Source organism: Vibrio sp. 10N.261.46.A3 (assembly GCF_041472995.1).
Lineage (GTDB): Bacteria > Pseudomonadota > Gammaproteobacteria > Enterobacterales > Vibrionaceae > Vibrio > Vibrio coralliirubri.
Map to the genome: position 1 here is coordinate 1 of NZ_JBFRRH010000058.1, position 112,217 is coordinate 112,217.

General features: G+C 44.8%; 100 protein-coding genes, 5 tRNA genes and 1 other annotated feature. Of the genes, 41 read left to right on the top strand and 64 right to left on the bottom strand.

Annotation, left to right across the window (positions count from 1 at the left end):
* The 4 genes from ccsA to nrfB form a co-directional block, all read right to left on the bottom strand.
* On the bottom strand, positions 1–680 hold a 680-nt coding region (gene ccsA, locus AB4484_RS13790; RefSeq protein WP_372078729.1), incomplete at its 3' end, for a cytochrome c biogenesis protein CcsA.
* A gap of 128 nt (positions 681–808) precedes the next feature.
* Complete coding sequence (nrfD, locus tag AB4484_RS13795; protein ID WP_372078731.1) at positions 809–1,783, bottom strand: cytochrome c nitrite reductase subunit NrfD; 975 nt, start codon at positions 1,781–1,783, stop codon at positions 809–811.
* 2 nt (positions 1,784–1,785) lie between these two features.
* On the bottom strand, positions 1,786–2,472 hold the full coding sequence (gene nrfC, locus AB4484_RS13800) for a cytochrome c nitrite reductase Fe-S protein (protein WP_048613593.1): 687 nt from the start codon (positions 2,470–2,472) through the stop codon (positions 1,786–1,788).
* Between the two features lie 3 nt (positions 2,473–2,475).
* Positions 2,476–3,060 carry a cytochrome c nitrite reductase pentaheme subunit gene (gene nrfB, locus AB4484_RS13805; protein WP_019822323.1) on the bottom strand — a complete coding sequence of 195 codons (585 nt, stop codon included), beginning with the start codon at positions 3,058–3,060 and terminating at the stop codon, positions 2,476–2,478.
* Positions 3,061–3,541: 481 nt separating this feature from the next.
* On the opposite strand from nrfB, the gene nrfA reads away from it, so the two are divergent.
* Both nrfA and AB4484_RS13815 read left to right on the top strand, forming a co-directional pair.
* Complete coding sequence (gene nrfA / locus AB4484_RS13810; protein ID WP_372078733.1) at positions 3,542–4,972, top strand: ammonia-forming nitrite reductase cytochrome c552 subunit; 1,431 nt, start codon at positions 3,542–3,544, stop codon at positions 4,970–4,972.
* Positions 4,973–5,096: 124 nt separating this feature from the next.
* Positions 5,097–5,441 (top strand): rhodanese-like domain-containing protein, encoded by a 345-nt coding sequence (locus AB4484_RS13815; protein ID WP_065677615.1) that lies wholly within the window; start codon positions 5,097–5,099, stop codon positions 5,439–5,441.
* A gap of 39 nt (positions 5,442–5,480) precedes the next feature.
* On the opposite strand, the gene AB4484_RS13820 is transcribed toward AB4484_RS13815, so the two are convergent.
* Positions 5,481–6,110, bottom strand: coding sequence for a tetratricopeptide repeat protein (locus tag AB4484_RS13820; protein WP_372078735.1), 630 nt, complete (start codon positions 6,108–6,110; stop codon positions 5,481–5,483).
* A gap of 199 nt (positions 6,111–6,309) precedes the next feature.
* Positions 6,310–8,970, bottom strand: a complete 2,661-nt coding sequence (gene gyrA, locus AB4484_RS13825; protein WP_048613586.1) for a DNA topoisomerase (ATP-hydrolyzing) subunit A — start codon at positions 8,968–8,970, stop codon at positions 6,310–6,312.
* Positions 8,971–9,228: 258 nt separating this feature from the next.
* Here gyrA and ubiG point away from each other — a divergent pair, with 258 nt between their 5' ends.
* The 4 genes from ubiG (at position 9,229) to yfaE (ending at position 14,278) form a co-directional block, all read left to right on the top strand.
* Positions 9,229–9,972, top strand: coding sequence for a bifunctional 2-polyprenyl-6-hydroxyphenol methylase/3-demethylubiquinol 3-O-methyltransferase UbiG (ubiG, locus tag AB4484_RS13830; RefSeq protein ID WP_372078737.1), 744 nt, complete (start codon positions 9,229–9,231; stop codon positions 9,970–9,972).
* A gap of 508 nt (positions 9,973–10,480) precedes the next feature.
* Positions 10,481–12,763: a class 1a ribonucleoside-diphosphate reductase subunit alpha gene (nrdA, locus tag AB4484_RS13835; protein ID WP_017060992.1), complete on the top strand. Its 2,283-nt coding sequence runs from the start codon at positions 10,481–10,483 to the stop codon at positions 12,761–12,763.
* Between the two features lie 103 nt (positions 12,764–12,866).
* A complete protein-coding gene (gene nrdB, locus AB4484_RS13840) occupies positions 12,867–14,000 on the top strand; it encodes a class Ia ribonucleoside-diphosphate reductase subunit beta (RefSeq protein ID WP_017063554.1) in 1,134 nt (377 codons plus the stop codon).
* On the top strand, positions 14,000–14,278 hold the full coding sequence (yfaE, locus tag AB4484_RS13845; protein ID WP_010438115.1) for a class I ribonucleotide reductase maintenance protein YfaE: 279 nt from the start codon (positions 14,000–14,002) through the stop codon (positions 14,276–14,278). The genes nrdB and yfaE overlap by 1 nt, the downstream gene beginning before the upstream one ends.
* A gap of 172 nt (positions 14,279–14,450) precedes the next feature.
* Here yfaE and napF read toward each other — a convergent pair whose 3' ends face one another.
* Together napF and AB4484_RS13855 are read right to left on the bottom strand one after the other, a co-directional pair.
* A complete protein-coding gene (gene napF / locus AB4484_RS13850; RefSeq protein WP_372078739.1) occupies positions 14,451–14,966 on the bottom strand; it encodes a ferredoxin-type protein NapF in 516 nt (171 codons plus the stop codon).
* Positions 14,966–15,532 (bottom strand): molecular chaperone TorD family protein, encoded by a 567-nt coding sequence (locus AB4484_RS13855; RefSeq protein ID WP_372078741.1) that lies wholly within the window; start codon positions 15,530–15,532, stop codon positions 14,966–14,968. The genes napF and AB4484_RS13855 overlap by 1 nt, the downstream gene beginning before the upstream one ends.
* 198 nt (positions 15,533–15,730) lie before the next feature.
* Between AB4484_RS13855 and AB4484_RS13860 the strand changes: the two genes are divergently transcribed.
* Genes AB4484_RS13860 through AB4484_RS13870 form a run of 3 tightly spaced genes read left to right on the top strand, consistent with a single transcriptional unit; the run spans position 15,731 to position 19,648 of the window.
* Positions 15,731–18,169: a DmsA/YnfE/YnfF family dimethyl sulfoxide reductase gene (locus AB4484_RS13860; RefSeq protein ID WP_372078743.1), complete on the top strand. Its 2,439-nt coding sequence runs from the start codon at positions 15,731–15,733 to the stop codon at positions 18,167–18,169.
* An 11-nt stretch (positions 18,170–18,180) separates the two neighbouring features.
* Positions 18,181–18,801, top strand: coding sequence for a DMSO/selenate family reductase complex B subunit (locus AB4484_RS13865; protein WP_004733360.1), 621 nt, complete (start codon positions 18,181–18,183; stop codon positions 18,799–18,801).
* A gap of 1 nt (position 18,802) precedes the next feature.
* Positions 18,803–19,648: a DmsC/YnfH family molybdoenzyme membrane anchor subunit gene (locus tag AB4484_RS13870; RefSeq protein ID WP_108176296.1), complete on the top strand. Its 846-nt coding sequence runs from the start codon at positions 18,803–18,805 to the stop codon at positions 19,646–19,648.
* 174 nt (positions 19,649–19,822) lie between these two features.
* Here AB4484_RS13870 and AB4484_RS13875 read toward each other — a convergent pair whose 3' ends face one another.
* Complete coding sequence (locus tag AB4484_RS13875; RefSeq protein WP_050621273.1) at positions 19,823–21,061, bottom strand: CinA family nicotinamide mononucleotide deamidase-related protein; 1,239 nt, start codon at positions 21,059–21,061, stop codon at positions 19,823–19,825.
* Positions 21,062–21,271: 210 nt separating this feature from the next.
* On the opposite strand from AB4484_RS13875, the gene AB4484_RS13880 reads away from it, so the two are divergent.
* Positions 21,272–22,180 carry a DUF3943 domain-containing protein gene (locus AB4484_RS13880; RefSeq protein ID WP_048613575.1) on the top strand — a complete coding sequence of 303 codons (909 nt, stop codon included), beginning with the start codon at positions 21,272–21,274 and terminating at the stop codon, positions 22,178–22,180.
* 267 nt (positions 22,181–22,447) lie between these two features.
* Positions 22,448–22,960: a glycine cleavage system protein R gene (locus AB4484_RS13885; RefSeq protein ID WP_050646057.1), complete on the top strand. Its 513-nt coding sequence runs from the start codon at positions 22,448–22,450 to the stop codon at positions 22,958–22,960.
* Positions 22,961–23,030: 70 nt separating this feature from the next.
* Here AB4484_RS13885 and nspC read toward each other — a convergent pair whose 3' ends face one another.
* The 10 genes from nspC to uvrY all read right to left on the bottom strand — a co-directional run bounded on the left by nspC (position 23,031) and on the right by uvrY (position 33,270).
* The gene (gene nspC / locus AB4484_RS13890; protein WP_050635169.1) at positions 23,031–24,170 is read right to left on the bottom strand and encodes a carboxynorspermidine decarboxylase; all 1,140 of its coding nucleotides are present in this window, start codon (positions 24,168–24,170) and stop codon (positions 23,031–23,033) included.
* Between the two features lie 199 nt (positions 24,171–24,369).
* Positions 24,370–25,623: a carboxynorspermidine synthase gene (locus AB4484_RS13895; protein ID WP_017061002.1), complete on the bottom strand. Its 1,254-nt coding sequence runs from the start codon at positions 25,621–25,623 to the stop codon at positions 24,370–24,372.
* Positions 25,624–25,631: 8 nt separating this feature from the next.
* Positions 25,632–28,583, bottom strand: coding sequence for a pyridoxal phosphate-dependent class III aminotransferase (locus AB4484_RS13900; RefSeq protein ID WP_372078746.1), 2,952 nt, complete (start codon positions 28,581–28,583; stop codon positions 25,632–25,634).
* An 862-nt stretch (positions 28,584–29,445) separates the two neighbouring features.
* Positions 29,446–29,521: transfer RNA gene (locus AB4484_RS13905), tRNA-Gly, on the bottom strand.
* Between the two features lie 32 nt (positions 29,522–29,553).
* Positions 29,554–29,640, bottom strand: a tRNA-Leu gene (locus AB4484_RS13910).
* An 80-nt stretch (positions 29,641–29,720) separates the two neighbouring features.
* Positions 29,721–29,796 (bottom strand) — tRNA-Gly (locus tag AB4484_RS13915).
* A 36-nt stretch (positions 29,797–29,832) separates the two neighbouring features.
* Positions 29,833–29,906 (bottom strand) — tRNA-Cys (locus AB4484_RS13920).
* A 267-nt stretch (positions 29,907–30,173) separates the two neighbouring features.
* Complete coding sequence (gene pgsA, locus AB4484_RS13925) at positions 30,174–30,731, bottom strand: CDP-diacylglycerol--glycerol-3-phosphate 3-phosphatidyltransferase (RefSeq protein WP_017061490.1); 558 nt, start codon at positions 30,729–30,731, stop codon at positions 30,174–30,176.
* Between the two features lie 46 nt (positions 30,732–30,777).
* Positions 30,778–32,610 (bottom strand): excinuclease ABC subunit UvrC, encoded by a 1,833-nt coding sequence (gene uvrC, locus AB4484_RS13930; RefSeq protein WP_372078748.1) that lies wholly within the window; start codon positions 32,608–32,610, stop codon positions 30,778–30,780.
* Positions 32,611–32,625: 15 nt separating this feature from the next.
* Positions 32,626–33,270, bottom strand: coding sequence for a UvrY/SirA/GacA family response regulator transcription factor (uvrY, locus tag AB4484_RS13935; protein ID WP_004729778.1), 645 nt, complete (start codon positions 33,268–33,270; stop codon positions 32,626–32,628).
* A gap of 426 nt (positions 33,271–33,696) precedes the next feature.
* Between uvrY and AB4484_RS13940 the strand changes: the two genes are divergently transcribed.
* Positions 33,697–36,060, top strand: coding sequence for a DNA polymerase II (locus tag AB4484_RS13940; RefSeq protein WP_372078751.1), 2,364 nt, complete (start codon positions 33,697–33,699; stop codon positions 36,058–36,060).
* 93 nt (positions 36,061–36,153) lie between these two features.
* Here AB4484_RS13940 and AB4484_RS13945 read toward each other — a convergent pair whose 3' ends face one another.
* Entirely contained in the window at positions 36,154–36,921 is a 768-nt protein-coding gene (locus AB4484_RS13945) for a nucleotidyltransferase (RefSeq protein WP_050651474.1), read from the bottom strand.
* A 137-nt stretch (positions 36,922–37,058) separates the two neighbouring features.
* Between AB4484_RS13945 and yeiP the strand changes: the two genes are divergently transcribed.
* The 3 genes from yeiP (at position 37,059) to AB4484_RS13960 (ending at position 38,598) form a co-directional block, all read left to right on the top strand.
* Positions 37,059–37,628 (top strand): elongation factor P-like protein YeiP, encoded by a 570-nt coding sequence (gene yeiP / locus AB4484_RS13950; protein ID WP_048607233.1) that lies wholly within the window; start codon positions 37,059–37,061, stop codon positions 37,626–37,628.
* Between the two features lie 10 nt (positions 37,629–37,638).
* On the top strand, positions 37,639–37,968 hold the full coding sequence (locus AB4484_RS13955) for an HI1450 family dsDNA-mimic protein (protein WP_004741258.1): 330 nt from the start codon (positions 37,639–37,641) through the stop codon (positions 37,966–37,968).
* Between the two features lie 147 nt (positions 37,969–38,115).
* Positions 38,116–38,598, top strand: a complete 483-nt coding sequence (locus AB4484_RS13960) for an RNA methyltransferase (RefSeq protein WP_017061495.1) — start codon at positions 38,116–38,118, stop codon at positions 38,596–38,598.
* 240 nt (positions 38,599–38,838) lie between these two features.
* Here the strand turns inward: AB4484_RS13960 and rluB are convergent, their stop codons facing one another.
* From rluB to rnm, 3 genes are all read right to left on the bottom strand, one after another.
* The gene (gene rluB, locus AB4484_RS13965) at positions 38,839–39,873 is read right to left on the bottom strand and encodes a 23S rRNA pseudouridine(2605) synthase RluB (protein WP_017055112.1); all 1,035 of its coding nucleotides are present in this window, start codon (positions 39,871–39,873) and stop codon (positions 38,839–38,841) included.
* Between the two features lie 159 nt (positions 39,874–40,032).
* Positions 40,033–40,653, bottom strand: coding sequence for an L-threonylcarbamoyladenylate synthase (locus tag AB4484_RS13970; RefSeq protein WP_009848751.1), 621 nt, complete (start codon positions 40,651–40,653; stop codon positions 40,033–40,035).
* Between the two features lie 62 nt (positions 40,654–40,715).
* The gene (gene rnm, locus AB4484_RS13975; protein WP_017069983.1) at positions 40,716–41,570 is read right to left on the bottom strand and encodes an RNase RNM; all 855 of its coding nucleotides are present in this window, start codon (positions 41,568–41,570) and stop codon (positions 40,716–40,718) included.
* A 120-nt stretch (positions 41,571–41,690) separates the two neighbouring features.
* Between rnm and AB4484_RS13980 the strand changes: the two genes are divergently transcribed.
* The 7 genes from AB4484_RS13980 (at position 41,691) to trpA (ending at position 48,813) form a co-directional block, all read left to right on the top strand.
* Complete coding sequence (locus AB4484_RS13980) at positions 41,691–41,816, top strand: trp operon leader peptide (protein ID WP_009848753.1); 126 nt, start codon at positions 41,691–41,693, stop codon at positions 41,814–41,816.
* Positions 41,763–41,877, top strand: a sequence feature (Trp leader region). It overlaps the preceding gene by 54 nt.
* A gap of 125 nt (positions 41,878–42,002) precedes the next feature.
* On the top strand, positions 42,003–43,592 hold the full coding sequence (locus tag AB4484_RS13985; protein WP_372078754.1) for an anthranilate synthase component 1: 1,590 nt from the start codon (positions 42,003–42,005) through the stop codon (positions 43,590–43,592).
* A 2-nt stretch (positions 43,593–43,594) separates the two neighbouring features.
* Positions 43,595–44,203, top strand: a complete 609-nt coding sequence (locus AB4484_RS13990; protein ID WP_048607237.1) for an aminodeoxychorismate/anthranilate synthase component II — start codon at positions 43,595–43,597, stop codon at positions 44,201–44,203.
* A gap of 9 nt (positions 44,204–44,212) precedes the next feature.
* Complete coding sequence (gene trpD / locus AB4484_RS13995) at positions 44,213–45,208, top strand: anthranilate phosphoribosyltransferase (protein ID WP_171351001.1); 996 nt, start codon at positions 44,213–44,215, stop codon at positions 45,206–45,208.
* A 25-nt stretch (positions 45,209–45,233) separates the two neighbouring features.
* Entirely contained in the window at positions 45,234–46,685 is a 1,452-nt protein-coding gene (gene trpCF, locus AB4484_RS14000) for a bifunctional indole-3-glycerol-phosphate synthase TrpC/phosphoribosylanthranilate isomerase TrpF (RefSeq protein ID WP_372078756.1), read from the top strand.
* Positions 46,686–46,816: 131 nt separating this feature from the next.
* Complete coding sequence (trpB, locus tag AB4484_RS14005; protein ID WP_017067402.1) at positions 46,817–48,007, top strand: tryptophan synthase subunit beta; 1,191 nt, start codon at positions 46,817–46,819, stop codon at positions 48,005–48,007.
* On the top strand, positions 48,007–48,813 hold the full coding sequence (trpA, locus tag AB4484_RS14010) for a tryptophan synthase subunit alpha (RefSeq protein ID WP_102447673.1): 807 nt from the start codon (positions 48,007–48,009) through the stop codon (positions 48,811–48,813). The genes trpB and trpA overlap by 1 nt, the downstream gene beginning before the upstream one ends.
* A gap of 100 nt (positions 48,814–48,913) precedes the next feature.
* Here trpA and AB4484_RS14015 read toward each other — a convergent pair whose 3' ends face one another.
* On the bottom strand, positions 48,914–49,711 hold the full coding sequence (locus AB4484_RS14015) for a slipin family protein (RefSeq protein WP_102295746.1): 798 nt from the start codon (positions 49,709–49,711) through the stop codon (positions 48,914–48,916).
* 82 nt (positions 49,712–49,793) lie between these two features.
* Positions 49,794–51,200: a nodulation protein NfeD gene (locus AB4484_RS14020; protein ID WP_372078758.1), complete on the bottom strand. Its 1,407-nt coding sequence runs from the start codon at positions 51,198–51,200 to the stop codon at positions 49,794–49,796.
* Positions 51,201–51,609: 409 nt separating this feature from the next.
* Between AB4484_RS14020 and AB4484_RS14025 the strand changes: the two genes are divergently transcribed.
* Positions 51,610–52,929, top strand: coding sequence for a dicarboxylate/amino acid:cation symporter (locus tag AB4484_RS14025; protein WP_321162967.1), 1,320 nt, complete (start codon positions 51,610–51,612; stop codon positions 52,927–52,929).
* A gap of 102 nt (positions 52,930–53,031) precedes the next feature.
* Here the strand turns inward: AB4484_RS14025 and AB4484_RS14030 are convergent, their stop codons facing one another.
* From AB4484_RS14030 to hisC, 5 genes are all read right to left on the bottom strand, one after another.
* Positions 53,032–54,339, bottom strand: a complete 1,308-nt coding sequence (locus AB4484_RS14030; protein WP_017083908.1) for a TRAP transporter large permease — start codon at positions 54,337–54,339, stop codon at positions 53,032–53,034.
* A 21-nt stretch (positions 54,340–54,360) separates the two neighbouring features.
* Entirely contained in the window at positions 54,361–54,840 is a 480-nt protein-coding gene (locus tag AB4484_RS14035; RefSeq protein ID WP_048613908.1) for a TRAP transporter small permease, read from the bottom strand.
* Between the two features lie 67 nt (positions 54,841–54,907).
* Positions 54,908–55,867, bottom strand: a complete 960-nt coding sequence (locus AB4484_RS14040; RefSeq protein WP_050649110.1) for a TRAP transporter substrate-binding protein — start codon at positions 55,865–55,867, stop codon at positions 54,908–54,910.
* Between the two features lie 579 nt (positions 55,868–56,446).
* A complete protein-coding gene (locus AB4484_RS14045) occupies positions 56,447–57,220 on the bottom strand; it encodes an ABC transporter substrate-binding protein (RefSeq protein ID WP_372078761.1) in 774 nt (257 codons plus the stop codon).
* Between the two features lie 10 nt (positions 57,221–57,230).
* Positions 57,231–58,373 (bottom strand): histidinol-phosphate transaminase, encoded by a 1,143-nt coding sequence (gene hisC / locus AB4484_RS14050; protein ID WP_372078763.1) that lies wholly within the window; start codon positions 58,371–58,373, stop codon positions 57,231–57,233.
* 181 nt (positions 58,374–58,554) lie between these two features.
* On the opposite strand from hisC, the gene AB4484_RS14055 reads away from it, so the two are divergent.
* From AB4484_RS14055 to AB4484_RS14080, 6 genes are all read left to right on the top strand, one after another.
* Positions 58,555–59,442: a LysR substrate-binding domain-containing protein gene (locus tag AB4484_RS14055; RefSeq protein ID WP_050649112.1), complete on the top strand. Its 888-nt coding sequence runs from the start codon at positions 58,555–58,557 to the stop codon at positions 59,440–59,442.
* A gap of 286 nt (positions 59,443–59,728) precedes the next feature.
* On the top strand, positions 59,729–59,977 hold the full coding sequence (locus AB4484_RS14060) for a hypothetical protein (protein WP_017069991.1): 249 nt from the start codon (positions 59,729–59,731) through the stop codon (positions 59,975–59,977).
* 133 nt (positions 59,978–60,110) lie between these two features.
* Positions 60,111–60,677, top strand: a complete 567-nt coding sequence (locus tag AB4484_RS14065) for a septation protein A (protein ID WP_048607254.1) — start codon at positions 60,111–60,113, stop codon at positions 60,675–60,677.
* 188 nt (positions 60,678–60,865) lie between these two features.
* Positions 60,866–61,264: an acyl-CoA thioester hydrolase YciA gene (gene yciA / locus AB4484_RS14070; RefSeq protein WP_017061510.1), complete on the top strand. Its 399-nt coding sequence runs from the start codon at positions 60,866–60,868 to the stop codon at positions 61,262–61,264.
* 475 nt (positions 61,265–61,739) lie between these two features.
* A complete protein-coding gene (locus tag AB4484_RS14075; RefSeq protein ID WP_004741234.1) occupies positions 61,740–62,036 on the top strand; it encodes a YciI family protein in 297 nt (98 codons plus the stop codon).
* Between the two features lies 1 nt (position 62,037).
* Positions 62,038–62,433, top strand: coding sequence for a GspS/AspS pilotin family protein (locus AB4484_RS14080; protein ID WP_017062026.1), 396 nt, complete (start codon positions 62,038–62,040; stop codon positions 62,431–62,433).
* Positions 62,434–62,532: 99 nt separating this feature from the next.
* On the opposite strand, the gene metE is transcribed toward AB4484_RS14080, so the two are convergent.
* Complete coding sequence (metE, locus tag AB4484_RS14085; RefSeq protein ID WP_372078766.1) at positions 62,533–64,896, bottom strand: 5-methyltetrahydropteroyltriglutamate--homocysteine S-methyltransferase; 2,364 nt, start codon at positions 64,894–64,896, stop codon at positions 62,533–62,535.
* A gap of 280 nt (positions 64,897–65,176) precedes the next feature.
* Here metE and AB4484_RS14090 point away from each other — a divergent pair, with 280 nt between their 5' ends.
* Positions 65,177–66,088 (top strand): LysR substrate-binding domain-containing protein, encoded by a 912-nt coding sequence (locus AB4484_RS14090; protein WP_372078768.1) that lies wholly within the window; start codon positions 65,177–65,179, stop codon positions 66,086–66,088.
* Between the two features lie 139 nt (positions 66,089–66,227).
* On the opposite strand, the gene AB4484_RS14095 is transcribed toward AB4484_RS14090, so the two are convergent.
* A complete protein-coding gene (locus tag AB4484_RS14095; protein WP_004736508.1) occupies positions 66,228–66,428 on the bottom strand; it encodes a DUF4250 domain-containing protein in 201 nt (66 codons plus the stop codon).
* A gap of 131 nt (positions 66,429–66,559) precedes the next feature.
* Positions 66,560–67,240 carry a hypothetical protein gene (locus tag AB4484_RS14100; RefSeq protein ID WP_059020662.1) on the bottom strand — a complete coding sequence of 227 codons (681 nt, stop codon included), beginning with the start codon at positions 67,238–67,240 and terminating at the stop codon, positions 66,560–66,562.
* 237 nt (positions 67,241–67,477) lie between these two features.
* Between AB4484_RS14100 and AB4484_RS14105 the strand changes: the two genes are divergently transcribed.
* The gene (locus AB4484_RS14105) at positions 67,478–69,865 is read left to right on the top strand and encodes a YgiQ family radical SAM protein (RefSeq protein WP_372078770.1); all 2,388 of its coding nucleotides are present in this window, start codon (positions 67,478–67,480) and stop codon (positions 69,863–69,865) included.
* A gap of 110 nt (positions 69,866–69,975) precedes the next feature.
* On the opposite strand, the gene AB4484_RS14110 is transcribed toward AB4484_RS14105, so the two are convergent.
* From AB4484_RS14110 to AB4484_RS14120, 3 genes are read right to left on the bottom strand one after another with little or no spacing between them, the layout of a single operon-like run.
* Positions 69,976–70,440, bottom strand: coding sequence for a GtrA family protein (locus AB4484_RS14110; protein ID WP_372078772.1), 465 nt, complete (start codon positions 70,438–70,440; stop codon positions 69,976–69,978).
* Complete coding sequence (locus AB4484_RS14115) at positions 70,427–71,914, bottom strand: ArnT family glycosyltransferase (RefSeq protein WP_372078774.1); 1,488 nt, start codon at positions 71,912–71,914, stop codon at positions 70,427–70,429. Before AB4484_RS14115 ends, AB4484_RS14110 begins: the two co-directional genes overlap by 14 nt.
* Positions 71,911–72,930, bottom strand: coding sequence for a glycosyltransferase (locus tag AB4484_RS14120; RefSeq protein WP_372078776.1), 1,020 nt, complete (start codon positions 72,928–72,930; stop codon positions 71,911–71,913). Before AB4484_RS14120 ends, AB4484_RS14115 begins: the two co-directional genes overlap by 4 nt.
* Positions 72,931–73,055: 125 nt before the next feature.
* Between AB4484_RS14120 and AB4484_RS14125 the strand changes: the two genes are divergently transcribed.
* The 4 genes from AB4484_RS14125 to AB4484_RS14140 all read left to right on the top strand — a co-directional run bounded on the left by AB4484_RS14125 (position 73,056) and on the right by AB4484_RS14140 (position 77,052).
* Positions 73,056–73,733: a response regulator transcription factor gene (locus AB4484_RS14125; protein WP_048612779.1), complete on the top strand. Its 678-nt coding sequence runs from the start codon at positions 73,056–73,058 to the stop codon at positions 73,731–73,733.
* Positions 73,730–75,028, top strand: coding sequence for a sensor histidine kinase (locus AB4484_RS14130; protein ID WP_372078778.1), 1,299 nt, complete (start codon positions 73,730–73,732; stop codon positions 75,026–75,028). The genes AB4484_RS14125 and AB4484_RS14130 overlap by 4 nt, the downstream gene beginning before the upstream one ends.
* A 127-nt stretch (positions 75,029–75,155) precedes the next feature.
* Positions 75,156–76,091, top strand: coding sequence for a pyridoxal-phosphate dependent enzyme (locus AB4484_RS14135; protein ID WP_372078780.1), 936 nt, complete (start codon positions 75,156–75,158; stop codon positions 76,089–76,091).
* 223 nt (positions 76,092–76,314) lie between these two features.
* The gene (locus tag AB4484_RS14140) at positions 76,315–77,052 is read left to right on the top strand and encodes a dienelactone hydrolase family protein (protein WP_372078781.1); all 738 of its coding nucleotides are present in this window, start codon (positions 76,315–76,317) and stop codon (positions 77,050–77,052) included.
* 75 nt (positions 77,053–77,127) lie between these two features.
* On the opposite strand, the gene AB4484_RS14145 is transcribed toward AB4484_RS14140, so the two are convergent.
* The 6 genes from AB4484_RS14145 to AB4484_RS14170 form a co-directional block, all read right to left on the bottom strand.
* The gene (locus AB4484_RS14145) at positions 77,128–78,381 is read right to left on the bottom strand and encodes a D-amino acid dehydrogenase (protein ID WP_372078783.1); all 1,254 of its coding nucleotides are present in this window, start codon (positions 78,379–78,381) and stop codon (positions 77,128–77,130) included.
* A 225-nt stretch (positions 78,382–78,606) separates the two neighbouring features.
* Positions 78,607–79,533: a LysR family transcriptional regulator gene (locus AB4484_RS14150; RefSeq protein WP_372078785.1), complete on the bottom strand. Its 927-nt coding sequence runs from the start codon at positions 79,531–79,533 to the stop codon at positions 78,607–78,609.
* 259 nt (positions 79,534–79,792) lie between these two features.
* Complete coding sequence (locus tag AB4484_RS14155; protein ID WP_239916610.1) at positions 79,793–80,578, bottom strand: HAD-IIB family hydrolase; 786 nt, start codon at positions 80,576–80,578, stop codon at positions 79,793–79,795.
* 35 nt (positions 80,579–80,613) lie between these two features.
* Complete coding sequence (locus tag AB4484_RS14160) at positions 80,614–81,897, bottom strand: TRAP transporter large permease (protein ID WP_004741611.1); 1,284 nt, start codon at positions 81,895–81,897, stop codon at positions 80,614–80,616.
* Between the two features lie 9 nt (positions 81,898–81,906).
* A complete protein-coding gene (locus tag AB4484_RS14165) occupies positions 81,907–82,371 on the bottom strand; it encodes a TRAP transporter small permease (protein WP_248384931.1) in 465 nt (154 codons plus the stop codon).
* 102 nt (positions 82,372–82,473) lie between these two features.
* Positions 82,474–83,487, bottom strand: a complete 1,014-nt coding sequence (locus AB4484_RS14170) for a C4-dicarboxylate TRAP transporter substrate-binding protein (protein WP_248402001.1) — start codon at positions 83,485–83,487, stop codon at positions 82,474–82,476.
* Between the two features lie 273 nt (positions 83,488–83,760).
* On the opposite strand from AB4484_RS14170, the gene AB4484_RS14175 reads away from it, so the two are divergent.
* Positions 83,761–84,465, top strand: a complete 705-nt coding sequence (locus AB4484_RS14175; RefSeq protein ID WP_372078788.1) for a glycerophosphoryl diester phosphodiesterase — start codon at positions 83,761–83,763, stop codon at positions 84,463–84,465.
* A 9-nt stretch (positions 84,466–84,474) separates the two neighbouring features.
* The gene (locus AB4484_RS14180; protein ID WP_372078790.1) at positions 84,475–85,227 is read left to right on the top strand and encodes a DeoR/GlpR family DNA-binding transcription regulator; all 753 of its coding nucleotides are present in this window, start codon (positions 84,475–84,477) and stop codon (positions 85,225–85,227) included.
* Between the two features lie 64 nt (positions 85,228–85,291).
* Here the strand turns inward: AB4484_RS14180 and gltS are convergent, their stop codons facing one another.
* From gltS to AB4484_RS14200, 4 genes are all read right to left on the bottom strand, one after another.
* On the bottom strand, positions 85,292–86,506 hold the full coding sequence (gene gltS, locus AB4484_RS14185) for a sodium/glutamate symporter (protein WP_017062061.1): 1,215 nt from the start codon (positions 86,504–86,506) through the stop codon (positions 85,292–85,294).
* A 254-nt stretch (positions 86,507–86,760) separates the two neighbouring features.
* Positions 86,761–86,851 (bottom strand) — tRNA-Ser (locus AB4484_RS14190).
* 180 nt (positions 86,852–87,031) lie between these two features.
* On the bottom strand, positions 87,032–87,481 hold the full coding sequence (locus AB4484_RS14195; protein ID WP_372078792.1) for an L-alanine exporter AlaE: 450 nt from the start codon (positions 87,479–87,481) through the stop codon (positions 87,032–87,034).
* Positions 87,482–87,729: 248 nt separating this feature from the next.
* Positions 87,730–90,183, bottom strand: a complete 2,454-nt coding sequence (locus AB4484_RS14200) for an ATP-binding protein (protein ID WP_372078794.1) — start codon at positions 90,181–90,183, stop codon at positions 87,730–87,732.
* 171 nt (positions 90,184–90,354) lie between these two features.
* On the opposite strand from AB4484_RS14200, the gene AB4484_RS14205 reads away from it, so the two are divergent.
* On the top strand, positions 90,355–90,924 hold the full coding sequence (locus AB4484_RS14205) for a UPF0149 family protein (protein WP_017062064.1): 570 nt from the start codon (positions 90,355–90,357) through the stop codon (positions 90,922–90,924).
* A 75-nt stretch (positions 90,925–90,999) separates the two neighbouring features.
* On the opposite strand, the gene AB4484_RS14210 is transcribed toward AB4484_RS14205, so the two are convergent.
* The 18 genes from AB4484_RS14210 to aspS form a co-directional block, all read right to left on the bottom strand.
* Positions 91,000–92,031 carry a potassium channel family protein gene (locus AB4484_RS14210; protein ID WP_372078796.1) on the bottom strand — a complete coding sequence of 344 codons (1,032 nt, stop codon included), beginning with the start codon at positions 92,029–92,031 and terminating at the stop codon, positions 91,000–91,002.
* A gap of 172 nt (positions 92,032–92,203) precedes the next feature.
* Positions 92,204–93,265, bottom strand: coding sequence for a quinolinate synthase NadA (gene nadA / locus AB4484_RS14215; protein WP_017062067.1), 1,062 nt, complete (start codon positions 93,263–93,265; stop codon positions 92,204–92,206).
* 209 nt (positions 93,266–93,474) lie between these two features.
* Positions 93,475–94,257 carry a tol-pal system protein YbgF gene (gene ybgF, locus AB4484_RS14220; protein ID WP_372078798.1) on the bottom strand — a complete coding sequence of 261 codons (783 nt, stop codon included), beginning with the start codon at positions 94,255–94,257 and terminating at the stop codon, positions 93,475–93,477.
* Positions 94,258–94,290: 33 nt separating this feature from the next.
* Positions 94,291–94,833, bottom strand: a complete 543-nt coding sequence (gene pal, locus AB4484_RS14225) for a peptidoglycan-associated lipoprotein Pal (protein ID WP_017062069.1) — start codon at positions 94,831–94,833, stop codon at positions 94,291–94,293.
* Positions 94,834–94,946: 113 nt separating this feature from the next.
* Complete coding sequence (gene tolB / locus AB4484_RS14230) at positions 94,947–96,299, bottom strand: Tol-Pal system beta propeller repeat protein TolB (RefSeq protein ID WP_372078800.1); 1,353 nt, start codon at positions 96,297–96,299, stop codon at positions 94,947–94,949.
* Positions 96,300–96,311: 12 nt separating this feature from the next.
* On the bottom strand, positions 96,312–97,379 hold the full coding sequence (gene tolA, locus AB4484_RS14235; protein ID WP_372078802.1) for a cell envelope integrity protein TolA: 1,068 nt from the start codon (positions 97,377–97,379) through the stop codon (positions 96,312–96,314).
* A 13-nt stretch (positions 97,380–97,392) separates the two neighbouring features.
* Entirely contained in the window at positions 97,393–97,836 is a 444-nt protein-coding gene (gene tolR, locus AB4484_RS14240) for a protein TolR (protein ID WP_372078804.1), read from the bottom strand.
* A gap of 3 nt (positions 97,837–97,839) precedes the next feature.
* Positions 97,840–98,523 (bottom strand): protein TolQ, encoded by a 684-nt coding sequence (gene tolQ / locus AB4484_RS14245; protein WP_017062073.1) that lies wholly within the window; start codon positions 98,521–98,523, stop codon positions 97,840–97,842.
* Positions 98,513–98,950 carry a tol-pal system-associated acyl-CoA thioesterase gene (gene ybgC / locus AB4484_RS14250; RefSeq protein ID WP_048607289.1) on the bottom strand — a complete coding sequence of 146 codons (438 nt, stop codon included), beginning with the start codon at positions 98,948–98,950 and terminating at the stop codon, positions 98,513–98,515. The genes tolQ and ybgC overlap by 11 nt, the downstream gene beginning before the upstream one ends.
* Before the next feature lie 172 nt (positions 98,951–99,122).
* Positions 99,123–99,425 (bottom strand): cyd operon protein YbgE, encoded by a 303-nt coding sequence (gene ybgE, locus AB4484_RS14255; protein WP_017067532.1) that lies wholly within the window; start codon positions 99,423–99,425, stop codon positions 99,123–99,125.
* On the bottom strand, positions 99,418–99,525 hold the full coding sequence (cydX, locus tag AB4484_RS14260; protein ID WP_000270284.1) for a cytochrome bd-I oxidase subunit CydX: 108 nt from the start codon (positions 99,523–99,525) through the stop codon (positions 99,418–99,420). The genes ybgE and cydX overlap by 8 nt, the downstream gene beginning before the upstream one ends.
* Positions 99,526–99,556: 31 nt before the next feature.
* Positions 99,557–100,693 carry a cytochrome d ubiquinol oxidase subunit II gene (cydB, locus tag AB4484_RS14265; protein ID WP_372078806.1) on the bottom strand — a complete coding sequence of 379 codons (1,137 nt, stop codon included), beginning with the start codon at positions 100,691–100,693 and terminating at the stop codon, positions 99,557–99,559.
* 13 nt (positions 100,694–100,706) lie between these two features.
* Positions 100,707–102,293, bottom strand: a complete 1,587-nt coding sequence (gene cydA / locus AB4484_RS14270; RefSeq protein WP_017062077.1) for a cytochrome ubiquinol oxidase subunit I — start codon at positions 102,291–102,293, stop codon at positions 100,707–100,709.
* Positions 102,294–102,845: 552 nt separating this feature from the next.
* Entirely contained in the window at positions 102,846–103,862 is a 1,017-nt protein-coding gene (gene ruvB, locus AB4484_RS14275; protein WP_017062078.1) for a Holliday junction branch migration DNA helicase RuvB, read from the bottom strand.
* A 103-nt stretch (positions 103,863–103,965) separates the two neighbouring features.
* Positions 103,966–104,577, bottom strand: coding sequence for a Holliday junction branch migration protein RuvA (ruvA, locus tag AB4484_RS14280; protein ID WP_017062079.1), 612 nt, complete (start codon positions 104,575–104,577; stop codon positions 103,966–103,968).
* A 92-nt stretch (positions 104,578–104,669) separates the two neighbouring features.
* Positions 104,670–106,130, bottom strand: a complete 1,461-nt coding sequence (locus AB4484_RS14285) for a methyl-accepting chemotaxis protein (protein ID WP_050621823.1) — start codon at positions 106,128–106,130, stop codon at positions 104,670–104,672.
* Between the two features lie 196 nt (positions 106,131–106,326).
* A complete protein-coding gene (gene ruvC, locus AB4484_RS14290; protein ID WP_004736470.1) occupies positions 106,327–106,848 on the bottom strand; it encodes a crossover junction endodeoxyribonuclease RuvC in 522 nt (173 codons plus the stop codon).
* Between the two features lie 170 nt (positions 106,849–107,018).
* A complete protein-coding gene (gene aspS / locus AB4484_RS14295; RefSeq protein WP_017062081.1) occupies positions 107,019–108,797 on the bottom strand; it encodes an aspartate--tRNA ligase in 1,779 nt (592 codons plus the stop codon).
* A gap of 314 nt (positions 108,798–109,111) precedes the next feature.
* Between aspS and AB4484_RS14300 the strand changes: the two genes are divergently transcribed.
* From AB4484_RS14300 to cmoB, 3 genes are all read left to right on the top strand, one after another.
* Complete coding sequence (locus tag AB4484_RS14300; protein ID WP_372078808.1) at positions 109,112–110,017, top strand: DUF72 domain-containing protein; 906 nt, start codon at positions 109,112–109,114, stop codon at positions 110,015–110,017.
* Positions 110,018–110,156: 139 nt separating this feature from the next.
* On the top strand, positions 110,157–110,885 hold the full coding sequence (gene cmoA, locus AB4484_RS14305; RefSeq protein ID WP_017062083.1) for a carboxy-S-adenosyl-L-methionine synthase CmoA: 729 nt from the start codon (positions 110,157–110,159) through the stop codon (positions 110,883–110,885).
* A gap of 186 nt (positions 110,886–111,071) precedes the next feature.
* Positions 111,072–112,043, top strand: a complete 972-nt coding sequence (gene cmoB / locus AB4484_RS14310; protein ID WP_009846365.1) for a tRNA 5-methoxyuridine(34)/uridine 5-oxyacetic acid(34) synthase CmoB — start codon at positions 111,072–111,074, stop codon at positions 112,041–112,043.
* Positions 112,044–112,217 lie beyond the last annotated feature (174 nt).

Consider the following 112,217-nt stretch of genomic DNA (forward strand, 5'->3'; position numbering starts at 1 on the left):
CACCAAGAACCAAGAATGATCCCTGCAGTTAAAAAGATCCAAGCAACTAAACACCAACTGCGACAATGGGCAACCCAATCAAACTCAATAGGATCAACAAGCAAAGCGGCGACAGCAAATGCCAGCACCACAGAAAAGCCGACATAGCCAAGGTAAAGTAATGGAGGGTGGAAAATCAGACCGACATCTTGCAGCATTGGGTTAAGGTCACGCCCTTCTAGCGGCAATGTCGTGTTCATTTCAAATGGGTTTGATGCGAACAAGGTGAACCAAGCAAATATCGCGAGCAGTAGGTTCATGACCCACAACACACGACTTTGGTATTCATCCGAATAGTGTTTTTGTAAGGCGATAACGCCAGACCAGACGCTGATCGTCAGTACCCAAAATAACAAGGAACCTTCATGACCTGCCCATACGGCTGCGAGCTTAAAAAATGAGGGTAATTGAGTATTTGAATGTTCAGCGACGTATAAGATAGAGAAGTCATCACTGACAAAAGCATAGCCAAGCAACGCGACAGAAATGAGAGAAAACAGCGCACTTGAAAGAGAGAAACTGCGGATTAAACCTAGATTTTGCGTCCGTTTATATAGCATTTGGTAAAACGAATGCACACCAATAATGCTACTGAGTACAGCAACCAACACCACACTAAACAGCCCCAAAGAACCGACCATATCACCTCAATAAGGCTCTACCTGAGCAGAGCCGATCTAAACACGCATCTCATGTTTATTAAGAACATGTTCATTAATAAGCAGATATTTAGTATCCAACATCTGCTCACTAATAAACTTGAGCGAAATTAAGCTATCGTTAACTGCCCAGCATAAAGGACAAAAGTTCGCAGCATTAATACGCCCATTAGGCTTAACGAAGTCACCGAGAAAATATACACCGAGCTATGGCGGATCGAGGTTGGTGTAACGGCATTCAGCAACAACGGTAGAACCATACCAACACCGATAACGCCGTACCAGAACCAACTCGCCCAGAAACCACTGCCGATGGCGTTCCATACGGCTTGCTCACTTTGACCACCAGCGAAGATAAGCCCAGTAAAGAAAGTAATCAGAACAAACAACTCAAACATCACGACCGGACGTTCGAACCCGTGGATCCATGAAATACTCGGGCTATGAGGTGATTCTTTAAAGACCAACACACCAAATAAAATACACGCCGCCGCTCCCGAAGATAAGCTCGAGAATAAGAACAAAATCGGCAACACTGGGTTATTCAACAGTGGGAAGGTATTTAAAGCTGAAAGCAAGAATCCTGTATAAGCGGCAAGCATTAGAGCAAGAACAGCTAAGAATATTTCCAGAGCATTCTCAAACACTTCTAATTTGCCAATCCAGTTACCGACGAAATCGAGTCGTCCTCTTAACCATGTTTGGTCATTTAAAAATACGACGATTTGATCTCTAAATATAATGCCGATCCAAAGAAATAAGATCACCATATACACTTGGAATAAGATCACACCCATCGACATCACAGACGTTGGATTATAGAAGATCATGATCTTCCAAAAGGATAACGGTTTTGTCAGGTGGAAAACCAAGATCAGTAGGCCTGAAATGATCCCAAATGGCGCAAGAAAAGCGGTCGCCTTTAACACACCATTATGAGCAGGATCGCCTTCAATGACCTTACGTTTTAGGTAAATGGAGATCATTACGGCACCTGCCGACATCCCCGCGAGAAATAGATAGATAGCTATAATCCAGTCCCATACCACGGTACCAGACTGAAAAGCTGTGTCCCATGCACTCATAATCAGATCTCCCCTTTTTGGTGTGGCACTTTATAGAGTTTTGGTTGAGTACCGAGATAAGCTTTATCTCTGTAAACCACCTCAGATTTAAGCACCTGGTTTATCTCACTCTTAGGGTCATTTAGATCGCCAAATACTAGCGCATTGGTCGGGCAAGATTCGACACAAGCCGGCAACTTCCCTTGTGCAAGATTGGTATCACGACAGAAGTTACATTTATCTGCGGATTTGTTCTCTGGATGGAAAAAACGCACTTGATACGGACAAGCTAACAAGCAGTAACCGCAACCGACACACTTCTCTTGATGAACATCGACAATGCCGGTTTTTTCATCTTTATAGGCTGCACCTGTCGGGCAAACCATCACGCAGGGTGCGTTATCACAATGTTGGCAAGAGTTACGAGTAAAACGGTAATCAACATTTGGATATTCGCCTTGAGGTTCGCTCTTAATAATCTCTAAGCGCGATACACCTTCAGGCACTTTGTTCACTTCACGACAAGCTTCTGTACAAGCGGTGCAACCAATACACGCGGTCTCGTCATGAATCATTCCATAACGTTTAGCCCCATCCTCTTGAACATTGGCCAACGTTTTACGACTTGTCACCGCTGCGGTTCCCGCAACACCTGTGGTAAAAATAACGGCACCCGCGCCAGCTAAAAAGTTTCTTCTTGAGCAGCTCATAGATTACTCCCCTTCTTTCTTCTGGTTGAAGTCTGAATGGCAATCCACACACAGCTTGATGGTTTGCTTCTTATCTAAGCCCAACACCTTTGCTTCTGTCGCATGAACATCATGGCAGTTTGAACACGTTAAATTTTGTGCGTGAACGTCGTGGGTCCAGCTCGCTTCGCGCAGATCATCAGGCTTGTGACAATCGATACACTGGCTATTGGCATCTAAAATTAAGCTAGGATCTAGGTAAACCTTGTCGGTCCCTGGTTGTGATTGAGCCTCACGATACTTCACCACTTTAGGCGCGCCTTCGCGGTGGTCGGGGCTAATAGAACTATGACAGTCAGTACAATTTACTTCACGGCCAAGCAAAGCGTGTGCACTTTCACCATGTGAACCCAATACCGTTTCTTTTGAATCTTTATGGCACTGAACACACTTGTAGTCTTTGTCACGGATTAATTCGACTTCATGTCTTGTTGATTCCCCTACTGGCGTAACAGCAGGCTCAGCAACAGCATGAATGGAATAACCATAGAGGCAGAATGCTAGAAGGGATTTAAGCATTATGACTATGGCCAATTTAATATTGCCCATTTTATCCTTTCCTTATACCGGCATTATTTAACTCTCAACTAAATAATATTCCGGTTAAACAAAAGTACCCTTAAACGATATTATTACCGTTTAAATGATATCAATTCTTATTTTGGATAAGCCACAACGCTTTCTATAGTTAGAATATACCTCTAATTGGGTAATACGAAATTTCGATAGGTTAATCTGTGAACGCAATCACCCTATTTATATCATGGTCAATTTAGGTAATTGATTGTTATATATGATAATAATTCTCAGTTAAATTCTAATTAATCTAACCATTAATACCACTTTAGGGTTATATAGACTTCAACGTGACTAAGGTCACTGCCATTAATTGATCTGGGACAATCTATATCCAACACGTAACAAAATGTGTTTGTTTATGAATTAATATAAACAGGAATTCTCCAGTTCTTAATTTGAATAGCAAACTCACAACGCTTGGTATAAAAATCAGTATATTGGAGATATCACTGTGAAAAAGCATTGGATACGTAATTCGGTCACAGCACTATTAATGGTTAGCGCGTCATTAGCAAGCGCGACCAGTTTTGCTGCGTCTGAACAAAAAGAAATTGGCGATCCTCGTAACGATCAGTTCGAGCAAAACCACCCAGATCAATATCATTCATGGAGACAAACTTCAGAAAGCGAAACGATTGAAGACGCACTAAAAGAAGATCCAAACATGGTTATCATGTGGGCTGGCTACGGCTTCGCAAAAGATTACAACAAAGCACGTGGTCACTTTTATGCGATTGACGATGTAAGACAAACGCTCCGTACTGGCGGCCCAACGGACGAAAGCTCAGGCCCTATGCCAATGGCGTGTTGGAGTTGTAAAAGCCCAGACGTAGCACGTGTTATCGAAGAGCGTGGTGAAGACGGTTATTTTGAAGGTAAATGGGCACGTCTTGGCAACGAGATTGTGAATCCTATTGGCTGTGCTGATTGTCACGATACCCAAAGCGAAGGCTTTAAAAATGGTGAGCCAGCACTGAAGGTGACACGTCCTTATGTTGAACGTGCATTTGAAGCGATTGGTAAAAAGTTTGATGAGCAAAGCCGTTTAGACCAGCAAGCTTCTGTTTGTGCTCAGTGCCACGTGGAATATTACTTCACCGGCCCAACCAAAGGCGTGAAGTTCCCTTGGGATCAAGGCACAACGGTTAGCGATATGGAACGCTACTATGATGCAATCAACTTTAAAGATTGGACGCACAAAGTATCGAAAGCACCCATGCTGAAAGCGCAGCACCCAGGTTTCGAAACATGGCGTGAAGGCATCCACGGTAAGAACAAAGTCGTTTGTGCTGACTGTCATATGCCGAAAGTAACCAAAGAAGATGGCACCGTTTATACCGACCATAAAGTGGGTAACCCATTCGACCGCTTCGAAGATACGTGTGCAAACTGTCACACTCAATCTAAAGAAACCATGCGTAACATCGTTTCAAGCCGTAAAGCTCAAGTGCTAAACATGAAGCTGACCGCTGAGAAACAAATCGTTGCCGCTCACTTTGAAGCAGGCGCGGCATGGGAAGCAGGTGCGACAGAGCAAGAGATGGAGCCTATCCTACTGGATATCCGTCATGCTCAATGGCGCTGGGACTACGCTATTGCATCTCATGGCGTTCATATGCACGCTCCTGAAATCGCTCTAGAAGTGCTAGGTACTGCCGTTGACCGCGCAGCCGATGCTCGTACTAAGATTGTTCGCCTACTGGCAAAGAAAGGCATCACTGATCCAATCGAGATTCCAGACATCTCGACCAAAGAAGCGGCTCAAAAAGCGCTTGGAATGGACATGGATAAGATGAACGCTGAGAAACAACACTTCTTAGACACAGTTGTTCCTAAATGGGAAGAGCAAGCTGAAAAGCGTGAAGCCAACTACGAATACTAGTTTCTTCAATTAGACCATTAGGTAAAAACCAGTCACACTATTATTGTGTGGCTGGTTTTTTAGGTTTGGGGCAATACACACAATATCTCCTCCCCAATCCACTCGCCAATTCAAGGAATAGATAATGAAAACCTTACTTTCACTTTCAGCATTATGTATCGCACTGCTCAGTTCAGGCGTTCACGCTTCTGAGCGTGCTGAGACAGGGTGGGAATTAATAGAGAAAGGCGCATTAGTGGTTGATGTCAGAACACCAGCAGAGTTCGAACAAGGGCATCTAAACAACGCCATCAACTACCCTCTTTCTGAAGTGGCTACTCACTTCGCTAAGATAGATAAAGACCAACCGATCGTTTTGTATTGCCGCAGTGGCAATCGATCAGGACAAGCCTATCAATTCTTGCGAGCTCAAGGGTTTACTCAAATCCATAACGCAGGTGGGTTGATTGAAATGCAGGAAAGTAAATAACTAAAAACAAACGATTAACGACTAGCGATTATGCCAAGCTTAACGGATCATCTGTTTGGCTTGGTTAATCGAATGAATAATCGAAACGCGATCAATCCCCTTTTGATTGGAATCGAGGATTTGAGTCCATGCATCAATCGCTTGTTGATAACGCATACTAATGAAGTGATCGGTCGCAATCAGCATCAATGCCGTACGATCATTGGGATCAAGCTGCATGGAGTGATCCAGTAACGCATTCACATCATCGCTCATCGCTTGTGAACTAAGATAGTAAAGTGCGGTTGCTTTGGCTGCATAGAGCCCGGAAGGTGCTTGAGGATCTAATCGAATCGCGTAGTCGTAGCAGGTGAACGCTGCATCAAATTCCCCTTTCTGCATATACACACCACCAAGCTTAAACCACAAATCGGATTGATTCGGATCTTGTTTGAGGCTTTGCTGAAGCTCATCTTCGAAATCTGTTGCCGTGTAACTATTGTTATCATCTAAAGGAAGTTGAGGCATCTCTTGTTTCAATTGGGACCAAACAAGCACGCTCAAAGCTACCGCAGTAATCGAAATCACTACATTGCTTTTTAGATGACCGCTGTTTTTGTTCGCCACAATGACGACCATAATCAAAAACAAGCTCATTAGTACCAACGCAACCAACAACCAGATGTCCATTCCACACTCCTTTCTATTCACTCACTACTCTATCGTTTTCATCTCTCCCCTATATTGATCAAGGTTTAGCTATCGAGATTTTAGCGATCACGGCTCTGTTATAAAGTCACACCAAGCTCCACAAATAACAGGTAATAAAAAACCGAGCACTTAGGCTCGGTTTTTCAATGGTAAGCTTAATTACTTAGCGTAATAGAGATTACTCAGTGTCTTGCTCGCTATCACTTTCAGAGTCAGAAGCATCTGATGCTTGCTCTTCACTTGATTCAGCAACTTCAGCGTTGATAGTTTCAGCACCAGCTTCTTCAGCTTCGCCTTCTACAATCTCAGCTTCTTCTACTTCGTCGATACGTTGTAGACCTACAACATTCTCGTCTTCAGCAGTACGAATCAGTGTTACACCTTGAGTGTTACGACCAACTTGGCTAACTTCCGCTACGCGAGTACGAACTAGCGTACCTGCGTCGGTGATCATCATCATTTCATCGCCTTCTTCAACTTGAACAGCGCCAACAACTGGGCCATTACGTTCAGAGACTTTGATAGATACTACACCTTGCGTTGCACGGCCTTTCGTTGGGTATTCTGCTAGCTCAGTACGCTTACCGTAACCGTTTTCAGTCACAGTTAGGATATCGCCTTCGTTAGAAGGAACAATCAGTGAAACCACTTGATCGTCTTCTGGAAGCTTCATACCACGAACACCAGAGGCAGTACGGCCCATTGCTCGTACTTTGTCCTCGTTAAAGCGAACAACTTTGCCCGATTTAGAGAACAGCATGATGTCGCTATCACCGTTAGTGATATCAACGCCAATCAGTGAATCGTCGTCACGTAGGTTAACTGCGATTAGGCCGTTAGCACGTACGTTTGCGAATTGATCCAGTGATGTCTTCTTGACTGTACCGTCACCCGTTGCCATGAAGATGAATTTCTCGTTAGAGAACTCAGAAACTGGCAGGATAGCCGTAATACGTTCACCTTCCTCTAGAGGAAGAATGTTCACGATAGGCTTACCACGAGCAGTACGACTTGCTAATGGTAGTTGGTAAACTTTCAGGCGGTATGTCTTACCACGAGTAGAGAAACATAGGATGTTATCGTGAGTATTAGCAACAAGCAGACGCTCAATGTAATCCTCATCTTTCATCTTAGTTGCACTCTTACCTTTACCACCACGACGTTGAGATTCGTAGTCGCTTAGGATTTGGTACTTAACGTAACCTGCGTTAGAAAGCGTTACTACAACGTCTTCTTGAGCAATCAGTTCTTCCATGTCGATGTCATGAACTGCCGCTGTGATTTCTGTACGACGCTCGTCGCCATAGATTTCACGTACCGCTTCAAGTTCTTCACGGATAACTTCCATCAAACGCTCAGTGCTTGCAAGAATGTGCATTAGCTCAGCGATTTCTTCTAGAAGTGCTTTGTACTCGTCTAGAATCTTCTCGTGCTCAAGGCCAGTTAGGCGGTGAAGACGAAGTTCTAGAATAGCTTGTGCTTGTGTTTCCGTTAGGAAGTATTGGCCATCGCGGATGCCGTATTGGTCTTCCAACCAATCAGGACGAGCCGCATCAGTACCAGCACGCTCAAGCATTGAAGCAACGTTACCAAGATCCCAACCGCGTGCAACTAAGCCAGCTTTTGCTTCAGCTGGTGTTGGAGCGTTACGGATAAGCTCAATGATTTCGTCGATGTTAGCAAGTGCTAGAGACAGTGCTTCAAGGATGTGTGCACGATCGCGCGCTTTCTTCAGTTCGAAGATAGTACGACGTGTCACAACTTCGCGACGGTGGTCTACGAAGCACTTAAGCATGTCTTTGATGTTGAACAACTGTGGTTGACCGTTGTTCAACGCAACCATGTTGATACCGAAAGTCGTTTGCAGTTGAGTTTGAGCGTATAGGTTGTTTAGAACCACTTCGCCTACTGCATCACGCTTACATTCAATAACAATACGCATACCATCTTTATCAGATTCGTCACGCAGTGCACTGATGCCTTCTACTTTCTTATCTTTAACCAGTTCAGCAATCTTCTCGATCAAACGAGCTTTGTTTACTTGGTAAGGGATCTCAGTAACGATAATGGTTTCTTTACCATTCTTCTCTACTTCGATATCCGCTTTTGAACGCATGTAAACCTTACCGCGGCCAGTCTTATAAGCATCAACGATGCCTTTACGACCACTGATAAGTGCTGCTGTTGGGAAGTCAGGACCAGGAATGTAGTCCATTAGCTCATCAATAGTGATCTCTTCATTATTGATGTAAGCCAAACAGCCATCAACAACTTCACCAAGGTTATGTGGTGGAATGTTGGTAGCCATACCTACTGCGATACCAGAAGCACCGTTTACCAATAGGTTAGGAATTTTTGTAGGAAGTACTGCTGGAATTTGTTCTGTACCATCGTAGTTCGGTACGTAATCCACAGTTTCCTTATCAAGGTCAGCCAGTAGCTCGTGAGCAATTTTCGCCATACGAACTTCGGTATAACGCATTGCAGCCGCGGAGTCGCCATCGATAGAACCAAAGTTACCTTGGCCATCAACTAGCATGTAACGCAGTGAGAACGGTTGAGCCATACGAACAATTGTATCGTATACAGCACTATCACCATGCGGGTGGTATTTACCGATTACATCACCTACTACACGAGCAGACTTTTTATATGGTTTGTTCCAATCATTACCTAGTACATTCATCGCGAACAAAACGCGGCGGTGTACTGGTTTTAGGCCATCACGCACATCTGGAAGGGCACGACCAACGATGACGGACATCGCGTAGTCTAGGTATGAACCTCTAAGCTCATCTTCAATATTTACGGGCGTGATCTCTTTCGCTAGATCGCTCATAGAGCCATTTTCCCTCTATAGTCAGATCGTATTTTTGAATACGTATAAGACCGAAAAATATAACACAAATTTACCTACGGAGGCATCACTTTCCCTCTCCTTTTACCATCTTGTGACCCTTGTAGCCAATCAATTGATGAGAAATTGCACCTCCGCATCATATCTTGCTGAAACATGGTCACTTTACATCCAATAAACTACCAAAATTGTAGATCTTCTGGTCAGCGCGAAAAGGCAAGTTATAATGCCTGCAATTTCATGGATGCATTATTTAACTTGGAAATGCCGATTATGACTAAATCACAGAACGTAGACCCAGCAGAAATCAAGAAATTCGAAGACATGGCGTCACGCTGGTGGGATCTAGAAGGCGAATTTAAGCCGCTACATCAAATCAACCCACTTCGCCTAAATTACGTATTAGAGAAGACGGAAGGCCTATTTGGCAAGAAAGTCCTCGATGTTGGCTGCGGCGGCGGTATTCTTGCAGAAAGCATGGCGGTAGAAGGCGCGATAGTGACTGGCCTAGACATGGGTAAAGAACCGCTAGAAGTTGCGCGTCTTCACGCATTGGAAACTGGCACCAAGCTCGATTACATCCAGAGCACTATCGAAGACCACGCAGAACAAAACCCACAGACGTACGATGTGGTAACGTGCATGGAAATGCTTGAACACGTTCCAGACCCGCAATCTGTTATCACTGCCTGTTCGAAATTGGTGAAACCGGGCGGCCACGTGTTCTTTTCTACATTGAACCGTAACTTCAAATCTTACTTGTTTGCGATTGTTGGTGCAGAGAAGCTATTGAAGATCGTTCCAGAAGGCACTCATGAGCACGAGAAGTTCATTCGCCCTGCTGAACTTATCAAGATGGTTGATAACACTCCGCTGCAAGAATTAGGCATTACAGGCCTGCACTATAACCCTCTTACGGACACTTATCGTTTAGGCACAGATGTAGACGTAAACTACATCGTCCACACGCAAAACTTTGGCTAAAAAATATCGGTAGCCCTACCGTAAAACCTTTTGTAAAAAAGACGAATGAAAAGAGTTGCAATTACCATAACTTTGCGACTTTTTTCAGTCTAAATTTCGTGCGCTAGCTTCCATTTTGACCACCTCGATTTAAATTTAATCGCCCAAAATCCATCGCCCATTTTGCTCAAAGATCAAGGGATTTTTTTTTATGGGCGTGCAAAAATAAAGCATCATTAAAAGCCGACTTTTATACAATCAAGTCACATCTAACCTCATCAGTTAGTGGTCACTTACAGTTTTTTTTCAATCCACCACTTATCCACAAGCAACCCCATTTCTTTACCTTGAAAAATATCAGTTGTAGCACTATCTTGTAACCCAACAAACAAATGACCCCTATATGTTGTGTTTGAACTACAATGTATGGGTAGACCAAGATCACAAAGCCGAGACGTAATTTACAAAAATTACAAAGAAATACACAAAAACACGGCCTTGTTCAGTTTTGTTAGGGAAATTAAGCAGAATGAACCAACAACTTACTGTTACCAAGCGTAACGGGCGCAAAGAAACGATCGATCTAGAGAAGATCCATCGCGTGATTACATGGGCAGCTGAAGGCTTGCACAATGTTTCTGTATCACAAGTAGAATTGAAAGCTCACATTCAGTTTTACGATGGCATCACCACTACTGACATTCATGAAACTATCATCAAGTCAGCAGCGGATTTAATCTCTGAAGAGACTCCTGATTACCAATATCTAGCAGCACGTCTGTCTGTATTCCACCTACGTAAAAAAGCGTACGGCGAATACGAGCCGCCTGCACTGTATGACCACGTTGCAAAACTGGTTGATATGGGTAAATACGATAGCCACCTTATGGAAGACTACACGAAAGCTGAATTCGAAGAGCTTGACGAGTACATCGACCACAAACGTGACTTAGACTTCTCTTATGCCGCGGTTAAGCAGCTCGAAGGTAAATACTTCGTGCAAAACCGTGTAACGAAAGAAATCTACGAGAGTGCTCAGTTCCTTTACATTTTAGTTGCTGCGTGTCTATTCGCCAAATACCCGAAATCGACTCGTCTTGACTACATCAAACGTTTTTACGACGCATCGTCTACGTTTAAGATTTCTCTACCTACACCGATCATGTCTGGTGTACGTACGCCTACTCGTCAATTCAGTTCTTGTGTACTGATCGAGTGTGGTGACAGCCTTGATTCAATCAACGCAACAGCAAGCTCAATTGTTCGTTACGTATCTCAACGTGCTGGTATTGGTATCAACGCAGGTCGTATCCGTGCGCTTGGTTCTGAAATCCGTAATGGTGAAGCGTTCCACACGGGCTGTATCCCTTTCTACAAATACTTCCAGACAGCAGTAAAATGTTGTTCTCAAGGTGGTGTTCGTGGCGGTGCAGCAACAGTGTTCTACCCACTATGGCACGGTGAAGTTCAGTCTCTATTAGTACTGAAAAACAACCGCGGCGTTGAAGAGAACCGTGTTCGTCACATGGATTACGGCGTACAGCTGAACAAGCTTATGTACTCTCGCCTAGTTCAAGGTGGCAACATCAGCCTGTTCTCACCTTCAGACGTACCTGGCCTTTACGATGCGTTCTTCGAAAACCAAGACCGTTTTGAAGAGCTATACGTTAAGTACGAAAACGATCCTTCAGTGAAGCGTGAAACGGTTAAAGCCGTTGAGCTGTTCTCTCTGCTAATGCAAGAGCGTGCTTCTACTGGTCGTATCTACATTCAGAACGTTGACCACTGTAATACACACAGCCCGTTTGATTCTGAAGTTGCACCTGTTCGTCAATCGAACCTATGTCTAGAAATCGCGCTTCCTACTAAGCCACTTTCTAACGTAGAAGATGACGAAGGCGAAATTGCACTATGTACGCTTTCAGCATTCAACCTTGGCGCAATCAATGAACTGGACGACCTAGCAGAGCTTTCTGAGCTGGTTGTTCGTGCTCTAGATGCACTGCTTGATTACCAAGACTACCCGCTTCCAGCTGCATACAAGTCGACAATGAACCGTCGTACTTTAGGTGTAGGTGTAATCAACTATGCATACTACCTAGCGAAGAATGGTGTTAAGTACTCTGATGGCAGCGCGAATGGCCTGACTCACCGTACTTTTGAAGCAATTCAATACCACTTGCTAAAAGCATCTGTTGAACTAGCGAAAGAGCAAGGTCGTTGCCCATCTTTCCACGAGACCAACTACGCGAAAGGCCTACTGCCAATCGATACTTACAAAAAAGATATCGACTTAGTATGTGAAGAGCCACTGCACTACGATTGGGATTCTCTACGTGAAGAGATCATGGAGCACGGTCTGCGTAACTCTACGCTAACAGCGCTTATGCCTTCTGAGACATCGTCTCAAATCTCGAACGCGACTAACGGTATCGAGCCACCACGTGGTTACGTATCAGTGAAAGCATCGAAAGACGGCATCCTGAAGCAAGTGGTTCCAGATTTCCTAAATCTTAAAGAGAACTACGAGCTACTTTGGAACATTGGTTCTAACGACGGTTACCTACACCTAGTGGGTATCATGCAAAAATTCGTTGACCAAGCTATCTCTGCAAACACTAACTATGATCCAAGTGTTTACGACAGCGGTAAAGTACCAATGAAGAAGCTGCTTCAAGACCTACTAACAGCGTACAAGTACGGTGTTAAGACGCTTTACTACCATAACACTCGTGATGGTGCTAAAGACGACCAAGGCGATGCAGTTCAAGTGCCGGAAGAAGATTGTGAAGGCGGCGGTTGTAAGATCTAAACCGCAATAAACATTAAGACCCCAGAGAAGAGTTATCTTCTCTGGGTTTAAAGCATTAACAGGGTCCGTTTTATTACGGGTCTTTAAAGGATTTGAGGCATTTATGGCTTACAGTACTTTTTCTCAGCAAAAAAATGACCAACTAAAAGAACCAATGTTCTTGGGTCAGTCGGTAAACGTTGCACGTTACGACCAACAAAAATTCGAAATCTTCGAAAAGTTGATCGAGAAGCAGCTTTCTTTCTTCTGGCGTCCAGAAGAAGTAGACGTGTCTAGCGACCGTATCGACTACAACAAGCTTCCTGAGCATGAAAAGCACATCTTCATCTCTAACTTGAAGTACCAAACGCTTCTAGATTCTATCCAAGGCCGCAGCCCTAACGTTGCCCTACTTCCACTGGTATCTCTACCAGAAGTTGAAACTTGGATTGAAACTTGGTCTTTCTCTGAAACGATTCACTCTCGTTCTTACACGCACATCATCCGTAACATCGTGAATGATCCAGGCGTAGTATTCGACGACATCGTTGAAAACGAAGAGATTCTAAAGCGCGCTAAAGACATCGCTTTCTACTACGACGACCTAATCAAGCTAACGGCTGACTACCACCGCTACGGTGAAGGCAACCACAGCATCAACGGCGAAGACGTTAAGATTTCACTTCACGACCTGAAGAAGAAACTTTACCTATGTCTAATGTCTGTAAACGCACTAGAAGCGATTCGTTTCTACGTAAGTTTCGCATGTTCATTTGCATTCGCTGAACGTGAGCTAATGGAAGGTAACGCGAAGATCATCAAGCTAATCGCTCGTGATGAAGCACTTCACCTTACTGGTACACAGCACATGATCAACTTGCTACGTAACGGTCAAGATGACTTCGAATTCATGCAGATCGCTGAAGAGTGCAAGCAAGAGTGTTTCGACCTATTCAAAGAAGCGGCTGAGCAAGAAAAAGAGTGGGCAGAATACCTATTCAAAGATGGCTCTATGATTGGTCTAAACAAAGACATACTTTGCCAATACGTTGAGTACATTACCAACATCCGTATGCAGGCTGTTGGTCTAGGTACTGCTTACCCAGCAGCAACGTCGAACCCGATTCCATGGATCAACGCTTGGTTGTCTTCAGATAACGTTCAAGTTGCTCCACAAGAAGCAGAAATCAGTTCTTACCTAGTTGGCCAAATCGACAACGAAGTAAAAGCTGACGACTTTGAAGGATTTGAGCTGTAATGCCAACAATCAAAATCAACAAGCTGACTTCTATTGAATCTAACCCTTCAAACACTCTATTGGAAACAATGGAACAAGCGGGGTTAGAGCCAGAATACAACTGCCGAGATGGCCACTGTGGCGCTTGCCGTTGCACGTTGGATTCTGGAGAGGTCGAGTACGTTGGTTTTGCTATGGCTTACACGCAAGGTAATGAAATATTGCCTTGTATCTGTAAAGCAAAGACTGAGCTATCGCTGAGTAACGTTATTCATAGAAACAAGCAAAAACGCGCATAAGCCAACTGGCTTTAGGTCGCTTTGTTCGAATATCGTCAATAAGAATTAAAAAGGGTCCGCTTCCTTTAGGAATGCGGACCCTTTTCTATTTATGTCTTTAGATATCTGAAACAACTCATACAGCACTCAGCCAAAGTCTTCCTGTTGGCTTGCGTCATACAAAGCCAAACGTTTATTGCCGAGTCAGGTTAAGAGTCACAGAGCCAATATAACAAGCGCTTCGGCACTCTCCACAGCCGTTACACTTATCTTTGTCCACTGTAGGCAACTCTCCTACTTCGATGTGTATCGCACCTGCTAAACACGCAGTTTGGCATGCTGAACAATCCATTTGCATGTAATTATTGCAGCTATCAGCAAAACTCGGCTTGAGGTCGATATAAGGTGTGACCGTTGGATGAAGTGCGCCAGTCGGACACACTTCAGTGCATTTGTTACACATAGAACAACTGTTGTAATCCAAATTCAGCAGCGCACTGCCCTCTAGCATTTCAATAACGCTATTCGGACACGCTTGCTCACACAGCTCACAACCGTCGCAAAGACGCTCAAACAGCACCTCGTCGACCGCTCTTGGCGGCCTTGCGTGCAAGCGCTGTGATATCTCTTCATAATTCGCGGCTGCTTTAACCGGTTTAGAAAGTCGAGTTAAAAAACCGCGTCTATTTGAATTTATTTGTTCAGACATTAGTCGATATATAACTTTTTAGTAGCAACGTTTAAATTATATTCAGATGTTAAGTACTTAAACCAATCTATTACATCAACCGATAGCTTTTTATAAAAAGACAGCTCTGATGCTTTATTTAATTTTTCTAAATAAACAGAAGACCAAGTGAATAAGTGACTCTCAAGCAATTCATCCGCTGAATCGATATTTTTATTTTCTAACAAATACGCATGAGCGAATAACATTAAACCAAATTGATCTTCCGGCTCTCTTAACCCAGTATCTAATTCAATCTGATTCAATTCTAAAAATTGGCGATACTCAACCGTAGAAGCGCCGAACACAACGCGGTCTTTATCTAGGTACACAGAACCCCAAGGCGGAGCTGGCATGTCTCCAACGCCTTCAAACAGGCGGCTGAACTCTGCTGCGAGCGCCTCTTCGTCTTCACTTATCAATGCCTGCAAGCATTCTTCAGAGAGCACTTCGCTCTCAACCAAAGCTTCGACAATGGTGATTAACTGTTCTTTACTTGTCGCTTGATAAAATAGCGAACCCAATAATTTATGCGTATCGATAATCATTATTATTTATACCGTTATAGGTTTAAAGATAATTATATAAATAAGACGATTTAATTCTTTGATCTATTTTATACATTCGATTCATAAGATTTAAATTTCGCTCTTATTTGATGCCAATCAATCAACAATCCGAAATAAAAACATAAAGAACAAACTACCTATAAAGTGCTAGCTATCAATAGCAAAAGGCATCTTAGAATGACGAATAAGAAAGAATCTGGGGTAATGAATCTTACTCGAAGAGGCTTCATGAAAGCTTCTTCTGCGGTAGGTAGTGCAGCCGCACTTGCGGGCGATATCGCTTTACCTTTCAAATCCAAACCAGTAGCGGCTGCAGTTGCTGAGAATGTGGATGAGAAAATCGTATGGAGTGCATGTACAGTAAACTGTGGCTCTCGCTGCCCGTTACGTATGCATGTACAAAACGGTGAAATCAAATACGTAGAAACCGACAACACAGGTACTGACGAATACGGTCATCACCAAGTTCGTGCTTGTCTACGTGGTCGCTCTATGCGCCGCCGTGTTTACAACCCAGATCGCCTGAAATACCCAATGAAACGTGTGGGTAAACGTGGTGAAGGTAAATTCAAACGTATTAGCTGGGAAGAGGCTTACGATGAAGTCGCTGGCACCATGAAACGCCTTATCAAAGACTACGGTAACGACACTATTTACCTAAACTACGGTACAGGTACGCTTGGCGGTACGGTGACTAAATCTTGGCCACCAGCTCAAACGCTGATTGCTCGCCTAATGAACCTAAGTGGTGGTTACCTGAACCATTACGGTGACTACTCAACAGCGCAAATCGCGAAAGGCTTGAGCTACACCTACGGTGGTTGGGCAAACAACAACTCTTTCTCTGACCTAGAGAACACTAAGCTTAACATCCAATTTGGTAACAACCCTGCCGAGACACGCATGTCTGGCGGCGGTCTGATCCACCACTACGTTGAAAGTAAAAACAAATCGAACGCAAGAACGATCATCATTGACCCTCGCTACACCGATACTGCTGGCGGCCGCGAAGATCAATGGATCCCAATTCGTCCTTCTACCGATGCTGCGTTGGTTGCCGGCCTTGCACACGTGATGATCACGGAAGACCTTGTCGACCAACCGTTCCTAGACAAATACTGCGTAGGTTACGACGAGAAAACTCTGCCTGCATCAGCGCCTAAAAACAGCGACTACAAATCTTACATCCTAGGTTTAAGTGAAGATGGCGTAGAGAAGACACCAGAGTGGGCTAGTAAGATCACTGGTATTCCAGTTGATACCATCGTTAAGCTTGGTCGTGAAATGGGCACAGCAAAACCGTGTGCTATCCACCAAGGTTGGGGCTTACAACGCACTGCGAACGGCGAGCTAGCTTGTCGTGCAATCGCAATGCTGTCGCTACTAACCGGTTCTGTGGGTGTATCAGGTGGTTCTACAGGTGCTCGTGAGAGTGACATCAACATTCCGTTTGTGCGCTTCCCTACTGTGCCAAACCCAATTGAAACGTCTATTTCAATGTTCATGTGGACAGACGCGATTTACCGTCACCATGAAATGACCGACATCACTGATGGTGTTCGCGGTGCAGAACGCCTTAAGAATCCAATCAAGATGATCTGGAACTACGCAGGTAACTGCATCATTAACCAACACTCAGACATCAACAAGACTCACGCGATTCTTCAAGATGAAAGTGCGTGTGAAATGATTGTCGTGGTTGATAACCATATGACTTCTTCCGCGAAATACGCCGATATCATCCTGCCAGACTTAACAACGTCTGAGCAAGACGACTGGTGTATGGACGGTAAAGCGGCGAACATGCCTTACTTCATCTACGCGCAGAAAGCGATTGAGCCTCAGTTTGAAGCGAAATCTATCTACGAGATGTGTACTCAGCTTGCGAAACGCATGGGCGTAGAAAAAGAGTTCACCGAAGGCCGTACTCAAGAGCAATGGATTGAGCACCTTTACGCGGAAACTCGTAAGAACGATCCAACACTGCCAACCTTCGAAGAGATGAAAGAGCTGGGTATCTACAAACGTAGCTACGACCACCACTACATCGCTTACGAAGACTTCCGCAAAGATCCTGAAGCGAACCCACTGACTACACCAAGTGGCAAGATTGAGATCTACTCAGAGCGACTGGCTGATATCGCGAAGACTTGGAAGCTGAAAGAAGACGAAGTGATTCACCCACTTCCGGTTTACGCGGACTCTTTTGAAGGTCATAACGATCCACTAGCAGAGAAGTACCCACTTCAGCTAACCGGTTTCCACTACAAGGCTCGTACTCACTCAACTTACGGCAACGTTGCAGAAATCAAAGCAGCCGCACCGCAAGAGTTGTGGATCAACCCAATCGATGCAAAAGAACGTGGTATTGAAAGCGGCGACATGGTGAGTATTTTCAACGACCGTGGCGAAGTACACATTCCAGCGAAAGTGACACCAAGGATTCTTCCTCGGGTTGTCGCACTAGGCGAAGGTGCATGGTACGCACCAGATGGTCAGAAGATCGACCATGCAGGCTCTATCAACGTGCTGACCACTCAGCGCCCGAGCCCACTTGCTAAGGGTAACCCTCAGCATACAAACCTAGTTCAAATCAAAGCGCTAAAGAAAGCATAAGGTAGGTTGGAATGAAACAATACGGCTTTTACATTGATTCAAGTAAATGCACGGGTTGTAAAACCTGTCAGCTTGCTTGTAAAGATTATAACGATCTAGACATCAAAACGAACTACCGTCGCGTATACGAATACGCCGGTGGTGGCTTCACTCAAGATGGCGATACTTGGGTTCAGAAAGATGTCTTTTCTTACTACCTTTCTATCGCTTGTAACCACTGTACTAATCCAGCGTGTGTGAAGGTGTGTCCTTCGGGCGCGATGCACAAACGTGATGAAGACGGTTTGGTTGTGGTTGATGAGAGCGTATGTATTGGTTGTCAGCACTGTAGCAATGCGTGTCCTTACGGCGCACCACAATACAATGCTAAGAAAGGTCACATGACGAAATGCGATGGTTGTTACCAACGTGTTTCTGAAGGCAAACAGCCTATCTGTGTTGAGTCTTGCCCACTTCGTGCATTGGAATTTGGCGAAATCAATACACTTCGCGAGAAGTACGGCTCAGGTGCGGATGTGGCTCCACTGCCATCTTCAACAGAAACGCTACCAAACATCGTGATTAAGCTGAACAAAAACGCGAAACCGACTGGCGATACCAGTGGTCACCTAGCAAACCCGAAGGAGGTGTAAGATGATTTTTCATGAGTGGTCTTTAATCTTCTTTACGGTGCTGGCGCAAACTGCGGTTGGTGGTTACTTACTGATTGGCGCACGTGCACTGGTGCTTGGTCATGACGAAGAGAAGCTGAACAGTTACAAGGTTCCAATGTTCATTCTATGGGCATTAATGGGTCTAGGCTTCATGTTCTCGACAACGCACCTTGGCTCTCCACTGCGCGCGTTTAACGCTTTTAATCAGCTAGGTTCGGCTTGGTTGTCTAACGAAGTGTTCTTCGGTGCGGCATTCTTCGCTGTCGGTGGCCTGCAATGGCTATTGTCTGTGCTTAAGAAAGGTGGCGTAGCGATCCAGAAAGCACTGATGGTTGGCGCGATGGTACTGGGTGTTATCTTCATGTACGCGATGATCAACGTATACATGATCAACACAGTACCGACGTGGGACAACATCTACACACCACTGAGCTTCATCATGACGATGGTTGTGGGTGGCTTGCTGCTATCTCAGTTCGTGATTGTGTTCGCAAACGACAGTCGCTTTACGGTTGACCGTAACATCACCATGCTGGCTGTTATCGCAGTTGCTATCAGCTTGCTTGTGACAGTAGGAAAACTGAACCTAATCGGTGACATCCAAACTTCAGCGGCAAAAGCGTCGGAGTTAGTCGATGGTTTAGGTAGCTATGTGATTCTTCAAGTGGCACTGCTAATGGCAAGCTTGTTGATTTGGATTCTACCTATGCTGAACAAAGCAAAAGTGAACCCAGTTAACCTTGGCTTAGCACTAGTATTGTTCTTGGTTTCAGAGTTAATCGGCCGTGGTTTGTTCTACAGCCTACATATGACAAGCGGTTTGTAATCGAGTTCTTAGAGATATGAGTTGCGTATAAACATCGCTGCTTGTTTAGTTATCTAGAAGGCTAGATAAACAAAAGGCCCAACACCTATTTAGATGTTGGGCCTTTTTATTTCATTTTTTCTAGCGTTTTTAGTACAGACTTAACGAGTTTACTTACATCGTTAGCTTACATAGCTACTTAATGATAGCCGCTGGAATAAACATATCTTTCAATCGCTTAACCGAAGAGTAAGTACCAAACATCGGCTTATTGTCTAGATGCCTTCTCAGCATATCGGCGGCGACGGTCTTAATCACGTTGCGTTGGTCTTCACGCGAGTACTGACGATAAAACTCAAGTACCTGACCCCACTCGCCTGCTTCAGTCGACAATGCAACGCTGAATGTGTTGCCTTCCAGCTTACCAGTCACCAAAGCCAATTCGGTTCCGCACTTCTCTCTTGTTGCTCCAGCCAGAGCAAAGGTCGCGGCTAATGGATCGCTTTTTTCAAGCTCGCTCTCTTTTGGCTCAGCCATCACCCACGAGTGTCCGAAGCAATCTTCTATCTGCTCATTCAACTGCAGCCACGCTGACAGTGAACCTTTGGTCGACACTTCAGACACAGATAACGTCTTCTTTTTTTCCGCCATGATGTGTCCAATATGGTCAATCATCGGCTCATCGACACTAACGACATTACTCTCTAGCAGCTTGTAAACCATCTGCAGAAGCTTAACGCGAGTTTCTAAGTCTGCCTTAGGACCAAACAGTTTGACCTCAATAAACGGCAGATAAGAGCGGTAACCAAGTTCATAACCTTCTGGCAGCTTTAATTGGTCTAAAACATCAGAGATACCGGATTCAGATAAACCAAACGTAAACAGTCGACTGCATTCAGAGGCAACCACTTGAGGGTAGGTACGCGACAAATCAGGAAGAATCTCAAACGTCACCATGCGTTTGAACTCACTCGGTACACCCGGCGTGAAATAGAAAGTCGCATCATTGATTTTCAGTTTGAAGCCACAAGCCGTCCCCACAGGGTTATCGACAATCTCTGAGCTCGCAGGTAACAAAGCTTGTTTAAGGTTGCTGTCTGGCATCGGCATGCCACGTCCAGAGAACATCTCTTCCATACGAGCAAGCCATTCAGGGAACATGACGAGTTTCTGCTCGGAAGCAGCTGCAGCGGCTGCAGCACTCATATCATCGGTTGTCGGGCCTAAACCACCATTAACGATAACCACATCATAGTTAAAGCTCAGCATCAGCAGTTCTTCAACAAGAGCATTCATTTGATCACCCACAGTTGAGCGCTTAGCAAGCGCAAAACCATGCTGATAAAACTCAGCAGACATCCAAGCTGCGTTTGTATCTACAATGTCTCCATGAAGAACTTCTTCACCTGTGCTTAACATTGCGATTTTCGTCATATTTCTATCCCTTGTTGTCATAAAAAGACACTGCATTATTTACAAACTGGTCTATGGTTGAATTTGGAGCAATTCGCCTTTTCACTAATATTAATAATGTTAAACCTAAGGTTTTCTTAGGAAAAGCTATAAATTATTAGTTCCCTAAATCAGGCATTTAATAGATAATTGTGACCCTGATCAATTCCAAACTTTCTCATGGAGACCCTTGTGGCCAAATCACCGTTACTAGCAAAGGTTACTGCCGCATTTTCAATGCTAATGTCAGTTAACTCGGTTGCAAGCCAATACGACTTCGACCAGCCAATCAACCTTTCTTACTCGGATGAATGTGCTCAAGATTACTGTTTTAATGACAACTTGTACACCTACAAGCCTAGTACCAATTACGCACTGAGCGAATCGAGTGATGAGTACGACTTCACAATCCAACAACCAAAACACATGTTGGTGAGCCAGGAGAAAGATTGGGATTACCTAATGGGTCAAACCTACACCATTCTTGGCTTAAGTGTCGCGACAGTGGGTCTAATGACTCTACTCCCTGAAAGTATTACTAAGTGGGATGATGACCAACGTGATATCAGTTCATTAGGTAAAAAGTGGAAAGATAACGTTTCTGAAGGCCCAGTATGGGACCGTGACGAACACTTCCTAAACTACGTAATGCACCCATATTTTGGTGGTGTTTACTACACCGCAGCTCGACACGCAGGTTACGACGAGTTTGAGTCATTCTTATACTCTTGGACTATGTCGACGTTCTTCTGGGAATACGGCGTAGAAGCGTTTGCTGAAGTACCTTCATGGCAAGATCTCTTCATCACACCTTTCTTCGGTGCGGTTGTCGGTGAAATGATGCTAGAAGCAGAGCAAGATATCATTGCTTCAGGTGGCGAAGTGATGGGCTCTCAAACCATGGGTGATGTGTCGCTATTCTTCCTTAACCCTGTTGGACACATTCACTACTGGGTAAGTGACGCATGGGGCGGTGATGCAGAAGTGAACCTGAATACTAACCCTTGGTGGGATAACCAAGACGCAGCACGTTTTGCTTACGATGCTGGCGCACCATATGACTCTCAGTTTGTTGGTATGAACTTCAAAGTAACGTTCTAATTCGTCTCTAGGACTACTCAATACAAGTTACTGAATATAAGTTGCTGGATCATCAATCACAGTGACAACTCTTCTAAAAAGCGGCTCTCTAGCCGCTTTTTTTGTGCCCTACTCTTCATTCTCTTTTTTTGCATCGAAGCTTAGTTTCAAAAATTGACCTAGGTCAAACATTGTTCGATGTAACCTTCTACACTGAAATTAAAGAACTTTATCGCGTGATATCAAACATTTAATTAGCTAAGAATAATTGAAACCTTGGGGGCTGATATGAACAGTACATTTATCGTAAACTTTATCGGAAAAGCATCACCAGCAACAATCAAACAGCTTGCTGCGGTTACTCACGAAAACGACGGCAAATGGCTCATCAGTAAAGTGAACTTTATTGAAGACCAAGTCGCTGGCGTACTAAAGGTTCAACTTCCAGCCATCAACGAATCGATTGTCAAAGAAGCGTTTAGCGCCAATCCGGATCTCATCGTGCAGTTTGTCGATTCAGATCATACGCACAATGCTCAAGACACAATCCATCACCTAAGACTCGATTCTAACGACCGAGCAGGCATCGTCAACGAAGTGACTCATGTATTGGATAGACAAGGGATCAGTATTCTCGATATGGATTGTCACCGCGTCTTTATTGCAGGTGGCGGAGGCGTTAGCTCAAGCCTATTCACATCAAAAATCGCCGTTAAACTGCCAATCGAAGTACAGATCGACGACGTAGTTAATGAACTCGAAACGCTCAGTGAAGATACTCGAGTGATGATTGAAAGCTAAATAAACAAAATTGAACAAAAAAGAGCAGCTCATTGGCTGCTCTTTTTATTGCTCTGAACTTGTAATTCAGTTACTTAACTGACCATTGTGATAATGAGCGTTTGAAGTCTTCATAACCGAATTCATTTAGCTTCTGAACTTCACCACTGCTACGTTCGCAGTAGATTGATGGCATTTTCAGACCATTGAACCAGTTCAGTTTCACCATGGTGTAACCCGCGCTGTCTAACAGATGCAGCTTTTGACCAATCTTAAGTGGCTCATCAAAGCTCGCTTCGCAGAACTGATCGCCCGCAAGACATGAACACGAACCAATCACGTAGTCATGGCTGCCGTTTTCAGATGCTTCCAATACCGATGCTGGCTCATTGTAGATAAGTGTATCAAGGCGGTGAGCCTCGGTAGCAGAATCCACAATCGCTGTTTTCTTCACGTTCTCAACAATATCAACCACTGTCACAACTAGGTCGGTTGTTTTAGTGATGATCGCTTCACCCGGCTCAAGGTACATCTGCACGCCGTGTTTCTCAGAGAAGGCTTTCAGCGCAAGACCAAGCTTTTCGATGTCATAGCCAGGCCATGTAAAGAACACACCACCGCCCATGCTCACCCAGTCCAACTTATCTAAGTGCTCGCCAAACTGTTCTGAGATTGAATCAAGCAAACCGATAAAGGCATCAACGTCTTTGTTCTCACAGTTCATGTGGAACATCACACCATTAATCTCATCGAAGATCTCTGGCTTGATATGGTCAGCTTGCACACCCAAACGCGAGAATTGACGCGCTGGGTTTGCCAAGTCTTGCCCTGCGTAGCTCACGCCCGGATTTAAACGTAAACCCAGCGAAGCTTTACCTTCTACAATATGACGGTAAGCGGCAAGTTGGCTTTGAGAGTTGAAGATCATCTTGTCACAGATGTCAGCAACTTCTCTCACGTCATCTTCGCTGTAACCGACACTGTAAGCGTGCGTCTCACCACCAAAGGTTTCGTGGCCAAGCTTCACTTCATAAGGGCCAGAACTAGTAGTACCGTCTAGGTACGGTTTGATGATGTCAAACACGCCCCAAGTCGAGAAGCACTTAAGCGCAAGTACCAATTTCACACCTGAAATCTCTTTCAGTTGCTTGGCTTTTTCTAAGTTCGCAATCAACTTGTCTTCGTTGATCATGAAATATGGGGTTTTTAGTTCTTCTTTCTTAAACGTCATTTTTGTAAACACTCAAGCAGCATCTATAGATGGAAAGGTAAATTAACAATTTTGGTGTGATTTATTTTGATTTTGTCCTGTCCGAGCGCAGTGAGTTACAAAATCAAAATAAATGATACCAAAGCTTCAAGGCTATCATCATCGAAAAGGGAACAATCCATGTCCCCTTTAATTAGCAATCAAAACAAGAAATCAGTTCTTATTTTTTCAGCTCATGAATCACTGGAAGACCTTGGCCTGCTTCAAGCTCTTGAACATGCCAATCTAGACCAATTTCCGGCATAGTTGCTAGGAACGGATCTGGGTTTAGCTGTTCCATGTTGAACACGCCTTTATCAGCCCATTCGCCACGGAAGAACTGAAGTGCAGCGGTAATCGCTGGAACACCAGTTGTGTAAGAGATCGCTTGGTGCTCTACGTCTTCGTAAGCCACTTCGTGGTCTGCGTTATTGTAGATGAATACGCTACGCTCTTTACCATCTTTCTTACCTTGAACCCAAGTACCGATACACGTTAAACCAGTGTAACCCGGAGCTAGAGATGTTGGATCTGGCAGTAGTGCTTTAAGAACATGCAGAGGCTGAACCACAGTACCATCGTGCAGTGTTAGCGGATCTGGGCTAAGAAGACCGATATCACGCATGCAGTTGAAGTAGTTCAAGTATGCATCACCAAAGCCCATCCAAAATTCGATACGCTTAGCTGGGATGAACTCTTTCATTGAACGAACTTCATCGTGCGCCATTGAGTAAACTTTGTGAGAACCACAGTTCGGGAATTCAAACTCAAGCATACGAGAGTGACAAGGTACTTGTTTCCACTCTTCATTTTCCCAGTAGAAAGAATCGCCTTGGATCTCAAGCATGTTGGTTTCTGGGTCAAAGTTTGTCGCAAACTTCTTACCGTGGTCGCCAGCATTCACGTCCATTACGTCAATTGAGTCAATCTCATCAAACAAGTGCTTAACCGCGTACGCAGCAAAGATTGATACCACACCTGGATCGAAACCAGCACCAAGAATACCTGTGATACCCGCTTCAGCGAACTTCTCACGGTAGCCCCACTGCCAATCGTAAGCTTGTGGTACTTGTTGGCCTTCAGAACATAGGTCAACCGCTACCGATGTATCTAAGTAAGAAACTTTAGATTGGTAACATGCTTCCATGATTGCCATGTTTACCCAAGGAGGACCAGCGTTGATCACTAGATCCGGCTGAACTTCTTTAATCAAAGCAACAAGCGCATCAACATCATCAGCGTCTACTGAACGTGCTTCTAGTTTCTTAGTTGAATCTTTAAGGTTGTTTTTTCCCTTGATAGATTCGATGATTTTTTCACACTTCGCGATTGTGCGAGAAGCGATTGTGATATCACCCAGAACTTCGTTATTTTGTGCTGCTTTGTGTGCAACAACCCAACCTACGCCGCCTGCACCAATTTGTAGAATAGCCATAGTTTTAATTACCCTTGTTGTTCTGCTAGCTCAATAGCTAAAGTTTGAATTTTGTTTATTAGAGATTTGAAATCTGATGTCGTTAAGCACGGATTCAAGATTGTAAATTTCAGCGCGCTTTTACCGTCGACAACCGTTTCGCCAAGGACGGCAACACCACGAGTCAGTGCTTCCAGTCTTAACGTTTGATTCAGCTTGTCTAAATCTAGTTCACCGTTTGCTGATTGCCCATTGCGAGGCACCGATCGGAATAGCACAGTAGACAGTGACGGCTCTGCAAGCAGTTCAAAATCGTCTTGGTTTTGAATTAGGTCTGCAACTTGAAGCGTCTGCTCTAGAAGATGATCGTACATATCGCCCAGCTGCTTTGGCCCAACGCTTTGCATCGTCATGAAGACTTTCAATGCATCAAAACGCTTGGTGGTCGCAATAGACTTATCGACAAGATTTGGCAGCTCATCGTGCTCGCGATTCAAGTAGTCTGCGTGATGCAGTAGATACTTAAAGTTCGCTTTGTCTTTCAGCAGCACAGCACCACAGCTGATTGTTTGGAAGAACAACTTGTGGAAATCAACGCTGACAGAGTCCGCTTTCTCGATGCCTTTCAGACGAGCTTTATGGCTACTTAAGATAAGCGCGCCACCGTAAGCACTGTCGACATGGAACCAAAGACCTTGTTGGTTTGCGATATCAGCAATCGCTTCAAGGTCGTCAATCGCACCGTGATCGGTCGTACCCGCAGTACCGACAACAGCAAAAGGAATCAACCCTTGTGCTTTAAGCGCTTTCACTTCTGCGTCTAGCAAGTCAGGCTTGATAGTGCCGTTTGCATTGGTATCAACACAGCACACTGCCGCTTCGCCTAGCCCTAGTAGAGAGGCTGACTTTTGAACCGTGAAGTGAGATTTCTTTGAACATAAGATACGCAGCTTGCTCGCGTATTCTGGTAAGCCAAGCTTTTGGATAGAATGACCATTGTGCTTATCCGCAACCCAGTCTCTCGCAAGCAATAAACCCATTAGGTTACTTTGCGTGCCTCCGCTAGTGAAAACACCGTCAGCTTGTGCGCCAAGTTGGTATTTGTCACACATCCAATCCACCACACGCTGCTCAACATAAGTCGCAGCCGATGCTTGGTCCCAAGAATCCATTGATTGATTCAACGCAGCGATAATCGATTCCGCTGCTACCGAAGCCATAAGAGGCGGAGTGTGTAGGTGTGCAATACAGTCTGGGTGTTGCACGAAGATGGAGTTTGCAGCGACAAGGTCTGCAGTGCTATCTACAACATCAACCAAAGCGTGTTGATTGTTATCGAGGTCGACAGCATTGATGGCTGCTTCTAACACTTTTGGATCTAAACCCGAATAAGGTGTTTCAACCTGTTCAAAAACCGCTTTCATCGCTTGAGTGGTTTGGTTCATCACGCTAGCAAATTCGTCGCTACCACCTAAACCCGTCTGGATGAAATGCTTGTTCCATTCTTGGTTTGCTTGTTCGCTTGAATCTGGGTCTTGTTGTAAACCACCACCTGCTGCGATGATCGCTTCTTCCATTACGCGGAGTGCAAAGTCGATCTGCTCAAAAGAGATAATCATTGGCGGAAGGAAGCGAATGACCGAACCATCACGACCACCCTTTTCAACCATCAAGCCGCGCTCTAGTGCTGCTCGTTGAATCGCTAGGGTTAACTCGCCGTCTGATTTTGGTTCGCCAAACTTGTTAAGCTCACCATTTGGTTGCTTGATCTCAGCGCCAAGCATCAAGCCTTTACCACGAACTTCAGCAATACAGCCAACGCGTGATTTAATTTTCTCAAGCCCATGACGTAAGTATTGGCCTGCGATGTTCGCGTGCTCAACCAAACCATCTCGCTCAATGATTTCCAACGCCTTAGCGCCAGACACCATTGCTAATTGGTTACCACGGAATGTACCGGTGTGCTCACCCGCTTTCCATGTATCAATGCTCTTATCGAATACAAGCAGCGACATAGGCAGTCCGCCACCAATCGCTTTAGACAAGCACAAGATATCAGGGTTAACGCCTGATTCTTCAAACGCAAATCGATGACCCGTTTTACCCACACCACACTGAATTTCATCAAAAATCAGTAGGATTCCGTGTTCATCACAGATACGACGTAGGCCTTGCAACCAAGATGCTGGAGCAGGAATTACACCGCCCTCACCTTGCACAGGTTCAACGATCATCGCGGCTGGTTTCATGATGCCAGACTCGTCATCGTTCAACATACGCTCGATATAACGAATGCTCGCGTTAGCACCCGCTTCACCACCAATGCCAAACGGACAGCGGAGGTTGTATGGGAAAGGCATAAAGTGCACATCAGACATCAAGCCGCTACGACGCTCTTTAGTGCCGAGGTTACCCATCATGCCCATGGTGCCGTTGGTCATGCCATGGTAAGCACCACGGAAAGCAAACATGGTGTTGCGACCTGTGGTTTGCTTAGCAAGCTTGATCGCCGCTTCCACAGCGTCAGCTCCCGATGGGCCACAGAATTGAAGAACCGAGTTATTTGAAAAGTCTTGAGGAAGAAAAGCTTTAACTCGCTTGATAAACGTCTCTTTTGCTTGGGTCGTAATATCAAGAGTTTGGTATGGCAAACCAGAATCGAGCTGGTCTTTCAGTGCTTGGTTAATCTCAGGGTGATTGTAACCCAGAGAAAGTGTACCTGCACCGGCTAAGCAATCGAGAAAGAGTTGGCCACGAGTATCTTCAACTAAAGCGCCACATGCTCGTTTAATAGCAATAGGCAGGCGTCTTGGGTAAGAGCGAACATCCGACTCATGCTGTTCTTGCTCTAGCAAAATAGCGTCAGGTGTTAGGTCGTACGTTCCCTCTAAGATAGGAACCATAGTTGAAAATGAATTTGCGATAGTATTAATATCGACTTCAAAGGCGGTAGTCATAAAAGTCCCCTTGAATGTGTTCATACTCACCTCCATCAGACGCAATTACCCACCAACTCTCGTTAAATTTGGAGAGAGTTCATAGTGAAGTACACGTATTGTCTAGAAATGAGATATAGCTGTACGCTCGCATAAGTCAAATGACGAATACGAAATTAAGCCGTCTTAAGACAGCGATAAATTGTTAGCGTGAGCTCAAGGTTCAGTAATGCTACTGTTTTGAAGAATTGGACATTTTTGCAGGATCGGGCAGCTATGAGGAGCTGGTCCCTTTGGAAATGCAGAGCTGATTAGCAATGTTGTAATTAGTGTGTTCAATGTTGGGTTTCCCATTAACATGGCGAACTGCGCCATAAGTATCCCGTCTATCAGCTAAAGGACTAGCCAATACCTACCCTACGTAATGTCCCAATCAGCAAGAATGGTCACTACGCGTATCCCCCAGAAGCAATCGTTGCTCTTCTTGAACATTGTTCATTCCGAGATTGCGCGGGAAAGTAACATAAAGTGAAATGAACGATCAATAGTTTTTAGTAATAGCTTGATAAATAGCAGCGGTGGCTAAGCAATTGCTGTAAATATCGTCACACTATCGTTTTGGAAAGAGATCCCCGGTTCATTCGTTCCTCATGCCCGAGGATGACGACACAGGTATGTAGGCAGTGTTAGTGATGGCTTTGAGGCTGTGGCGCCTTTACGTCATTCCCTAGCACGAGGAACGAGTTCATAGGGAATCTCGCTTTTAAAAACGAACTTAATTGCGAAATTTTGAGGCAGAAATAGAAATGAATGTTTAGTGCGGGTTCGAACAAGAAGAGTACTTACCCGTAAAAGCTAAACGCCAGAAACCAAAAAGCCCGAACATTTCTGTTCGGGCTTCTTAATTTGGAGCGATACATCGGGTTCGAACCGATGACCTCAACCTTGGCAAGGTTGCGCTCTACCAACTGAGCTAGTATCGCATTTGCTTTATCGAGATAAAGACTTTAATAGATGGTGCCCCGGGCCGGACTTGAACCGGCACAGCGCGAACGCCGAGGGATTTTAAATCCCTTGTGTCTACCAATTCCACCACCAGGGCACGCAATTCTTTATTGCGATGCCGATTACTGAAAAGTAAAACACCATCTTAATGCTGACGCCAATCAACATTACAAAATTTGGAGCGATACATCGGGTTCGAACCGATGACCTCAACCTTGGCAAGGTTGCGCTCTACCAACTGAGCTAGTATCGCATTTTCATTCAAATTCTTTCTAGAAGAAAGAGAGAATGGAGGCGCCTCCCGGAGTCGAACCGAGGTCCACGGATTTGCAATCCGCTGCATAGCCACTCTGCCAAGGCGCCTTAGTAACTCCAATCGAATCGCTCATTGCCATCCTCTTGGGTACGGGATGCATTCTACGGATTCAGACGATTGAGTCAATATTATTTTTGTACTTTTTAATTCGTTTGAATAGATTTCATACGAAACAGGCCAAATAGCTGACTTTATGTTCAAAACACACTGTGAGCGGGTTATTCAAAGGAGATCTATATCACATTAGATATCCACTATTGATAACTTAGCCTTAGGTTAAAGATCAAAAAAGCGAGCCTCAGCTCGCTTCTTCATCAATGATGTTTTTCGTCCAACAAATCGTCTTTGGCGGCCATCAAGTATTGTGCCATTGACCAATAAGTAAGAACGGTAGCGACATACAGTGCAATGTAACCTACCCACACCATCCAGTCGTCGTATCTCCAGATAAGTACCCAAAGAGCGAACATCTGAGAAACCGTTTTGACTTTACCAACCCAAGATACCGCAACACTTGCGCGTTTACCGATTTCAGCCATCCATTCACGAAGCGCTGAGATGATGATCTCGCGAGCTATCATAGTCACGGCTGGGATAGTTATCCAAATCGAGTGGTAATGCTCTGTAATCAGGATAAGAGCCGTAGCGACCAACACTTTGTCAGCCACAGGGTCAATGAAGGCACCGAAGCGAGACGTTTGCCCTAACTTACGAGCTAGCATGCCATCTAGCCAATCAGTGAAACCGGCTACCCAAAACACCATCGCAGCAGCGAAAGGAGCCCATTGATAAGGTAGATAGAAAACGACAACGAATACTGGGATCAAAAATAGTCTCAGTAAGGACAAAATGTTAGGTATATTCAAACGCATATTATTGGGCTCTTATTAATTGCGCTTTAATGGTGCGGGATTTTTACTATTGTTTCAATGCTTGATAAATGTTTTCTGCCAAAGAATGACTAATGCCCGGCACTTTGGCTATTTCTTCGACAGTTGCACGCTTAAGTTCTTGTAAGCCACCCATATATTTCAGCAAAGCTTGACGACGTTTAGGCCCTACCCCTTCAATTCCTTCCAAAGCACTGGTTCTGCGCGTTTTACCACGTTTCGCCCTGTGACCTGCAATCGCATGATTATGGCTCTCATCACGAATGTGTTGGATAAGATGCAGTGCTGGCGCATCACTAGGTAAATTAAATTCTTCACCTTCAAGGGTTACCAAGGTTTCTAAACCCGGCTTACGCGTTACCCCTTTCGCAATACCCATCATTCTTGGTCTAAACGGCCAATCCCCCCAATATTGAGAAATGATCTCATGAGCACGGTTTAGCTGACCTTTACCACCATCGATAAAGATGATGTCTGGGATCTTGTCGACATCGAGTTGCTTCGAATAACGTCTCTCAAGCGCCTGAGCCATTGCTGCATAATCATCGCCACCTGTAATGCCGGTGATGTTGTAACGACGGTACTCTGATTTGACCGGGCCTTCTTGATTGAACACCACACACGACGCAATCGTACTTTCACCCATGGTATGACTGATATCGAAACATTCCATGCGCTTGATAGCATCCATCGACAGCACTTCTTGGAGCTCTTTGAAGCGCTGATTAATCGTCATCTTGTGATTAATCTTGGTGGTAATAGCCGTCAATGCATTGGTATTCGACAATTTAAGGTAGCGACCTCGGGTACCAGAGGGGTTGGTATTGAAGTGGATCTTACGACCCGCCACTTCACACAAGGCTTCTTGAATCGGTGTGACATCTTCCATCAAATCGGCATTGAGAATCAAACGAGTTGGGATGGTTCTCGCTTCATTATGCGCAAGATAGTATTGGCTTAAAAAGCTCGAAAAGACCTCTTCTCGCACCGTATTGTTTGGAATTTTTGGGAAATGACTTCTGCTGCCTAAAACCTTGCCTTGGCGAATCATCAAGATATGAATACACGCTACGCCATTCTCTTGAGCAAAACCCAACACGTCCATATCTTCCATTGAATCGTCAGATACGTATTGTTGTTCTTGCACACGTCGAATCGCTTGGATTTGGTCACGGAAAGCGGCAGCTTGTTCAAAACGAAGCTCTCGGCTTGCTGTGTCCATTTTGTCGATGAGCGTCTCAAGGACCAGCTTATCCTTCCCTTGCAGGAATAGACGAACGTAATCGATAAGTTCACTGTACTCTTCATCAGAGATAATCGAGCTGACACATGGTGCAGCACAACGACCAATCTGATACATCAAACACGGGCGCGTTCTATTGGCATAAACGGTATCTTCACACTGGCGGGCAGGGAAAATCTTTTGGATTAGGTGTAGCGTCTCACGCACAGCGCCGGAATCAGGGTAAGGACCAAAATATTCGCCCTTTTTCTTCTTAGCACCACGGTGCATCGACAAACGAGGATGTTTGTGACCGCTAATAAAAATATAAGGGTACGACTTATCATCACGCAAAAGTACGTTGTATTTAGGCAAGTACTGCTTGATGTAATTGTGCTCAAGAATGAGCGCTTCTGTTTCCGTGTGCGTTACAGTGACATCGATCTTGTCAATATTACTGACTAGAGCGCGTGTTTTTTCACTGTCAACTTTTTTACGGAAATAACTGGAAAGGCGTTTTTTGAGGTTCTTAGCTTTACCGACGTAAATAACGACAGCCTCGGCGTTATACATTCGATAAACGCCGGGCTGCTCTGTTACTGTCTTGAGGAATGAGACTGAGTCAAACAAGTTGGTCACTATACGATCTCAGTGTTAAAGGGTCTCAGTGTCTAACATTCCATGTCTAATCGCTAAATGCGTCAGCTCTACATCGCCACTGATATCCAGCTTACTGAACAAGCGGTAGCGGTAACTGTTGACTGTTTTAGGACTTAGATTGAGTTGTTCTGAAATATCCGTCACTTTCTGACCTTTAGTAATCATCATCATGATTTGAAGTTCACGTTCAGATAAGTCTGCGAATGGATTTTCAGACGCAGGCGAGAATTGGCTCAAAGCCATCTGCTGCGCAATTTCTGGTGAAATGTATCGTTGGCCACTATTAACCACTCGAATTGCATTTACCATTTCATCCGGACCTGCCCCTTTAGTAAGGTAACCAGCAGCTCCAGCTTGCATCACTTTAGTTGGAAACGGATTTTCCGTATGAACAGTTAAAACGATGATTTTAACATCAGGGTTGAAACGCAAGATCTTCTTGGTTGCTTCTAAGCCACCAATACCAGGCATATTCATATCCATCAAAATAACGTCAGTATTGTTAGTACGACACCATTTTGCAGCATCTTCACCGCTTTCAGCTTCCCCTGCTACGTTCATTCCACGGACGTCTTCAATAATACGTCGTATCCCTGTGCGAACCAGCTCGTGATCATCTACAAGGAAAACATTTATCAAACTTGTATCTCCACACTATTAATTGGCTCTGCAACCACTGTGTCGTTTCATCTGTTTGAAACAATTGAACAAAGGAACAGTGGATCGCAGCATTGAGTACATCTTAACTTAATTACTAAAAAAAAGCTCTGTTGAATATGTGCTGAAACACGAACTTTAGCAAGTACTTATTAACAAATAAGCTAACTAAAACAACAAGCTTTTTCTAAAAATCAACCAGTTAAAACAACACCCAATAAAATTACATAAGATAGAGATATTTTCAATACCATTGAATAACCATTCGTGACAATTTCACTTATTTGCTTATAGAGTCCCGTTATTCGCCTCTACTAACTAGAATTTAGTTAGTATTTTTACTGCCTGTTGTGCGTAGAGGGTCGCTAGATGGTAGTATTCGATTCCCCATTTCAATAGGTTACTACATTGGATATTCAGCAAGGCTTTGTACTCACAAGACAAGCAAGAGATTTTTCAGGGCGCACACAAATCGACTTGTGGTTAAGCACCCCTCAAGGCCCTACTCTGCTGACAATTCAAAATGAAAAACCGGTATTTTTTGTTGCTCAATCTGACGTTGAAGCATGCCAGGCAATCGCAGCGAAAGAGTCGATCGATTGCCAATTTAAGCCTCTAGAACTAGCCACATTCGAGCAAACACCTCTCGCCGTGTGTTACACCTCACTGTCGAGAAGTAGCTTTGGTTTAGCGCAAGCCTTTCACAACGAAGAAATCCAAACCTTTGAAAGCGATATTCGACTCGCCGATCGATTCTTAATGGAACGTTTTATCAAGGGAAGTATTGAGTTCACAGGATCTGCTATGCAAAAAAATCAGCATCGCCGAGTCTCAAATGCGAAATGCCGAGCAGGTGATTACTTACCCGATCTATCTGTGGTCTCGCTTGATATTGAGTGTTCGGAAAAAGGCGTGCTTTATTCAATTGGCCTAGACAGCCCGATGGACAGCCGAGTAATCATGGTCGGCGAAGCACAACAAGCTGAAACCAATATCCAATGGGTTGCCAACGAGAAAGCGCTACTCGAAGCAATGATAGCTTGGTTCTCTAAATTTGATCCTGACATCATCATTGGCTGGAACGTTATCGATTTCGATTTTAGGCTGCTACACAAACGTTCAGAATGGAATGAAGTGAAGCTCAACATCGGCAGAGACAACCAACCAAGCTTTTTCCGTAGTTCCGCTCAAAATCAGCAAGGTTTTATCACGATTCCAGGACGCGTTGTTTTGGATGGTATCGATATGCTAAAGACAGCGACCTACCACTTCCGTTCTTGGTCGCTTGAGTCGGTATCACAAGAGCTGCTTGGTGAAGGTAAAGACATCCACAACGTTCACGACCGTATGGATGAGATAAACCGAATGTTTAAGTTTGATAAACCTTCACTAGCTAAGTACAACCTTCAAGACTGCGTGCTAGTAAACCGTATCTTCGAGCACACTCACCTACTCGACTTCGCGATTGAGCGCTCTCGATTAACCGGTGTTGAGCTAGACCGTGTTGGCGGCTCTGTTGCAGCATTTACCAATTTATATTTACCTCAGATACACAGAGCTGGTTATGTCGCACCGAACTTAGAGCCAGAGAATTGGATTGCGAGCCCCGGTGGTTATGTTATGGATTCAATTCCCAATCTGTACGACTCGGTTTTGGTACTCGATTTTAAGAGCCTGTATCCATCGATCATTCGCTCGTTTCTGATTGACCCTATGGGGCTTATTGAAGGGTTGAAGCTGGAACTTGGGCCAGAAGAAGACCAAGCCGTTGATGGCTTTCGAGGTGGGCAATTCCACCGCTCTAAACACTTCTTGCCAGAGATGATCGAAAACCTCTGGGCTGCTCGTGATGTGGCGAAGAAGAACAACGAGAAAGCGTTCTCTCAGGCGATTAAGATCATCATGAACTCATTCTATGGTGTGTTAGGTTCGTCCGGTTGTCGTTTCTTCGATACCCGGTTAGCGTCTTCGATTACCATGCGTGGACATGAGATCATGAAGCAAACCAAGGTTCTGATCGAAGACAAAGGCTATCAAGTGATTTACGGCGATACCGATTCAACATTCGTGTCTCTGAACGGCAGTTATGATCAGCAAAAAGCCGATGAGATCGGGAACACACTGGTCGCTTACATCAACGATTGGTGGACGAATCACTTAAAAGAGACCCATAACCTAACCTCAATACTCGAGTTGGAATACGAGACTCACTATCGCAAGTTTCTAATGCCAACCATTAGAGGATCAGAAACCGGCTCGAAGAAACGTTATGCCGGCTTAATCACTCAAGGCGACAAAGAAAAGATTATCTTTAAAGGGCTTGAGAGTGCACGCACCGATTGGACACCTCTCGCACAGCAATTCCAACAAACCTTGTATGAGATGGTGTTTCACGATCAAGATCCAACCGACTACGTCAGACAATTTGTTGATGAAACCTCTGCTGGCAAGCATGATGATTTATTGGTGTATCAAAAGCGCTTACGCCGCAAATTACACGAATACCAAAAGAACATTCCGCCGCAGGTTCGCGCAGCTCGAATGGCCGATGAGATCAATGCTAAGTTAGGACGCCCTCTTCAATACCAAAACAAAGGACGCATTGAGTATTTGATTACTCTGAGTGGCCCTGAGCCCAAAGAGTATTTAAAAAGTGGTATCGATTATCAGCACTATATCGACAAGCAGATTAAACCGGTCGCAGAGGCAATCCTACCCTTCATCGGTTTAGACTTTGAAAGAGTCAGTGGGCAGCAGTTGGGTTTGTTCTAGCACTGTATTCAATATGCACTTAAAACGAAAAAAGCAGAGACATGCTCTTCAGCACGCTCTGCTTTTTTGTATCAATTGATCGGTTATAAATCTCTATCCGATTCTGAACTCGGTTTTCTGATACTGCTTAATCAACCACTCACCAAAGCCATCAAGAATACCGATCACCGAACGTTTAGGGATTGGTCTACCAGAAAGCAAAATGCCCAACCTTTGGATTTCGACTTCTCGATCTGGATGATACTTCAAAAATTGCTGGCCACATTCAATTGGGTCATCGAACCAATATTTATCACGGTACATCACCAGAGAGTAACTCGCTCGTAGAAGCTTCTTGGCTATAATCACCTGCGCAGCGACTTGTTGTTCTGGCGTTGTCGCTCGTGCGATCTTGTTGCGATATACCGCTAACCAGTTTTCAGCATCCATATTCCAGTGCTTAGCGATTTCCCAGCTTGTTTCAAAATCACCATAGCAATCCGATAAGTCCTCACCATGCACACACACGGCTAAATGCTTGAGCATAAAACCCCAAGTGAAGATATTGTCGAAATCGACTATCTCACTCACTAAGGTGGTCTTAATTGCTACTTGAGTTACCTGCGGGAAGCTCTTTTGGAAACGCCATTTGATGGTGTTCAACAAAGTGGTTCGTTGGTCAGGAAACGGTCGATGGGTCACCACAACCACATCTAGATTAGAGCGCCCCACGACGGCTTGCTTACGTGCCACACTGCCATAAATATAAATACTGTGCAGATTAGAGCCTAATCCACCTTTTAGAAAGGTAATCAGATCGTTAACCACAGGTTGAAATTCAGGTTGAAAAGGCTGTGTTGGGTCAATAACAGGTAGCTGCATAGGTCGTTTCGGTAAATAAAATAATGATTTAACTATAACTCTATGATCGCCTAGGTGACTTTATGATTCAAGCTATTCCTATTTATAGCATCTCCGAGATATAATCAGCAGATAGACCCACTAAGGACAAACACAAAATGCCTAGAGCAAGTGAAATTAAAAAAGGTTTTGCGATCGACGTTGATGGTAAAACAATACTAGTAAAAGATATCGAAGTAACAACACCAGGTGGCCGTGGCGGTCAAAAGATTTACCGTTTCCGTGGTAGCGATGTAGCAACTGGCGTTAAAACTGAAGTTCGCCACAAGGCTGACGAAATCGTTGAAACTATCGACGTAACTAAGCGTGCAGTAATGTTCTCTTACGTTGACGGCAACGAGTACATCTTCATGGATAACGAAGATTACACACAATTCATCTTCAACGGTGAAACAATCGAAGACGAACTACTGTTCATCAACGAAGAAACTCAAGGCATGTACGCGATTCTTATCGACGGCAATGCAGCAACACTTGAGCTACCAACTTCAGTTGAGCTTGTTATCGAAGAAACTGACCCTTCAATCAAAGGTGCATCAGCGTCTGCTCGTACTAAGCCAGCTCGTCTGTCTACAGGCCTTACTGTTCAAGTTCCTGAGTACATCGCAACTGGCGACAAAGTTGTTGTGAACACAGCTGAACGTAAATACATGAACCGCGCAAGCTAAGATACTTATTATGACCGAAGCTAACGACCTAATGTCTTACGACGATGCAATTGATACTGCATACGACATCTTTCTAGAGATGGCACCTGACAATCTTGAACCTGCAGACGTGATTCTATTCACGGCTCAGTTTGAAGATCGTGGCGCTGCAGAACTTGTTGAAACTGGCGATGATTGGGTTGAACATGTTGGCTTTGAAGTCGACAAAGAAATCTACGCTGAAGTGCGCATTGGTCTTGTGAATGAAGCTGATGACGTTCTAGACGACGTATTTGCTCGCATGCTAATCAGTCGTGACCCAGAACATAAGTTCTGTCACATGCTGTGGAAACGCGACTAATACCGCTGTTGACGCTCATCTGCATGAGTAAACAAGTATTCATGTAAGCGAGTTAAAAGTTAGCCGAGCCGATTGCTCGGCTATTTTTATCACGCCATTTCTCATCATGATTACTCACTTTCATCATCAACTTTAGATTCACTGATTATGACCAAAGCAAAAACAGACACACAATCAAAAGGCTATGCCTGCATTGGCCTAGTTAACCCAAAGACGCCTGAAAACGTTGGCTCTGTGATGCGAGCTGCTGGCTGCTACGGCGCCAACTCTGTGTTTTACACTGGCACACGCTACGACCATGCGCGAAAATTCCATACCGACACCAAAGAAAAGCACCTAGCCCTGCCTTTGATTGGTGTTGAAGAGCTTAAAGATATTATTCCAGTAGGCTGCGTGCCGGTTGCTGTTGATCTGATTGAAGGTGCTAAGCCTCTACCTGATTACAAACACCCACCACGTGCGTTTTACATTTTTGGCCCAGAAGATGGCACGCTAAAGAAAGAGATCACAGATTTCTGTCGTGAGACGATTTACGTTCCGACTAACGGCTGCATGAATCTAGCAGCATCAGTGAATGTGGTGCTTTACGACCGATTGGCGAAAGGCGATAACTTCTCGAATCATAAGTAAATAGAACGAGATACGAGATGCAAAAAGATTTATAGATGCGCGTAAACGAGATAAGAGATGCGAAGAGCATGCTTACTGCCGATTGTGGCAGTATGTTTTCGATACTCGGTTACTCGCATCCCGCATCTTTTATTTCTTCTAGACGTAAAAAAAACCTGCTCAATGAGCAGGTTTTTTAGTATTCAGTGTTTTTAGCTAATGAAGCTTTAAGCTTAAGAACTGTAGTAACTACTTGAGTAATTACTGACGCGTTCTTGGCTTAGCTGGTTTAGCCGGACGACCGTTGTTCAGTTTAGGCTTACTTTTGTTAGCCTGAGGTTTGCCTTTGTTTGCAGCTGGAGCGCTACGACCTGAATCAGGTGTTGTAGTACCGCGAGTTGCAGGCTTCTTGCGTTTAGTTTGGTTGCTACGGCCTTTTGGTGCGTTTGCACGCTCTTCGTGACGCTTAACAGCACGACGAATTTTTTGGCTACGAGAACGCTCACGCTTACGAGAAGTATTTGAAGGATCAAGATCCAACAGTGTCTCTTTCTCAGGCTTTAGCTCAACAAGCTCACGCAGGTAGTTAACTTCTTGAAGATCTAGCTCTTTCCAACCGCCACGAGGCAGTTTCTTATCAAGGTAGATATCACCGTAACGTACACGTTTCAGACGGCTTACTGTCGTTTCTTGAGATTCCCAAAGACGACGAACCTCACGGTTACGACCTTCGTTAATCGCTACGTAGAAAGTATGGTTCATACCTTCACCACCAGCGTAAACCACATCTTCAAAACGAGCCATGCCGTCTTCTAGTTGTACGCCACGAGTAACGTTTTTAACTTTCTGCTCAGTCACTTCACCGAATACACGTACTAGGTACTCACGCTCAACCTGACGGCTTGGGTGCATTAGACGGTTTGCAAGCTCACCATCAGTAGTGAAAAGCAAAAGGCCTGATGTGTTTGCATCAAGACGACCAACTGAAATCCAACGAGAACCACGGATCTTAGGTAGACGATCGAAAACAGTACGGCGGCCTTCAGGATCGTGACGAGTACAAAGCTCACCTTCAGGTTTGTAGTAAGCAAGTACACGACAAACCACTTCTTCAGAAGCCTTGCCTGAAACAGTATGGCCATCGATACGGATCACTGAGTTCTCGTCTTCAAGACGCTCGCCCAGTTTCGCAACTTGACCGTTAACACTTACACGACCAGATTTGATTAAACCTTCTAGCTCACGACGAGAACCGTGACCAGCTCGCGCTAAAACCTTCTGTAATTTTTCGCTCATTTACTCTTTTCTACCTAATTGTCGTCTTCACAGACGTCGAATGAATTTTTCGCGACCAAATCGCGGTCGCGTATTATCGCAAATAACCTGCCAAAAAGCACTTGTTATTTACTGTGGCAGGTTTGCTGTATCGTTACAGACTGTTAATCAGTAAAGCGATTATTCAAACGGCGCAGGATCGCCCGCACCACGACGTAGAACTACGGCATCATCGTCACTGAAGTCAATAACCGTCGTCGGTTGCTCACCTAAGTAACCGCCATTCAAAATCACATCAACCGCATGTTCTAGGCTGTCACGAATTTCTTCTGGATCCGACTCAGTAGTCTCGTTACCCGGAAGAATCAGTGACGTCGACATCAATGGTTCGCCCATCGCTTCCAACAGGTCGAGTGCAATCTTATTGTCTGGGACACGAATACCAATCGTTTTACGCTTGGCGTTCATCAAACGCTTTGGCACTTCTTTGGTTGCTTTAAAGATAAACGTGTAAGCACCTGGCGTGTGGGCTTTCAGTAGACGGAAAGCCACGTTATCGACGCGTGCATACAGTGATAATTCAGAAAGATCACGACATAACAAGGTAAAGTTATGCTTGTCATCGATGCGACGAATTTTACAGATACGTTCAAGTGCTTGTTTGTTTTCAAGCTGACAGCCCAGCGCATAACCGGAATCTGTTGGATAAACCACAACGCCGCCATTGCGAATAATCGCAACCGCTTGAGTAATTAAGCGTGCTTGTGGGTTATCTGGGTGTACATAAAAAAACTGGCTCATTGTTGATCCTCGTTATCGAATCTCTCGACTCTATCATCAGAAGGAGCTGGCTCACCTAAAGACTATTCAGATGGTGAAACCGTTTGAAACTCCCAATCTTTCCATACTTCTTCGACCCCAGAAGGTAGCCAGAGATTGCGTCCAAGTTCCATCCACGGAGATGGGTAATGGAAATCACTGCCTTGGGAGGCTAATAGTTTGTATTGTATAGCATAATCCGCGAGTGTGCGTCTTTCTTGTTGCGCTTGCTGAGGTTGAGCAACTTCCATCGCATCCCCTTTCGCTTCAACAAATGCCGCTAGCAGGCGCTTAACCCACTTGGCTGTAAGGCCATATCGTCCAGGGTGAGCGAGCACGGCTTGTCCACCAGCAGCATGAATAGCCGTGACAGCATCACTCATTGAACACCATGTTGGCGGCACATAACCTGGGTTATTGCGAGTAAGAAACTTTTTAAACACCTGCTGCATGGTTTTTGCGTAGCCGTTATCGACTAACCACTTGGCAAAGTGAGCGCGAGTGATAGGCGCATCACCCGCAATCAATTTAACTTCTTCTAGCACCCCTTCACGAGTCGCTTTCTCAAGACGTTGAGCAATCATCTCTGCACGTCCAATACGGTGTTGCTTCTGTTGCTCAATGAGCGCTTTAAGCTCTGGTGACTCAGGATCAACGTTTAACCCAACAATATGGATATCTTTGTTTTGCCAAACAGTCGAAATCTCAATGCCATTAATCAGCTGAATAGGAAGATTGTTATCAGCAATATAGTTGCGTGCTTCAGCAAGCCCATCAGTCGTGTCATGATCTGTAATCGCTAGCGCTTCGATGTTAAAGCCAAGCGCTCGGTCAATTAGCTCAGGTGGAGTAAGTCGGCCATCTGAGGCTGTTGTATGACTATGTAGATCAATTCTCATATATTCTTTTTCATTGTTTTCAATTTTTATCGTTATATTTGTGTCAACACACTTGACCCGCAAGCGGAAAACTAGTTAACTAGTACACAAATACGAAGTATCACATTTGATAGGTTCACCATGTTACAAGAATTTAACCAAAACCATAAAGATAAAGTTTTAGAACTTTCTTCAGTAGAAGCAAGTTCAGAGCTTAATTGGTGGCGCACTTGGACAAGTTCTTGGTGGGCTAACGTGTACTTCTAGTTAAACAGTTTGTTTATAAAAAAGTTATCACTAAGCCCGCTTTAATAGCGGGCTTTTTAATTTGTCGAACATCTCACATTCAACTGACTAACAAATCATCGAATTGACCATATTCTAGATTGGGTGAAAGGTATCTTTATGCGACTATGTACGGCAGGAAATTTAAAGAATCATAAAGGAGGTCTTGTGAACAAGGCCATTGAAATCAAAAAGCTGGGAACCATTGAGGTCATCAATTCTTCAGTTCCTTACTCGCAAGATCCAACCAGCGTTTTTCATACTTTGTGTGAAAACAAAACTGATAGTCTTTTGTTGGAATCTGCCGAGATTGAATCTAAACAGAACCTGACAAGCCTACTCCTTATCGACTCTGCTGTTCGCATCGTATGTCGCGGACATGAAGTAACCTTTCAAGCATTGACTGAAAACGGTCAAGCGCTTATCGAACATCTTACTCAAAACGTGAAATCAGAAATTAAATCTGGCCTTACCGATAACGTTTTGACGCTGACTTTTGTCGAGCCAAGCAACGAATTAGACGAAGACTCACGTTTAAGAGAAGCCTCTTCATTCGATGCACTGCGTTTGGTTCAGCACAGCTTTGAGCAAGACGCGGATAATAAACACGCACTATTCATGGCGGGCTTATTCGCTTACGACATCGTGGCAAACTTTGAGCCACTCGGTGATGCTGAAGCAACCAACAATTGTCCTGACTTTGTCTTCTACGTAGCTGAAACACTATTACGTTTCGATCACCAAGAGAACGAAGGCCTACTTCACGCGAGCTTGTTCGCTCAAGATGACAGCATCAAAGCGCAATTGACTGACCGTCTAGCAGACATTCAAACTCAGTGTCAGTCACTGAAAGCCATCACAGAAGTAACGCCGTTAGACAACGTTGAAGCAGTACCAAGCGTTTCAGATGAAGACTTCTGCCAAACGGTTCGTGATTTAAAAGAGTACGTTGTTAAAGGCGATGTGTTCCAAGTCGTTCCTTCTCGCCGCTTTACTCTACCTTGCCCTGCTCCACTGGCGGCTTATAAAGAACTCAAACAAAGTAACCCAAGCCCTTACATGTTCTACATGCAAGACGAGCTGTTTACTCTGTTCGGAGCTTCTCCAGAAAGTGCTCTGAAATACGAGACAGAAACCAACCAAATCGAGATCTACCCAATTGCTGGTACTCGTCGTCGTGGTAAGCGCCCTGACGGTCAAATCGATTTCGACCTAGACAGCCGTATCGAGCTTGAACTGCGTACCGACAAGAAAGAAAACGCCGAGCACATGATGCTAGTCGACCTAGCACGTAACGATGTGGCACGTATTGCCGAAGCTGGCACTCGCCACGTAGCAGACTTGCTAAAAGTTGACCGCTACAGCCATGTAATGCACTTGGTTTCTCGTGTTGTTGGTCAGCTCCGTGAGGACTTAGATGCTCTGCACGCTTACCAAGCTTGTATGAACATGGGCACGCTAACGGGCGCACCAAAAATCCGCGCAATGCAGCTTATTCGTGACGTAGAAAAAACGCGTCGTGGTAGCTACGGTGGTGCAGTCGGTTATCTAACCGGTGAAGGGACTCTAGATACTTGTATCGTAATTCGCTCGGCTTACGTTGAAGATGGCGTGGCACAAGTACAAGCTGGCGCAGGTGTGGTATTCGATTCAGACCCACAAGCAGAAGCCGATGAAACTCGCGGCAAAGCACAAGCGGTTATCTCTGCGATTCAAGCTGCACATACTAAAAACCTAACAAATAAGAAGGAGTCGTAATCATGGCTGATATTGTATTCATCGATAACTTCGACTCATTCACATACAACCTTGTAGACCAATTTCGTTCATTAGGTCACAGCGTAAAGATTTACCGTAACAACATTCCGGCGAAGGTTGTTGAAGCGGCGATCAACGAATTAGACAACCCTGTTGCACTGCTTTCGCCAGGCCCTGGCGCTCCAGCAGATGCGGGCTGTATGCCAGAGCTGATTCAGCTTCTAAAAGGTAAAGTGCCAATGATTGGTATTTGCTTAGGCCACCAAGCAATTGTTGAAGCGTATGGCGGCACCGTTGCAGGCGCTGGCGAAATCATTCATGGTAAGGTGTCGATGATGGAACACCAAAACCATGCGACTTACCAAGGCTTACCTTCGCCACTGGCTATCGCTCGCTACCACTCTTTAGTGGCAACGCATGTATCTGATAGCCTAACGGTGACAGCTGAAGTCGATGATTTGGTGATGTCTGTGGTTCAAGAACAAGACAAGGTGTGTGGATTCCAATTCCACCCTGAATCAATTATGACGACCTACGGTGCAACGCTTCTAGCAAACGCTATCGAATGGGCTCTTGAGAAACCTCTTCGCCTTGAGAAGACTGGAATATAGGAAACGATCATGGAACAGATTAATAAACTTTACGAACAGCAGTCTCTTACTCAAGAAGAAAGCCAACAGTTATTTGATGTGATCATCAAGGGTGAACTTGACCCAATCTTGATGGCTTCAGCGCTGACTGCACTAAAAATCAAAGGCGAGACGCCCGATGAGATCGCTGGTGCAGCAAAAGCACTACTTGCGAATGCAAACCCGTTCCCGCGCCCTGATTACGATTTCGCAGACATCGTAGGTACAGGTGGCGACGGTCACAACACCATCAATATCTCGACGACTTCTGCATTTGTTGCAGCAGCGTGTGGCTTAAAAGTCGCGAAGCACGGTAACCGCAGCGTATCGAGCAAATCAGGCTCTTCTGACCTACTGGATTCGTTCGGTATCAACCTAGCGATGACAGCAGAAGATACACGTACGGCTGTTGATGAACTTGGCGTAGCATTCCTATTTGCTCCGCAGTATCACGTTGGTGTACGTCACGCGATGCCGGTTCGTCAAACAATGAAAACGCGCACTATCTTCAACATCCTTGGCCCACTGATTAACCCTGCTCGCCCTAACATCGAGCTAATGGGTGTTTACAGCAAAGAGTTGGTTCGCCCTATCGCAGAAACCATGCTGCAAATGGGCATGAAGCGTGCTGCTGTTGTTCACGGTAGCGGCCTAGATGAAGTGGCGATTCACGGCGAGACTATCGTTGCTGAAATTAGAGATGGCGAGATTCACGAGTACACAGTGACACCAGCTGACTTTGGTTTGAACACTCACCCTCTTGAAGCGATTAAGGGCGGCGAGCCAGAAGAGAACAAAGCCATCACAACTGATATCCTGACCGGTAAAGGTACTGATGCTCAAGTTGGCGCAGTGGCAGTCAACGTTGCTCTACTGATGCGTCTATTTGGTCACGAAGACCTAAAAGCCAACGCACAACAAGCGATTGACGCAATGAACTCAGGCAAAGCGTACGAGCTTGTACAAAAGCTTGCTGCACACGCCTAACGAACGACGAATTGAGACAAAGAACATGACACAGACTACCGATAAACTGTCGACCCACGTTTCAGTCAAAGAAGCTGAAATGGCGGAAGTATTAGCAAAAATCGTTCGTGATAAATACCAATGGGTTGAAGCACGTAAGCAGACTCAGCCATTGGATGAGTTTAAAGCGTCACTAACTGCAACAGACCGCAGCTTTTATGATGCTCTGAGCGGAGAGCAAACAGTTTTCATCACTGAATGTAAAAAGGCATCTCCGTCAAAAGGTCTAATCCGTGACGAGTTTGACCTCGACTACATTGCGTCGGTTTACAACAACCACGCAAACGCGATTTCTGTGCTGACAGACGAGAAGTACTTCCAAGGTGACTTTGAGTTTTTACCTAAGGTTCGCAGCATTGCTAAGCAGCCTATCCTGTGTAAAGACTTCATGGTTGATACCTACCAAGTTTACTTGGCTCGTCATTACTCAGCTGATGCTATCTTGTTGATGCTGTCGGTATTGGATGACGAAGAGTACCAAGCGCTGGCGGAAGTCGCTCACTCACTCAACATGGGTGTATTGACCGAAGTCAGCAACGAAGAAGAACTTCACCGCGCAGTCGCTCTAAACGCGAAAGTAATCGGCATTAACAACCGTAACCTTCGTGACCTTTCGACTGATTTAAACCGTACTAAAGAGTTGGCGCCCCTGATTCGCGAACTGGCTCCAAACGCAGTCGTGATTTCAGAGTCTGGCATCTACACACATCAACAAGTTCGTGACCTTTCAACGTTTGCAGATGGCTTCCTAATCGGTAGCTCTCTAATGGCAGAAAAGAACCTTGAGCTTGCGGTGCGTAAAGTAACGCTGGGCGAAAACAAGGTGTGTGGTTTAACTCACTCTGATGATGCAGTGAAAGCTTATCAAGCTGGTGCGGTATTCGGTGGTCTGATTTTCGTTGAAGCGTCTAAGCGTCATGTGGATATCGAAGCGGCTCGTTTGACTATGAGCGGCGCACCTTTGAACTACGTGGGTGTGTTCCAAAACCACAGCGTGGCAGACGTTGCGAAAACAGTTTCTGAGCTAGGCCTGTTCGCTGTGCAATTGCACGGTGATGAGTCTCAAGCGTATGTCGATGAACTAAAACAGTCATTGCCTGAAAGCGTTGAGATTTGGAAAGCTTATGGTATTGCTTCTGGTTCTGAAAACGGTGCAGAGAGCTCGCTACCAGAATTACTGGAAAGCAACGTGACTCGTCACCTACTAGATACTAAAGTGGGTTCTCAAACGGGTGGTACAGGCCAAGCGTTCGATTGGAGCCTAATCAACAACCAAAGCGCAATCATGTTAGCGGGAGGCCTAAATCCAGAAAATGCTAACCAAGCCGCTAAGTTGGGTTGTTTAGGATTAGACCTAAACTCTGGCGTTGAATCAGCTCCGGGTAAAAAAGACGCAGACAAACTGCAACGCGCTTTTGCAGCGATTCGTAATTACTAGTCCAAGCTCGGCTCTAGGAATTAGAAAGCAGAAACTAAAAACATATTTGTGGGCTTTGCCTTTTGCGAAGCTCAAGCAAGATTAAATGACTTGGTGTGAATACACATCAATAGAATTGAAGGAATAACACAATGGCTAAACTCGATGCCTACTTCGGTGAATACGGTGGTCAATACGTACCGCAGATCCTAGTGCCAGCACTAGACCAACTTGAACAAGCATTTATCGATGCACAAGCCGATCCTGAGTTCCGCAGCGAATTCATGACGCTTCTTCAAGAGTACGCTGGTCGTCCAACGGCGCTAACACTAGCACGCAACCTAACAAAAGGTACAAAAACAAAACTGTACCTAAAGCGTGAAGATCTACTTCACGGCGGCGCTCACAAGACAAACCAAGTTCTTGGTCAAGCATTGCTAGCAAAACGTATGGGCAAGCAGGAAATCATCGCTGAAACTGGCGCAGGCCAACACGGTGTGGCAACAGCTCTAGCTTGTGCTCTATTAGGTCTTAAGTGTCGTGTTTACATGGGTGCAAAAGACGTTGAACGTCAAAGCCCGAACGTGTTCCGTATGAAGCTAATGGGCGCAGAGGTTATCCCTGTTCATTCTGGCTCTTCAACGCTAAAAGATGCGTGTAACGAAGCACTTCGTGACTGGTCTGCAACTTACGAAGACGCGCACTACCTATTGGGTACTGCAGCAGGTCCTCACCCATTCCCAACGATTGTTCGTGATTTCCAACGCATGATTGGTGAAGAAACGAAGAACCAAATTCTAGCTCGTGAAGGTCGCCTTCCTGATGCCGTTATCGCTTGTGTCGGCGGTGGTTCAAACGCTATCGGTATGTTCGCTGACTTCATTGAAGAAGAGTCTGTTCGCCTGATCGGTGTAGAGCCTGCAGGTAAAGGTATTGATACCGACCAACACGGCGCGCCACTTAAGCACGGTAAAACGGGTATCTTCTTCGGTATGAAAGCACCACTGATGCAAGATGAAAACGGCCAAGTAGAAGAGTCTTACTCTGTATCTGCCGGTCTAGATTTCCCATCAGTTGGTCCTCAACACGCGCACCTAAATGCCATTGGCCGTGCTGAATACGACAACGTGACCGATGACGAAGCGCTAGAAGCGTTCCAATTGATTGCACGTAAAGAAGGTATTATCGCAGCGCTAGAGTCATCTCATGCTTTGGCTCATGCTGTTAAAATGGCTCATGACGACCCAGAGAAAGAACAGCTATTAGTCGTTAACTTATCTGGCCGTGGTGACAAAGACATTTTCTCTGTACACGACATTCTTAAAGAGAAAGGAGCATTATAATGGATCGCTATCAATCACTCTTCACTCGCTTAGCTGAAAAGAATCAGGGCGCTTTCGTACCATTCGTAACAGTTGGCGATCCTAACCCTGAGCAATCGCTTAAGATCATGGAAACTTTGGTTGAAGCGGGTGCAGACGCACTTGAGCTTGGTATTCCATTCTCTGATCCTCTTGCAGATGGTCCAACAATCCAAGGTGCGAACATTCGTGCTTTAGATTCTAAAGTCACGCCAGACGTGTGTTTTGATCTTATTGGTCAAATTCGTGCTAAATACCCAGAGCTACCAATCGGCCTGCTAATGTACGCAAACTTGGTGTACGCACGTGGTATCGAGAACTTCTACGAGCGTTGTGCGAATGCAGGTATCGATTCAGTATTGATTGCTGATGTACCAACCAACGAGAGTGGCGAGTTTGTTGCTGCTGCGAAGAAGTTTGGAGTTCACCCAATCTTTATTGCTCCGCCAACAGCAAGCGATGAAACACTTCAATCAGTTTCTGAGCTAGGTGGCGGTTACACATACCTACTTTCTCGCTCAGGCGTAACGGGTGCAGAAACCAAAGCAAACATGCCTGTGACGGCCCTACTTGATCGTTTGAACAAGTTCGATGCGCCACCAGCTCTTCTTGGTTTCGGTATCTCTGCTCCTGAACAAGTGAAAGAAGCGATTGTAGCTGGCGCTGCAGGTGCTATCTCTGGCTCAGCGGTTGTGAAAATCATTGAAAACAACGTTGAACAACCAGAAGCAATGCTTAAAGCACTTGCGGAGTTTGTTACGCCAATGAAAGCGGCTACGCAGAAGTAACGGCTAGTAATATCATTGGTCATTAAATAGAACCAGCGATTCAAATACTAAAAGGCTCCACAACTGTGGAGCCTTTTTTATTACTCGTCATTCACGCTAACTACTCTTCAGCTTTCATCGCTTTCTTGATTGCAGCCTCATTGAGTGTTGCTTTGATCGGGTCCGTTATCTTCTCCACTAAATCGATGGGCATTGGGAAGATGATGGTGGAGGTTCTTTCGTTGGCCACCTCGGTTAACGTTTGCATATATCGCAATTGAATGGCGTTAGGCGCTTGATTCAGCACTTCGGCTGCTTCACGTAACTTTGAAGATGCTTCAAGCTCACCTGTTGCATGTATTACCTTAGCTCGACGAGAACGCTCGGCTTCCGCTTGTTTAGCAAGGGCTCGCACCATACTATCATCCAGATCAACATGCTTGATCTCGACATTGGCAATCTTGATCCCCCAGTTATCGGTGTGTTGATCCAGTATCGCTTGTAAGTCTCTATTGAGCTCTTCTCGCTCAGACAACAGCTCGTCCAACTCATGTTGCCCAAGCACCGAACGCAGCGTTGTTTGTGAAAGTTGGCTGGTCGCTTCAAGGTAATTCTCAACGTTGTTGATCGCCATCTTCGGATCCAGCACTCGGAAATACACCACGGCATTGACCTTAACCGACACGTTATCGCGTGTGATCAAATCTTGTGTTGGTACATCCAAAACGATAGTTCGTAGATCCACTCGCACAATTTGTTGGATAAAAGGAATGATGATAATCAAGCCCGGCCCTTTCACACCGTAAAAGCGCCCGAGGAAGAACACCACTGCACGCTCGTACTCGCGCAGAACTCTAAACATACTGGCTATCAACAAGATAACGAGCACGATGACAATACCTATAGTGTGTATAAACATAACCGCCCCCTAATGGTAACGATAGTTAAGCAATAAATAATTCAATCAAGTGTATCCCTGTATTCCACGCTAACACTCCGCGCTAACTGGGCCTCGGTGGTATCTCATCGGGTAGTGCCTCGACATCCAAAAGCAACCCAGTCAGTTTGGTCACTCTGATAAGCTGCCCCGCTTGCAGTTCACTTGCGCATTGAGCTTGCCAAATTTCACCTTCAACTAGCACTCGGCCAGCACCCGGGAAACCGCTGACAACTTTACCTGTCTCACCAACCACCGCTTCCATCCCTGTAGTCACAGGCTTGTTTCTCACTCGGACTAACATTGATATTGTTACGACGATAAAGGCAACAGAGAACAAACTGATCCCGATAATTAACGGCAATGCGATTTGATAACCCGGCACTTCGGTATCCATCAGCATGATCGAGCCCAATATGAATGCGGCGACGCCACCTAAACCGAAGATACCGAAGCTCGGGCTAAAGGCCTCTGCGACCATTAAGGCAATTCCAAGCAGAATCAACGCAAGGCCTGCATAACTCACTGGCAGCATTTGTAAGGAGTACATAGCTAATAACAGACAGATACTGCCCAAAACCCCCGGTAGCCCGACTCCAGGGTTATAGAATTCGAGTAACAAACCGTAGATACCAATCAGCATCAAAATATATGCAACGTTCGGGTTCGTGATCACTGATAGCAGACTAAAGCGCCAGTCTTGTTCTCGCTCGACAAAAGCAACATCACTAAGTTGGACTTCCTGACTGACACCGTTGATGGTGATGACGCGTCCGTTGCTCAGTTCAACCAATTGCTGAAGGTCGCTGGCAATAAAATCGATCACATTAAGTGTGAGTGCGTTCTCTGAGTCCAAACTCGCCGCTTCTCTTACCGCCTTTTCAGCCCACTCTTCATTGCGATTGTGTAGCTTAGCCAAACTGACAATGTAAGCTGCAGCATCATTGATGACTTTCTTCTCCATCGCAGTGCTGGCTTTTACTTGGTCTGAGTTCTGTTGTTTTGTTTCGTCTTGCTCGCTCGCTGACGTGTTGTCATCTTTATTAGCATCGTCTTGAGGAGATAATGGATTAGTCGGCGCTTTGCCACCACCAAGAGACACTGGCGTGGCTGCGCCCAAATTGGTTCCGGGCGCCATAGAGGCGATGTGGCTAGCAAGTAGAATGTAGGTTCCCGCACTCGCCGCACGTGAGCCAGCAGGCCCAACCCAAGTTGCTATCGGAATTGGTGAGGTGGTGATGGATCGGATAATATCTCGCATCGACGTATCTAACCCGCCGGGCGTGTTCATTTTCAAAATAATGAGCTTCGCTTGCTCATCGTGAGCTTGTTCTATTTCTCTAGTGAGGTAGTCACTGGTCGCAGGACCTATCCCTCCATTCACCTCAATCACCCAAACATCATCGGCCTGAGCAAACACAGAGCTGAACAACAGAAGAAACGCAAACAAGTACTTTAATATAAAAGTCATAGCCCCTCTCCTTACAACTGAGATGCTAGATAGACGTTTTATTTAAAGCGTAGAGGTAACATCTTGGTAATAAATAGATACCTTAAGCATAGTTCAGGCTAAATTTCACACAACACGCACCTTTGAATTAGCTCAAATCTTAAGACCAAAAAACACCCAAAAATGAAAACCAAATGTTAACAAAGCAAGTCAAATACCAACGCCTCAAAACCATTCACAAAACACCAAACAAAAAGGCTTTTATAAACACTACAAATATCAGAGCAATAAAAAACAAAAGCAAACGATTGCATCGGTATAGAAAAACAACAAATGACATAAAACCACCTGCTTTTCGAGGACTTTCATCTCTGCTCATATTGATAAATGTAAAGGATACGTGTAAAACTTCTCGCGAAATATTAATCCAATGGTACATCGTACATTGGTGAGTAGTTCTGGGATTTTTATATTTAGTAGCACAGAGGTTATGGAAGTGTTAAAAGAAAAGAGTTTACTAAGCAACATCGGCGTTCAAGTCGTTATTGCAATGATCATCGGTACCCTAGTCGGTGCGATGATGGGTGACAGCGCAACTATGTTCGCTCCACTGGGCGCTATCTTCATCAATTTGATCAAGATGCTGGTTATCCCTCTAGTCGCGGTTGCCCTAATTTCAGGTGCTGCTGGTCTAGGCAACAGCTCATCAGCAGGTAAAGTGGGCGTGACCACTCTAGGTTACTTTGCACTAACGTCTGCACTTGCTGTAGCACTAGCGCTAGTAATGGGTGAAATATTCGAACCGGGTCGTGGTATCGATGTTTCTGGCGTTGAAGGCATGTTCTCTTCTGAATACGCTGCAAAAGGCGAACTTCCAACGTTCTGGGCAACCGTAACGGGTATGATCCCGACCAACGTTTTCCAATCACTGAATGAAGCAAACATTCTGCAAATTCTAGTCTTCTGCTTATTCTTCGGTATTGCGATTTCTAAACAAGCGAAAGAGAAACGTGACCCTATCATCAATGGCGTAAACGCGATTGTTGACGCTATGGTTTGGATGATCAACAAGGTTATGATCATTGCACCACTTGGCGTATTCGGCCTAATGGCAGAAGCTGTGGGTACGTTCGGTTTTGGCGCACTTATGGTTGTGTTCAAACTGTTCGTTGTTTACATCGCTGCGATTCTGATCTTCGGCTTTGTTGCTTACCCACTGATGATTCAAATCTTCACTAAGACTTCTGCGAAGAAGTTCCTAGTGGCAATGAAGAAGCCTCAAGCGGTTGCACTATCAACAGCATCTTCAATGGCGACACTGCCAGTAACAATGGAAACGGTAGAGAAAGAACTTGGCGTTCGTAACTCTACGGCTTCATTCGTTCTGCCTCTTGGTGCGACGATCAACATGTCTGGTAACGCAATTTACTACGGCCTAGTTGCTATCTTCTTCGCACAGCTGTTCAACATCGACCTGTCTATGGGTGCTTACGTTGCTATCATCGTAACGTCTACGCTAGGCGCAGTTGGTCAAGCAGGTGTTCCTGGTCCTTCTTTCCTAGTGGTTGCGGTTCTTCTAGCGGCTGGTATCCCTATCGAAGGTCTACCTCTGTTGTTCGCTCTAGACCGTATCTTCGACATGATCCGTACTGCTCTGAACATCACTGGTGATGCAGCATGTGCAGTTATCGTTGATTCTCTAATCGAAGACGAAGCGAAAGAAGCTGAGCTACAAAAACAGCAAGCGTAATATTAAGCTTCAGTTTTGATTGATAAAAAAACCGCCTTCATACAGGCGGTTTTTTATTAGGTGATGATCAATATTGAGTCGGTAAATCTTACCCTTGTAAGGCTAATTGATTAATCCAAACGCACGAGGCAGAGCCAAACTAATTTCTGGAATAAAAGTAATAGCCAACAGTGTGACGATCAATACGGCACAAAACGGCATGATACTTCTTATAACGTTTTCAATCTTGGAGCCACTGACACTACAACCCACAAATAGCGCCGTGCCAACGGGTGGCGTTGCAATACCAATACATAAGTTGAAGATAATCATCATCGCAAAGTGAATGGGATGCATGCCTAAGTGCTCAGCAATCGGCATAAAGATAGGGGTAAAGATCAATACGGCTGGCGTAAGGTCCATAAACATACCCACGATCAGTAGAATCAGGTTCATCAGAATAAAAATGATAATTGGATTGTCTGAAATAGAGAGCATCCAATCGCTGATCATGGTTGGTAGACCGGTAAACGCCATAGCCCATGACATGATGGTAGAAGCACCAATCAAAAACAGCATAATGCCAGTGACCTGAACGGTTTCTCTACAAATTATCGGGAAGTGTGCCCATTTAAGAGTTCGGTAACAGAGTGACAGTATAAAAGAGTAAAGAACCGCGATACATGCCCCTTCTGTTGCAGTGAAAACACCACCAATAATACCGCCAATAACCACTACAATAAGCCCTAAGCTAGGCGTTGCTTGCCAAACAATATTCAGCACATCTTTCGCTGTGAAGCCGTCATTGGCACTTGTTTTATAGCCTTTCTTTTTAGCGATGAAATAGGCGACGACCATACAACTTAAGCCCATTAGAATACCTGGGACATAACCTGCGATAAACAACGCCGCAACGGATGTTCCACCCGATACCACTGAAAATACGATCAGTGAATTACTCGGCGGTATTAGTAAGCCTGCTGGGCAGGATGCAACGTTTACTGCTGTTGCTAAGTTTTTATCATAACCATCTTTTTCTAATTCAGGACCTAAGGTTTTACCAACCGCAGCAGCTGCTGCAACGGCTGACCCTGAAACAGCGCCAAACATCATATTGGCGAAGATGTTGACGTGAAAAAGTGAGCCAGGAATCCAACCCACCAAGAGCTTTGCAAGGTTGATAAGTCGACTCGCGATGCCACCCACATTCATTATATTCCCCGCGAGGATAAAGAAAGGGATAGCTAGTAAACTGAAACTATCGATACCGGTAATGATTTTTTGACCCGCAGTAATACTCGCGACTTCAAACGGTAAGATGAAATACATGATGGTTAAAGATGACATGGCAATTGCAATTGCAATCGGCATGCTTATCGCGATCATGAATAAGAATAGGCCTAGCAGCCAAACACCAATGGACAAATCCATAATATAGAGTCCTTTTAAAACTTACTTTTTGTTGGGTTCACAAAAAAGATCAAACGTATTCATGACCAGATAGATGAGGATAATAACGGCTGAAATCGGCAATATTGAATACACCGTCGACATCGGTAATTGCAGAGCTGGAGAGAGTTGTTGTGTGGTTCTTCCCATTAAGGCGATGCCACCTTGAAGCATTGCTAGAAATACAAATGCGCCAGAAATCACATTGATGAGTAGGTGTAATGCTATGTGTGCTTTACCCTTAAGATAACCATCCAATAACGTTATAGCTAAATGCCCTTTGATACCGAATAAGTAGCTTGCTCCTAATAATCCAAGCCATACCATCGCATAACGAGCAAGTTCATCAGTCCAGTTACTTGGGTCATTCAAAACATAGCGACTAAAAACCTGCCAAGTGACAGTAACGACAAGTAACATTAATGCAAAAGAAGAGACAAAAAGAATCAACCTATCAAGTAGGTTTCTGAAAGTTGCTAACATGGTGTGATACCTCAAAAAATTTTGCCTTAGCAAAGCCAAGGCAAAATTATATTTTCACTAAGACTGATTACAGAACTTCAATTTTTTCAATGAATGAAGCTAATTTAGGGTCTTTTTTGGCTTCATCAATCATAGGTTTAACAGCGGCACGGAACGGGGCTTTATCAACATCAACAAACGTTACGCCTGCTTTCATTCCTTTCTCTTTGTTCATTTCATCTGTTGCGTCCCAGATTTTGATCTGCTCTTCAAGAGACTCAGCTGCAGCTTCTTTTAAGATTTTTTGCTCGTTAGCCGTTAAAGAACCCCATTTGTATTCAGAAATGATGATCACGTCAGGTGTCATCATGTGCTGGTCCATAGAGTAAAATTTGGCAACTTCACTGTGTTTCATTTCAACTAAGCTAGAAATATTATTCTCAGCACCATCAATTACACCTTGTTGCAGAGCCGTGTATACCTCATTGAAAGGTACAGGCGTTGCTTTACCACCAAGTAGGTTAACCATTTCCATCATGGTTGGAGAGCCAGGAACTCGAACTTTCATGCCAGCTAGATCAGCTGGTGAGTTGATGGCTTTCTTAGCGTAGAAGCTACGTGTGCCTGAATCATAGAATGTAAGGCCGATGAAGCCTTTACCTTCACTTGAAAGCAACATCTCTTGTGCAGCTTCACTTCGCATGAAGGTCCTCATATGTGGAACGTCACGGAATAAGAAAGGCAGTGCATTAACCTTAAATGTTGGTTCAAAAGATTCGGCTAACCCACCATTGATTTTGGCCATATCAATCGCGCCAGTAACAACTTGCTCCGCTTGGTCACGTTCAGAGCCTAATTGACCGTTTGGAAAGATCTTAATCGTAAGGTCACCATTCGATTTTTCTTTAACTTTATCAGCCATGATCACCATGCCTTGGTGAGCTGCGCTTTCTAATGACATTGCATGCCCTAACGTCAAAGTTTTTGCTTGGGCGCCAAATGCCATAAGAATTGAAGCCGCTGCAATCGTCAGTAGGTGTTTTTTCATGTTCTTCTCCAGAATCCATTTTGTAAGAGGTACAGTTTTTATATGCAACGCTATAGCTAAGTTTGAAATCTAACGTTCAATTGCATACCGCTCATAGCAGTAACGTTTCATTACAATATTCTTACCCTATGAATTTTGTATTACAATAATATGTGTACATTTTGTGAGCTAAGGTTTATCTATTGGCCTGAGAACCTAATTGATTGTGATACCAATCATATTTGGGACTAATTAGACCATTAATCAGCCCTACTTTGGATTTTTGGGGAATTTCGATTACTTTCAAATGCTTTAAGAACAATCTCTTAGCAAAAAATACCGATATATTTATGTTATTTTAAGACATTAAATTCAGTTATGGAGCACGACAAAGAAGGTCTCCTCGTTCGAAAACGCGAGTCGTGAACAGTGCTTTGTGAGGTGATGAAGGCAAGGTTTTCGGCTGGATTTAGACAACAAAAATAGATAAAGGCAATAGACAGAAACTTGAGAAGATGGATTATTTGTAACAAAAATCCGAGAGCCTTACAGCCCTCGGATTTTTGTTTTTGATGTTCTAATTTTTAGGCGTTAGACGAATTACAAATCAGCGCCATAGATATCAAACGTAAAGTACTTAGCAGCGATCTTGTCGTAAGTACCGTTGGCTCTGATCTCTTCAATCGCAGCATTGAATTGTTTCGCCAATTTTGAATCCTGCTTTCTTAGTGCTAACGCCGTACCCTCACCGATGTAGGCTTTGTCGGTAACTGCTTTACCTTTGAACTCAAAGCCCTCGCCTTCTTTCTTATCTAAGAAAGCCAATGACAATTGATCCGAGTTGCCGAAGGTTAGATCTAGACGGCCGTTTTGCAGATCCAGATACACTTCATCTTGACCTGTGTAACGCTTAATGTTGGCAACACTGCCAAACTTGTCGGTTACGTAGCGATCGTGAATCGTACCTTGCTGAACACCGATGGTTTTACCCGCTAAGCCTACCTCATCAACGCTGAATTCTGCGCTTTTAGCAGCAACAAATACGGCTGGTGTTTGGTAGTACTTATCAGTAAACAAGATCTTACGCTTACGCTCTTCGGTGATACGCATCGACGCCATAATCACATCCGACTTTCTTGCCAATAAGCTTGGAATTAGCGAGTCCCAGCTTTGTGAAACCCAAGTACAATCGAGTTTAGCTTGCTCACACAAAGCATCAGCTATCTCAATATCAAACCCTACAGGCACACCGTCGCTGTTTTTATAGTTGAATGGCGGATACGTAAAGTCCGACGCCAAACGGATTTCTTTCGCCTGTACCGTTGTACCAAGTAAAGCGGCCGCACAAGCGAGTCCTAGTATTATCTTTTTCATCATTGCCATCCTAGATATGATCTTTATCGAGTTGAGATTGAGTTTCTTTATGTTGAGCTTGGTGAATTTGTTTGCCTTGTTGACTCTGTTCTAATTCGGTTTGGTAACGTGTTAGTGACGTTATCACTTCTAGCATGCTCTCTTGGCTACCAATACTGATTCGAACACAGTTACGCAAAGCAGGTTCATGGTTTTGGTTCCTTGTCACAATGCCATCCTTCGCCAAGACACTGAACACTTGGTGCCCAGCTTTTTGACGCAGCAAAATGAAGTTTGTCGATGAAGGGTAAACAGACTCGATGAAATCAAACTGCGTTAACTCACAAGCAAACCAGTTACGCAGCTCAACCAGATTCTGCGTCGCGTCTTGCATCACTGAGACTCGCTCATCAGACAACGCGTCTAATACAATTTGAGATGAGCAATCTGGCATCGGATAAGGTGGAATCAGCTTCGCAACATACTGCATCACATTTTGACTCGCTAAGATAAAACCACAACGAACCGCAGCCAATCCAAATGCCTTAGACAAGGTTCTAATCACAACCAAATGTGGATAACGCTCGATAAGGCTAACGGCTGACGTTTGTGGTTCAAATTCGATATACGCTTCATCGACGACCACTAGCGACTTCCCAATCGTGCCTTCCAGTACCTGAATCAAATCCGATTTAGGAATCACATTACCCGTTGGGTTGTTTGGTGAGCAAAGAAACACGATATTCGCCAGTTCTGCCTTATTCACAATATCAGCAACATTAAGGCAGAAGTCTTCCTGCAATGGAGAGTCCAAGGTATTAATCGCCAATGCATCAGCGCAGAACTCATACATCGCATACGTGGGAGAACAGATAAGTATGTTGTCGCTTGCTGGTTTACAGAATGTTCTGATCAGCAAATCAATCGCTTCATCTGCACCACGAACAGCAACAGTCGCAGCATCAGTGCCACAGTAATCTTGGTAAGCCTTAGCAATATCTTGTGGTAAGAAGTCTGGGTATCGGTTGTGGCTTGCTTCTTCTTGAAACAGCGAGCTTTCCAATTCATTGGCGTTTAACCAGACGCGTCCATCACCACCAATTCTTCTTGCCGATTGATAAGGTATTAATTTTTTTACAGCCTGAGGCACTAAACTATCAATAAAAGATGTCAAGAAGCTATCCCTTTCACAAAATCACAATGTCTTCATCATTGCCTTCATATTCAAAAAATGTGATTTATACACATATTGAATCACAAATGATGATTAAGTATTTACATTCAAACAGAACACTATTGATAAATGAATCGAAATAATCACATAATAGCCATGATAAAAAGTCATAGGTAAAGATATGAATCGCACGCTTCCTTCAACCAAAACCTTGCTCGCGTTTTTGTCTACGGCAAGGCATCTCAACTTTACTCGCGCGGCACATGAGCTCAATGTTACGCAGGGTGCAGTGAGCCGTCAGGTATTGTCGTTTGAAGAAAGCCTTGGCTGTGATCTCTTCTATCGCCATGCTCGCGGGCTGTCTTTAACGCCGAAAGGAGAAGAACTGGTTCCCCTGATACAAGGAACTATTCATCAGCTGCAATCGGCTCTCAATCAAGTGGCAAGTTCTCCCTCTAAGATCAAACTCAACGCCCCCAGTTGTATTACCTCTTGGCTACTACCTAAGTTGATGTCTTTTCAGCAAGCCTATCCTGAAATTGATGTCGAACTCACGTCGACCATCAAGCACGTCTTCGAACCAAGCTTTGACCCGTTTGACGCCGTAATTACTTATGGTAAAAAGCCAAACCAGCAATCGATTATCAGCCAGTTATTGTTCAACGAGCAGCTAGCGCCCGTTTGCCAAGCACAAAGCATTACGCAGAGCCATCTTGTCAACGACGCGTCGACCATCATCAAGCCACACAAGCTTGCCCAATACACTTGGCTACACGCTAACAATGAGCAGAGTGATTGGCGACTTTGGTTAGAACACATAGGCAGCCACGACCTTTCAAGCAAGAACAACCAACAATTCGCGACACTCGATCAAGCGATGAACGCCGCCATTCAAGGGTTTGGTATTGCCATAGGCGACATCACGCTGGCCAAGCAAGATATTGATTTGGGTAGATTGGTGAAAGTGAGTGAAGGCAGTGTCTTCTCTGGAAATGGTTACTTCTTGCTGCAACCCAAGAATCGACAAAATACATCCTTATCTACGCTGGTTGATTGGCTCGTCGATTAGCGGCAATCACCGTTGAAAGACTCACACTATAAGCGGCAGTAGAGCGTCATAATGAGAATTTTACCGTTCTCAAAATGAAACTATTTGATGTCTGTTACGTATTGTTTGTCAGAGAATAGAACGAACCTTCCTTTAACTATTTGAAAAGAAGTTCAATTCTATCTAGTCGGGAATTTGTTCTGTTCCGTTGGAGAAAATGGCATTCGAATTGCTTTGTCATAGATAACCCAACCAATATACAGCAGGTTGCATCAGTTTCACTGCAGCTTGTCACGGAGGATAGGCTATGACCTTACAAAGACATACGTATTACGGCTTGATTCACCATGGAATTAAAACCCTATTAATGGACAGAATTGGCCACTTCACAGAGCGTGAATATCACGAGTATCTCGACTTAACGACCGGTAAATCGACGTGTTTTGCCATGAGCGAACAAGAACTCGAAAACACATTAGACAGCTTGAAAAGCGAAGGTTATCTTGAAGACATCAAGAAGCTGATACCTCGCTACCAAACCTCGTCAATGCGATAACCAGCTTAAACTCTTTAAACACGATGAGTGGTTAGATTGAATTAATTGGCACCCAATTGTCTCGGGCTATTTAGCATCGAGACAGTTTTCGTTAGACTGTCAGCAACTCAACTAACTGGATAGTCAGTGTCTCATGAAACAAATTCTTGATTTCATTCCTCTCATTATTTTCTTTGCGCTTTACAAGATGTACGACATCTATACCGCGACCGGTGCTTTGATCGTTGCCTCTGCAGTTCAAATTATTTTGACGTACTTCATCTACAAGAAAGTAGAAAAAATGCAGATCATCACCTTTCTAATGGTTGCCGTATTTGGTGGCATGACCATCTTCTTGCACGACGACAACTTCATTAAATGGAAAGTCACCATCGTTTACGCACTGTTTGCGATTGGTCTGACGGTCAGTCACATCATGGGCAAATCAGCGATTAAAGGTATGTTAGGCAAAGAGATCACACTGCCTGATGCGGTATGGGGCAAGATCAACTGGGCATGGACGCTGTTCTTTACTCTATGTGCCGTTCTCAACGTTTACGTTGCTTTCAGCCTACCGTTGGATGTTTGGGTGAACTTCAAAGTGTTTGGTCTGCTCATCGCCACCTTGCTCTTCACTTTACTTACGGGTGTATACATCTATAAGCATCTACCAAAAGACCAGCAGAAAGAGTTAACGGATAAAAATACCGACGAGAAGTAACCCTTAGGGATGAGTCCTCATACCCTATTTGATACAATTATTATCAATATGCGATTGGCCAATGATACTCGTGATCATTGGCCGCTGATTATTTGTGTTCGGTGAAGACGTTAAAAATTAGACCACCACGAGTCTCGTAAACACATCTATTTTTATATAAAACAATCAATACCATTAAGAGTACGACAATGACTATTCAATCAACTTTGAACCCGATTGGTTCTTTACTTCTTCGCACATTAGCGATGCCTTCTGATACAAATGCAGCGGGCCAGATTTTCGGTGGTTGGATAATGTCTCAGCTTGACCTTGCTGGCGGCATACTGGCAAAAGAGATCTCTAACGGCAAGATAGTCACGGTTTCAGTGTCGAGTATCGAGTTCAAACAGCCAGTTTCTGTGGGTGATGTTGTGTGCGTTTACGGTGACTGCACTAAGATTGGTCGTAGCTCGATGAATATCGACCTAGAAGTATGGGTTAAGCCTGTACTTGACCACGGTATCGGTGACCGCTACAAGGTGTGTGGCGCGACATTCAACTACGTTGCGGTTGATGAAAGTGGTAAGCCTCGCCCAATCAATAAATAACACCTTTTATTAAGCGTATGGCATCGATGGTCTTTAGTTTTTATAAATCAAATTACTAGGGCGTGTTGATCTTTCGAACTGATTTTTGCAGCGAGTTGCTGGGTATTTATACAAGGCAGAGGCGTCGATGTGTAGCTAGCCTACATGAGAAGCCGATAATGTAGTAGAAATGACCAGCAAACGCTGCCCGAAGGGTTCGAGCTGGGCGCCCCCGCAAAAAGCGTTTTACTCTTTGTTGAGGGAGATTTGCTTAGAATGACTAGGCGACTTCCCCCTCGCCGCGATTAAAACGCTTTTATCTCGAACAAAATTTAACCACGAAAGGTCAACACGCCCTAACGACCATACAACTCTCTCGCACCAATTCACAATTTCTTATCATTAGCTCTTCCAATACCAATTAGTTCGCGTAAATTAGCAAGATAGCGAATTTAAACGCCCTCAATTTAGTGAAGTAAAATAAGGATATCTCAATATGTGGTACGTGATTTTTTCTCAAGACGTCGAAAATTCATTAGAAAAACGCCTAAGTGTTCGCCCACAACATCTAGAACGCCTACAAACACTTCACGATGAAGGCCGACTGTTAACTGCGGGTCCAATGCCAGCTATTGACTCAGATAACCCTGGCGAAGCGGGCTTTACAGGTTCAACTGTGATTGCTGAATTTAACTCTTTGGAAGATGCACAAGCATGGGCAGACGCTGACCCGTACATTGATGCTGGCGTTTACCAAAATGTGATTGTAAAACCATTCAAGAAAGTATTTTAACGTGAAAAAATGGATTATTGGCTCACTGGCTTTAGCTCTGCTTGCAGGCTGTGCTTCAAGTGAGCAAGACGAACAAAGACAGCTAGAGATGATGGCGCAGCACCGAGCTGGCGTTTTATCTGCAGGCCTACCGATTGAGTATGGCCCACTGTCGGTCATGCGCGTGCTAGCAAAAAACACGGTTATCGAAATCATGATGATCTACAACCAAGATGCAAAAGGTGCTAAGCCTTTAAACCAAGTTGTAGACATGAGTGTGAATAGCTACTGCACCAACTCTGAAGTGAGAGCAAACCTCGATATGGGCTTGGCTTACAACATCAAGATTCGCAACACTCGCGGACAACTGATGGTTGAGAAGCTGATCAGCAAAGAGACGTGTCAGAGCAGCAGCTAGATTCGATCGAACAAGTATAAAACCAGAAGGCCTCGCACTTGCGAGGCCTTTTTTGTGGTTCATCGTGGGTTAGCGGGTCAATCAAAATCCTAGACTGAATTATGCCTCGGCTGATTCCCACTCTTTACGCAGTGCTTTAGTTGCCGAAACTAAGTTAGTCAGCGCCGCTTCCGTCTCTGCCCAATTACGCGTCTTCAGCCCGCAATCAGGGTTTGCCCACAAACGTTCTGCTGGAATTTTCTCTGCCGCTTTCTTTAGTAAATCAACAATCCACTCTTCCGAAGGGATGTTTGGTGAGTGAATGTCATAAACGCCAGGTCCAATCGCATTCGGGTAGTTGAACTCTTCAAACGCTTTCAGCAGTTCCATGTTCGAGCGAGAAGTCTCAATGGTAATCACATCGGCATCTAACGCGGCCACTGAATCAATGATCTCGTTGAACTCGCTGTAACACATGTGGGTATGGATCTGAGTTTCTGGTTTCGCACTCGCCGCTGAGACCTTAAAGGCATCGACCGCCCACTCTAGGTATTCTGCGTGGTCACGCTTTTTCAGTGGCAAACCTTCACGAATCGCTGGTTCATCGATTTGAATAATGTTGATGCCGGCGTCTTGCAAATCAGACACTTCATCACGTAGAGCAAACGCCAGTTGATTAGTGATCTCTTTACGTGATATGTCTTCACGTGGGAATGTCCAACATAAGATGGTGACTGGGCCTGTCAGCATCCCTTTCATCTGCTTCGAAGTCAGAGATTGGGCATAGGTTGACCATTCCACCGTCATTGGTTTTTCTCGTTCAATATCCGCGACCACAATCGCCGGCTTCACGCAGCGAGAACCGTAGCTTTGTACCCAACCAAACTTAGTGGTTTGAAAGCCTGCTAGGTTTTCTGCAAAGTACTCCACCATGTCGTTACGTTCAGCTTCGCCATGAACAAGCACATCCAAATCCAGCGCTTCTTGACGCTTAACGGCATCCGCAATATGGCCTTTCAATGCAGTGTTATATTCCGCTGCACTCAGTTTGCCAGTGCGGTAAGCGCTACGTTGAACACGGATCTCGCCTGTCTGTGGGAACGAACCAATGGTTGTGGTCGGCAATAGCGGTAAACCCAACACCTCAGACTGATGAGCGGCACGCTCTGCGTATGGAGCAGTGCGCTCTGCTAGTGCTTTGGTAATCGTGCTAAGACGAGCTTGTACCTGAGGCTTATTCACATGAGTCGCACTCTTGCGTGCAACAATCGGTTGGCTATACGTCTCACACGCTAAAATTGCATTTTGGTCACCATCTAACGCGGCACCCAATAAGCTCACCTCAGTGACTTTCTGTTTTGCAAAGGCAAACCAACTCTTCACTTCTTCGCTAAGCGTCTCTTCTAACTCAAGGTCGACTGGGCTATGCAGCAATGAACATGAACTTGCGACCCATAGTTTATCGCCTAGCTTTTCTTTCACTGGTTGCAGCAACTCAAGCTGCGCGGCTAAGTCAGCTCGCCAAACATTGCGTCCATTGATTGCACCCGCAGAAAGCACCCAATCTTCAGGTAGCTTATTCACCACTTCATCGAGTTGCTTCGGTGCAGCAGCCAAGTCGATGTGTAAGCCGTTGACGGGCAGTTCTACAATTTTGTCTAACGTATCAGTCACAGAATCAAAGTACGTGGTAAGGAGTAGCTTCACATCACCTTGAATCACCTGATAAGCCAATTTGAATGAATCTGCCCACTTAGTTTCAAGTTCCAGAGAAAGGATAGGTTCATCGATTTGAACCCACTCAACACCCAACTTGGCCAGTTTTGCCAGAATCGCTTGGTAAGCTGTAAGCAAACGTGGGAGCAAGGTTAAACGGTCAAATCCCTCTTCCACTTCTTTGCCGAGATATAAATAAGATAATGGGCCTAGAAGAACTGGCTTCACTTTATGCCCCGCTTTAATCGCTTCACTCACTTCGTCAAACAGTTGTGGCCAGCTCACTTCAAAGGTGTCGTCTTTACTGAACTCTGGAACAATGTAGTGGTAGTTAGTGTTGAACCACTTGGTCATATCTGATGCTGCAGTACCATCTTTGGCACTTTCTGAACCATGTTTCCCGCCACAACAAGTTGGCTGCTTTTGAGATTGTATTTGAGTTTGAGATTGTCCACGACCAACGCGGAACAAGGTATCTAAATCTGGGAAGGCTTTTTCGTCTTCGCTACCACCTGCGTGTCGCTTAGGTACATGGCCTAGCAGTAACGTCGTTGTTAGAACATGGTCGTACCATGCGAAGTCACCCGCAGTTGCAAAGCTTAGATTCGCGTCGGCTTGTACATTCCAGTTACGATTTCTCAATTCGCTGCCGAGCTGCTTGAGCTCAGATTGACCAATCTCGCCGCGCCAGTACTTCTCTAGTGTGAATTTAAGTTCGCGTTTTTCGCCAATACGTGGGTAGCCAAGAATATGCGTTGTTGTCGTCATGAGCCTGTTCCTTATTCGATAATTTTAATTTCCGCTCAGATTGCCTGTCATGGTTTTTGCTTTCACATAAAGGCGTCTGGATGGCTAAACTATCCACCTAATCTGAACGATGAACAACGTCCAAATATTCATCTTGTTTATTAAAAATATTCATCTTGAACAGACCGAAGATGAACAAACCAAATCCATCTGGACATCTAGACGTTTACAAGTGATGAAAAACCCCGTAGGGTGATTATTAAGAAATATTGAATTGGCTTAGGGAATATGAGGAATACTCATGATAGAGCTTAAACACCTTCGAACATTAACTACCTTAAGAGACAGCGGCTCACTGACAGCGACTGCAACCTCTCTTCACCTAACTCAGTCGGCACTTTCACACCAATTGAAAGACCTAGAGGCACGTATTGGTGGTCAGCTTTTCCTGCGTAAAACTAGGCCAGTGAAGTTCACCTCTGAGGGTGAGATCTTGCTTAAGCTCGCGGATGAGATACAACCAAGAATCGCTAAAGCAGAGAATGAGTTGGCGAGCCTGAAAGAGGATGTGAATGGTCGATTGCACATGGCGATTGAGTGTCACTCGTGCTTCCAATGGCTAATGCCCGCTTTGAAGGAATATCAAGTTGCTTGGCCAAGCGTGACCCTAGATTTCTCGTCAGGTTTTGGTTTTGAACCGCTACCGGCATTAATGGCTGGTGAATTGGACTTGGTGATCACCTCAGATATACAGCCGCGTTCTGAAGTTCATTACGAGCCGCTTTTCGATTTTGAGATGCGCCTTATCACCGCGATCAACTCGCCTTTGGCCGATAAAGCGAGCATTGATCCGCAAGATCTTAGCGAACTCACCATGCTCTCCTACCCAGTTCAAAAGCAGCGTTTAGACGTCGTGAAACACTTTTTGCAACCTGCAGGCGTAGAACCTAAGAAGTGGAAACAAGCAGACAACACCTTGATGTTGGTGCAAATGGTATCGGCGGGTTTAGGTGTGGCGGCATTGCCAAACTGGGCGATCAGTGAGTTCTCAAGACAAGGTTTGATAGCCAGCAAGCCGTTAGGTAAAGGGCTTTCAAGAAGACTGTTTGCCGCAGTAAGAAACTCAGAAAAAGACAAACGTTACCTGCAGGCTTTCTTTAGCACAGCAAGGCAGCAAAGTAAGAGCCATTTAGATGGCATTGAGGTCGTTTAAGAGGTTCATTATTGGGCTAGCTTAAGCCTGTGTTACATCGGAAAGGCAAACGCCAGAAACAAAAAAAGTCACAGATAATCTGTGACTTTTTAGTTTCAGTACCGATGATTTTCGATATCTGTTGATTCGCGAAAATAGACTATCTTGGATAAGACTTAAACTGGTTAGTCAATGGGTCGTATTGATAGCCAAGCATATCCAGCTTACCCACGACACTTTCTATATCCATTTCATACATACTGATCAGCTCTTCAAAGCTATCGCACTCTAGGCGAAGTTTTTCATTCACGATTCCCAGCAAGATAATGCTATCGAAACCTTTGACGTTGCTTAAATCCATCTCGTACTCCTTACGAACACACCGACTAGAAACAAGTTTAGAACGCTTACCAACGCCATGCTAAAAAACTGATCACACTTCTAACAAGAATACGTGATTAATGAGCGTACGTAATTAATGAAAGTACGCGATTAAAGTGCCCACACTGGCGTTAAACCCACAGCCGCCGCCAATAACATCAGTAACGAAATCGTCAGTTGCAGCTTTTCCGGGGTTTTAACGAACAGTAAATGCCAACACCACACCACGATAGCGGAGATTAGCAAAGCAAAGCTGAACAGTAGCGTTGAAATCACAGGCTCTAATTGAGCTTCAGAAAGAGAATAAACACTCACGACTGTCGCCAAAACCACTAACATACCCGTCAGTACACCAACAACGGGCAGAACTCGGTGAAATGCCTGTAAGCGTGTTCTTGCAATCGTCAGCAATAAATGACCAAACGCTGAACCTAATAAAGCCACCAGCAACAAAGTAGTGATAATGCCAACAGTAGTTGCTTGTTCCGTCGCTTGAATAGCAACGTAAGACAATGCCAAACCACAAGCTAAGTACATCACCCAAATAGGGCCAGAATCCCGTGTTTTCTTGGTTTGAACTTGAGAATAGAAATAAAAGATCGCGAACACGACCAGAAAGGCTTCAATTTTTACTGAGGCAACGGCAAGCCACAGCACGCCAATCGCAGGTAACATCTTGTGGATACGACCACGTTGCCCCGGACAAATATCCCCTTTCACCAAGATAAGGGTTAAGATCAGTTGGGCTCCTAAAAGCATCGGAGCAAATTGTACTAATAACGTTTCGACCATTGTGGTTCTACTTCTTCAAACTTATTTTCGCGAATAATATCAAAAACTGCTGCGAACACTAATCAAAATCACAAATTAGCGACGTTATTCAAGGCTTCAACTATGCTGTTGTATGGCTCTTTTGTCGCCATTTACCGTAAAAAGACGAAAGACACCAGAACTAACAGGGGCATGTTCTACTGGCTAGTCTAGGCTCATGCCGCTATAATTCCCGCCTCAAAAATCAGAGGTTGAAATATGTACAGCGATATCACTCCTATTCACGAACACAAAAAATACTGGGCCGAGTGCTACGGAACTGCACCCTTTTTGCCTACCAGTAGAAAGGAGATGGATGCTCTTGGATGGGATAGCTGTGACATTATTATTGTAACTGGTGACGCGTATGTCGATCACCCGAGCTTTGGTATGGCTATCATCGGCCGTCTGCTTGAAGCTCAAGGTTTCCGCGTGGGCATTATTGCTCAACCAAAGTGGGACAATAAAGATGCCTTCATGAAGCTAGGTAAACCTAACCTATTCTTCGGCATCACTGCGGGTAACATGGACTCCATGATCAACCGCTATACCTCTGATCGCAAATTACGTCACGATGATGCTTACACACCAAACAATGAAGGTGGCAAGCGTCCTGACCGTGCAACTCTGGTTTATTCTCAACGTTGTCGTGAAGCTTACAAAGGCACGCCAATCGTGCTTGGTGGTATTGAAGCGAGCTTGCGTCGTGTGGCTCACTACGACTACTGGTCAGATAAAGTTCGTCGCTCTGTATTGTTTGATGCAAAAGCAGACATTCTTCTTTTTGGTAACGCTGAGCGTGCACTGGTTGAAGTGGCACACCGCATTGCCGACGGCGAAGACATGTCTACGCTGACCAATATCCGCGGTACTGCTATCAATCTTCCTGCAGCCCCTGAAGGCTTCAAGATCATTGACTCTTCTCGTATCGAAAAGCCGAACAAAGCGTACGTTCCGGTGAACCCGTACGAAGTTGAAACCCAGTGTGATACCAAGAAAGACGAAAAAGAAGAAGTAAAAGCGCAACCTATTACTATTCGTCCTTCTCGTCACGATGCAAAAACTACAGCGGTTCGTATCCCAGGTTACGAAAAGCTAAACAATGACCGTATTCTTTACGCTCACGCTAGCCGTATTCTGCACCTTGAGACAAACCCGTACTCAGGTCGTGCTCTGATTCAACGTCACGGTGATCGCGAGCTTTGGGTTAACCAAGCGCCAATTCCATTGACCACAGAAGAGATGGACTACGTGTTTGGCCTTGCTTACAAGCGTGTTCCGCACCCTATGTACGGCAAAGCGAAAATCCCTGCATACGACATGATCAAAACCTCGGTTAACATCATGCGTGGTTGTTTTGGTGGTTGTTCTTTCTGTTCAATCACAGAGCACGAAGGTCGTATCATTCAGAACCGTTCGAAAGAATCTATCTTGGATGAAATCGAAGACATTAAAGATAAAGTGCCGGGCTTCACAGGTACTATTTCTGACTTGGGCGGCCCTACGGCGAACATGTACCGTTTAGGTTGTTCAGATCCAAAAGCTGAAATTAACTGTCGTCGTCCATCATGTGTGTTCCCGAAAATCTGTGAAAAGCTAAACACAGACCATCAACACACCATCGACCTGTACCGTTCTGCGAGAAAAGTACCGGGCGTTAAGAAGATCATGATCGCTTCTGGTGTACGTTACGACTTAGCGATTGAATCTCCAGAATACGTTCGTGAGCTTGTGACTCACCACGTTGGTGGCTACTTGAAGATTGCTCCAGAGCATACTGAAAAAGGCCCACTGGATCTGATGATGAAGCCGGGCATGGGCACTTACGATCGTTTCAAAGAGATGTTCGAAAAGTACAGCGCTGAAGCCGGTAAGAAACAGTACCTGATTCCTTACTTCATCTCTGCTCACCCGGGCACAGAAGATGAAGACATGCTTAACCTTGCAATGTGGCTAAAAAAGCACAACTACGAGTGTGACCAAGTACAGAACTTCTACCCATCACCAATGTGTAACGCAACGTCGATGTACTACTCAGAGACAAACCCTCTGAAACGCGTGAAATATAAGAAGCGTGAAGATGTTCCAGTGCCTAAAGGCGATCGTCAACGTCGTCTGCATAAAGCACTGCTTCGTTACCACGATCCTGAAAACTGGAAAATCATCCGTGAAGCGCTGATCAGCATGGGTAAACAGCACCTAATTGGTGACAAAGCAAACTGCCTAGTACCAGCAGAAGACTTTGATGCGCAAACACCGGCACAACGTCGTAAATCTGGTCGTCACGGTTCACAGCGCTTTGCGACTAAGCACAGTAAGTCTCAGCCAGGTCTTGGTGGCGAAAGCCCACGTAACCACTCCGGTAAGAAACCGGGTGGCAAGAAGCCGACTGGTAACGGCAACGGTAGCCAAGGTAATGCTAACCAAGGTGGCGGTAATGGCAACGCTCGTAAACCAGCGACTGGCTTCATTAAGAAAGGTCCTGGTGCTCAATCACAAGGCAATGGCAGCGGAAACGGCAAGCCAAACCGCAACAAAGCGGGCAATGGCCAAGGTGGTAAACCTGCTGGTAACGGCAAGAACCGCCAGCGTGCAGCACAACGCTAATATCGCGAGCCGATTGACTTCGCTATCGTAAAAACACAAAGCGCAGCTATTTAGCTGCGCTTTTTTGTATCTGTACCAGTTTTCACTTGGCTAATTGATTGCATGAGAGCTTAACGGGTGAAGACCCAATACTGACTAAGCAAATAGTTACTGACCATTCCCACCAAGATGCCAACCGCCATTGCGATAAACACTCCCCCTGTAAATGCAGGAAGTAACACCGTCATCAGCTTAAAGCACAGCAAATTAGGTATCGCCGATATCGATGCAGAGAACATGAACTTTTGCCACTGAATCAGCTTTTCGGACCAACAACCCTGCCCTTTGAACTCAAAGGTCAGCACTCGATTTCCAAACCAAGTTGTCGTTGCAGCTACGATGAAAGAACCAATTCGAGCAGTCATCAGCGGCAGTCCAATAACGTAATGCAGCAATGCAAACACGGCACAATCGACAACAAAGCCACCCGCCCCCACCATAGCGAATTTAATCATCTTATGGTGAGGTTGTCGTTTTTGGTTTAGCGCGTCGAACTTGTGGCTAAACAGTCTCGATGACGAGTTAAAATTGAACATCGCCGTCACTTCGAATATGGCTCAACGATAGATTTGGTTTGATGTTTTGGCTATGACAACTAAATAGAGCGCGCTTGATCTTCACCGTCGGTTCTAAAATACAGGTCAACGCGTTGTCTTTAATCTTGGTTTCCACTTCCGCTCTTTTACCAATCAGATAGAACTTGTCGATACCATCTAACTGTTCAACATCGAATAACTTTTTCGCTTGCCCATGACTGTAAAACTGCCCGGAGAACGGTCGTTTACCGACGTAAAAGCTAGGCGCTTCATCCGTAATCTGTTCAAAGATAATACGGTCACTTTTCTCGTTCGCTTTGCCTAGGTTGAGGTAGACCATTGCAATCATTAGCAACACAGGTAGCACCAAAGCCACACTCGAAAACCACTTCTTATCTTTTTCTACCACAAGCATTGCCACCAGCAAACCAAGGGCCGGAATGCCCGGTAGGACATAAGCTGGAAGAATATTACCCGCCATGGTGAATAGAATTAGAGGAGAGACCAACCAACACACAAGGAATGAAAACAACCCATTATGTTCAGCGTTAACTTCTGCGATTTTCTTACGACGGGCGAAAGTCAAAATAGGCAACACAATCGACCATGGCGCAGCCGCTTGAATCCAGAAAACCCAAATCATCCCTCTTGTTTCATCATGTGCCGAACCATAAAGATTCCCTTCCCAACCACTCACAACAAAACGCTTAAAGTGCTCGCCAACAATAAAGTAATCGATAAAGCCCGGTGTTGCCATTTCAGCCATGATGTACCAAGGCAAGGCAATCGCCAGCATCACACCTAAGCCAGACAACAGTGGAAAGCGTTGCCATAACACTTTGAAAGCGCCAAACAAGCCATGTTGCAATACTAACCAAGGGAAAACAGCGATACCCATAATCACAATCGCTACAGGCCCTTTTGCCAGCAAACCTAGTGCTAAACCAATGAAACCGACATAGCCCCAAGACCGATGAGTCTTCGCATTACCTTCTCCCTTTGAACCCTCTCCTCCTAACCAACAGAGATAAAAACCTAACATGGCAATGGTCATCGCTAACGTTAACGCCATGTCGGTCATCACAGCACCCGCCGCGATAGAGAAAATCCCACATGTCGCCAATACCACAGCCGCCACCAAGGCACTTTGTCCGGTACGCTTAGCCATGTATGCAACCAACAGAATCGTCGCAAAACCAGCTAGCCAGTGTGGCGCACGCACAGCAAACTCACTCAAACCAAACAGCTCAATCCCCGCCGCACTCATCCATGTGAACAACGGTGGTTTACCCCAGAAAGGGATGCCGTAATCAAATTGAGGGGTTAACCAATTGCCGGTTTCTACCATCAAGCGAGCCATTTCACCGTAGCGCGCTTCCGTAGTGTCCATTAAAGGGTATGTCGCCAGAGATAAGAGCCTTAAAACCAATGCAAAAGCCAACAAATACCATAGGTGCGTTCGGTTCAGGCTCATGCTGACTCCTCTAATTTAAAATGTGTTTTTAATGCTGGGGTATCGACCACCGATTGGATCAGATACAAAGGACGGTTCTTGGTTTCGATGAAAATACGACCTATGTACTCCCCCATTAAACCAATACTCAGAAGTTGAATGCCGCCAAGGGCAAGTTGGACCACCATCATGGATGGGTAGCCCGTAATAGGCTCACCAAACATCATGGTTTTGAACACGATGAAGACGCCATACACGAAAGCGGTAAGTGCCACTAAGCCTCCGACGGCCGTCGCAATACGCAGTGGGCGGATAGAGAACGATGTGATGCCATCCATCGCCAATCCGATTAACTTGAGGTAGTTCCATTTCGTCTCGCCACAGAAGCGAGCATCGCGATTAAACTGAATCGTTGCTTGCCTAAAACCTGGCCATGAAAAGATGCCTTTCATGTAACGGTTACGTTCAGGCAGTTGGTTGATATGATCGACAACTTCTCGGCTTAGTAGTCGAAAGTCGCCCACATTTTCAGGCACATCGATCTTCGCCGCCACGTTCATGACTTTGTAAAAGCTTGCTGCTGAAAACTTCTTAAACCACGTCTCACCGTCACGTTGGCTGCGCTGCATATTGACTACGTCATAACCTTCGCGCCATTTGGCAATCATTTGAGGAATCAGCTCGGGTGGATCTTGCAGATCGGCATCGAGCAAGATCACGGCTTGTCCTCGGCAGTGTTCGAGGCCAGCACTCATCGCTGACTCTTTACCAAAGTTGCGGCTTAAACCGATCACAGAAATTGAGCTATTGATTGAAGTGAATGAGCTCACCAAATCCAAGCTGTTGTCTTTACTGCCATCATCGACATAAACGATTTCACTGGTGATGGGTAAGCTATCCAGCACCTTGGTTAAGCGAGAATGAAACTCTTCTAACACCTCTTGTTCATCGTAAAACGGCACAATGATCGATAGTGAAACGGCAGGGTTGATCCGTGATGTGGAGACTTTAGGTCGGCTAATATGAAGTTCAGACATAATACGTTCTTCTATTTTTTAATCTGAATCCAATCTACCCCCTCATAAGTGAAAGTTATGTTATTGACATATTTTTCACGCTCACTCAGGATAATGTTACCGTGTATTTCTGTATGAGAATCAAAATGAAACGAGTTCTATTAGTCGAAGATAACCGCGAAATTGCAGGCGTATTATTTGATTATTTTGAGTGCATTGGGATGGAGCTCGATTACGCGGACAACGGTGAGCTTGGCTTGCAACTCGCGATGGATAACTCTTTTGATATCATCATATTAGATCTGATGCTGCCGAGAATGGACGGCCTAACGGTTTGTAACAAGCTAAGAGACCAAGGCAATACAACCCCGATCCTGATGCTTACCGCGCTTGATAGCCGTGAAGACATGTTGAAAGGGTTTGAACACGGTGCCGATGATTACCTAACCAAGCCTTTCGATTTGGATATTTTAGAAGCGAGAATGAACGCACTGGTTCGTCGTTACCGCGGAAAAGTGGCGTCTTCTAAATTGCAGTTTGATGAACTCACCATCGACCAAAAAACGCGTAAAGCCTACCGTCAAGATAAGCTGCTCGCACTCAATCCAACCACTTACACCATCCTTGAGATGTTGTGCCAAAAAGCACCTGAAGTGGTTACTCGCGAAGATATCTCCTACAAACTCTGGGAAGAAGACGAACCCAACAATGATGTGTTACGCAGTCACATCTATCAATTACGTAACCAACTCGACAAGCCCTTTGATACTCAGATGCTAATTACCGTCCCTAAAGTTGGATTCCGTCTGGAGTCATCGAATTGATTTTAAATGTTCTCACGAGCACCAAAACCCTAACGGGCCGCTTAGCGGTTTTCTTTGGGTTAATGGCCGTGATTGTATCGGCCTTTGTCTATTTAGTTTTTATTGCTGCACTTTACATGTCAGAAGATCGCGTCGGTGAAAGGCGCATCCTGATTGACCGTAACTATGCGGTTGGTTTATTCCAAGCCGGCGAAAGCGGTGAGTTAAGAATTGATGACCTGACGATCGCCTACAACGACCCTTCATTGATACCTGCAGAATACCTCAAGTACATTAAAGACAAAGAAAGCTTTGTTGGCGAGGTGGGTGAAGAGCCTGAATCACGAATGGTGTATGTGGGCGAGTATTCTGATGAGGGAGAAACCCATCCGATAATCCTGCTTTCTGAGATTGACCGTGTCGAAATTGATGTTTACGAATTGGTGTATGCGACCACCTTTGTACTAACGTTACTCTCTATTCTAATTTTTAGCTTTGGTGCTCTGCTCTATCGATTATCTAAACGGCTAATTGAACCCTTCAATTCTATTTCAGAACAGTTGGAATCGAATAAACTTAACCTCAATGAGGAATTTAGTGTCAATGACGACGCCGCGGTTGAGTTTCGTCAACTCACTAACCAACTCAATCAGTATCGAAGAGAAATCAATTCCTTACTCAAGCGTGAACAGGCGTTTGCTCGTTACTCAAGTCACGAATTGAGAACACCGTTAACCGTCGCTCGTGGCGCAAATAAATTGCTACTAAGAAGCGAAACCACCGAGTTTCAATCTCGCCAAATTGAGCGAATTGATGAAGCCATTGTTCAGATGTCGGAGATGGTCGATGCCCTACTCGGCTTGGTGCGTTACGAAAGAAACAGTGACGATGCGCCACTGCGACTGTTTAGCCAACAAGAGTTAGAGGCTATCGTCTCAAAAAACTCAGCACAGGCGGATGAGAAAGACGTCGACATCTCCATGCATGTTCAATCAGAACCCACCATTCAGGGCACCAGCGCAATAATGAATATGTTGGTCGGCAACTTGTTAAAAAATGCCATTGCAGCGACCAATAGTGGCACCGTAACGGTCACTCTGTCCCAAGAGAGTGTTGTGATTGAAGATCAAGGCGAAGGCCTCCAAGAGCAGTACAATCCAAATGGGCATGGGTTAGGTTTATTGATTGTCGAGGACTTGTGTCAACGCTTCCAATGGGGCTTTGAATTGGTCAATCGCAGCTGTGGTGGATGTACCGCTAAAATCACCTTTCAAACCGATCTATCCGCATCCATCTCAGAGCAAATGAATTCGTAGTTCGAGGCTCAATATCGAACGAAAACTTGATTTAGTTGGTTTACAGCGGTCCCTAGCTACTAGATACTCGCTAGTCCTATTTGAACTATAAATGCTAGCTCTTGAGTCAGCATTTTGTCTAAGTGCGATGAAACTAAATAATAGCCCTGTAACTCAACATCAATACAACGACCACACCTTTTTCTTAAAGCGTGACGATCAGCTTCATTCCCACTTTTGCGGCAACAAAGCCAGAAAGTTCATGAAGCTACTGGAAGACGAGCACCCAAGCACTACCACCCTAATAAGCTATGGTTCCGCTCAAGCCAACTCATTGTTCTCGCTAGCCGCACTTGCAAAAATCAAAGGCTGGACGCTTGAGTTTTACGTCGACCACCTGCCTCAATGGCTACAAGAACGCCCACTCGGCAACTACCGTGGCGCTATCGATCTTGGGGCTAAGGTTATTTCAGTCAAAGAAACAGGCACTGAGCTTCATCCACAAGAGTATATTGAGCAAGTAAGACAACCTGACTCACAATGCATTGTGTTACCAGAAGGTGGACGCTCTCAGCTTTCTGAATACGGCGTGAAGCAACTGGCGATTGAAATACTCAGCTGGACGCGTTTCGAAAACAAACACGATTTCGTGGTGGCACTTCCAGCAGGCACAGGCAGCACGGCTCTGTATCTGCATAAGCATTTAAAAGTGCACAACATCCCGGTATTAACCTGTGCATGTGTTGGCGGCAGTGATTACTTAACACAGCAGTTCAACGAACTTGGCGAAACCGATCACCCGCAGATATTACCGCTCAAAACTAAACACCATTTTGGTAAGCTATATCAACAGGACTATCAAACTTGGTTGGATCTACAAGTACAAACGGATATTGAATTCGACCTTCTCTATGACCCATTGATGTGGCAATGCCTAGAGCAATGGCAAGAAGAGAACCCAACCAAAACCGTCATCTATATCCATCAAGGTGGCATCTTAGGTAATGAGTCGATGTTGCCGCGCTATCAACGTAAGTACCCAGAACTTCGAAGTCGCCACACCGCTGATAACGCTACTTGGTAGTAGTCCGTTCTTTTCTACTCTAATACCCCCGCGTTTCTGCGAACTGAGAGTTTCTCAGCGCATCATGAACAGCCATCGCACTCCCTTTCGATGGCTGTTTACCAGTAATAGCCATCTGTTATCCCTGCCATACATTTCAAGTTAGAGACAGAAATCTGGCGAGAATCATCGCGTTATCTATACTTTCGATTGGAACGTCAATTGTCATCGAAAGGAATTACGCATGCGAAAACTCACTACGCTCGGCCTGTTTTCAGTTTTACTGCCCTTCTCTGCGATATCAGGAGAAAACGTCACTTACCAAGTCGATGGGATGGATTACGAAGGTTATTGGAGTGAAGCCAGTGATCAAGCACCTTTGGTACTGCTAGTACACGATTGGGATGGCTTAACCGATTACGAAAAGAAACGTTCTGAGATGCTCAACGAGCTAGGTTACAACGTGTTCGCCATCGACCTATTTGGTAAAGGCATTCGCCCGACCGAAGTGAAAGATAAAAAGCAACACACAGGCGAGCTGTATAAAGACAGAGAAAAAATGCGTGCGCTACTCAGCGCGGGAGCAATGGAAGCGAAAAGGCTTGGTGGTAACTTAGATAATAACGTGATGATGGGTTACTGTTTTGGTGGCGCAGCCGTTTTAGAAGCCGCTCGTGCGGGTATCCCATCGAAAGCTTATGTCACCTTCCATGGCGGTTTATCAACACCGAAAGGACAAGACTACTCCCAGACAAAAGCTCCTGTTGTCGTGTTCCATGGCACAGCTGACGCCATGATCTCAATGGAAGACTTTGGCAGCCTCGCCGCTCAGCTTGAAACAACCAAAGTTCCGCATGAAATGATCACCTACAGTGGTGCGCCGCATGCCTTTACCGTATTCGGCTCAAACAACTATCAACAAGAAGCTGACCAAAAATCCTGGGATAGATTTACTCATGTGCTAGAAACCACCACCAGATAATCTTCTCCCTCAGAACCCATAACCCCATTCGAAAGCTTAAGAATGGGGTTGTTTAATTATCACTGCATCATCTCACTACAAATAGCGGTGGATACTTAAGTCATCAGTTTTAATATCACTAGCTGATCCACTGACCACGCTTGCCAAAATCTTTCCTGAGCCACATGCCATCGTCCAACCTAGAGTTCCATGGCCCGTATTGGTAAATAGATTCTTGATAGGCGTCTTACCGATAATAGGCGTACCATCCGGCGTCATTGGTCGTAACCCAGTCCAATATTCAGCCTTAGAAAAGTCACCCGCTTGTGGGAAAAGATCTTTAATCACCATATCAATCGTAGCTTTGCGTTTTTCAGGGATAAGGTAATTAAAACCCGCAAGCTCGGCCGTACCCGCGATACGAATACGGTCATCAAATCGCGTCATCGCCACCTTGTAGGTTTCATCCATCACAGTCGAAGTTGGTGACTTATCTGCATTCACGATCGGTAGTGTTAACGAATACCCTTTAACTGGATAAACCGGTATCGACAAATCGACTTGCTTCAACAGTTCTCGAGAATAACTTCCTGAAGCAACCACGTAAGCGTCCGCTTTGAACTCGCCTTGAGTCGTTGTAATACTCTCAATGGTTTGATTCTGATAATTGAGCCTAACTACTTCGGTATCAAACACGAACTGAACGCCGAGTTGCTTGGCTTTCTCAGTCAGGGTTAAACAGAACTGATGACAATCACCGGTTTCATCGTGCGGTAAATACAGGCCGCCCACCAGCTTATCTTTCACGTCTGCTAAGCCCGACTCCACTGACAGACACTGTTCAACATCAAACAGAGTGTGTTCGATTCCACTCTCTGTTAATAGCTTCATATCCTGCTGAATAGCGTCCAATTGCTTTTCGCTTCGAAACACTTGTAGCGTGCCTTTCTGCCTACCTTCATAAGCCAGTTGTTCACTGGTTCTTAGATGAGTCAGGCAATCTCGACTGTAGTTAGCGACTCGCAACATGCGCGATTTGTTCTGTGCATATTTGGCTTCATTGCAGTTGGCGAGCATCTTAGTCGCCCAAGACACCAATTCGGGAGAAAGTGACGGCTTCACTTTAAGTGGCGCATGTTCTTGGGTAAGCCATTTCATCGCTTTCAATGGAATACCAGGCGCCGCCCATGGTGAAGAATAACCGTAAGAAATTTGTCCGGCATTCGCAAAGCTGGTTTCTTTACCACTGCTATCTTGACGATCAATAACCGTGACCGAGTGGCCTTCCTTCGCAAGGTACCATGCGCTGGTCAATCCAATAACACCACTGCCAATTACAATAACTTCCATTCTCTTCCCCTAATGTCCGACAAAGCCAAACCTGTCGAACACAGCTGTCAGTCTAAAACTCGTTTCGTTAATAATTTGTAACTTATTCCGCACTTGTTGACTTAACAATAGAGAGAGCGTTGACAAAAAATCAATTCGACTTAAAAACGAATTCGGCAGTTTGGAAGTGTGATATTAGCGGTATTTGAAAGCTTAGGTAGGAGTCGCTAAGTAAATCGATTAAGCCTAAATATTGTAAGCGTCATGACTCAAGAAAGTGGCGTTTTCGAGTAAGAAATCCAACAAGGTTTCGGCTTGTAGCGTGAGTGCACGGCCTTTCAAAGATTGAACCTTAACCGTCGCCTTCGATAGCATCTCCAACTCGGTCGCAACCACTTCAATTTGCCCGGACTTAATCTCATCGAGTACCGTAAGTTTGGGCATAAAGGTCACGCCTAGCCCTGCCGAAACAAAGTTTGTAAGCGCGGTTACCGAGTTGGTTTGAAGCTTTGGCTGCAAGGTCAGGTGGGAGTTTTGTTCAGCCTGCTTCACTAGCCTGCCCATGCCTGTCGAGTTATCGATCAAAGCAAGAGAAGCATCTTTAATATCTTGTAGTGTCACTGGTGTTTCTTGCATCGTCAGTACGTGCCCTTTCGGCGCAATAAGCTCTAAAGGGTGGCTACGTTCAACATGTGAATACAGTTTAGGATGAGGTGCAGACGCATAGGTGATCGCGAAATCGATCTGTTGATCTTCCAGCATTTTCACGGCATCCAATGCCCCAGCGATCTCTATAGAAAGATTGATATCAGGATAACGAGTCATAAAGGTTTGCATCGGCTTTGACACCAAGTTGGTAATAAACCCTTCACCGATCGCAATGCTGACATTGCCTCCTTTGAGGCTTTTAAGCTTGGTTAGTCGAGCAAGCACTGCCGCCTCTCCACGAACAATGGAACGGTAGTAATTCAACAGTTCATTACCCGCTTCGGTTAACAGTGATTGGCGGTTGTTGCGCTCCCATACTTTCATTTCCGCTTGCGTTTCTAACTGTGTCAGCATTCTACTCATCGCGGCAGGATCAACGTTCATCATCTTAGATGCCTTTCGTAACGACCCGTATTTCGATAAAGCATTAAGGTATTCCAGCGCGCGGATATTAAAGTGGTGCATTCAACTTCCTTGTTATTCAACTGACACTTAATCAAGCGTCTCACAAATTTCTCATTTGCCCATCTAGGAATTGAAATACCAACACAGCAAGTTTGCAAGTTGTGGGCTGAGTCACCAACAGAAGTATTTTAAAAGGCTCACAAGCCATCTGAAGAAATGAACGCTTATGTTGTGATAAAACAAAAACACAGCTCAATTCAACGAAGAAATGAGCTGTGTTTGATGTTAATCATCGGCAGTTAAAACCGCCAACCGAGTGCTATTTTAATGCAAGTAACTTGTCTACAAACTCTGAGAAACCGTACCCGCCCGGCTTGCTCATCACCACTGATGGGTGATGCTCTAGTCGATCCCAGTAATGCTGAATATTTGCCACCCCAACACTATTAGGCAAGATTTCAAACATGTATTGATCGTTCATCGAGTCACCGACATAACAACTACGCTCGACTATTTCTTGGTCAGACAGCCCCTTCTCTTTGAGAAAAGCGGTCGATGTCGCTTTCTTAGAGTGCTCACCATACCAAGCATTAATGTGAATGGAGCTTGCTGTGGCGTGTGCACCTAACGCGTGAATCTTAGAGACTATCTCTTCAATAATCGCATCATCAACTTTCGGACGGTTTTGACCGATGTCTATCGCAACTTCACACAAGCGGTACGACTGATCCAGCGTTAAACTGAGCTCTGGATAATCGCTCAAAATAGCTAAGACTTGTTCTTTCAGTTTGCTCTGATTAGCACTGACTTCTGGCAAAGGAATATCTGAACGCAATGTCAGATAACCGTTTTTCTTTTCCATAATGAAAGCGCCATTCTCGCCGAGAACCGCATCAACAGGCCACAGCTGAGCAATGTGATCACACCAACCAGCACAAGCGCCCGTTACCGCAACCACTTTCTTGCCCGAGTCACGCAACTTACTTAAAGCGATCAAGGTTTCAGGCGGCAATTGACCTTGCCACGTTAAGGTGTCGTCCACATCGGTTAACACCCAATCTATCTTTTTCCAATTTTGGTTCAATTCATTCGATACCGAATTCATTTCTACACCTCTAAATAATCAATCACTAAACAGTGTTAAAGCAAATTCGGTAAAAACATCACTAAGCTTTCAGAGAAAGTCAGCAACATCAGAACCGTGAGTAGTGCTAGCAACAACGGAGCCACTTCTCTTACGAAGTCGACCATACGAACTTTTAAAATCGAGCAAACCGTAAACATCATCGATCCAAACGGCGGAGTCACACCACCAATCATGATATTCACAATCACGATAATGCCGAAGTGAACTGGGTTAACGCCTAGGTTAAGCACAGCAGGCAGCAGCAATGGCGTGAGTATGATCATTGCAGCGCCGCCTTCGATGAACATGCCGACCACTAACAGCAGTACGTTAATCAACAACAGCAAAACTAACTTGTTGTCGGTAAGCTCAATCAAAGCAGAAGCAACATTGTGAGGGATCTGCTCTAGCGTCATGTAGTACCCAAACACCATGGCACCAATAATGATGAACATAACGCTACTTGTTCCCTGCACGGTTTCACGCATGATGAGCGGGATATGACGTAAACCCAGTTGACGATAAACGAAGATGCCAATAATCGCACAAAGCAATACGGCGATAGCCCCCGCTTCTGTCGGAGTAAACAAACCAAAACGCATGCCCAGAATAATACCGAACGGGATCAGCAGTGCCGGAATCGCTTTTAGGAAGTAATGAAAACGCTCTTTGGCAGACGCAGGCTCCGAACGAGAAGGTTTGTAACGACGTTTACGCGCGATAAACGCAATAGTGACCATCAGCGACAACGCCATCAAAAATGCAGGGACGTAGCCCGCAATAAACATTTGATGAACCGACACGTTCGCTAACAACGCAAAAATGATTAAGTTAATACCCGGTGGAATCACTGGACTGATACTTGATGACGCAGCGGTCACAGCGGCCGTGAATGGCAAGTCATAACCACGCTTGGTCATCTCAGGAGCAAGAATCTTCGACTGCATCGCCGCATCCGCATTTGCAGAACCAGAGATACCGCCCATCAGTGTACTCAGTGCGACATTCACTTGAGCAAGACCACCAGTTTTATGGCCAATCATTGAGTCGGCAAAGGCAAGCAAGCTCTTACTGATCCCCGCATAGTTCATCACCGAACCCACCATGATAAAGAACGGAATAGCCAACAACGGAAAAGACTCAGCAGAGCTAATAAAGCGCTGCATCACCAAGCTCACCGGAATAGAGTCATTGATAAAAAGAAAGTAAACCATCGCTGATGCGATCAGAGAAAACGCGATGGGTATATTCAATAGAAATAGAACGAACAGAATAAGGATTGGAAGATAGCTTTCCATAAATCGTACCTACTTAGAAGAGCGCTTTAGAGAAGCGACATCGCTCGCGATAAATCGAACGGTGTGGATCACCATCAATGAGAAACAAAGCAACAGCACGCCATTGATAACAAAATATGACACGCCCATTACTGGCGTTACCTTGTTAGATAGCATGAGATACTGATAACTCAGAACAGCCATTAAGATGTTCAGAGCCAGTAGGAAAACGGAAACACATAGCCTAAATGGGATTTTTGCTTTTTCTGGCAACATGGCAACCACCACATCGACTCCCATGTGAAGCTTGTGTTTGTAACAGGAGCTAATTCCTAAGTAGACAGCCCAGATAAAGCAAATAACCGACAGCTCTTCACTCCACGGGACAACAAAGCCAAATCCATAACGCAAGACGACGTTAACGATCACAACCAAAACGGTGATCGAAATAGCGATAGAAGCGAGGATTTCTTCAATATTTTTCAATAAAAACAAAAGACTTCTCCAGTGAAATACCTAATACAACGTGGTATTTCAGGAATAAAACGGCCTAAGAATATTTAGGCCGTAATCATTAACTAATTAATTTATGCAGAACTACTGTGCAGCTCGGATCGTTTCTAGCTCTTTCATGATCGTCGCGTGTATGCCTTCGCTCCATGTTGGGAATTGGTTGTATACATCCGCAGTCAGTTGGTTGAATTCATCAGAATTCACTTCGTTGAAGGTAACGCCTAGCTCTTCAAGTTTCTGAGTGTATTCAACATCAAGCTTAACCAGTTCTGCAGTGTTAGATTCAGCGCCCGCTTCTAACTCTTCGTTAATGATCTGCTGTTGTTCTGGTGTAAATTTATCCCAAAGCGTTGGTGAAATGTAGATACCCACAGTGCCTAGGAAGTGCTTAGTCAAAGACATATTCTTTGCTACTTCATAGATCTTGGTTGAGTACATCGTCAAGATAGAACCTTCAAGACCGTCAACAACACCTTGTTGAACGCCTGCATAGGTTTCAGGGAATGGAAGAGAAGCTGGAGCTGCGCCCATTGCTGAAAGCGTGCTAATGAACAGCTGACTTTGTGGAACACGAATACGCATGCCTTTCATGTCTTCAGAGTTCACGATCTCTTTATTAGTGATCATGTGACGGAAGCCAAACATGTAGTCTGCATTCAGTACTTTGATGCCTTTCTCTTCGGCTTTAGCCTTAAGGCCAGCGACGAAATCAGTGTCCATCATCGCTAAATATTCATCGTAGGTGTTGTACAGCATTGGACCTGCCAGTGCAGCAAAGTCAGGCACGTAATCACCTAAGTAAGTCAAATCTTCTACAGCGATCCAGTTTGCGCCGTTAACCACTTGTTCCAAGTTATCTTTGTAAACAGGTAATTGACCGCCAGGGAAAACTTTAATGTTTACCGAGCCGTCGGTTCTTTCTCTAATTTTGTCGGTCGCTTTGATAAGTTCTTGTGTTAACAACTCATTTTGAGTGAATACAAGGCTCATGTTGATATTGATCGGCTCGTCTTTAGCTTCAGAACCAGCCTTGTCAGCTTCACCACAACCAACAAGCAGCGTCGCCGCCATAATTACTGTACCTAATAGCTTTTTCATTTCTAATCACCTTTTCTTGGCTATCGTTTTCTAAATATAGAGGGTGTTATTAAGTTTTCGTAGAGTATGTAAGTGAATTATTACATTCATATGAACATTGATCTTAGTAATTTGAACATTGTGAGTATAAGGTCTCACTATTGTATAAACTCTATACAACACCTTTAAGCTTGCTCTCATTTAAAGTAAGCAGATATGGCGGGTAGATAATAAATCTGTAATAAAGTAGAGATACTGTTTCCTGAATTTTCAAATGAACATCGAGATTGAATTATGATCACAGGCCACCGCGGTGCCGCTTCTTTAGCACCAGAAAATACGTTAGTGAGTATTGAACAAGCCGCGAAAGCTGGTGCTAAATGGATTGAAATTGATACCCAGTTAAGCGCTGATGGCACCCCAATGGTTTTTCATGATAAGACGGTAAATCGTTGTACCAACGGAACGGGCAATATTGCAGACTTAGATTTAACCGCACTCAAGGCGCTAGATGCTGGCAGTTGGTTTGGTAGCGAGTTCGCGGGGACAACTATTCCTACGTTGAGTGAAGCGCTCGACAAGTGCCTAGAGCTCGATGTGACTTTGAACCTTGAAATCAAAATTTACGACGATAAGACTATCCAACCTTTAGTTGAGAAAGTCGCGGCACTGATTGAACAAAAGCAGTTCCCTACTGAAAAGCTACTCATCTCAAGCTTCAAAAAAGAGGCACTAAGCCTTTGCCAACAGATGATGCCAGAGGTTAAACGTGGCTTTATCTGCGAAGTGTGGAATGATTACAGCTTGGAATCACTCAAATCACTCGACCTTTACAGCATTCATATTGACCACCGAATTCTTGACGAGAAAACGGCCAAAGCAATCAAAGCTTCTGGCGCAGTTCTTAAAATATGGACACTGAACGATCCTCAATTGGCGGCCAAATATTTCAACCTTGGTGTCGATAACATCATCACCGACGTACCAAACCAATTTTAGTGAACTTCTATGGAACTGAACCATCGTCAGAAAGAAATACTCGCAACGCTTAAGGCTAACCAAGATATACAGATCGACCACTTAGCCGAGTTGTTTTCTGTCACCACTCAAACCATTCGTCGTGACGTAAATCACTTGTGTGAGCAAGGGCTAGCGCGAAGAGTTCATGGAGGCGTGAGCTTACCCACAACGCTCACCAACACGAGCTACAGATTCCGTGCTGGTGTTGAGTCAGAGATAAAGGACAGTATTGCGATGGCGGTTGCCGACGCGATACCTGAAGGTTCAACCGTCATGATGGGCATTGGTACCACCGTCACTCGTATCGCTCAGTATTTGTTGGCAAAGCCCGCGTTACGAGTGATCACCAATAACCTTCAGGTGGCTCGCATTCTTGAAGCAAATGAGCAAATTGAAGTGTATTTGGCTGGCGGCTTGTTCAGACGAGAACACCAAGACATGGTGGGCAGTAGCGTGGTCCACTTCTTTTCCGATTTTGAAGCTGACATTGGCATCTGTGGGTGTGGCTCAGTAACAGACAGTCATTTCGCCATGGAGCATGAGCAAGTTGAAGCAGACCTATCCAAGTCGATTATTAAAAACAGCCGCGAAAGCTGGCTTGTCGCGGATGCCAGTAAATGGGGACGCTTTGCCGCTCTAAAGGTAGCGTCACTGAATGACTTTGACCGCATATACACCAATAGAAGCCAATTACCTTCGGAGCTAAACATACACTTAGTAGAAGAGAATGCTCATACTTGAATACAACAAAGCCTAGCATCACAGCTAGGCTTTTTGTGCTTAAGACAATTGCTCTTAATTAGCGCTACAGACCAACAAAGAAACTGATCACTAGCGCGTTGATCAAATCAACAAAGAAACCACACACTAATGGCACCACAATGAACGCTTGTGGGCTTGCGCCATAGCGGTGAGTTACTGCGGTCATGTTCACAATTGCTGTTGCTGTCGAGCCTAGAGTGATACCACCGAAGCCTGAACATATCACCACAGAGTCGTAGTTTCTTCCCATCAAGTAATAAACGACAAACACAGTAAACAGCAGCGAAAGTAAGATCTGGATACTCATGACAACAGAGATATAGCCAAACAGTCCATCGAGATCCCAGATACGTAACCCCATCAATGCCATGGTTAAGAACATGCCTAAGCAGATGTCAGAGATCATCGCCAAGCCTTTGCGGCCTTGGGCGATTTTCTCTTGTGTACGACGTTTCTTAAACAGTGCGCGACCAACGTTTCCGATTAGGATACCTGCGATCAAACAGCTAACGAATAACGGCAGTTTCAAACCCATTGAGTCGATAACTTCACTCAAACTGTAACCCAGCATCAGTGTTAAGTTAAGAATCAACCATGCCCACAGAACGCCGTAGTGGCTTAGCTCTGTTTTTGTTTCACTCTCTTGGAATGCACCAACCGTAACCTCTTCTTCATTAGAAGGGCTTACTTTGTGTTTATTGAGCAGGTAGTTGGCAATCGGGCCACCAATCACACACGCTGCAATTAAACCAACCGTGTTTGAAGCGACACCAAGTTCGAGCGCGTTAGCAATACCAAACTCTTCCACAAACATTGGTGCCCACGCTAACGTTGTGCCTACGCCGCCTATCAAGCTAACAGACCCAGATAGCAAGCCTGCTTTCGCATCCATTCCAAAGCCAGAAGCGACTGCCATTCCGACTACGTTTTGCAACACGATAAAAATGGCAGCAAGACACAGTAGGATGAACAACGGTCGCCCGCCTTTAATCAGTGTTTTAATATCCGCTTGTAGCCCTATGCCAGCAAAAAAGTAGAGAAGCAAAAAGTCTCTGACATCTAGGCTAAAAGTGATTTGGATTTCAAAAATATAGTAAAGCGCCGCTACGGTCGCTGCGCAGACAAAGCCACCAATCACAGGCTCTGGCAGTGAATACTTTCTTAATACTTCAGATCGCTCAATCAAACCTTTGCCGATAAACAGTAACGAAATCGCGATCGTAAAAGAGAGCATTGGAGAAACTAGGGTTTCTGTCATGGGGCTATGGGTTCCTAATAGTTAGATTATTCATAATATTGCGTACTATTAATAATCTAGATTCAGGCCAAAAAATCAAGCGATTATCGATGATAAAAACATCTAATATGGTTAATTCTGCGACGGTATTAATAGAGGTAATAACTATAAAGAAATCATTAAAGGAACGGATACTAGGGAGAGATACAGATGAGGTGGAATATAGGGGCTCTAAAACGAGAAAACCCCAGCATTTCTGCTAGGGTTTTGAATAGTGGTGGAAGGATGGGGATTTGAACCCCAGATACGCTATAAACGTATACTCGCTTTCCAGGCGAGCGCCTTAAGCCACTCAGCCATCCTTCCACAAATTGTGTGTTGAGCATGTCACTCAACGAGGCGCTACTTTATTGATTCTGCTTGCTTTGGTCAAGGGGCATTATCAAAAAAAGTGCCTTTTTCGGTTTGTTCGATTACAAATTAACTCATTAGATCAAAAACAAACCAAATTTCATTCTTTCGCTGCACTTACGCTTGTTGCTTTTCTTAAGCTTGTTGATAGTAGCCAGGAACTCGAAACCATTTACGACACATATCGAGGAAGTAGCCGTAAAGTACGCCCATACCGCACGAGATAACGGCATTACTGGTTACAGCCGTAACAATTTGGTCGCCTGAAGCACCCACTGCCAACAAAATACCCGCATACACAGGAGACTGGAATAACACGAATGCCATCAAGTCAGACAAGTTTTTCATCAATGAGCTTTGTGAAAGTTTTGCACCATTGCGCAAGAACCAATCACGAAAAACGCCATAAGGCCAAGCGATAGCAATGTTTACAGGAATAGATAACGTTCGAGAAGCAAGAGATTGCTCAAACGTCATACCAGAAATAAACACTTCTACGATCATGCCAGAAATAAAACAGAAAACGACCATAGCAAATGTATCCGCAGCTGCGTTTCGAATACAAAATGGACCACGAGACTTCATTGACGATAAACCTAAAATATATCACTGCTTAATTAGTGATTTAGTAACATATAAGCAAGGCACATTTGCACCTCACCATATAATGTCGCTATTAAATCACAAGATTAGTAGTCATACATTCCAAATTAAAAATCAAGTTGTAAATTAACAACCAAAAACCACTTTAAAAGCAGTCACTTTCACCAAAAAATCCAACCGAGGTCAAATATTGGACAATTCGTCATTTACTTACCGTAATTAAACAACATTTAAGCCATCGGTAGATTTACAGTAATGATATTAATGACATCTTGTGTTGGTGGTGCTCCTAAAGCAACCTGCTCTAACGCTTTATCGACTTGTTCAGTAAGTTCCGCGTTGTTCATAGGTTCAACGTGGACACGTAGGCTCTCTAGTGCAAATTGAATCAGTTCTAGGTTGTTGTCTTCTAGCGCCACATATAGCGTCACTAACAGCTCTTCAGTGTTATCTTTGTTTCCAAGATCAGGTTTAGGCAGTGACTCGCTTTTACTTTTCGAATCATGTTGTTTCACGTCTTGGCTTTCGAGCTCATCCGCTTTTACTTCATGGTATTGATAAAGCTTATTTGAGTAGCGGAACAAGGCATCATCCAATTCACGCTCATCAATCGGCTTAGCGATAATATAATCCACACCCGCCCCCAACATACGCTCACGAGTCTCTTTAAAGACATCAGCCGTACAACCAAACACCAATACCGATGACACATCGCCTATCAAAGCACGAATCGCAGTGGTTGATTCAACGCCGTCCATCACAGGCATATGGTTATCCATGAGTACCAAATCAAAGCGCTCAGCAACCACGGCTTGTATCGCAAGTTCACCGTTTTCGACGCTCTTGCAGGTAAAGCCTTTACTGCTCATGAAGGTTTCAATGATCACCGTGTTAGTTCGGTTGTCCTCGACGATAAGTACTTTTAAGCCTGAGTAGTCCAACTTCTTATGTGGCAAGCTCTCTATCTCGCCTGGCTGGCATGGCTGAATCTTCAGGCGAACATCAAAGCTCGTGCCTATCCCTTCTTCGCTGGTGACGGTAATACTGCCATCCATCAACTGGGCAATTTTCTTCACAATCGCGAGGCCAAGACCAGTACCGCCAAAGCGTCTTGTGGTCGAAGACTCCGCTTGTTCAAACGGTTTAAAAATACGCTTCTGAGCTTCTTTAGAGATACCAATTCCTGTATCACGAACTCTAATACTCAGATAGGTGTCACTCCCCTCTACCACTTCTTTCAGGTACACCTCAACAAAGCCTCTGGAAGTGAACTTCACCGCGTTGTTCAATAGATTAAACAAGATTTGGCGAAGGCGAGCTTTATCTGAGAAGTACCAACGACCCGAAGGCACCTCAGAGTACACTTTGAATTGAAGTCCTTTCTCGGAAGACAATGTGTAGTAAACACTGTTAATACTGCCGATGATCGAATCAAGCGGGAAACGCGTTTCATCAAGATCCAACCTGCCCTGCTCGATCTTCGAGAAGTCTAAGATCTCGTTGAGTAGAGTCATCATATGATCGCCGGACTCATACAAGCTCTTAAGATGTTTCTCTTGTTCAGAATTTAGAGGCGTTTTTAATAGGATTTGAGCGGTACCCAATACTCCATTCATCGGAGTGCGAATTTCATGTGACAAGGTCGCAAGGAAAGCGGTTTTTGCATTGGTGGATGCCTGAGCTTTAACCTTTTCCGCTTCGAGATAAATGGTCTTTTCGTTGAAGGTTTTAATCAAATGGCCGATTTCGTCATCACTAGAGTAATCCACATCAATGATTTCGCCCGCTTTCGAGCTATCAACCTGTGCTGCAATCCTTGTGATTGGACTAATCAAATAACGGTTCAATAAGTAATACCCCGCCATGACACAAAGTAGCAAGAGCGGAACAATACCGCCTTCAATGCTCATCACCTGACGAAACACTTCGTCTGCTACTCGTGATTTGGAGTTAACCACATCCACTTGCCAGCCAAAATCACCAAATTGATTGCTACTGATGTAAATGCCTTCAACGAGATTAAAGTTATGCGAAACCAACACTTGGTTGAGCTTGTCTCTGAGCGTAATGCCAAGGTTGTATTCTTCGGCGTGGTTCTTGATAAAACCAAGCAGCTCTTCGAGCGAGAGATCCACCGTGGCAACACCGGCAAAAGAACCGTCGTAATAATAAGGGGAAGACGCCGTAATCATTCGAACGTGTGTGTATGGGTCGATATACACATCGCTCCAAGAGATCGTTCCTTGTTTTTTGTTGACGACAGAGGTGTACCAATACTCTTCTTGATAAGGGGCGTTTTTGGGGTTGTTGTAAGAATATATCTGATCGATTCTTCCATCGTCGGCTTTATTAAAAAAGTAACTGTTGAGAAGCTTTTTAGAATCGAGCGCATAAGGTTCAGGCCAAATACCGGCACTGACAATCGTATCGTCGCTCGCCGCCAGCATGGACTTAAAGAGGGCAATAACATCATCACCGTTACGATGTGCTTGAGCAAACCCAACGAGACTGTCTACAAAGCCTTGAGAACTACTGAGTGGCTCTGTAATCAATGCGGATAACAGTTGCGTACGCAAGTCGAGGTTTTGTTGTAATTTGGCGCGCACAGGGGATTCTACGACGTAATACGTCACACTACCGACAATGGCAATAAACATCGCAAGGTATAATCCAAGCGCTACCATACTTTTTTTCTTTAAAGACGACCGTATCTGCATAATTCTTTTATTGTTTTCTTTTCTGTTAAACCTAGTGTTTATCATCCATGACATCAAGCCTTTTTAGATTGAAGCTTGATTGGCACAAGTTCATTGGTACTATAAGCGCAAATATGTTCCCTTTTACGGTACCTCACTTTGACTTTACAAGATATTCTTGCGCTTCCAGAGTTGGAAGGAAAGCTAATCACAGAACACAAAACAATGGGCTTTGTCACTGCAATGGCAGCGGCACCGAATGTGTTAACCCCGCATGAGTGGCTACCGTTCTTATGGGGTGGCGAGGAAGTCGCACCTTTTACGGATGGTGAACAGCTAGAAAGCTACATTGAAGTTATCATCGAGCTTTGGAATAAAACTCGCCCTGAACTAATTGAAGGGACTTGGGTTTGGCCTGAAGCTTGTCAATTAGACGACGAAGAAGTGGTGAACACTGCCGCGCGTGATTTTTGTGAAGGCTTGCTTCAAGGCTGGCAGATTGCTCGCGACGATTGGGAAACACTGATGCCTGAAGAGAGCGAAGATAACGCACTCGTTGGCGGTGTACTGCTTTCACTAAGCATGCTTTACGATCCAGAAACTTCAATTGCTACGCTTGCAGAGCAAGGCATCGAAGGTCTAGAACAATTTGAAGAGATCTTTAATGCGGTTCCTGTGATGCTTTGCGGTCTAACGCAGCGTGGCATTGCACTGGCTGAAGCTCAATAAAAGTTAGCTTTATACATGCCAAAAGGCCTCACAATGAGGCCTTTTTTAGTTTCTAGACAAATGAAAATAGTCGCTTTAGAAGCCTTTCCAATCGAAGTCATCAATTCGCTCGTCTGCGATATAAAACAGCTTAGTGCCACTGCTGACCACTTGGTCTAACTCTGGGTTGAGCTCAATACCATTTCCCGTATCAATGGCGATCAGCGTTGCTTGATACTTCTCTTTAAACACAGAGAAAATAGGCGCGACGGTGACAGGCTCAGCGTCTTCAGGGAAGTACGTTGAATACTGTGTCATGCCTCTTGTTGAGCTCAATAACTCTTGATGAAGCGCACTTGATCCTGGGTCTACTGCAGCTTTTGCTAGCATCTCTGCACCCACCGCTGGAATACATTCTGAGTTAGGGCAATGCTTGTGCAGCAAATCGCTCAGCGCTTCATCTTTAAAGTAAACAAGAAGGTGTGCCTTAGGATTTCGGTTGGCACAGTAAAGCGCCGCAGATAACGTTATGTCGTCTTCTGGGTTATCAATCAAGATGCAACTTGCAGACTCAATGCCCGTTTTCTCCATCTCTTTGCCATCGGTGTAGCTATTTACTTTAACGAAATTGATTTCACCGGGTAACGGGTTTTCGATATCTGAACGCGTACATAATACGATTGGTCGCTTACCCGTTTCTTCGTGTTGCAGCATGCGGATGAGGTGAATGGTTCTTTGCTCATTCCATCCCAACATCAAAATGTGGTTGTCCACTCTAACTCTCCTTTTTCCTAGCAAGCCCGCTCGCCAATATTCAACGCCTTCTGTCGCCACTTTACCGAGTAACGCAGCGAAAAGGCTCAACCCGCCTGGAATCACAAATAGAATAACGATCCACTGCCCCGCTACCGTGGTCGGTGATAAATCACCATAACCAACTGTAGAAGCCGTCACAACCAAGTAGTAAGCGAATAAAGTAACCGAACTGGTTAAATCTGTTTCACCCGCCAAATACAGCATCGACCACGATAAAGCGATGTAGCCAAGAAAAGTGAACAGTAAGTTTTTGCCGTTCAAAACAAAGATGTTTGCTTTGATCCAGCGTTTGAGTTGTAACCAGATTATCATTCGAGCCTCTAATCTTTTCCTCTTACTTACATGCTAGAAAAAATACCTGATATCAACAAGATGTATCATCAGAAAAAGATACATGACCACAAGATTGATATTGGCGGCCTATACGCAGGTACAAAAAAACCAGCACGATTGGCTGGTTTTTTGGGTTAGATAAAAGAACGGCTTACGCGTTACCTTTTACCTGCACATTTAACTGCTCTGCAAAATCTAGCATGCGGTTCAATGGAATAAGAGACTTCACACGTAGTTCGTCAGAAACGAAGATTTCGTGTTGCTCACCACCATTCTCAAGCGCGTTTTCAATCGCTTCAAGGCCGTTCATTGCCATCCAAGGACAGTGTGCGCAGCTACGACACGTTGCACCAGCACCCGCTGTCGGCGCTTCAATTAGCTCTTTTTCAGGAACCAATTGCTGCATCTTGAAGAAGATGCCTTTGTCTGTCGCAACAATCATCTGTGGATGAGGCAGCTCTTTTGCTTTCTTGATCAGTTGGCTTGTTGAGCCTACAGCATCAGCCAGTTCAACCACGCTTGCTGGTGATTCTGGGTGAACCAAGATAGCCGCTTCTGGGTATACCGATTTCATTTTCTTCAAAGCATCAGCTGAGAACTCATCATGAACGATACACTCACCTTGCCAAAGCAACATGTCAGCGCCAGTTTGATTTGCGATGTAAGAACCTAGGTGACGGTCAGGACCCCAAATAATAGGTTTGCCTTCAGCGTCTAGGCTTTCAACGATTTCTAAAGCGATGCTCGACGTCACTACCCAATCTGCACGAGCTTTAACAGCTGCAGAGGTGTTCGCGTATACAACCACAGTGTGGTCAGGGTGAGCATCACAAAATTCTGTAAATTTGTCAGCTGGGCAGCCAAGATCAAGCGAACATTCAGCTTCAAGTGTTGGCATTAGAATGCGTTTTTCAGGAGTAAGAATCTTTGCAGACTCACCCATGAAACGAACACCAGCGATGATCAAAGTGCTTGCTGAGTGACGGTTACCGAATTTAGCCATTTCTAATGAATCGCCAACGAAACCACCAGTTTCTTCTGCCAGAGCCTGAATTTCAGGATCGGTGTAGTAGTGTGCAATTAGAACTGCATCTTTTTCTTGAAGTAGTTTTTTGATGTTTGCGATGTGGGCCTGTTTCTGAGCGTCGCTCAATGGAACTGGCTTAGGCGGAAACGGGTAAACTGTATCGATTTTATCTAGTATATGACTCATTGCTCTTGCTCTACGCAACTTCTTCCGAGAATTAGAGTATTCTACACAGGACAGCGATTGGGATCAAAAAGGATTGGTTGCAAGCGGTGGCTAGCTAATGCTTAAAACGCATAAACAAGGCGATGCGTTGGCATCACTAGCAAGAGAAGTAAACACTAAACGGAAGTGAACAGGTATAAAAAAGAGGCGCCTAAGCACCCCTATTTTGGTTATAAGTGGGTTTTAGCCACTTTAGCCGAAGCACTGTTTGGGTACTCGGTTACGACTTGTTGGTAATATTTCTTAGCTTGCGTCGCGTTGTTGTTGCGCGCAGCTATGTCACCAAGCTTAACCAGTGCATCTGCTCGCTTGTTTGAGTCTTTATAAGACACAACAGCAGCGAAGCTCTTCACCGCTTCTTTATCTTGCTTCTTAGCGAAATAAAGCTGACCTAACCAGTAATGTGAGTTAGGTGTGAAGGTAGAATCTGGGAAGTCTTTTTGAAACTTCTGGAATGCAGCGATAGCACCCGTGTAGTCTCGTTGCTTTAGAATCATATCTACAGCATTTTGATAAGCAGTTTGCTCATCCACATCAGTACTGAACGTACCAGAAGCGTCTTTAAAGCCTTCGCTCGCCGCCACTGCTACCGTTGCTGTTCCTGCTGCTTTCACCTCGCCTCTTACGCGGTCCAGTTCAATGAACAGTTCACGCTGACGCTCTAGCATTTGCTTCATATCGTAGCTGTTTCGTTCCAGCTCACCACGAAGTTCACTGATCTCCAGTGCCATGTCGTCGATTTGCTGTTGCATTTGAAGCTGAACGAGATTGCGATTTTGAAGCAGGCGCTCTAAACGCTCAATATCTGATTCGTTAGATGCTGATCGAGAGGAAGATGATGAATTGGTTGCGGTGCTATTGAGATCGGATACTGGAGCTGGTGCAGCGAACGCGGTGTTCGCTGCACTTGCCAGTAACGAAAGCAAAATGACTCGCTTTGTGTTACTGAACATGAGGCAATTCCTCAATTATATAGTCTACTAAAATTAGTAAACTAGTACTGCGCGACGGTTTTTAGCGTACACATCTTCAGATTGACCTAGAAGAAGTGGCTTCTCTTCACCGTAGCTTACGATAGAGATTTGGTCAGCTTGAACACCTAGAGCTTGTAGGTATTTCGCTACAGCTTGTGCACGACGCTCGCCAAGTGCGATGTTGTACTCAGGAGTACCGCGCTCATCAGCGTGACCTTCGATAGTAACGTTCATGTCAACGTTCTTAACTAGGTATGCTGCGTGAGCTGCTAGCATTTCTTCGTAATCGCCAGCGATAGTAGAGTTATCGAATGCGAAGTAGATTGTTTGAGTTTCACGTAGCGCTTGCTCTTTAAGCTCTTGCTCAGACAGTTGACCGTTAGCGTCAATTGGCGTTACAACAGTTGTGTCTACGTTGCCTTCTGAACCTGAAGTTGTTTGGTTGCTTTCTGTACCAGATGTTGCAGATGTTGCTTCATCAGTTGAGCTACATGCCGTTACTGCCATCACTGGTAGTGCAATCATCAAGCCTTTAAGAACTTTGTTAAGTTGCATCTTTTTTTCCTTACGTTATCAAACTTAGTTTCTACAGCGACTAAGAGTGCTATAGATAGTTAAATGCCACAATAGTTAACACTATCAATAGCTAAAAGAATGTATCAAATTCACTAGAGAAACGGTGACCACGCCGGCGCTCTTACGCGTCCGTTGGTTGCCGGTAATCTAGCTTTAAAACGGCCATCGATAGAAACCATCGATAGTACATTTGTTTTGTTGTAAATAGAGCTATAGATAACCATACCTCCATTCGGTGCAATACTTGGAGATTCATCTAACAATGTTTTTGTTAATACCTGAACCGCACCAGTTTCCAAATCCTGTTTCGCCAAGTTAAAACCTGAGTTACTGCGATTCACCATGATCATGAATCGACCATCAGGAGTGATCTGGCCACCTAAGTTTTGGCTACCTTGCCAAGTAATACGAGAAGTCGAATTATTTGACAAATTTACATTATAAATCTGTGGTTTACCACCACGATCCGATGTGAAAATAAGAGACTTGCCATCTGGGTGCCAGAATGGTTCAGTATTATTCGAACGGCCGCGGGTAATTTGAGTCAGCTTACGGCTAGCAAGGTCAAGTGTGTACACCTGAAGGCTGCCCGTTTTCGACAATACCAATGCCAATGTTTTACCATCTGGCGAGAATCTTGGCGCACCATTGTGACGAGGGTATGACGTCACTTTCTCACGCTCACCGGTGTAAATATTCATGATGAATATTTCAGCTTGGCCATTCTGGAAGCTCACATAAGCTAGCTTTTTACCGTCTGGTGACCATGCAGGTGACATAAGAGGCTGCTTAGAACGAAGGACTAAACGCTCGTTAAAGCCATCGTAGTCAGCAACACGAAGTTGATATGGGTACTTGTCTTTGTCGTTTACAACTACGTAAGAAATACGAGTTAAGAACGCGCCTTTCTCACCGGTTAGCTCTTCATAAACTAAGTCAGAGATACGGTGTGCATACTCTCTCAAGCGTTTACCAGGTACTGTCGCTTTCTTGTTGAACAACACGTGATCTTTAGAAAGTACCAATTGGCCTTCATCGCTTAGTGCGCGGCTTTGTCCTTTAGTCAGTTGACCACGAACAATGTCGATAAGTTGGTAGTTCACCACATACTGCCCTTCGGCATTTTTAGTGATGCTACCGGTTAGCAGTGAATCAACGCCTAGGTTAGTCCAAGCATCAAAATTCACCTCACCTTCGCTGTAAGGCGTTTGAGGCATCTTGCTTGTTGCAACTGGGCTGAATTTACCACTGCGTTGTAAGTCAGAAGCGATAACCGCTGATACATCGTGTGGCAATGGCTCTGCGCCTTCCCAACGGAAAGGTACAATAGCGATAGGTCTTGCAGAGTTAATACCGTCTGTAATAACCAGCTCCAGCGCTGCATGTGCAAACTGGCTGCTTGTCGCTATTACAAAAACAAAACTCAGTAATAGTTTTTTTAACACAAGTTCGTCCTTTTACTCTGGTGATACAGTTAAGTTAATGTCTTTCAGTGAGTTCACAATGTCTGGGTCTTTAGGCAACGGATAAGATTGCACTTGTGCCACCGCACGCTTGGTTGCTGCACACAAACGGCTATCGCCATCTAAGATACTTAAACTACCCAATATAGCGTTAGAGCCAGTTGGAATCAGCTTAAGGTTCACTCGACATGAGCGTCCTCGATAACTGTCTTCTAACAACAGGTTCTGTTGAATCAGTTGGGTATAGATAGCACCGTAACGTTGCGCTTCATCACTAATAAATTGTTGTCTTGCTGAAGAGTTTTGAGTCGCTTCCGTTTCAAGCCCAGCAAAGATATCGTTCAATGCTGCTTCTTGTTGTTTACGCTCTTTTTCTGCTTTTGCTGCAGCTTCCTTCGCCTTACGGGCTTTCTCTGCTGCGGCTGCCGCTTCTTTCTCTTTCGCTATGCGCTGCTTTTCAGCGCGTTCAGCGGCTTCTTTCTCTTTACGAGCTTTTTCAGCTGCCTCTTGTGCGGCTTTTTCTTTTGCCACGCGTTCTTGTTCAGCTTTCGCGATAGCAGCTTCTTTGGCTTTACGCTCGTTTTCAGCTTTCACCAACGCCGCTTCTTTTAACTTGCGGTCAGCTTCTGCTTTAGCGGCTTTCTTTTGCTCTTGCTGTAAACGCGCTTCTTCAGCTTTGCGTTTCTTCTCGTTCTCGACACGTCGCTTTTCAGCCTCTCGAGCGGCTTTTGCATCCTTCGCTTGTTGCTCTTTTAGCTTACGGATATTTTCTTCTTCCACTTTACGATTCTTTTCAAGTCGCTCGCTTTCACGTCTGAGTTTGTCTAGACGTTCTTGCTCTTTCTTGCTCGCAGCTTCTCGTTGTTGACGAATCTGTTGAGCTTGCTGGCGAACCAACTGAGGATCAATCACCACAGCTTGAACCATCTGACCTGTCGGCTTAGGTTCTGACATCGTGAAATCCGCTCCCCAAATGAGCGCAACGAATAAAATGACGTGCAGCCCAAGTGAAATAAGAAGCGGTTTTCTGAAACTATTGGATTTTTTATTAGTCGCTTTCATGAATGCTACGGAGCTATTCCCTTATATCCGTTAAAAGGCCAACCTTTGGCACACCTGCACGGCTTAATTCATCAAGTAATAAAACCACTTCAGCGTAAGGCGTTGCGGCATCACCGCCAACCGCCACTGGAGAATTCGGCTTCAAAGACAACTCAGCTTTCACTCGGACGATAATATCTTCCATAGATAAGCCACGTTGTACTTCTGCGTCATTCACGCTCAAACCAAGCTCACCGTCTTTGTTCACTTCAACTATAATAAAGCTCGCGTTGTCGTCACCCAATAGGTCTTGTGCAGACTTAGCCGTTGAAGCCTGAGGCAATTCAACGTCGACACCTTGAGTCACAAACGGTGAAGTCACCATAAAAATGATCAGCAAAACAAGCATAACGTCGATGTAAGGTACAACGTTAATCTCTGCTGTCATTTTACGTTTTTTAGGTTGGTATCCAGCCATCTATTATTCCCTGCCAGCCATCGCTTGACGGTGAAGAATGCTGTGGAACTCTTCAGAGAAAGTCGCGTAGTTGTGCTCTAACTTGCCTACTCGGCTGCTGAAGCGGTTGTACGCCATTACCGCTGGAATCGCAGCGAATAGACCCATTGCTGTTGCGATCAGTGCTTCTGCAATACCAGGAGCAACCATTGCGAGCGTCGCTTGCTTCACTTCACCTAATGCGATGAATGAGTGCATGATGCCCCAAACCGTACCAAATAGGCCGATGTATGGGCTGATAGAGCCAACAGTCGCCAAGAAAGGTAAGTTAGTTTCTAGTTCATCAACTTCACGAGCAACGGCAACGCGCATCGCACGGCCAGTGCCTTCCATAATGAAGTCAGGTGATGTTGCATTCGATTTACGAAGGCGAGCGAACTCAGTAAAGCCTGCGTAGAAAATTTCTTCAGTACCAGAAAGCTCGTCTTTGCGTTTGTTGCTCTCTTGGTACAGTTTTGCAAGATCAACGCCTGACCAAAATTTGTCTTCAAACACTTCTGTTTGTTTAGAAGCTTGAGATAACACTTTACTTCTTTTTATGATCATCGCCCAAGAAACAACAGACATGCCCATAAGAGTCAGCATGACCATCTTAACTAGTAAACTAGCTTCTAAAATTAGGCCTAAGATTGAGATTTCAGCAGTCACTATTCGTTAGCTCCGTGAGAATAAATGTTGGCATTGCTTTGGGTTTCATTTTTTGATTATCGATACATGCTACCTTAACCATTGCTTTACACAATGCCTTGCCATCAGGATTTACGATCTCTTGACAGAAGACCAAGGTAGCTCGCTTCAACTCGTAAATATTTGTAATGACTTGTAAAGAATCATCAAGACGCGCGCCTTGAATAAAATCAATGTCCATATGTCGGACTACAAAACCGATGTTTTGTTCTAACAATACTTGCTGAGAAACGCCAATTGAGCGCAGCATCTCAGTTCGAGCGCGTTCGAAAAACTTAAGATAGTTTGAATGGTATACAACGCCACCCGCATCGGTGTCTTCGTAATACACTGTCACTGGCCACGAAAATGGCTTAGATAATCCCTGCAATTTGATACCACAATCCAAAACGATAAAGATCTCACTATAACCTAACTCCTTATCATTAATAGTATATCGCTGTGAATTTTTTGATTTGAGAGACGAAAAAAAAGGCCATCTGTATAAGATGACCTCTTTTTGGCTAAAAACCCAACAAGTATAAAGGCTCACGTTGTTATGAACCTAAATCCTTTGCCTTTTATAGAAGGCGCAGCGTCGTTAGGTAGAGCAAAATTGTGAGTGAAACATATGGGCTAAACAGTAGCTGCCACATCCAAGCTCTTGGCTTAAATCCGATACCGTAAACCATGCTTGAGCACACTGCCCAAATGAACATTGGCCCGATGATCGCGTTAAAGCCACCGATGCTTGTCGCATACGCTTCAGGATCCCACATCACTAAACCCACATGCATGAAACCCAATACTAGGGATAAGGCTCTAAGCAGAGTCTTATCCATTGGTTGATGCAGCTTAGCGATTTGCTCTGCGAGATTACTCACTGTCTTTGTCCATCATTTCTGAATGCTCTAGCCATAGAGCATTGATGATGCCGAATGCACATGCTAGAAGTACACCCAAAATCCATGCGAAATACCACATAAAATTTCTCCTAAGTTATTTAACTTCTAGCTTAGTAAGCTGAAACGTCGTTATCTTCGATGTGTTTCTTATCTAGACGACCGAACATTTTGTAGTATGTCCAAGTTGTGTAGCCAAGAATCACAGGAACCATTACCGCCGCAACGACAGTCATAAGACCAAGCGTTAGCTCACTCGCTGTTGAATCCCACATAGTCAAGCTTTGGTTAGGGTTCAGGCTTGATGGCATTACGAATGGGAACATTGCAAAACCAGCCGTTAAAATAACACCAGCGTTCGATAGGCTTGAGAACAAGAATGCGAAACCACCACGCTCAAAGCGAGATGCAATCACAGCAAGCAGTGGCATCGCTACACCAAGGATCGGCGCAGCCCACATTGCTGGATATGTTTCGAAGTTTGTCATCCAAGCACCCACTTGAAGTGATACTTCTTTGTTTAATGGGTTTGAGTCAGCAAACGTATCGATAGTGCTCGTAATTACATAGCCTTCGATAGATTGAACCCAGAAACCACCAATAACGAATAGAGCAATAGCAATTAGGCCAGTGATCTGAGCAACGTTACGAGCACGAGCGTACAGCTCTTCTGTTGTCTTCATTTGAAGCCATGTTGCACCTTGCATCACGAACAACATCAGAGCCAACACACCACAAAGCAATGCAAATGGGTTAAGCAGAGCGAAGAACGTACCATGGTACTTAGACATCATAAATTCGTTCAGTTCAAATGGAACACCTTGTAGTAGGTTACCAAATGCCACACCGAAAATGATTGGTGGTACTGCGCCACTAAAGCAAAGTGCATAGTCCCAAGTTTTGCGCCATTTTGGATCTTCGATCTTAGAGCGGTAGTCAAGTGCAAGTGGACGTAACCAAAGCGCTGCTAACGTCGCGTACATTGCGAAGTAGAAGCCAGAAAACGACGTTGCGTAAACCAGTGGCCATGCAGCAAACAATGCACCACCCGCAGTGATAAGCCAAACTTGGTTACCATCCCAGTGAGGGGCAATCGTGTTTAGCATAATACGACGTTCAGTGTCGCTCTTACCGATAACAGGTGACAGAGCGGCAACACCCATATCAAAGCCATCAGTTACGGCGAAACCAACCAGTAGAACACCGATCAATACCCACCAAATAAGTCGTAAGCTTTCGTAATCAAACATAATATTCCCTCACTTATACTTCAACTGAACGGCTAACTTTGTCTTCAACAGAGTTATCGTTTTGTTCGAAGTGGTAACGGCCTGTCTTCAAGCTACTTGGACCTTTACGTGCGAATTTCAGCATTAGGTAAACTTCAGCAATCAAGAACACTGTGTAAAGTGCCAGGATAGCGAATAGAGAAGTCCAAAGCTGTTCAATAGTCAGTGCTGATGCAGCAACGTTAACCGGTAGGATTTCACCAACCGCCCATGGTTGACGACCGAACTCAGCAACGAACCAACCTGCTTCAATCGCAATCCAAGGAAGTGGGATTGAGAATAGCGCAGCTTTAAGTACCCATGGTTTCTGTTCGATTTTCTGACGACACGTTTGAACAAACGCAGCACCGAATACAAACAGCATGATGAAGCCACAAGCAACCATCAGACGGAATGACCAGAATAGAGGCCAAACTGTTGGGATAGAATCATCCGCAGCCATTTGGATTTGGTCTTCTGTTGCATCAACAACGTCGTCTGTGTAGCGCTTAAGAAGCAAGCCGTAACCTAGGTCACCTTTCACTTCGTCGAACGCAGCCATGTTTTCTTCAGACTTATCGCCTGCACGTAGCTTTTCAAGCAGCTCGTACGCGTACATACCAGTACGGATACGATCAACGTGGTCATCACGTAGGTCACGTAGGCCAGTTACTTCAGTATCAAGCGAACGCGTTGCGATGATACCCATTACGTAAGGAATTTTAATTGCGTAGTCAGTATTCATTGTCTCTTGGTTTGGAATACCAAAAACAGTAAATGCTGCTGGTGCTTCTTCAGTGTGCCATTCCGCTTCTACAGCAGCGAGCTTCACTTTTTGAACTTCACCAAGCTCGTAACCAGATTCATCACCTAGTACGATTACTGACAAGATCGCCGCCATACCGAAAGATGCTGCAATCGCGAAAGAGCGACGAGCAAAGGCAAGGTCACGACCTTTAAGAATGTAGTATGAGCTGATACCAAGGATGAACATTGCACCCGTTGTGTAACCAGACGCTACTGTGTGTACGAATTTAACCTGTGCTACTGGGTTTAGTACAACTTCAGCGAAGCTCACCATTTCCATACGCATAGTTTCAAAGTTAAACTCCGCACCCACTGGGTTTTGCATCCAGCCGTTAGCTACCAAGATCCAAAGCGCAGAGAAGTTAGAACCAAGTGCTACTAACCAAGTTACCGCTAAGTGTTGACGCTTCGACAATCTGTCCCAACCGAAGAAGAAAAGACCAACAAAAGTAGACTCTAGGAAGAATGCAACAAGCGCTTCGATAGCCAGCGGAGCACCAAAGATGTCGCCAACATAGTGAGAATAGTAAGACCAGTTAGTACCGAACTGGAACTCCATGGTTAAGCCTGTCGCTACACCAAGAGCAAAGTTAATACCAAACAATTTACCCCAGAACTTAGTCATGTCCTTGTAAATTTGCTTGCCAGTCATTACATAAACTGACTCCATAATGGCAAGTAGAAATGCCATACCTAGTGTCAGTGGAACAAATAGGAAGTGATACATCGCTGTAAATGCAAATTGCAATCGCGACAGATCAACAACATCAATCATGGTAACTCCTTTGTGTCGGCTGAATGACACTTGTGTGATTATTCACCGCAAAAATCCATGTTAAAACAATTTGTGCAATTGTTATTACAAATTGAAATTTGTAGCAAAAACGTACCGTTATAGTTAGATTATTGTTAAGCATGAGCTAATATAGCTGGCGCTAATATTACTGGTAAAATCAGTATGTTTCAAAAGGTTTATAGGAGAACCTTGCGTTGATTTGTATCAATTTTATTCGAGCAAATTAGAGTTATTTTTGAACAATCATGATTAAAATCACACCAATTTAGCCTCAGTTAATAACAGCGCATGATATCTGTGACAAAAGCTCAGCACCGCCTCAACATACGAATTACAACTACCTATAAAGTATTAACAAAAAATATGACAACTTATTTCATTTTTTGTTAGCCAAATCAAACCTGCAATCAAAGTTTTCATTTTTGATGACCGCTATTCAGTCTTTTTATCGACTCGCTCAAAGAGTTGTTATTCAGTAAAAAGCAAAAAATCCCAGCGCTTATGCAACTGGGATCTTTAAAAATGAATAATTTAACGATTAGACGGCTTATCTATTCCGAAGTGTAAATATGCTCTGTCGGTCGCGATTCGACCTCTTGGCGTTCTTTGTAGGTAACCTTGTTGAATCAAGTAAGGTTCTAAGACATCTTCAATGGTGTCTCTCTCTTCACCAATCGCGGCAGCCATGTTGTCGATACCAACCGGACCACCACCAAACTTCTCCATAATCGCCAGCAGAAGCTTTCTATCCATGTAGTCGAAACCTTTAGCATCGACATCCAACATGTTTAGCGCTTTGTCAGCAACCTCTGGACAAATATGTCCGTCCCCTTTTACTTCCGCATAATCACGAACACGGCGCAGTAGACGGTTAGCAATACGTGGCGTACCACGAGCTCGGCGAGCAACTTCTAGCGCCCCTTCGGACTCCATAGAAAGACCAAGGCAATCTGCACTGCGCTGAACGATGTTTTGTAGATCTTCAACCTTGTAGTACTCAAGACGCTGAGTAATACCAAAACGGTCACGTAACGGCGATGTCAGTGAGCCAGCACGAGTGGTTGCGCCAATCAAAGTAAAAGGAGGAAGGTCGATCTTGATAGAGCGTGCCGCTGGGCCTTCACCAATCATGATATCTAATTGGTAGTCTTCCATTGCTGGGTACAACACCTCTTCAACCACAGGGCTTAAACGGTGAATCTCATCAATGAACAGGACATCATTTTCTTCAAGATTGGTCAGTAACGCCGCTAGGTCGCCTGCTTTTTCTAGAACAGGGCCTGAAGTCGTACGAATGTTGACGTCCATTTCATTGGCAACAATGTTCGCCAATGTGGTTTTACCCAAGCCTGGAGGGCCAAATATCAACAGATGGTCGAGCGCCTCGTTACGCAGTTGTGCCGCTTTGATGAAAATCTCCATCTGGCCACGAACGTGATCCTGACCTTGATAGTCAGCAAGTGCTTTAGGGCGTATTGCACGATCAATGACATCTTCATCTTTGAATACTGGGTTATCCGGTGCAATAAGGCGATCGGCTTCAATCATAAATTCTGCTATTCCTAACTATGCGCTTCTTGACTCTGCGCTTCTTGACTCTGTGTAAAGGCAAAGTGAATGAGTCTATTTTGTCGAACAAGTATATCGGGTATTAAACCATCGATTTCAGAGCTTCGCGAATCAACTGCTCGCTGGTCATGCCATCTTTAGCCACTTGAGAAACCACCTTAGAAGCTTGAGTCGGCTTGTAGCCTAATGCAAGTAGTGCACTTACCGCTTCTTCTTCCGCGTCGTGAACGGTAGGCATAGAATCAATCGGAGCTGCATCCGTCGCTGGAGTAAACAGGTCACCTGCGCCCCACCCTTTCAGGCGGTCTTTCATTTCAACAACCAGACGTTCAGCGGTTTTCTTACCCACACCCGGAAGTTTAACCAGCGTCGAGATGTCTTCACGCTCAACACTCTGCACAAACTGGCTAGCAGTCATGCCTGAAAGAATGCCAAGGCCAAGCTTAGGACCCACACCGTTTGCTTTGATCACTTCACGGAACAGCGCACGCTCTTTAACCGTGTTAAAACCATAAAGTAGCTGCGCATCTTCACGTACAACAAAGTGCGTGTAGATGATTGCCTCTTCGCCCACGTTTGGTAATTCATAAAAACAGCTCATTGGCATTTGAACTTCATAGCCAACGCCACTCACTTCGATTAGTAATTCTGGTGGCTGTTTTTCTATTAATGTACCGCGTAGACGTCCGATCACAATTCACTCTCTTGATGGAATATAATTTGAGGGACAGAATATAAAAGAACTGGATGCTTATCCAGTTCTTTGTGTTTATTAGGATGATTTATTTAAGCTTGCTTAGCTTGGGAAACCACGCTGTTTAAGCTTTCGACCAGTTCTTTTACTGAGGTGACATGCCCGGTCAGTTCAGAACCATAATTAGCGACTAAACCTGACACGGATTTGGTTTCTGCAACGCTCTGTGCCACTTCTGAACTCGCGAGATCGAGTTCTTTCAATGAGCTCATCTGCATCGCCATAATATTAGTCAGTTGGTTAACGTCGGTCGAGATGGTTTGCACCTCGGAGATAATACCGTTCATTTCATTGGCCGTGGTTTCAATGATGGCTCTGCCATGCTCCACTTCTTCTTTACTTCGGTCTAATAAGGTTCGAATTTCTATCGCGGAATGGCTGCTTTTCGCCGATAGCTCTCTCACTTGGTCAGCAACTACCGCAAAACCTCGCCCTTGCTCACCAGCACGAGCCGCTTCTATAGCTGCATTGAGTGCTAATAGGTTGGTTTGCTCCGCAACCGAGGTAATCAAATCAGCGACTTTCATGATTTCTTGATTACTTTGAATTATCTGGCTGATCGCACTGGTTGAGGCTTCTAATGATTCTGAGCTCTTTTGCGCTTTCGTTCCCACGGCTTCGCTACGCTCTTTTAGCTCACCCACAAATGAATTAGATTCCTCGATGCCTTGAGTCATTTGATGCAGTTGTTGGCTCATCTGTTCTGCTGCACTCGCCTGAGATTCGCAATTGATGTTCAACACTTCAACTTGAGCATGCAGGTCTTGAGACTGCTGATCTAAATGGACAGAGACGCCCTGTAAGCTTTCAGAGTTTGAGTTCGCTTGGTCAAGGACAATGGAAAGTCGACCTTCGCTTTGCGTCGCTTGATTGGCAATCTGTTGGCTTTCCGAAATCGCATCTTCTGCCATTTCAATCGCCACCTCTTTTTGCTTAGCAGTAAAGGCTTGCGCAATGCAAATCACCACCAGCGGCATGATCACACCAGACCACGTCTCAACCACTACCGCTTCCGGAGTAAGCACTAACTGCGGAAATTCAAAGCCATCAAGATGAGCTGAAGTCATCACCAAAGAAACGCCAATCACTAACCCACTCCATACAAGGGCGACAATTCGAGTTCCTGACAGGAAAAAAGCAACCACTAACAACGGCACCCAATAAGCCTGAGTAGACTCAACCACACCACCGCTTTGATAGATGATATTCAGGGCGTGCACCGCCATGCCGACAAAGCCAAAGTTCAATGCCAAACTGGGCTTTCGGGTAATGCGTAATAGCAGTGCAGAAACTAATTCAAAGGCGATAAGAAATATGGAAGTGGCGACCAGCAATTGCTCTTCATGCTTGGTCCACTTAATGAGGCTGTAGACACCCACGAAGAATGCGATAAAAGTGAAAAGTAATAAGATATCCGCTTGTCTGACTTCGTTGCTATTCCATCCATTACTTTTGGGTAGAAACAGCGCGCGCCACAGCTTGATTGGGTTCATCAGTGATCATCCTTGATTAACTTGTAAGACCTCCGACCAATGTTAATAACATGTTAAATGATACGCAATGTTATTATCTGGGTTATGTTCGAAAGATCTCATTTCATCAAGGATTTAGGTGCGTATTGTTTTGATATGAGCCAAACAGGGCGTCAGGCTCAAGTAATGCAAGCTTTCAGAAAATTGAGGGATGGAATTAACGGTAGCGCCCTTTTCTCGCGCCTGTCGCTTTACCTGCCAGTGCAACCAAGGTTTTATTGGTGTTGGCGTGAGTGATCGCTACGCCTAGAGCATCGGCAGCATCGGCCTGTGGTTTGGCAGGCAACTTAAGCATGCTCATCACCATATTCTGCACCATCGACTTGTCAGCACCACCATTGCCTGTCACCGCTTGTTTGATTAAACGAGCCGCATATTCATGAACGGGCAGATCCGCATTTACCGCTGCCACTATCGCGCTGCCACGAGCTTGACCCAGCTTAAGTGCAGAATCCGCATTCTTAGCCATGAAGACCTGTTCTATCGCAAACACATCCGGCTGAAACTGAGTGATGATTTCGCTCACACCGGCGTAGATTTGTTTGAGTCGGCCCGGCAATTCTTTTTCTGAGGTTCGAATGCAGCCACTCCCTAAGTAATATAAGTGGCGGCCATTTTGACGAATAACACCGTAACCGGTAATGCGTGAGCCAGGGTCAATCCCTAAGATAATAGACATAACTTCAATACTGATTATTTATACATGCTTTATGAGCTTAGTATATCGAACGCAAAAAAAAATGCCCGTCAAATTAACGGGCATTTTCTAATTTACTGGCTAGTCTGGCTAATTAATTAAGAGCTCTCTATCAACGAGGATCTCTTCATCAACAAGAAAAGATAACAGGCTTACGCTTGCTCTTTTTTCTCTGCCAATTTAACTGCGATTGCTAGCTCTTCCAGTGATGCTGGGTTCGCTAGGCTTGGCGCGTCTGTTAGTAGACATGCTGCAGCTGTTGTTTTCGGGAATGCGATAACGTCACGGATGTTCTCTGTACCACAAAGCAGCATTGCTAGACGGTCAAGACCGAATGCTAGACCTGCGTGAGGTGGCGTACCGTACTTAAGTGCTTCAAGTAGGAAGCCGAACTTCTCTTGCTGCTCTTGTGCTTCGATACCTAGGATACCGAATACCGCCGTTTGCATTTCTGCGTTGTGAATACGTACAGAACCGCCGCCTACTTCGTAGCCGTTGATTACCATGTCGTATGCATCAGAATTTGCTGCTGCTGGGTTCGCTTTAAGCTCTTCCGCATTCACACCTAGTGGTGATGTGAATGGGTGGTGCATTGCGTGTAGGTTACCTTCGCCGTCTTCTTCAAACATTGGGAAGTCAACAACCCACAGTGGAGCCCATGCAGATGTGTCTGTTAGCTCTAGATCAGTACCTAGTTTAAGACGAAGTGCGCCCATTGCTTCAGCAACGATGCCCGCTTTGTCTGCGCCGAACAGAATGATATCGCCAGATTCAGCTTGAGTGCGATCTAGAATACCGTTGATTACGTCTTCGCTTAGGAACTTAGCAACTGGAGATTGAATACCTTCCATGCCTGCAGCACGGTCGTTAACCTTCATCCAAGCTAGGCCTTTCGCGCCGTAGATGTTTACGTGTTCAGCGTAACCGTCGATTTGCTTACGAGTTAGCTTAGCACCACCTGGAACACGGATAACCGCTACGCGACCTTTTTCGTCGTTAGCTGGGCCAGAGAATACTTTGAACTCAACGTCTTTAACCAAGTCAGCAACGTCAACTAGCTCTAGAGGGTTACGTAGATCTGGCTTATCAGAACCGAAACGACGAATCGCTTCAGAGAAAGGCATTACTGGGAATTGACCCAGTTCAACATCTAGAAGTTCTTTCCACATATCGTGAACAAGCTTCTCAGTCACGTTACGTACTTCTTGAGAAGTCATGAAAGATGTTTCGATATCGATTTGAGTAAATTCAGGCTGACGGTCAGCACGTAAATCTTCATCACGGAAACATTTAACGATTTGGTAGTAACGGTCAAAACCAGACATCATCAGCAGTTGCTTGAACAGCTGAGGAGATTGAGGAAGTGCGTAGAAGCTACCTTTGTGAACACGGCTTGGTACTAGGTAGTCACGAGCACCTTCTGGTGTCGCTTTCGTTAGTACTGGCGTTTCGATGTCTAGGAATAGGTTCTCATCTAGGAAACGACGAACGAAGCTAGAAGCACGTGCACGAAGCTTGATACGGTCGCTCATTTCTGGACGACGAAGATCGATGTAACGGTACTTAAGACGCTGCTCTTCAGAGTTCGTTTGGTTGAAGTCTAGTGGAAGTGCTTCTGAACGGTTGATGATCTCTAGACCAGTCGCGTAAAGTTCTACTTCACCAGTAGCCATGTCTTTATTTACTTGGCTGTCCGGACGAACACGTACTTCACCAGTAAACTTGATACAGAATTCATTACGCAGTTGGTTAGCGATCGGGAAGATATCTTTCATATCTGGATCGACAACAACCTGAACGATGCCTTCACGATCACGCATATCAATAAAGATAAGACCGCCTAAATCACGGCGACGGTTTACCCAGCCGCACAATTCTACAGTTTGTCCCGCCAGGGACTTGTTCAGGTTACCACAGTAATGGGTACGCATAATGAATTTCCCAATCTCTTAATTATTTACTAATTTCCAAGCTGTCAGTGGTCATTCCACACAACAGAGCAAAGGAACATTTATACGCGGAAACTCGCTTAAAATCGACCTTCCACATTCGAATTTATTGTGTTTTATCTGGCTTTGCTGCTTTTTAGCCCATCAAGTGCGCAAAGATTCATCAAAACCGAAAAAATTGCGATAATTATATCTCGAAAGTACCTTAATCAGCAAAACTCTCGTAAAGTAGATTTTCATTTCAACCAAATAACTTTTTGTAATGACTGATGGCGTGATGGATAACGGTGTAATAGATGGATGATCGTGTAATAACAACAGAAACTTTACCTCTAAGACTTGGATTAACCATGTGGTCTCACTCTGAGTGGCAAAGTCAGTTCTATGGCAAGGGAACCAAGCCTGCTGAACGCTTAGAAAAGTACACGCAAGTTTTTCATACCGTCGAGGGCAACACGACCTTTTACGCTACGCCAAGTATGTCTACCGTACATAACTGGAAAGCCGCGAGTCACGATGATTTCAGGTTCACGTTTAAGCTACCTAAATTTATCACCCACCAGCAACAACTGAGACACTGCCAAGCCGAACTCAAAGAGTTCTTGATGACGATGTCGCCACTGCATGACCGCATTGGTCAATGGACGATTCAGCTGCCGCACAGTTTTGAGCCCAGCATGCTGCCTGCCCTACAAAAGTTTTGCACCTTATTCCCAAAAGATATGCAGCTTGGCGTCGAAGTTCGACACTTGGGTTTCTTTGATAAGGGCGATGCGGAAAAACGCTTCAACCAATGGCTGGTTGAGGAAGGCATCAATCGCATAATTATGGACAGCCGCCCCGTTTTCTCTGCGCCACCCACCACAGAAGCGGTGATCGATGCGCATCAGAAAAAGCCGCGTGTTCCTGTTCATGCAATTGCGACCGCCAATAACCCAATGATTCGATTTATTGGTCACCCAGACCAAGAACCTAATATTGAGTTTTTTAAGCCTTGGTTTGCCAAAATCCCAAACTGGCTTAATGAAGGCAAACAACCCTATTTAATGATCCATACCCCAGACAATAACCACGCGCCCGAACTTGCGATTGCTATTTACAAGCGACTACAAAAGCAAGTGTCTGAAAATACATCATTATTACTGCCCGATCTGGCTCAGTTTCCAGCACAAAAAGGCAATCACCAAATCTCGATGTTTTAACCCATCACCTATAAGTAACTTCGAACCTTGAGCTAAATCTCAGTTTTCGTGACAGTGGCGCTTTTTTTACGTAAAATACGTCCCCTTTTATTTGGTACGAATTTTGTGCCAATTACGCTGACTGTCGAGAGAAAATGCTATGAGCAACACAGACAATATCTTTTCCGCTCCTATTGATAAAATTGGAGACTTCACCTTTGATGCAAGGGTTGCTGAAGTATTTCCGGATATGATTCAACGTTCGGTGCCTGGCTATAGCAATATCATCTCTGCAATCGGCATGCTGGCTGAGCGCTTTGTAAAGCCACATTCAAATATTTACGACCTTGGCTGCTCGCTTGGTGCTGCGACACTTTCTATGCGTCGTCACATTCAGCAAGAAGGCTGCACGATTTTCGCGATCGATAATTCAGAAGCCATGGTTGAGCGCTGCAAGTTGCACGTTAATGCTTACCGCAGTGACACGCCGGTAGAAGTGATTGAAGCCGACATCCGTGAAGTGGAAATCAAAGACGCTTCTGTTGTGGTGCTTAACTTTACGCTGCAATTTCTTTCTCCGGACGATCGATACGCTCTGCTTGAGAAAATTCATGCTGGCTTGCGCCCAGGCGGGATCTTAATCCTGTCAGAAAAATACGTATTCGAAGATGAAAGTTCAAATGAACTGCTTATCGACCTGCACCATGATTTCAAACGTGCTAACGGGTACAGCGAGCTAGAAGTAAGTCAGAAACGTAGCGCCATTGAAAACGTGATGCGCCCGGATTCGATCCCTGTTCACAGAGAGCGATTTGATAAGATTGGCTTCTCAAGCAGCGAAGTCTGGTTCCAATGTTTCAACTTTGGTTCAATGTTCGCGATAAAGTAAACATTTTCGATTACGTAACCGTCGCGACACCGTTAGCACGTACTAAAATGTCATCCTCAAGAGCGAGGAACGAGCGAGTTGGGGATCTCTTATCAAACACGATAAACGAGATTCCCTAACATGTTTGTCCACACTCTTAATGGAGTGACAAATTTAATTTCTACACCACCAACTCAGTGAAAACCTATGTTTAATTTTGCCAATTTTTATCAACTTATTGCCCAAGATACTCGCCTTCAGCCGTGGCTAAATGTCCTGCCACAGCAACTGACCGATTGGCAAAATGCAGAGCACGGTGACTTTGACCGCTGGTTACGTGCACTAAACAAGATTCCACAGGGTGTGCCAGACCAAGTTGACCTGAAAAACTCAGTGACGATTGGCAGCTCAACACCGTTCCACACGGGCGAACTTAAAAAGCTAGAAAGCCTATTAAAGACGTTCCACCCATGGAGAAAAGGACCTTACACGGTTCACGATATTCATATCGATACTGAATGGCGCAGTGATTGGAAATGGGATCGTGTGCTTCCACATATCTCTCCATTGAAAAACCGTTCGGTTCTCGATGTAGGTTGTGGCAATGGTTACCACATGTGGCGCATGCTGGGTGAAGGTGCCCGCTTAACGGTTGGTATCGATCCTTCTCACCTGTTCTTGGTTCAGTTTGAAGCAATTCGTAAGTTGATGGGCGATGACCAACGAGCTCACCTATTACCTCTAGGTATTGAGCAGCTGCCAAAGCTAGAAGCCTACGACACGGTATTTAGCATGGGCGTGCTTTACCATCGTCGTTCACCACTGGACCACTTGATTCAACTAAAAGACCAATTGGTGTCTGGCGGTGAACTGGTTCTTGAAACCTTGGTTATCGAAGGCGACGAAAATGCGGTACTGGTTCCTGTTGACCGTTACGCGCAAATGAGAAACGTCTACTTCTTCCCTTCAGCTCGCGCACTGAAACGCTGGCTAGAACAAGTTGGTTTTGAAGACGTACGAATCGTTGACGAAAATGTCACGACAATTGGTGAACAACGCACCACAGAATGGATGACACACAACTCTCTTCCAGATTACCTCGATCCGAACGATCCAAGTAAAACGGTTGAAGGTCACCCTGCACCGAGACGTGCGATTCTGGTAGCAACAAAGCCATAGATTTACTGCCCACAAAGCAGTGGCATATTGAGTAAATAAAACACAAGCGTATTAAGGCAGCAAAACAATTGCTTGCATGGTCAAAAAGCCACCGTTAATTTCACGGTAAACTTTGCTTCCTGAGCTCACGAATTGAACAAAAATTGACTTATGTTTATACCGAATCAACTTGAA

Excerpts from the sequence above, each read along its gene's own strand:
- nrfD (WP_372078731.1), bottom strand. The coding sequence starts at position 1,783 with ATGAGTGCATGGGACACAGCTTTTCAGTCTGGTACCGTGGTATGGGAC.
- nrfC (WP_048613593.1), bottom strand. The coding sequence starts at position 2,472 with ATGAGCTGCTCAAGAAGAAACTTTTTAGCTGGCGCGGGTGCCGTTATT.
- nrfB (WP_019822323.1), bottom strand. The coding sequence starts at position 3,060 with ATGGGCAATATTAAATTGGCCATAGTCATAATGCTTAAATCCCTTCTA.
- AB4484_RS13815 (WP_065677615.1), top strand. The coding sequence starts at position 5,097 with ATGAAAACCTTACTTTCACTTTCAGCATTATGTATCGCACTGCTCAGT.
- AB4484_RS13820 (WP_372078735.1), bottom strand. The coding sequence starts at position 6,110 with ATGGACATCTGGTTGTTGGTTGCGTTGGTACTAATGAGCTTGTTTTTG.
- gyrA (WP_048613586.1), bottom strand. The coding sequence starts at position 8,970 with ATGAGCGATCTAGCGAAAGAGATCACGCCCGTAAATATTGAAGATGAG.
- ubiG (WP_372078737.1), top strand. The coding sequence starts at position 9,229 with ATGGATGCATTATTTAACTTGGAAATGCCGATTATGACTAAATCACAG.
- nrdA (WP_017060992.1), top strand. The coding sequence starts at position 10,481 with ATGAACCAACAACTTACTGTTACCAAGCGTAACGGGCGCAAAGAAACG.
- nrdB (WP_017063554.1), top strand. The coding sequence starts at position 12,867 with ATGGCTTACAGTACTTTTTCTCAGCAAAAAAATGACCAACTAAAAGAA.
- yfaE (WP_010438115.1), top strand. The coding sequence starts at position 14,000 with ATGCCAACAATCAAAATCAACAAGCTGACTTCTATTGAATCTAACCCT.
- napF (WP_372078739.1), bottom strand. The coding sequence starts at position 14,966 with ATGTCTGAACAAATAAATTCAAATAGACGCGGTTTTTTAACTCGACTT.
- AB4484_RS13855 (WP_372078741.1), bottom strand. The coding sequence starts at position 15,532 with ATGATTATCGATACGCATAAATTATTGGGTTCGCTATTTTATCAAGCG.
- AB4484_RS13860 (WP_372078743.1), top strand. The coding sequence starts at position 15,731 with ATGACGAATAAGAAAGAATCTGGGGTAATGAATCTTACTCGAAGAGGC.
- AB4484_RS13865 (WP_004733360.1), top strand. The coding sequence starts at position 18,181 with ATGAAACAATACGGCTTTTACATTGATTCAAGTAAATGCACGGGTTGT.
- AB4484_RS13870 (WP_108176296.1), top strand. The coding sequence starts at position 18,803 with ATGATTTTTCATGAGTGGTCTTTAATCTTCTTTACGGTGCTGGCGCAA.
- AB4484_RS13875 (WP_050621273.1), bottom strand. The coding sequence starts at position 21,061 with ATGACGAAAATCGCAATGTTAAGCACAGGTGAAGAAGTTCTTCATGGA.
- AB4484_RS13885 (WP_050646057.1), top strand. The coding sequence starts at position 22,448 with ATGAACAGTACATTTATCGTAAACTTTATCGGAAAAGCATCACCAGCA.
- nspC (WP_050635169.1), bottom strand. The coding sequence starts at position 24,170 with ATGACGTTTAAGAAAGAAGAACTAAAAACCCCATATTTCATGATCAAC.
- AB4484_RS13895 (WP_017061002.1), bottom strand. The coding sequence starts at position 25,623 with ATGGCTATTCTACAAATTGGTGCAGGCGGCGTAGGTTGGGTTGTTGCA.
- AB4484_RS13900 (WP_372078746.1), bottom strand. The coding sequence starts at position 28,583 with ATGAACACATTCAAGGGGACTTTTATGACTACCGCCTTTGAAGTCGAT.
- pgsA (WP_017061490.1), bottom strand. The coding sequence starts at position 30,731 with ATGCGTTTGAATATACCTAACATTTTGTCCTTACTGAGACTATTTTTG.
- AB4484_RS13945 (WP_050651474.1), bottom strand. The coding sequence starts at position 36,921 with ATGCAGCTACCTGTTATTGACCCAACACAGCCTTTTCAACCTGAATTT.
- yeiP (WP_048607233.1), top strand. The coding sequence starts at position 37,059 with ATGCCTAGAGCAAGTGAAATTAAAAAAGGTTTTGCGATCGACGTTGAT.
- AB4484_RS13955 (WP_004741258.1), top strand. The coding sequence starts at position 37,639 with ATGACCGAAGCTAACGACCTAATGTCTTACGACGATGCAATTGATACT.
- AB4484_RS13960 (WP_017061495.1), top strand. The coding sequence starts at position 38,116 with ATGACCAAAGCAAAAACAGACACACAATCAAAAGGCTATGCCTGCATT.
- rluB (WP_017055112.1), bottom strand. The coding sequence starts at position 39,873 with ATGAGCGAAAAATTACAGAAGGTTTTAGCGCGAGCTGGTCACGGTTCT.
- AB4484_RS13970 (WP_009848751.1), bottom strand. The coding sequence starts at position 40,653 with ATGAGCCAGTTTTTTTATGTACACCCAGATAACCCACAAGCACGCTTA.
- rnm (WP_017069983.1), bottom strand. The coding sequence starts at position 41,570 with ATGAGAATTGATCTACATAGTCATACAACAGCCTCAGATGGCCGACTT.
- AB4484_RS13980 (WP_009848753.1), top strand. The coding sequence starts at position 41,691 with ATGTTACAAGAATTTAACCAAAACCATAAAGATAAAGTTTTAGAACTT.
- AB4484_RS13990 (WP_048607237.1), top strand. The coding sequence starts at position 43,595 with ATGGCTGATATTGTATTCATCGATAACTTCGACTCATTCACATACAAC.
- trpD (WP_171351001.1), top strand. The coding sequence starts at position 44,213 with ATGGAACAGATTAATAAACTTTACGAACAGCAGTCTCTTACTCAAGAA.
- trpCF (WP_372078756.1), top strand. The coding sequence starts at position 45,234 with ATGACACAGACTACCGATAAACTGTCGACCCACGTTTCAGTCAAAGAA.
- trpB (WP_017067402.1), top strand. The coding sequence starts at position 46,817 with ATGGCTAAACTCGATGCCTACTTCGGTGAATACGGTGGTCAATACGTA.
- trpA (WP_102447673.1), top strand. The coding sequence starts at position 48,007 with ATGGATCGCTATCAATCACTCTTCACTCGCTTAGCTGAAAAGAATCAG.
- AB4484_RS14015 (WP_102295746.1), bottom strand. The coding sequence starts at position 49,711 with ATGTTTATACACACTATAGGTATTGTCATCGTGCTCGTTATCTTGTTG.
- AB4484_RS14020 (WP_372078758.1), bottom strand. The coding sequence starts at position 51,200 with ATGACTTTTATATTAAAGTACTTGTTTGCGTTTCTTCTGTTGTTCAGC.
- AB4484_RS14025 (WP_321162967.1), top strand. The coding sequence starts at position 51,610 with ATGGTACATCGTACATTGGTGAGTAGTTCTGGGATTTTTATATTTAGT.
- AB4484_RS14030 (WP_017083908.1), bottom strand. The coding sequence starts at position 54,339 with ATGGATTTGTCCATTGGTGTTTGGCTGCTAGGCCTATTCTTATTCATG.
- AB4484_RS14035 (WP_048613908.1), bottom strand. The coding sequence starts at position 54,840 with ATGTTAGCAACTTTCAGAAACCTACTTGATAGGTTGATTCTTTTTGTC.
- AB4484_RS14040 (WP_050649110.1), bottom strand. The coding sequence starts at position 55,867 with ATGAAAAAACACCTACTGACGATTGCAGCGGCTTCAATTCTTATGGCA.
- AB4484_RS14045 (WP_372078761.1), bottom strand. The coding sequence starts at position 57,220 with ATGAAAAAGATAATACTAGGACTCGCTTGTGCGGCCGCTTTACTTGGT.
- AB4484_RS14055 (WP_050649112.1), top strand. The coding sequence starts at position 58,555 with ATGAATCGCACGCTTCCTTCAACCAAAACCTTGCTCGCGTTTTTGTCT.
- AB4484_RS14060 (WP_017069991.1), top strand. The coding sequence starts at position 59,729 with ATGACCTTACAAAGACATACGTATTACGGCTTGATTCACCATGGAATT.
- AB4484_RS14065 (WP_048607254.1), top strand. The coding sequence starts at position 60,111 with ATGAAACAAATTCTTGATTTCATTCCTCTCATTATTTTCTTTGCGCTT.
- yciA (WP_017061510.1), top strand. The coding sequence starts at position 60,866 with ATGACTATTCAATCAACTTTGAACCCGATTGGTTCTTTACTTCTTCGC.
- AB4484_RS14075 (WP_004741234.1), top strand. The coding sequence starts at position 61,740 with ATGTGGTACGTGATTTTTTCTCAAGACGTCGAAAATTCATTAGAAAAA.
- metE (WP_372078766.1), bottom strand. The coding sequence starts at position 64,896 with ATGACGACAACAACGCATATTCTTGGCTACCCACGTATTGGCGAAAAA.
- AB4484_RS14090 (WP_372078768.1), top strand. The coding sequence starts at position 65,177 with ATGATAGAGCTTAAACACCTTCGAACATTAACTACCTTAAGAGACAGC.
- AB4484_RS14095 (WP_004736508.1), bottom strand. The coding sequence starts at position 66,428 with ATGGATTTAAGCAACGTCAAAGGTTTCGATAGCATTATCTTGCTGGGA.
- AB4484_RS14100 (WP_059020662.1), bottom strand. The coding sequence starts at position 67,240 with ATGGTCGAAACGTTATTAGTACAATTTGCTCCGATGCTTTTAGGAGCC.
- AB4484_RS14105 (WP_372078770.1), top strand. The coding sequence starts at position 67,478 with ATGTACAGCGATATCACTCCTATTCACGAACACAAAAAATACTGGGCC.
- AB4484_RS14110 (WP_372078772.1), bottom strand. The coding sequence starts at position 70,440 with ATGTTCAATTTTAACTCGTCATCGAGACTGTTTAGCCACAAGTTCGAC.
- AB4484_RS14115 (WP_372078774.1), bottom strand. The coding sequence starts at position 71,914 with ATGAGCCTGAACCGAACGCACCTATGGTATTTGTTGGCTTTTGCATTG.
- AB4484_RS14120 (WP_372078776.1), bottom strand. The coding sequence starts at position 72,930 with ATGTCTGAACTTCATATTAGCCGACCTAAAGTCTCCACATCACGGATC.
- AB4484_RS14125 (WP_048612779.1), top strand. The coding sequence starts at position 73,056 with ATGAAACGAGTTCTATTAGTCGAAGATAACCGCGAAATTGCAGGCGTA.
- AB4484_RS14135 (WP_372078780.1), top strand. The coding sequence starts at position 75,156 with ATGAAACTAAATAATAGCCCTGTAACTCAACATCAATACAACGACCAC.
- AB4484_RS14140 (WP_372078781.1), top strand. The coding sequence starts at position 76,315 with ATGCGAAAACTCACTACGCTCGGCCTGTTTTCAGTTTTACTGCCCTTC.
- AB4484_RS14145 (WP_372078783.1), bottom strand. The coding sequence starts at position 78,381 with ATGGAAGTTATTGTAATTGGCAGTGGTGTTATTGGATTGACCAGCGCA.
- AB4484_RS14150 (WP_372078785.1), bottom strand. The coding sequence starts at position 79,533 with ATGCACCACTTTAATATCCGCGCGCTGGAATACCTTAATGCTTTATCG.
- AB4484_RS14155 (WP_239916610.1), bottom strand. The coding sequence starts at position 80,578 with ATGAATTCGGTATCGAATGAATTGAACCAAAATTGGAAAAAGATAGAT.
- AB4484_RS14160 (WP_004741611.1), bottom strand. The coding sequence starts at position 81,897 with ATGGAAAGCTATCTTCCAATCCTTATTCTGTTCGTTCTATTTCTATTG.
- AB4484_RS14170 (WP_248402001.1), bottom strand. The coding sequence starts at position 83,487 with ATGAAAAAGCTATTAGGTACAGTAATTATGGCGGCGACGCTGCTTGTT.
- AB4484_RS14175 (WP_372078788.1), top strand. The coding sequence starts at position 83,761 with ATGATCACAGGCCACCGCGGTGCCGCTTCTTTAGCACCAGAAAATACG.
- AB4484_RS14180 (WP_372078790.1), top strand. The coding sequence starts at position 84,475 with ATGGAACTGAACCATCGTCAGAAAGAAATACTCGCAACGCTTAAGGCT.
- gltS (WP_017062061.1), bottom strand. The coding sequence starts at position 86,506 with ATGACAGAAACCCTAGTTTCTCCAATGCTCTCTTTTACGATCGCGATT.
- AB4484_RS14195 (WP_372078792.1), bottom strand. The coding sequence starts at position 87,481 with ATGAAGTCTCGTGGTCCATTTTGTATTCGAAACGCAGCTGCGGATACA.
- AB4484_RS14200 (WP_372078794.1), bottom strand. The coding sequence starts at position 90,183 with ATGGTAGCGCTTGGATTATACCTTGCGATGTTTATTGCCATTGTCGGT.
- AB4484_RS14210 (WP_372078796.1), bottom strand. The coding sequence starts at position 92,031 with ATGATAATCTGGTTACAACTCAAACGCTGGATCAAAGCAAACATCTTT.
- nadA (WP_017062067.1), bottom strand. The coding sequence starts at position 93,265 with ATGAGTCATATACTAGATAAAATCGATACAGTTTACCCGTTTCCGCCT.
- ybgF (WP_372078798.1), bottom strand. The coding sequence starts at position 94,257 with ATGTTCAGTAACACAAAGCGAGTCATTTTGCTTTCGTTACTGGCAAGT.
- pal (WP_017062069.1), bottom strand. The coding sequence starts at position 94,833 with ATGCAACTTAACAAAGTTCTTAAAGGCTTGATGATTGCACTACCAGTG.
- tolA (WP_372078802.1), bottom strand. The coding sequence starts at position 97,379 with ATGAAAGCGACTAATAAAAAATCCAATAGTTTCAGAAAACCGCTTCTT.
- tolR (WP_372078804.1), bottom strand. The coding sequence starts at position 97,836 with ATGGCTGGATACCAACCTAAAAAACGTAAAATGACAGCAGAGATTAAC.
- cydX (WP_000270284.1), bottom strand. The coding sequence starts at position 99,525 with ATGTGGTATTTCGCATGGATTTTGGGTGTACTTCTAGCATGTGCATTC.
- cydB (WP_372078806.1), bottom strand. The coding sequence starts at position 100,693 with ATGTTTGATTACGAAAGCTTACGACTTATTTGGTGGGTATTGATCGGT.
- cydA (WP_017062077.1), bottom strand. The coding sequence starts at position 102,293 with ATGATTGATGTTGTTGATCTGTCGCGATTGCAATTTGCATTTACAGCG.
- ruvB (WP_017062078.1), bottom strand. The coding sequence starts at position 103,862 with ATGATTGAAGCCGATCGCCTTATTGCACCGGATAACCCAGTATTCAAA.
- AB4484_RS14285 (WP_050621823.1), bottom strand. The coding sequence starts at position 106,130 with ATGAACCCAATCAAGCTGTGGCGCGCGCTGTTTCTACCCAAAAGTAAT.
- ruvC (WP_004736470.1), bottom strand. The coding sequence starts at position 106,848 with ATGTCTATTATCTTAGGGATTGACCCTGGCTCACGCATTACCGGTTAC.
- aspS (WP_017062081.1), bottom strand. The coding sequence starts at position 108,797 with ATGCGTACCCATTACTGTGGTAACCTGAACAAGTCCCTGGCGGGACAA.
- AB4484_RS14300 (WP_372078808.1), top strand. The coding sequence starts at position 109,112 with ATGGATGATCGTGTAATAACAACAGAAACTTTACCTCTAAGACTTGGA.
- cmoA (WP_017062083.1), top strand. The coding sequence starts at position 110,157 with ATGAGCAACACAGACAATATCTTTTCCGCTCCTATTGATAAAATTGGA.
- cmoB (WP_009846365.1), top strand. The coding sequence starts at position 111,072 with ATGTTTAATTTTGCCAATTTTTATCAACTTATTGCCCAAGATACTCGC.